Annotated in this window: 100 protein-coding genes, 3 other RNA genes, 6 pseudogenes and 1 riboswitch (2 of these 110 cut by a window edge); of the genes and pseudogenes, 68 read left to right on the top strand and 41 right to left on the bottom strand. The window is 66.4% G+C overall.

Features of this window, described 5'->3' with window-relative positions; all coding sequences use genetic code 11:
- From XCSCFBP4642_RS0104920 to XCSCFBP4642_RS26480, 17 genes are all read left to right on the top strand, one after another.
- Positions 1–241, top strand: the 3' portion of a protein-coding gene (locus XCSCFBP4642_RS0104920; protein WP_029218812.1) for an SUF system Fe-S cluster assembly regulator. Its footprint begins 218 nt before the window's first position; the window shows 241 of its 459 coding nt (coding positions 219–459); its start codon lies beyond the left edge, outside the window; it ends in the stop codon at positions 239–241.
- A 15-nt stretch (positions 242–256) separates the two neighbouring features.
- Complete coding sequence (gene sufB, locus XCSCFBP4642_RS0104915; protein WP_029218811.1) at positions 257–1714, top strand: Fe-S cluster assembly protein SufB; 1458 nt, start codon at positions 257–259, stop codon at positions 1712–1714.
- A gap of 112 nt (positions 1715–1826) precedes the next feature.
- Positions 1827–2591: a Fe-S cluster assembly ATPase SufC gene (gene sufC, locus XCSCFBP4642_RS0104910; protein WP_029218810.1), complete on the top strand. Its 765-nt coding sequence runs from the start codon at positions 1827–1829 to the stop codon at positions 2589–2591.
- Complete coding sequence (gene sufD, locus XCSCFBP4642_RS0104905; protein ID WP_029218809.1) at positions 2591–3853, top strand: Fe-S cluster assembly protein SufD; 1263 nt, start codon at positions 2591–2593, stop codon at positions 3851–3853. The genes sufC and sufD overlap by 1 nt, the downstream gene beginning before the upstream one ends.
- Complete coding sequence (locus XCSCFBP4642_RS0104900; protein WP_029218808.1) at positions 3850–5094, top strand: cysteine desulfurase; 1245 nt, start codon at positions 3850–3852, stop codon at positions 5092–5094. Before sufD ends, XCSCFBP4642_RS0104900 begins: the two co-directional genes overlap by 4 nt.
- A 423-nt stretch (positions 5095–5517) precedes the next feature.
- The gene (locus tag XCSCFBP4642_RS0104895) at positions 5518–6057 is read left to right on the top strand and encodes a GNAT family N-acetyltransferase (protein WP_029218807.1); all 540 of its coding nucleotides are present in this window, start codon (positions 5518–5520) and stop codon (positions 6055–6057) included.
- A complete protein-coding gene (locus tag XCSCFBP4642_RS0104890) occupies positions 6054–6383 on the top strand; it encodes a non-heme iron oxygenase ferredoxin subunit (protein WP_029218806.1) in 330 nt (109 codons plus the stop codon). Before XCSCFBP4642_RS0104895 ends, XCSCFBP4642_RS0104890 begins: the two co-directional genes overlap by 4 nt.
- Before the next feature lie 333 nt (positions 6384–6716).
- Complete coding sequence (locus XCSCFBP4642_RS0104885; RefSeq protein ID WP_029218805.1) at positions 6717–9035, top strand: TonB-dependent receptor; 2319 nt, start codon at positions 6717–6719, stop codon at positions 9033–9035.
- Positions 9036–9083: 48 nt separating this feature from the next.
- Positions 9084–9770 carry a Fe2+-dependent dioxygenase gene (locus XCSCFBP4642_RS0104880; protein ID WP_029218804.1) on the top strand — a complete coding sequence of 229 codons (687 nt, stop codon included), beginning with the start codon at positions 9084–9086 and terminating at the stop codon, positions 9768–9770.
- Complete coding sequence (locus tag XCSCFBP4642_RS0104875; protein WP_029218803.1) at positions 9763–10509, top strand: tetratricopeptide repeat protein; 747 nt, start codon at positions 9763–9765, stop codon at positions 10507–10509. Before XCSCFBP4642_RS0104880 ends, XCSCFBP4642_RS0104875 begins: the two co-directional genes overlap by 8 nt.
- Positions 10510–10516: 7 nt before the next feature.
- On the top strand, positions 10517–11155 hold the full coding sequence (locus XCSCFBP4642_RS0104870) for a PepSY-associated TM helix domain-containing protein (protein ID WP_029218802.1): 639 nt from the start codon (positions 10517–10519) through the stop codon (positions 11153–11155).
- A gap of 20 nt (positions 11156–11175) precedes the next feature.
- Complete coding sequence (locus XCSCFBP4642_RS0104865; RefSeq protein WP_029218801.1) at positions 11176–11691, top strand: DUF2271 domain-containing protein; 516 nt, start codon at positions 11176–11178, stop codon at positions 11689–11691.
- A 163-nt stretch (positions 11692–11854) separates the two neighbouring features.
- Positions 11855–12658, top strand: a complete 804-nt coding sequence (locus XCSCFBP4642_RS0104860; protein WP_029218800.1) for a DUF4198 domain-containing protein — start codon at positions 11855–11857, stop codon at positions 12656–12658.
- Between the two features lie 63 nt (positions 12659–12721).
- Positions 12722–12796, top strand: a non-coding RNA gene (locus tag XCSCFBP4642_RS26485) — sX9 sRNA.
- 226 nt (positions 12797–13022) lie between these two features.
- Positions 13023–13997, top strand: a complete 975-nt coding sequence (locus XCSCFBP4642_RS0104855; RefSeq protein WP_029218799.1) for an FAD:protein FMN transferase — start codon at positions 13023–13025, stop codon at positions 13995–13997.
- On the top strand, positions 13994–15667 hold the full coding sequence (locus XCSCFBP4642_RS0104850) for a sulfite reductase subunit alpha (protein WP_029218798.1): 1674 nt from the start codon (positions 13994–13996) through the stop codon (positions 15665–15667). Before XCSCFBP4642_RS0104855 ends, XCSCFBP4642_RS0104850 begins: the two co-directional genes overlap by 4 nt.
- 211 nt (positions 15668–15878) lie before the next feature.
- Positions 15879–15947, top strand: a non-coding RNA gene (locus XCSCFBP4642_RS26480) — sX9 sRNA.
- 5 nt (positions 15948–15952) lie between these two features.
- Here the strand turns inward: XCSCFBP4642_RS26480 and XCSCFBP4642_RS0104845 are convergent.
- Positions 15953–16759, bottom strand: a pseudogene (locus XCSCFBP4642_RS0104845) (HutD/Ves family protein); the annotation flags it as partial.
- A gap of 426 nt (positions 16760–17185) precedes the next feature.
- Complete coding sequence (locus tag XCSCFBP4642_RS0104840) at positions 17186–17560, bottom strand: ComEA family DNA-binding protein (protein ID WP_323134651.1); 375 nt, start codon at positions 17558–17560, stop codon at positions 17186–17188.
- Positions 17561–17717: 157 nt separating this feature from the next.
- Here XCSCFBP4642_RS0104840 and XCSCFBP4642_RS0104835 point away from each other — a divergent pair, with 157 nt between their 5' ends.
- From XCSCFBP4642_RS0104835 to murU, 4 genes are all read left to right on the top strand, one after another.
- A complete protein-coding gene (locus XCSCFBP4642_RS0104835; protein ID WP_029218795.1) occupies positions 17718–19211 on the top strand; it encodes a M20 family metallopeptidase in 1494 nt (497 codons plus the stop codon).
- 716 nt (positions 19212–19927) lie between these two features.
- Entirely contained in the window at positions 19928–20200 is a 273-nt protein-coding gene (locus tag XCSCFBP4642_RS0104830; RefSeq protein ID WP_029218794.1) for a GlsB/YeaQ/YmgE family stress response membrane protein, read from the top strand.
- 39 nt (positions 20201–20239) lie between these two features.
- Positions 20240–21259: an aminoglycoside phosphotransferase family protein gene (locus XCSCFBP4642_RS0104825; protein ID WP_029218793.1), complete on the top strand. Its 1020-nt coding sequence runs from the start codon at positions 20240–20242 to the stop codon at positions 21257–21259.
- Positions 21256–21990, top strand: a complete 735-nt coding sequence (gene murU, locus XCSCFBP4642_RS0104820; RefSeq protein WP_029218792.1) for an N-acetylmuramate alpha-1-phosphate uridylyltransferase MurU — start codon at positions 21256–21258, stop codon at positions 21988–21990. The genes XCSCFBP4642_RS0104825 and murU overlap by 4 nt, the downstream gene beginning before the upstream one ends.
- 92 nt (positions 21991–22082) lie before the next feature.
- On the opposite strand, the gene hda is transcribed toward murU, so the two are convergent.
- The 3 genes from hda to XCSCFBP4642_RS0104805 are packed head-to-tail and all read right to left on the bottom strand — an operon-like array spanning position 22083 to position 25062.
- Positions 22083–22790 (bottom strand): DnaA regulatory inactivator Hda, encoded by a 708-nt coding sequence (gene hda / locus XCSCFBP4642_RS0104815; RefSeq protein WP_029218791.1) that lies wholly within the window; start codon positions 22788–22790, stop codon positions 22083–22085.
- Positions 22787–23953, bottom strand: a complete 1167-nt coding sequence (locus tag XCSCFBP4642_RS0104810) for an AI-2E family transporter (protein ID WP_029218790.1) — start codon at positions 23951–23953, stop codon at positions 22787–22789. Before XCSCFBP4642_RS0104810 ends, hda begins: the two co-directional genes overlap by 4 nt.
- Positions 23950–25062, bottom strand: coding sequence for a DUF2066 domain-containing protein (locus tag XCSCFBP4642_RS0104805; RefSeq protein WP_029218789.1), 1113 nt, complete (start codon positions 25060–25062; stop codon positions 23950–23952). The genes XCSCFBP4642_RS0104810 and XCSCFBP4642_RS0104805 overlap by 4 nt, the downstream gene beginning before the upstream one ends.
- Positions 25063–25084: 22 nt before the next feature.
- Between XCSCFBP4642_RS0104805 and purM the strand changes: the two genes are divergently transcribed.
- The 5 genes from purM (at position 25085) to XCSCFBP4642_RS0104780 (ending at position 28967) form a co-directional block, all read left to right on the top strand.
- Positions 25085–26218 carry a phosphoribosylformylglycinamidine cyclo-ligase gene (gene purM / locus XCSCFBP4642_RS0104800; protein WP_029218788.1) on the top strand — a complete coding sequence of 378 codons (1134 nt, stop codon included), beginning with the start codon at positions 25085–25087 and terminating at the stop codon, positions 26216–26218.
- Between the two features lie 13 nt (positions 26219–26231).
- The gene (locus XCSCFBP4642_RS0104795; protein WP_029218787.1) at positions 26232–26696 is read left to right on the top strand and encodes a hypothetical protein; all 465 of its coding nucleotides are present in this window, start codon (positions 26232–26234) and stop codon (positions 26694–26696) included.
- 35 nt (positions 26697–26731) lie between these two features.
- Entirely contained in the window at positions 26732–27385 is a 654-nt protein-coding gene (purN, locus tag XCSCFBP4642_RS0104790; RefSeq protein WP_029218786.1) for a phosphoribosylglycinamide formyltransferase, read from the top strand.
- Between the two features lie 64 nt (positions 27386–27449).
- Complete coding sequence (locus XCSCFBP4642_RS0104785; RefSeq protein WP_029218785.1) at positions 27450–28280, top strand: DUF3108 domain-containing protein; 831 nt, start codon at positions 27450–27452, stop codon at positions 28278–28280.
- Between the two features lie 3 nt (positions 28281–28283).
- On the top strand, positions 28284–28967 hold the full coding sequence (locus tag XCSCFBP4642_RS0104780) for a DUF3108 domain-containing protein (RefSeq protein ID WP_029218784.1): 684 nt from the start codon (positions 28284–28286) through the stop codon (positions 28965–28967).
- 187 nt (positions 28968–29154) lie between these two features.
- Here the strand turns inward: XCSCFBP4642_RS0104780 and XCSCFBP4642_RS0104775 are convergent, their stop codons facing one another.
- The 3 genes from XCSCFBP4642_RS0104775 to XCSCFBP4642_RS0104765 all read right to left on the bottom strand — a co-directional run bounded on the left by XCSCFBP4642_RS0104775 (position 29155) and on the right by XCSCFBP4642_RS0104765 (position 31096).
- Positions 29155–29478 carry a hypothetical protein gene (locus XCSCFBP4642_RS0104775; RefSeq protein WP_029218783.1) on the bottom strand — a complete coding sequence of 108 codons (324 nt, stop codon included), beginning with the start codon at positions 29476–29478 and terminating at the stop codon, positions 29155–29157.
- Positions 29475–30749, bottom strand: coding sequence for a UDP-N-acetylglucosamine 1-carboxyvinyltransferase (murA, locus tag XCSCFBP4642_RS0104770; protein ID WP_029218782.1), 1275 nt, complete (start codon positions 30747–30749; stop codon positions 29475–29477). Before murA ends, XCSCFBP4642_RS0104775 begins: the two co-directional genes overlap by 4 nt.
- A 119-nt stretch (positions 30750–30868) precedes the next feature.
- On the bottom strand, positions 30869–31096 hold the full coding sequence (locus XCSCFBP4642_RS0104765) for a BolA family protein (RefSeq protein WP_029218781.1): 228 nt from the start codon (positions 31094–31096) through the stop codon (positions 30869–30871).
- Positions 31097–31149: 53 nt separating this feature from the next.
- Here XCSCFBP4642_RS0104765 and XCSCFBP4642_RS0104760 point away from each other — a divergent pair, with 53 nt between their 5' ends.
- From XCSCFBP4642_RS0104760 to XCSCFBP4642_RS0104690, 15 genes are all read left to right on the top strand, one after another.
- Positions 31150–32151, top strand: a complete 1002-nt coding sequence (locus XCSCFBP4642_RS0104760; protein WP_029218780.1) for a KpsF/GutQ family sugar-phosphate isomerase — start codon at positions 31150–31152, stop codon at positions 32149–32151.
- 48 nt (positions 32152–32199) lie between these two features.
- Positions 32200–32748 carry a KdsC family phosphatase gene (locus XCSCFBP4642_RS0104755; protein ID WP_029218779.1) on the top strand — a complete coding sequence of 183 codons (549 nt, stop codon included), beginning with the start codon at positions 32200–32202 and terminating at the stop codon, positions 32746–32748.
- Complete coding sequence (gene lptC, locus XCSCFBP4642_RS0104750) at positions 32745–33320, top strand: LPS export ABC transporter periplasmic protein LptC (RefSeq protein WP_029218778.1); 576 nt, start codon at positions 32745–32747, stop codon at positions 33318–33320. Before XCSCFBP4642_RS0104755 ends, lptC begins: the two co-directional genes overlap by 4 nt.
- Positions 33298–33864, top strand: coding sequence for a lipopolysaccharide transport periplasmic protein LptA (lptA, locus tag XCSCFBP4642_RS0104745; protein ID WP_029218777.1), 567 nt, complete (start codon positions 33298–33300; stop codon positions 33862–33864). The genes lptC and lptA overlap by 23 nt, the downstream gene beginning before the upstream one ends.
- Complete coding sequence (gene lptB, locus XCSCFBP4642_RS0104740; RefSeq protein ID WP_029218776.1) at positions 33864–34583, top strand: LPS export ABC transporter ATP-binding protein; 720 nt, start codon at positions 33864–33866, stop codon at positions 34581–34583. Before lptA ends, lptB begins: the two co-directional genes overlap by 1 nt.
- Positions 34584–34623: 40 nt before the next feature.
- Positions 34624–36057 (top strand): RNA polymerase factor sigma-54, encoded by a 1434-nt coding sequence (locus XCSCFBP4642_RS0104735; protein ID WP_033898002.1) that lies wholly within the window; start codon positions 34624–34626, stop codon positions 36055–36057.
- Between the two features lie 87 nt (positions 36058–36144).
- Positions 36145–36462 (top strand): ribosome hibernation-promoting factor, HPF/YfiA family, encoded by a 318-nt coding sequence (hpf, locus tag XCSCFBP4642_RS0104730; RefSeq protein WP_011037930.1) that lies wholly within the window; start codon positions 36145–36147, stop codon positions 36460–36462.
- Positions 36463–36483: 21 nt separating this feature from the next.
- A complete protein-coding gene (locus XCSCFBP4642_RS0104725; protein ID WP_029218774.1) occupies positions 36484–36942 on the top strand; it encodes a PTS sugar transporter subunit IIA in 459 nt (152 codons plus the stop codon).
- Positions 36939–37889, top strand: a complete 951-nt coding sequence (gene hprK / locus XCSCFBP4642_RS0104720; protein ID WP_029218773.1) for an HPr(Ser) kinase/phosphatase — start codon at positions 36939–36941, stop codon at positions 37887–37889. The genes XCSCFBP4642_RS0104725 and hprK overlap by 4 nt, the downstream gene beginning before the upstream one ends.
- Positions 37886–38758 carry an RNase adapter RapZ gene (gene rapZ, locus XCSCFBP4642_RS0104715; protein WP_029218772.1) on the top strand — a complete coding sequence of 291 codons (873 nt, stop codon included), beginning with the start codon at positions 37886–37888 and terminating at the stop codon, positions 38756–38758. The genes hprK and rapZ overlap by 4 nt, the downstream gene beginning before the upstream one ends.
- Before the next feature lie 511 nt (positions 38759–39269).
- Positions 39270–39662 (top strand): PTS sugar transporter subunit IIA, encoded by a 393-nt coding sequence (locus tag XCSCFBP4642_RS0104710; RefSeq protein WP_029218771.1) that lies wholly within the window; start codon positions 39270–39272, stop codon positions 39660–39662.
- Positions 39655–39924: an HPr family phosphocarrier protein gene (locus XCSCFBP4642_RS0104705; RefSeq protein ID WP_029218770.1), complete on the top strand. Its 270-nt coding sequence runs from the start codon at positions 39655–39657 to the stop codon at positions 39922–39924. Before XCSCFBP4642_RS0104710 ends, XCSCFBP4642_RS0104705 begins: the two co-directional genes overlap by 8 nt.
- Before the next feature lie 58 nt (positions 39925–39982).
- The gene (ptsP, locus tag XCSCFBP4642_RS0104700; protein ID WP_029218769.1) at positions 39983–41722 is read left to right on the top strand and encodes a phosphoenolpyruvate--protein phosphotransferase; all 1740 of its coding nucleotides are present in this window, start codon (positions 39983–39985) and stop codon (positions 41720–41722) included.
- A gap of 259 nt (positions 41723–41981) precedes the next feature.
- On the top strand, positions 41982–43343 hold the full coding sequence (gene mgtE / locus XCSCFBP4642_RS0104695) for a magnesium transporter (protein ID WP_029218768.1): 1362 nt from the start codon (positions 41982–41984) through the stop codon (positions 43341–43343).
- 201 nt (positions 43344–43544) lie between these two features.
- Entirely contained in the window at positions 43545–44282 is a 738-nt protein-coding gene (locus XCSCFBP4642_RS0104690; RefSeq protein WP_084624408.1) for a carboxylesterase family protein, read from the top strand.
- A 10-nt stretch (positions 44283–44292) separates the two neighbouring features.
- Here the strand turns inward: XCSCFBP4642_RS0104690 and cydB are convergent, their stop codons facing one another.
- From cydB to XCSCFBP4642_RS0104650, 8 genes and pseudogenes are all read right to left on the bottom strand, one after another.
- Complete coding sequence (gene cydB / locus XCSCFBP4642_RS0104685) at positions 44293–45309, bottom strand: cytochrome d ubiquinol oxidase subunit II (protein WP_029218766.1); 1017 nt, start codon at positions 45307–45309, stop codon at positions 44293–44295.
- Positions 45309–46706 (bottom strand): cytochrome ubiquinol oxidase subunit I, encoded by a 1398-nt coding sequence (locus tag XCSCFBP4642_RS0104680; RefSeq protein WP_029218765.1) that lies wholly within the window; start codon positions 46704–46706, stop codon positions 45309–45311. The genes cydB and XCSCFBP4642_RS0104680 overlap by 1 nt, the downstream gene beginning before the upstream one ends.
- 422 nt (positions 46707–47128) lie before the next feature.
- Positions 47129–48517: an amino acid permease gene (locus XCSCFBP4642_RS0104675; RefSeq protein ID WP_029218764.1), complete on the bottom strand. Its 1389-nt coding sequence runs from the start codon at positions 48515–48517 to the stop codon at positions 47129–47131.
- An 813-nt stretch (positions 48518–49330) separates the two neighbouring features.
- Positions 49331–50429, bottom strand: a pseudogene (locus XCSCFBP4642_RS24125) (pectate lyase family protein).
- A 115-nt stretch (positions 50430–50544) separates the two neighbouring features.
- Entirely contained in the window at positions 50545–50892 is a 348-nt protein-coding gene (locus tag XCSCFBP4642_RS24120; RefSeq protein ID WP_029218763.1) for a hypothetical protein, read from the bottom strand.
- Positions 50893–50936: 44 nt separating this feature from the next.
- Positions 50937–51410: pseudogene (locus XCSCFBP4642_RS28255) on the bottom strand (hypothetical protein); the annotation flags it as partial.
- Between the two features lie 49 nt (positions 51411–51459).
- The gene (locus XCSCFBP4642_RS0104655) at positions 51460–52401 is read right to left on the bottom strand and encodes a proline iminopeptidase-family hydrolase (RefSeq protein WP_029218761.1); all 942 of its coding nucleotides are present in this window, start codon (positions 52399–52401) and stop codon (positions 51460–51462) included.
- A 157-nt stretch (positions 52402–52558) separates the two neighbouring features.
- Complete coding sequence (locus XCSCFBP4642_RS0104650; RefSeq protein WP_029218760.1) at positions 52559–53323, bottom strand: LuxR family transcriptional regulator; 765 nt, start codon at positions 53321–53323, stop codon at positions 52559–52561.
- Positions 53324–53511: 188 nt separating this feature from the next.
- Here XCSCFBP4642_RS0104650 and XCSCFBP4642_RS0104645 point away from each other — a divergent pair, with 188 nt between their 5' ends.
- From XCSCFBP4642_RS0104645 to XCSCFBP4642_RS0104625, 5 genes and pseudogenes are all read left to right on the top strand, one after another.
- Complete coding sequence (locus XCSCFBP4642_RS0104645; protein ID WP_029218759.1) at positions 53512–54894, top strand: APC family permease; 1383 nt, start codon at positions 53512–53514, stop codon at positions 54892–54894.
- Between the two features lie 444 nt (positions 54895–55338).
- Entirely contained in the window at positions 55339–56736 is a 1398-nt protein-coding gene (locus XCSCFBP4642_RS0104640) for a trypsin-like serine peptidase (RefSeq protein ID WP_029218758.1), read from the top strand.
- Between the two features lie 288 nt (positions 56737–57024).
- Complete coding sequence (locus tag XCSCFBP4642_RS29895) at positions 57025–57627, top strand: hypothetical protein (protein ID WP_152527222.1); 603 nt, start codon at positions 57025–57027, stop codon at positions 57625–57627.
- Positions 57628–57833: 206 nt separating this feature from the next.
- A pseudogene (locus XCSCFBP4642_RS24105) lies at positions 57834–58238 on the top strand (hypothetical protein).
- A 223-nt stretch (positions 58239–58461) separates the two neighbouring features.
- On the top strand, positions 58462–59469 hold the full coding sequence (locus XCSCFBP4642_RS0104625; protein ID WP_029218756.1) for an MBL fold metallo-hydrolase: 1008 nt from the start codon (positions 58462–58464) through the stop codon (positions 59467–59469).
- 33 nt (positions 59470–59502) lie between these two features.
- Here XCSCFBP4642_RS0104625 and XCSCFBP4642_RS0104620 read toward each other — a convergent pair whose 3' ends face one another.
- The 6 genes and pseudogenes from XCSCFBP4642_RS0104620 to soxR form a co-directional block, all read right to left on the bottom strand.
- Positions 59503–61023 carry a tryptophan halogenase family protein gene (locus XCSCFBP4642_RS0104620; RefSeq protein ID WP_029218755.1) on the bottom strand — a complete coding sequence of 507 codons (1521 nt, stop codon included), beginning with the start codon at positions 61021–61023 and terminating at the stop codon, positions 59503–59505.
- A 177-nt stretch (positions 61024–61200) separates the two neighbouring features.
- Positions 61201–62241 carry a cupin-like domain-containing protein gene (locus XCSCFBP4642_RS0104615; protein ID WP_029218754.1) on the bottom strand — a complete coding sequence of 347 codons (1041 nt, stop codon included), beginning with the start codon at positions 62239–62241 and terminating at the stop codon, positions 61201–61203.
- A gap of 4 nt (positions 62242–62245) precedes the next feature.
- On the bottom strand, positions 62246–63004 hold the full coding sequence (locus XCSCFBP4642_RS0104610) for a SapC family protein (protein WP_029218753.1): 759 nt from the start codon (positions 63002–63004) through the stop codon (positions 62246–62248).
- Between the two features lie 438 nt (positions 63005–63442).
- Entirely contained in the window at positions 63443–66598 is a 3156-nt protein-coding gene (locus XCSCFBP4642_RS0104605) for a TonB-dependent receptor (protein ID WP_029218752.1), read from the bottom strand.
- Between the two features lie 762 nt (positions 66599–67360).
- The gene (locus tag XCSCFBP4642_RS0104600; RefSeq protein ID WP_029218751.1) at positions 67361–69346 is read right to left on the bottom strand and encodes a M1 family metallopeptidase; all 1986 of its coding nucleotides are present in this window, start codon (positions 69344–69346) and stop codon (positions 67361–67363) included.
- Positions 69347–69562: 216 nt separating this feature from the next.
- A pseudogene (gene soxR, locus XCSCFBP4642_RS24100) lies at positions 69563–69924 on the bottom strand (redox-sensitive transcriptional activator SoxR); the annotation flags it as partial.
- Between soxR and XCSCFBP4642_RS29610 the strand changes: the two are divergent.
- From XCSCFBP4642_RS29610 to XCSCFBP4642_RS26470, 3 genes and pseudogenes are all read left to right on the top strand, one after another.
- A pseudogene (locus XCSCFBP4642_RS29610) lies at positions 69920–70785 on the top strand (MFS transporter); the annotation flags it as partial. The pseudogenes soxR and XCSCFBP4642_RS29610 overlap by 5 nt on opposite strands.
- A gap of 172 nt (positions 70786–70957) precedes the next feature.
- Entirely contained in the window at positions 70958–71308 is a 351-nt protein-coding gene (locus XCSCFBP4642_RS29105) for a hypothetical protein (protein ID WP_160170354.1), read from the top strand.
- Between the two features lie 59 nt (positions 71309–71367).
- Positions 71368–71440: non-coding RNA, sX9 sRNA (locus XCSCFBP4642_RS26470), on the top strand.
- A gap of 30 nt (positions 71441–71470) precedes the next feature.
- On the opposite strand, the gene XCSCFBP4642_RS0104580 is transcribed toward XCSCFBP4642_RS26470, so the two are convergent.
- The 9 genes from XCSCFBP4642_RS0104580 to pdxH all read right to left on the bottom strand — a co-directional run bounded on the left by XCSCFBP4642_RS0104580 (position 71471) and on the right by pdxH (position 77811).
- The gene (locus tag XCSCFBP4642_RS0104580) at positions 71471–72637 is read right to left on the bottom strand and encodes a glutathionylspermidine synthase family protein (protein ID WP_029218750.1); all 1167 of its coding nucleotides are present in this window, start codon (positions 72635–72637) and stop codon (positions 71471–71473) included.
- Positions 72637–73212 carry a DUF1190 domain-containing protein gene (locus XCSCFBP4642_RS0104575; RefSeq protein ID WP_029218749.1) on the bottom strand — a complete coding sequence of 192 codons (576 nt, stop codon included), beginning with the start codon at positions 73210–73212 and terminating at the stop codon, positions 72637–72639. Before XCSCFBP4642_RS0104575 ends, XCSCFBP4642_RS0104580 begins: the two co-directional genes overlap by 1 nt.
- 12 nt (positions 73213–73224) lie before the next feature.
- Positions 73225–73629 (bottom strand): DUF350 domain-containing protein, encoded by a 405-nt coding sequence (locus XCSCFBP4642_RS0104570; RefSeq protein ID WP_005995053.1) that lies wholly within the window; start codon positions 73627–73629, stop codon positions 73225–73227.
- Positions 73630–73666: 37 nt separating this feature from the next.
- Positions 73667–74344, bottom strand: coding sequence for a YjfK family protein (locus tag XCSCFBP4642_RS0104565; RefSeq protein WP_029218748.1), 678 nt, complete (start codon positions 74342–74344; stop codon positions 73667–73669).
- Positions 74341–75423, bottom strand: a complete 1083-nt coding sequence (locus XCSCFBP4642_RS0104560; RefSeq protein WP_029218747.1) for a potassium channel family protein — start codon at positions 75421–75423, stop codon at positions 74341–74343. Before XCSCFBP4642_RS0104560 ends, XCSCFBP4642_RS0104565 begins: the two co-directional genes overlap by 4 nt.
- A 25-nt stretch (positions 75424–75448) precedes the next feature.
- Positions 75449–76222, bottom strand: a complete 774-nt coding sequence (locus tag XCSCFBP4642_RS0104555; RefSeq protein WP_029218746.1) for a PspA/IM30 family protein — start codon at positions 76220–76222, stop codon at positions 75449–75451.
- A gap of 9 nt (positions 76223–76231) precedes the next feature.
- A complete protein-coding gene (locus XCSCFBP4642_RS0104550) occupies positions 76232–76648 on the bottom strand; it encodes a YjfI family protein (RefSeq protein ID WP_029218745.1) in 417 nt (138 codons plus the stop codon).
- 111 nt (positions 76649–76759) lie between these two features.
- Entirely contained in the window at positions 76760–77215 is a 456-nt protein-coding gene (gene aac(6'), locus XCSCFBP4642_RS0104545) for an aminoglycoside 6'-N-acetyltransferase (RefSeq protein ID WP_029218744.1), read from the bottom strand.
- Positions 77212–77811, bottom strand: a complete 600-nt coding sequence (pdxH, locus tag XCSCFBP4642_RS0104540; protein ID WP_029218743.1) for a pyridoxamine 5'-phosphate oxidase — start codon at positions 77809–77811, stop codon at positions 77212–77214. Before pdxH ends, aac(6') begins: the two co-directional genes overlap by 4 nt.
- A 203-nt stretch (positions 77812–78014) precedes the next feature.
- On the opposite strand from pdxH, the gene XCSCFBP4642_RS0104535 reads away from it, so the two are divergent.
- The 7 genes from XCSCFBP4642_RS0104535 to mdtD all read left to right on the top strand — a co-directional run bounded on the left by XCSCFBP4642_RS0104535 (position 78015) and on the right by mdtD (position 85182).
- A complete protein-coding gene (locus XCSCFBP4642_RS0104535) occupies positions 78015–78557 on the top strand; it encodes a shikimate kinase (protein WP_029218742.1) in 543 nt (180 codons plus the stop codon).
- On the top strand, positions 78554–79666 hold the full coding sequence (aroB, locus tag XCSCFBP4642_RS0104530; RefSeq protein ID WP_029218741.1) for a 3-dehydroquinate synthase: 1113 nt from the start codon (positions 78554–78556) through the stop codon (positions 79664–79666). The genes XCSCFBP4642_RS0104535 and aroB overlap by 4 nt, the downstream gene beginning before the upstream one ends.
- Before the next feature lie 175 nt (positions 79667–79841).
- Positions 79842–80093: a WGR domain-containing protein gene (locus XCSCFBP4642_RS0104525; RefSeq protein ID WP_029218740.1), complete on the top strand. Its 252-nt coding sequence runs from the start codon at positions 79842–79844 to the stop codon at positions 80091–80093.
- A 13-nt stretch (positions 80094–80106) separates the two neighbouring features.
- Positions 80107–81171 (top strand): uroporphyrinogen decarboxylase, encoded by a 1065-nt coding sequence (hemE, locus tag XCSCFBP4642_RS0104520; protein ID WP_029218739.1) that lies wholly within the window; start codon positions 80107–80109, stop codon positions 81169–81171.
- Positions 81172–81400: 229 nt separating this feature from the next.
- Complete coding sequence (locus XCSCFBP4642_RS0104515; protein WP_029218738.1) at positions 81401–81679, top strand: RebB family R body protein; 279 nt, start codon at positions 81401–81403, stop codon at positions 81677–81679.
- Between the two features lie 380 nt (positions 81680–82059).
- Positions 82060–83499 carry a hypothetical protein gene (locus XCSCFBP4642_RS24085; protein WP_029218737.1) on the top strand — a complete coding sequence of 480 codons (1440 nt, stop codon included), beginning with the start codon at positions 82060–82062 and terminating at the stop codon, positions 83497–83499.
- 261 nt (positions 83500–83760) lie between these two features.
- The gene (gene mdtD / locus XCSCFBP4642_RS0104505; protein ID WP_029218736.1) at positions 83761–85182 is read left to right on the top strand and encodes a multidrug transporter subunit MdtD; all 1422 of its coding nucleotides are present in this window, start codon (positions 83761–83763) and stop codon (positions 85180–85182) included.
- A gap of 445 nt (positions 85183–85627) precedes the next feature.
- Here the strand turns inward: mdtD and XCSCFBP4642_RS0104500 are convergent, their stop codons facing one another.
- Entirely contained in the window at positions 85628–89143 is a 3516-nt protein-coding gene (locus XCSCFBP4642_RS0104500; RefSeq protein ID WP_084624698.1) for a hybrid sensor histidine kinase/response regulator, read from the bottom strand.
- 280 nt (positions 89144–89423) lie between these two features.
- Positions 89424–92984, bottom strand: a complete 3561-nt coding sequence (locus tag XCSCFBP4642_RS0104495; RefSeq protein ID WP_029218734.1) for a hybrid sensor histidine kinase/response regulator — start codon at positions 92982–92984, stop codon at positions 89424–89426.
- A gap of 96 nt (positions 92985–93080) precedes the next feature.
- Here XCSCFBP4642_RS0104495 and XCSCFBP4642_RS0104490 point away from each other — a divergent pair, with 96 nt between their 5' ends.
- The 4 genes from XCSCFBP4642_RS0104490 (at position 93081) to XCSCFBP4642_RS0104475 (ending at position 95539) form a co-directional block, all read left to right on the top strand.
- Complete coding sequence (locus XCSCFBP4642_RS0104490) at positions 93081–93743, top strand: YceI family protein (protein WP_029218733.1); 663 nt, start codon at positions 93081–93083, stop codon at positions 93741–93743.
- Complete coding sequence (locus tag XCSCFBP4642_RS0104485; protein WP_029218732.1) at positions 93740–94303, top strand: cytochrome b; 564 nt, start codon at positions 93740–93742, stop codon at positions 94301–94303. Before XCSCFBP4642_RS0104490 ends, XCSCFBP4642_RS0104485 begins: the two co-directional genes overlap by 4 nt.
- 9 nt (positions 94304–94312) lie before the next feature.
- Positions 94313–94882, top strand: a complete 570-nt coding sequence (locus XCSCFBP4642_RS0104480) for a YceI family protein (protein WP_029218731.1) — start codon at positions 94313–94315, stop codon at positions 94880–94882.
- A gap of 132 nt (positions 94883–95014) precedes the next feature.
- Positions 95015–95539, top strand: coding sequence for an excalibur calcium-binding domain-containing protein (locus XCSCFBP4642_RS0104475; RefSeq protein WP_029218730.1), 525 nt, complete (start codon positions 95015–95017; stop codon positions 95537–95539).
- Positions 95540–95630: 91 nt separating this feature from the next.
- Here the strand turns inward: XCSCFBP4642_RS0104475 and XCSCFBP4642_RS0104470 are convergent, their stop codons facing one another.
- A complete protein-coding gene (locus tag XCSCFBP4642_RS0104470; protein ID WP_029218729.1) occupies positions 95631–95864 on the bottom strand; it encodes a glutaredoxin family protein in 234 nt (77 codons plus the stop codon).
- Positions 95865–95949: 85 nt separating this feature from the next.
- Between XCSCFBP4642_RS0104470 and XCSCFBP4642_RS0104465 the strand changes: the two genes are divergently transcribed.
- Both XCSCFBP4642_RS0104465 and XCSCFBP4642_RS0104460 read left to right on the top strand, forming a co-directional pair.
- Positions 95950–97332, top strand: coding sequence for an L-serine ammonia-lyase (locus XCSCFBP4642_RS0104465; protein ID WP_029218728.1), 1383 nt, complete (start codon positions 95950–95952; stop codon positions 97330–97332).
- Positions 97333–97667: 335 nt separating this feature from the next.
- Positions 97668–98675 (top strand): alpha/beta fold hydrolase, encoded by a 1008-nt coding sequence (locus XCSCFBP4642_RS0104460; protein WP_029218727.1) that lies wholly within the window; start codon positions 97668–97670, stop codon positions 98673–98675.
- On the opposite strand, the gene XCSCFBP4642_RS29890 is transcribed toward XCSCFBP4642_RS0104460, so the two are convergent.
- The 4 genes from XCSCFBP4642_RS29890 to metX are packed head-to-tail and all read right to left on the bottom strand — an operon-like array spanning position 98665 to position 102340.
- Complete coding sequence (locus XCSCFBP4642_RS29890) at positions 98665–98952, bottom strand: hypothetical protein (protein ID WP_152527219.1); 288 nt, start codon at positions 98950–98952, stop codon at positions 98665–98667. The two genes, XCSCFBP4642_RS0104460 and XCSCFBP4642_RS29890, sit on opposite strands and share 11 nt — an antisense overlap.
- Positions 98953–99009: 57 nt before the next feature.
- Positions 99010–100098: a homoserine dehydrogenase family protein gene (locus XCSCFBP4642_RS0104455; protein ID WP_029218726.1), complete on the bottom strand. Its 1089-nt coding sequence runs from the start codon at positions 100096–100098 to the stop codon at positions 99010–99012.
- Positions 100095–101312, bottom strand: a complete 1218-nt coding sequence (locus XCSCFBP4642_RS0104450; protein WP_029218725.1) for an O-succinylhomoserine (thiol)-lyase — start codon at positions 101310–101312, stop codon at positions 100095–100097. The genes XCSCFBP4642_RS0104455 and XCSCFBP4642_RS0104450 overlap by 4 nt, the downstream gene beginning before the upstream one ends.
- Positions 101309–102340: a homoserine O-succinyltransferase MetX gene (metX, locus tag XCSCFBP4642_RS24080; RefSeq protein ID WP_033897990.1), complete on the bottom strand. Its 1032-nt coding sequence runs from the start codon at positions 102338–102340 to the stop codon at positions 101309–101311. Before metX ends, XCSCFBP4642_RS0104450 begins: the two co-directional genes overlap by 4 nt.
- A 71-nt stretch (positions 102341–102411) precedes the next feature.
- A riboswitch (SAM riboswitch) is annotated at positions 102412–102533 on the bottom strand.
- A 139-nt stretch (positions 102534–102672) separates the two neighbouring features.
- Between metX and XCSCFBP4642_RS0104440 the strand changes: the two genes are divergently transcribed.
- From XCSCFBP4642_RS0104440 to XCSCFBP4642_RS0104425, 4 genes are all read left to right on the top strand, one after another.
- On the top strand, positions 102673–103563 hold the full coding sequence (locus tag XCSCFBP4642_RS0104440; RefSeq protein ID WP_425480182.1) for a M23 family metallopeptidase: 891 nt from the start codon (positions 102673–102675) through the stop codon (positions 103561–103563).
- Between the two features lie 119 nt (positions 103564–103682).
- Entirely contained in the window at positions 103683–105287 is a 1605-nt protein-coding gene (locus XCSCFBP4642_RS0104435) for a peptide chain release factor 3 (protein WP_029218723.1), read from the top strand.
- A gap of 75 nt (positions 105288–105362) precedes the next feature.
- Positions 105363–106007 (top strand): PAQR family membrane homeostasis protein TrhA, encoded by a 645-nt coding sequence (trhA, locus tag XCSCFBP4642_RS0104430; RefSeq protein ID WP_029218722.1) that lies wholly within the window; start codon positions 105363–105365, stop codon positions 106005–106007.
- A gap of 63 nt (positions 106008–106070) precedes the next feature.
- On the top strand, positions 106071–108017 hold the full coding sequence (locus XCSCFBP4642_RS0104425) for an AsmA family protein (RefSeq protein WP_167331404.1): 1947 nt from the start codon (positions 106071–106073) through the stop codon (positions 108015–108017).
- A 353-nt stretch (positions 108018–108370) separates the two neighbouring features.
- Here XCSCFBP4642_RS0104425 and XCSCFBP4642_RS0104420 read toward each other — a convergent pair whose 3' ends face one another.
- From XCSCFBP4642_RS0104420 to mtgA, 3 genes are read right to left on the bottom strand one after another with little or no spacing between them, the layout of a single operon-like run.
- Entirely contained in the window at positions 108371–108799 is a 429-nt protein-coding gene (locus XCSCFBP4642_RS0104420; RefSeq protein ID WP_029218720.1) for a CBS domain-containing protein, read from the bottom strand.
- Positions 108759–109805, bottom strand: coding sequence for a glycosyltransferase family 2 protein (locus tag XCSCFBP4642_RS0104415; RefSeq protein ID WP_029218719.1), 1047 nt, complete (start codon positions 109803–109805; stop codon positions 108759–108761). The genes XCSCFBP4642_RS0104420 and XCSCFBP4642_RS0104415 overlap by 41 nt, the downstream gene beginning before the upstream one ends.
- Positions 109806–109807: 2 nt before the next feature.
- The gene (mtgA, locus tag XCSCFBP4642_RS0104410) at positions 109808–110545 is read right to left on the bottom strand and encodes a monofunctional biosynthetic peptidoglycan transglycosylase (RefSeq protein WP_029218718.1); all 738 of its coding nucleotides are present in this window, start codon (positions 110543–110545) and stop codon (positions 109808–109810) included.
- Between the two features lie 75 nt (positions 110546–110620).
- Between mtgA and hslO the strand changes: the two genes are divergently transcribed.
- Entirely contained in the window at positions 110621–111511 is an 891-nt protein-coding gene (gene hslO / locus XCSCFBP4642_RS0104405; protein ID WP_029218717.1) for an Hsp33 family molecular chaperone HslO, read from the top strand.
- 152 nt (positions 111512–111663) lie between these two features.
- A protein-coding gene (locus tag XCSCFBP4642_RS0104400) for an XOO1806 family protein (protein WP_029218716.1) crosses the window boundary here: on the top strand, positions 111664–111990 show its start. The gene runs 507 nt beyond the window's last position; the window shows 327 of its 834 coding nt (coding positions 1–327); the start codon lies at positions 111664–111666; the stop codon falls past the right edge of the window.

Below are 111990 nucleotides of genomic sequence, written 5' to 3'. Positions count from 1 at the left end.
GATCACCCTGGTGGAAATCGTCGAGGCAATGGAAGGCCCGCTGGCGATCACCGAATGCAGCCAGGACCACAGCCAGTGCGGCATCGCGCAGACCTGCGGGGTGCGTTCCAACTGGCGCCTGATCAACGACGTGGTGGGCGATGCCCTGCGCCGCGTGACGCTGGCGCAGATGCTGCAGCCCCTCTCCCTCCCTGGCGACAGCCGCCGGCGTTCCATCGCCGCGCGCGTCGCGACCACCTGACCTGTAGGCAGCCCGATGGCCACCGAACTTGCTCCTCCGCAGAACGCCGAAATTATCGAACGATTGGGCCGGCGTTACGACGCCGGCTTCGTCACCGAGATCGAATCCGATTCGCTCCCGCCCGGCCTGGACGAAGACGTCATCCGTGCGCTGTCGGCCAAGAAAGACGAGCCGCAGTGGATGACCGACTGGCGTCTGGAGGCCTACCGCCATTGGCTGAAAATGCCGATGCCGGAGTGGGCGAAACTGCAGATCGCGCCGATCGATTTCCAGGCGCTGAGCTATTACTCCGCGCCCAAGGGTCCGAAGTACGCCTCGCTGGACGAAGTGCCCAAGGAACTGCTCGACACCTACGACAAGCTCGGGGTGCCCCTGCACGAGCGTGCCAAGCTGGCCGGCGTGGCGGTGGATGCGGTGTTCGATTCGGTGTCGGTCGGCACCACGTTCCGCAAGGAACTGGCCGAAAAGGGCGTGATCTTCTGCTCGATGTCCGAGGCCATCAAGGAGCACCCGGAGATCGTCAGGCAGTACCTGGGCAGCGTGGTGCCGGTCGGCGACAACTACTTCGCCGCGCTCAACTCGGCGGTGTTCTCCGACGGCAGTTTTGTGTTCATTCCCAAGGGCGTGCGTTGCCCGATGGAATTGAGCACCTATTTCCGCATCAATGCCGGCCATACCGGCCAGTTCGAGCGCACCTTGATCGTGTGCGAGGACAAGGCGTACGTCTCGTATCTGGAAGGCTGCACCGCACCGATGCGCGATGAGAACCAGCTGCATGCCGCGGTGGTGGAGCTGGTGACGCTGGAAGATGCCGAAATCAAGTATTCGACCGTGCAGAACTGGTACCCCGGCGACGAAGAAGGCCGCGGCGGCATCTACAACTTCGTCACCAAGCGTGCCGAATGCCGTGGCGCGCGCAGCAAGGTGACCTGGACCCAGGTCGAAACCGGCTCGGCGATCACCTGGAAGTACCCGTCGTGCGTGCTGATCGGCGACGATTCGGTGGGCGAATTCCATTCGGTGGCACTGACCCATCATCGTCAGCAGGCCGATACCGGCACCAAGATGATCCATATCGGCAAGCGCACCAAGAGCAAGATCGTCAGCAAGGGCATCAGTGCCGGGCGTGGCCAGAACACCTATCGCGGCCTGGTCAATGTAGATCGCAGTGCGGACGGCGCGCGCAATTACACTCAGTGCGATTCGCTGTTGATCGGCAAGCAGTGCGGTGCGCATACCTTTCCCTATATCGAGGTGAAGAACCCGGGCGCCACCGTCGAGCACGAAGCCACCACCTCCAAGATCAGCGACGACCAGCTGTTCTACTGCCGCACGCGTGGCATCAGCCAGGAAGATGCGGTGTCGCTGATCGTCGACGGCTTCTGCAAGCAGGTCTTCCGCGAACTGCCGATGGAGTTCGCCGTGGAAGCCAAGAAGCTGCTGGAAGTCTCGCTGGAAGGCAGCGTCGGCTGACGCCAACGGAATCGGGAGTGGGGAATGGAGAATCGGTATCGGTTCTCTTTCCTGCTCCTTGCCGCGCCAACGTCTCGCATTACCCATTCCCTATTCTCGATTCCCTATTCCCATGCTTACGATCAACAACCTCCACGCCGGCATCGCCGGCAAAGACATCCTCAAGGGCCTGTCGCTGGATATCCAGCCCGGCCAGGTGCACGCCATCATGGGGCCCAACGGCGCCGGCAAGTCCACGCTGGGCAATGTGCTGGCCGGGCGCGATGGCTATGAGGTCGGCGAAGGCAGCGTGCGGTTCGACGGCAAGGATCTGCTCGACCTGCCACCGGAAGAACGCGCCGCCGCCGGTTTGTTCCTGGCCTTCCAGTACCCGGTGGAAATCCCCGGCGTCAACAACACCTATTTCCTGCGCGCCGCGCTCAATGCGCAGCGCAAGGCACGCGGCGAAGGCGAGCTGGATTCGATGCAGTTCCTCAAGCTGGTGCGGCAAAAGCTGGCCGTGCTGCATCTGAAGGACGAGCTGTTGCACCGCGGCGTCAACGAAGGCTTCTCGGGTGGCGAGAAGAAGCGCAACGAGATCTTCCAGCTGGCGGTGCTCGAGCCCAAGCTCGCCATCCTGGACGAGACCGATTCCGGCCTGGACATCGATGCGCTCAAGAGCGTGGCCGACGGCGTCAATGCCTTGCGTTCGCCGGAGCGCTCGTTCCTGGTCATCACCCACTACCAGCGCCTGCTCGATTACATCAAGCCGGACGTGGTGCATGTGCTGGCCGAAGGCCGCATCGTGCAGAGCGGCGGCCCGGAGCTGGCGCTGGAGCTGGAAAAGCACGGTTACCACTTCCTGAAGGACCGCGTGGTGCCCGGGGTTGCCGCCTGATGAGCGCGCTGCTTGATTCCCTGGCGCGCAGTTTCTGCGGCGATGACAGCCGCCGCGCCGAACTCGATGCCGCCCTGCACAGCGGCCTGCCCGGCCCGCGTACCGAAGCATGGAAGTACACCTCGCTGCGACAGCTGGAACGGCGCAGCTTCCAGCCTGCGCCGCTGGTGCCGACGCTGATCGATGCCGCCGCGCTGGACGAGATTCCGTCGCCGCGCCTGGTATTCGTCAACGGGCGGCCGTCGCAGGCACTGAGCGATCTGTCGACCTTGCCCGATGGCGTGCAGCTGGGCACCTTGTCCGCGTCCCTGGCCGAAAGCGGCCAGGCGCAACAACTGCTCGGCCGGCGCTTCGACGGCAGCGACGAGATCTTTGCCCGCCTCAATGCCGCACTGGCCGACGAAGGCGTGCTGGTACAGGTGCAGGACGCTGCGCAGGTCGCGCTGCCGTTGCAGCTGGTGTTCGTCAGCGTGGCCGGCGAACACGACCTGGCCTGGCATCACCGGCATCTGATCGAATTGCGTGCCGGCGCGTCGTTGAACGTGGTCGAACATCACCTGCATGTTGGTGATGCGGCGCACCTGGCCAACAGCTTGATGCACGTGCACCTGGCGCAAAATGCGGTGTTGTCGCATGCACGCGTGCAGGCCGACAGCGCGCAGGCGACCTCATTGCTGCGCACCGATGCCGTGCTCGCGCGCGATGCACGCTACCACCGCGTGGATCTGGAACTGGGCGCCGGCCTGTCGCGGCACGAACTCAACGTGCGCCTGGAAGGCAGCAACGCCCGGCTCACCGCCAATGGCGTGCTGCTGGGCAATGGCCGCCGCCATGTCGACACGCGCCTGGGCATCGAACACATCGCCCGCGATACCGCCTGTGAGCTGGTATGGCGCGGCGTGGGTGCCGATCGCAGCCGCGTGGTCTTCCATGGCGGCATCCGCATCCGCCCCGGGGCCGACGGTACCGATGCGCGGCTGTCCAACAAGAACCTGCTGCTCTCGTCCAACGCCGAAATCGACACCCAGCCGGTGCTGGTGATCGACGCCGAAGAAGTCCAGGCCGCACATGGCGCCACCGTCGGCCAGCTCGACGACAACGCCTTGTTCTATCTGCGTTCGCGCGGCCTGCCGCAGGCGCAGGCGCAGCGGTTGCTGAGCGCGGCGTTCTGCCACGAGCCGTTACGGCTACTGCCGGACGCGCTGACCGCGGTGCTGGCGCTGCAGCTGGACCGCGCCCTGAATTCGGCGGGCGTGGCATGAACGTGCCGGCCGTTCCGCAGCACGCGGCGCCCGATTGGGATCGCGTGCGTTCCGATTTCCCGCTGCTGATGCGGCAGGTGCACGGCAAGCCGCTGATCTATTTCGACAATGCCAACACCGGGCAAAAGCCGCTCCAGGTGATTGCGGCCACCGACGAGTTCTATCGCCGGCAGAACGCCAATGTCAGCCGCGCAGTGCATGCGCTGGGAACCGAGGCAACCGATGCGTTCGAAGGCGCGCGCGGCAAGCTGGCGCGCTTTCTCAACGTGCGCGCCGACGAGCTGGTGCTGTGCAGCGGCACCACGTTCGCGATCAACCTGGTGGCTTACTCGTGGGCGCTGCCGCGGCTGGCTCCGGGTGATGTGATCCTGATCTCGCGCATGGAGCACCACGCCAACATCGTGCCGTGGCAGCTGATGGCCCAGCGCACCGGTGCCAGCATCCGCGTGGCCGAGATCACGCCCGACGGCGCGCTGGATCTGGACGCACTGCGCAAGGCGATGACGCCCGAGGTCAAGCTGCTCGCGGTCACGCATGTGTCCAATGTATTGGGCACGGTGAACCCGGTGCGCGAGATCTGCCGCGACGCGCGCAAGCGCGGCATCGTCACCGTGGTGGACGGCTCGCAGGCGGCGCCGCACCGGCGTATCGACGTGGCCGCGATCGGCTGCGATTTCTACGCCATCACCGGCCACAAGATGTGCGGCCCCACCGGTACCGGTGCGCTATGGGCGCGCCGCGAGCACCTGCAGGCGATGCCGCCGTTTCTGGGCGGCGGCGAGATGATCAAGGAAGTCAGCTTCGAGGGCACCGTGTTCAACGATGCCCCGCACAAGTTCGAAGCCGGCACGCCCAATATCGCCGGCTTCGTCGGCCTGGGTGCGGCTGTGGACTATCTGGATACCCTCGGTCTTGCGCATGTGGAAGCGCGCGAGGCGGAACTGCTGGCGCACTTCACCGAAGAGCTGCAGCGCATCGACGGCCTGCGCATCTTCGGCACCACGCCCGACAAGGCAGCGGTGGTGTCGTTCCTGGTCAAAGGCGCCCATGCGCACGACCTGGCCACCCTGCTCGACCTGGAAGGCGTGGCCATCCGCTCCGGCCAGCATTGTGCGCACCCGCTGCTGCAGTACTACAACGTGGCCGCCACCTGCCGCGCGTCGCTGGCGTTCTACAACACCCACGACGAGATCGAGCGATTTGTTGCTGCGCTGAAGAAGGTGCGGACGCTGCTGGGGTAAGTAGCAGACCCTTCAGTTCGCTGCGCCGCTGCAGTTCCTTCTCCCGCCGGGACATTGTCCTCCTTCATGGGGGAGAAGGCGCCCCGCAGGGGCGGATGAGGGTGCGCCTCAAGCGTCTGTCAGTGCAAGCAATGATAAACGCGTCGCCACGCGCCTCCAGAAGTGACGCTAGGACTGTTTTGCCGCGTACCCCACCCCAATCCCCGCTCCGCGCCCCGGCCCGCGCTTGCGGCGCGGGCGCTCCAAGGCACACGCGCCAGTGGCGCGTAAGCCGTGCCCTCTCGCCCCGACGGGAGAGGGGCTTGCTCAGCGGATCCTGCGCACACCGAGCTAACCGGCATGCATATCTGATGCAGCCGACCAAGCACCAGCGACTCCCGATTCCCGATTCCCGATTCCCCGATTCTCGCTAAACTGCGCTACATGCAGACCACCACCTTCCGCACCGCCACCGTCGATGACATCGACGCCCTTGTCCAGTTGGTGACTTCCGCCTATCGCGGCGACAGCAGCCGTGCGGGCTGGACCACCGAGGCCGATATCCTCGATGGGGCCCGCATCGATCCGGCCGTGCTGCGTCAGGACATCCTGCGCGAGCGCAGCCTGGTACTGCTGGTCGAACAGGATGGCCGCCTGCTGGCCTGCGCGCATATCGCCGACGACGACGGCACCGGGTATTTCGGCATGTTCGCGGTCGATCCGTCGCTGCAGGGCAGCGGGCTGGGCAAGACCCTGCTGGCCGAAGGCGAGCGCATGGTGTCCACCGAGTGGAGACTGCCGTTGATCCGTATGACCGTGATCGACGTCCGGCACGAGCTGATCGCCTTCTACGAACGCCGCGGCTACCACCGTACCGGTGCCTTCAAGCCCTTTCCGTATGGCGACGAACGCTTCGGCGTCCCCCTGCGCCAGGATCTGCGCTTCGAAGTCCTGGAAAAGCACTTCGAGCACGCCACGCCGTGAGCGAGACCTGGACCTTCGTCTGCGCCAGTGAGGCGTTGCTGCCCGGCGAAGTGCAGACCGTCTGGGACGAAGTGACCGACACCCCGATCGTGGTGTTCAACCTCGACGGCGCGCTGTATGCGCTGGAAGACCGCTGCAGCCACGAAGACTACGAGCTGTCGCCCGGCAGCTTCGACCCGGTGGCAGGCACCATCGAATGCCAGCTGCATAGCGCCCGGTTCGATATCCGCGACGGGCGTCCATTGTGCGCACCCGCCTACACCGCCGTACCCAGGTTCCCGGTCAAGCGCGAACACGACGGCATCTGGACCCGCGACGATCGCTGACCGCGACGTCGCATAGGCACGCAGCGCAGCAGGCCGACCAGGGCTTCCTTACCGCCGGTCAGCAGGATTGCAAAGAAGAATGATTTGCATTTAAGATTGCACCCCTTCAGGCCTTCTTAACAACTGGCCTTCTGCGATCCCATGCGCCTAGCCCTGCCCAGCCTCTGCTCCGCCCCCTCAACCTGCCTGCGCCCAATGGCGCCGCGCCCTGGTGTGCCTGCTAGATCGCTGCGGCGCACTGCGTCGGGCTAGCCGGCGCGTCATCCCTTTCCCATCCCGCATCCGCCGAGCCGCCGCCAGGCCGGAGCATCGTTTCCTTCTTCGAGACCTGCCATGACTCCCAGGATTTCCCCGCTCGCGTCGGCCGTGCTGTTGACGCTGTCCGCTCCTGCAATCGCCCAGCCCGGCGAGGCGCCCGCGCCTCCGGGTGCGGTGGATCTGGATGCGATCCGGGTGCAGCAGGAACGCGCGCAGAAGCCGTCCTCGCCCAAGTACACCGAGGCGCTGCGCGACACTCCGCAGACCATCACGGTTGTCACCAAGCAGACCATGGACCAGCAGAACCTGTTGTCCCTGCGCGACGTGCTCAGCACCCTGCCCGGCATCACCTTCGGTGCCGGCGAAGGCGGCGGCGGTTATGGCGACAGCATCAACCTGCGCGGCTTCACCGCCAGCAGCGACATCACCACCGACGGCGTACGCGACAGCGCGCAATACAGCCGCAGCGACACCTTCAACCTGGAATCGGTGGAACTGATCAACGGCGCCAACTCGGCCATGTCCGGCGCCGGTTCGGTGGGCGGCAACATCAATCTGGTCACCAAGACCGCCGGCCAGGGCGATTTCACCAACGTGCTGATCGGCGGCGGCAGCGACCGTTATGGCCGCCTCACCGTCGACAGCAATTACGACTTCGACAATGGCACCGCAGTGCGTCTGAACGCGATGGGCCACACCCAGGACGTGCCGGGCCGCGATGAGGAATTCCGCCATCGCTGGGGCTTCGCGCCGTCGGTGACGTTCGGCCTGGGCTCGGACACGCGCTTCACGCTGAGCTACCTGCACCAGCACGACAACAACCTGCCGCAGTACGGCGTGCCGTTCGCGCTCAGTCCGTTCAACGACGGCCCGCTGCCGGGCGTGGACCCGGAAACCTTCTTCGGTTACCGCAATACCTCGCGTCAGGAGATCGACGTGGACATGCTGACCGGCGTGCTGGACATGGATTTCAGCGACACCTTCAAGCTGCGCAGCCTGGCGCGCCTGCAGCGGGTGGATCAGTTCCTCAATGCCACCGCGCCGCAGGGCACCTGGTGCCTGCCCGACGGCACCGACCCGTACACCGGGCGTGCCTGCGTCGGCCAGCCGCCGGCCACCTGGAACCCGAACAGCGGCCCGCGCGGGTTGGTGCGCGACACCGAGAACTTCATCGCGCATAGCCAGACCGACCTGACCGCGACCCTGCACACCGGCGCCATCGAGCACCGCGTGGTCGCCGGCGTTGCCTTCAGCAAGGAAGACTTCGAACTGGACAGTGGCACGCTGTTCCGTAATGCCGATGGGTCCACCACCGGCATCACCTACCCGCTGCAGTCCTTCGACAATCCGTACAACATCTGGGCCGGCCCGCAGAACTATGTGCGCACCGGCCACAGCAAGGGCAGCCTGACCAACCAGGCGGTGTACCTGTTCGACACCCTGCAGTTCAACGCGCAGTGGATGCTCAATGTCGGCGGCCGCTACGAGCACAATGAAGGCGACAGCACCACCTACACCGTCAATGCCGCGGGCAATGTCACCGGGGTTGCCGCCGGCTTCCCGGCCGGCAGCAAGGAAGATCTGTTCTCCTACCGCGCCGGCCTGGTGTTCAAGCCGGTCGACACCGCCAGCCTGTATCTGTCCTACGCCAACAGCAAGACGCCCTCCAAGGCCTCGGTCAACGGCTCGTGCACGCCGATCGCCACTGCCACCGCCGGTGCCAACTGCAATGTCGCGCCGGAAACGGCGGTCAATATCGAGCTGGGCGGCAAGTGGGACGTGCTGGATGAGCGCCTGGCGCTGACCGCAGCGGTGTTCCGCAACGAGCGCGAAAACTACAAGGTCAACAGTGGCGACCCGCTGATTCCCGAGCAGGTCCTGGACGGCAAGGCGCGCGTGGACGGTATCGCACTTGGCGCGGCCGGCTACCTGACCGACCGCTGGTCGATCTTCGCCAACTACACCTTCCTGGACAGCGAGGTGCTGCAGAGCGTCTCCAATCGCACCGAAAGCCTCACCGGCGACCCGGTCGCCGGACGCGAGCTGGTGCAGACCCCGCGCAATGCCGGCAACATCTGGACCACCTACACGCTCAATCAGTGGACCTTCGGCTACGGCGTCACCTACCAGGGTGGGTTCTATCCGAACAATGCCTCGACCGCCGCCTACGTCAAGACCGATGATTACTGGGTACACCGTGCCATGGTCGGCCTGCGCGTCAACGACTGGCTCAGCCTGCAGTTGAACGTCAACAACCTGTTCGACGAGGAGTACTACACCAGCGTGCGCAACAACCTCACCGTCAATGCAGCCGGCACGGTCACCGCCGGCAGCGGCTGGGCTCTGCCGGGCGAAGGCCGCTCGGCAGTGTTGAACGCCACCTTCAGCTTCTGACCCTATGAAGCGCCATCCGCCCTGCGCGGGTGGCGTGGAGACCACCGCATGCTGTTGCCCATTCCCGATGTCCTCGATGCCACGCAACTGCGCGCATTGCGTGGGCGGCTGGACGCGGCCGACTGGGCCGATGGCCGCATCACCGCCGGCCACCAGTCGGCGCAGGCCAAGGACAATGCGCAACTGCCCGAAGACAGCGCCAGCGCGCGCGAGTCCAGCGCGCTGGTGCTGGAGGCGCTGTCGCACAGCAGCACGTTCTTTTCGGCGGTCCTGCCGCGGCGGATCTATCCGCCGCTGTTCAATCGCTACAGCGGCGGGCAGTCGTTCGGGTATCACGTGGACAACGCGGTGCGCTACGACCGCAGCCGTGGTGGCGCCGAGCCGGTGCGTACCGATGTTTCCGGCACGCTGTTTCTCAGCGACCCGGACAGCTACGACGGCGGCGAGCTGGTGATCGAAGACACCTACGGCACGCAGTCGGTCAAGCTGCCCGCCGGACATCTGGTGATCTACCCCGGCACCAGCCTGCACAAGGTCAACCCGGTCACCCGCGGCACGCGCGTGGCGGCATTCTTCTGGACCCAGAGCATGCTGCGCGATGCGGCGCAGCGCCGGCTGTTGTTCGAACTGGATGTCTCGATTCGGCGGCTGACGCAAGACACGCCGGGGCACCCGTCGCTGATCCAGCTCACCGGCGTGTATCACAACCTGTTGCGGCAGTGGGCCGATGTCTGAGCCCGCGCAGGATCCCGTACTGCTGCGCACGCAGTCCGAGCGGGCCATCGCCTCGCTGCGCAGGGCCGCTGCTGGCCAGGACAGCGCTGCGCAGCTGCTGCTCGCACAGCTGTATGCCGAAGGACGCGGCGTCCCGGCCGATCCGGCCACGGCGATGCTGTGGTACGAAGTGGCCGCCAATGCCGGGCAGCCGGCGGCCATGAACCAACTCGGCCGCTGCCACGAGCTGGGCTTCGGCACGCCCGTCAACGATGCGCTGGCGGCGCTGTGGTACCGCCGCGCCGCCGACCATGGCCTGGACTGGGGCATGTACAACCTGGCGCATCTGCATGCCTCCGGACGCGGAGTGGCGCAGGACCAGACGCAGGCCCTGGCGCTGTATCGCCAGGCCGCCGAACGCGGGCATGCCAAGTCGATGAACTTCCTGGCGCGCTACCTCGACCAGGGCCTGGCCTGCACCGCTGACCCGCACGCCGCGCGCGACTGGTATCGCAGGTCTGCCGAGGCCGGCGACTTTCGCGGCCAGGCCAGCTACGCCACCGTGCTGGCCGATGCGGGCGCGCTCGATCAAGCCGAGCGGTGGATGCGCCGCGCCATCGTCGGTGGGCATGCCGGCTTCCTGCGCCAGCTCACCGCCCTGCTCGGCAACGCGCCGCAGCCGCGCCTGCGCGCACTGCTGGGCGAGGTGACCGCGCGGCAATCGCAGTTGCAGGCAGCCACCGCTGCGGTCCCGGCCTGAGCACCTCATGTCGCGACCTGCCGCCACCGCCGCCAGTGCCCAGCAACGCCGCGGATTCTGGCTGCGCATGCTGCATCAATGGCACTGGATCAGCTCGGCGCTGTGCCTGATCGGCATGCTGCTGTTTACGATCACCGGGCTGACCCTCAATCACGCTGCGCGGATCGAAGCCAGCCCATCCACCGAGCAACGCACGCTCACCCTGCCAACTGCATTGTTGAAAACCCTGGGCAGCCGGCAGGACGGCGATGCACCGCTGCCGCCCCGCGTGGCGCAGTGGCTTGGACGCGAGCTCGATATCAGCATCGGCACGCGCAACGGCGAATGGTCCGCAGACGAGGTGTATGTCGCGCTTCCGCGCCCCGGTGGCGATGCCTGGCTGAGCCTGGACCGCATGAACGGTGCGATCGAATACGAGCGCACCTCGCGTGGCTGGGTCGCCTATCTCAACGACCTGCACAAGGGCCGTAACGCCGGGCCGGCGTGGGGCTGGTTCATCGACGTGTTCGCCATCGCCTGCCTGGTGTTCTGCATCACCGGGCTGTTCCTGTTGCATCTGCATGCGCGTCAGCGCCACATGACCTGGCCGCTGGTCGGCCTGGGCCTGTTGATCCCGCTGCTGCTTGCCCTGCTGTTGATCCATTGACCCCTTCCTCGGAGACGACCATGCGCGCCACCCTGACCATCGCCCTGAGCGGCCTGCTCGCCATGCCGGCGTATGCGGCCACGCTCGATATCACTGTCGAGATTCCCAAGCTCAATGTCGCCGAATACCACCGCCCCTACGTGGCGATCTGGCTGGAAGGCGCGGACCAGAAGGTCGCTGCCAACCTGGCGGTCTGGTATCAATCCAAGGACACCGCCGAGGGCCACGGCACCAAGTGGTTGCCGGATCTGCGTCAGTGGTGGCGCAAGAGTGGCCGCACGCTGGACGTGCCGGTCGATGGCGTCACCGGCCCGACCCGCCCGGCTGGCGCGCATGCGCTTTCCTTCCGCGACACCAAGGGCGCATTGAAGTCGCTGCCGGCCGGCCAGTACACGCTGGTGGTGGAGGCCGCGCGCGAAGTGGGCGGCCGCGAACTGGTCAAAGTGCCTTTCAGCTGGCCGGCAACAGCGCCGCAAAGCGCCAAGGCCAGCGGCAGCAGTGAACTGGGTGCGATCAGCCTGACCGCCAAGCCTTGATACCCGGCGTCGGCACGCGGCGTGGGCTGCCGTCCCACCCCCTGCCCGGCCGGCGCACGCTGCACATCGTCTTGCATTTTTCATTTCCACGCATCCAGCCAGCGCCGCGACGCGCGCTGATCGGACACGCGCCCACCGCCTTTCGCATTCTCAAGGAGTTGTCATGCAACGTTCTCTCGTCCTGATCGCCCTGCTTGCAGCACTGCCGGCTACCACGCTTGCGCACAAGGCCTGGCTGCTGCCCTCGCAGACCGTCATTGCCGGCGAAGCGCCGTGGATCACCGTCGACGCCGCGGTGTCCAACGACCTGTTCTATTTCAACCATGTGCCGTTGCGACTGGAGAACCTCAGCATCACCGCGCCCGATGGCAGCGCGCTCAAGCCGGAAAACCCGGCCACCGGCAAATACCGCAGCGTGTTCGACCTGCAGCTCACCCAGCCCGGCACCTACAAGCTCGGCATCGTCAACGCCGGCCTGTTCGCCAGCTGGAAGGAAGACGGCAAGCCCAAGCGCTGGCGCGGCAACGAAGCCAGCTTCGCCACCGAAGTACCCAAGAACGCGCAGGACTTGCAGGTGTCGCAATCGCTCAGCCGCGTGGAAACCTTCGTCACCCGCGGCGCGCCGACCACCACCGTCTTCAAGCCCAGCGGCAAGGGCATCGAGCTGGTGCCGGTCACCCATCCCAATGACCTGGTCGCCGGCGAAGCCGCGCACTTCACCCTGCAACTGGATGGCAAGCCGGCCGCCGGGCTGGAGATCGAGATCGTGCGCGGCGGCACCCGCTACCGCGATGCGCAGAACGAGATCAAGCTCAAGACCGACGCCAAGGGCGGCTTCAGCGTGACCTGGCCGGAGCCCGGCATGTATTGGCTGGAAACCAGCAGCGAAGACAGCAAGACCTCGCTGCCGCAGGCCAAGCAGCGTCGCCTGGGCTATGTGGTGACGCTGGAAGTGCTGCCGCAATAAGAGCAGCTGACAACACTGCTGCGCCGCCCTCCGGGGCGGGCGCGGTCGGTACCCGGAATCGGTCTGTCCCACTCGTACATTCCGGTTCCTGCGAGCCGTCCATGCCCACCTGGCCACTGCGCGCTACGTCCCTTAGCCGCAGTGGCGGCAGCGCACGCCAGGGTTCTGGTGACGTGTCAGGCTTCTCGCACGATGGAGCCGTCGCCTCGCGTTGCTGTCCGCGCGGCGACTGACCACGCTGGCATGGTCGAAAGGTACGCACGCCCGACGGCGTCGATCGCCGAACCGGCAGGATGCTGATGCAATCGGCCGCGCCGCACGTCACCATCATGTTCCTGCCGCAGTACCCGCTCACAGTCCACGTATGAACGCATTCGCTCCTGCAGACACCACGCTTGCCACCCTGGGCGGCCACAGCATGGGCACCACCTGGAGCGTCAGGCTGGTGGCGCCGCGCAGCCGCGACCTGCATCCGTTGCATGCGCGCATCCAGGCAGCGCTCGACCGCGTGGTCGCACAGATGAGCACCTGGGACGCGACCTCGGACATCAGCCGCTACAACCGTCTAGCGGCCGGCCACTGGCAGGCCTTGCCCGATGAGTTCCACACCGTGCTGCGCACCGCGCTGGACATTGCCCAGGCCAGCGACGGTGCCTTTGACCCCACCGTCGGGCCGATGGTCGAACTGTGGGGCTTCGGCGCCAACGCGGGCCGGCGACGGGTGCCATCGTCCGAGCAGATCGCGCTGGTGAGCCTGCGCTGCGGCTGGCAGCGCCTGGAACTGGATGGCCCGCGTGTCCTGCAACCGGGCGCGGTGGCGCTGGACCTGTCCGGCATCGCCAAGGGCTATGGCGTGGACTGCGTGCACCACGCCCTGGTACAGGCCGACATCACCAGCGCCTTGATCGATGTCGGCGGCGAACTGTTCGGCTATGGATGCAAACCCGATGGCAGCGCCTGGCGTGTGCTGGTCGAGTCCGCCCCCGATGAAGACGCCGGTGCGGCGCTGCCACCACGGGTGCTCACCCTGGACGGCGTCGCCGTAGCCACCTCCGGCGACCGCTGGCACCGCTTCGAAAGCGACGGTCTGCGCTACGCCCACACCTTCGACCCGCGCACCGGGGCACCGATTCCGCACGCGCCCGCCGCGGTCACCGTCCTCGCCGCCGATGCCATGCAGGCCGACGCCTGGGCCACCGCCATGACCGTGCTCGGGACCGACGCCGGGCTTGCCTATGCGCACAAGGCCGGCCTTGCGGTGCGCTTTCTGACCCGCCACGACGGCAGCCTGCGCGAAGCCATGAGCCCCGCCTTCGAGCTGCATCTGGCCGCCTCATGACAGCGGCACGCGCCCGGGTCTGGCTGGGGAATGGAGCGCTGCTGCTTGCCCTTGCCGCAATCGCTGCATGGCTTGCCAGCCTGCACCAAGGCGCATGGTGGAGTGCGCCGACGCCGCAGCGCTGGCAGTGGGCAGCACTGGGCATGACCCTGTATGCCGCGGTCTGCGCTGTCATTTTTATCCGCAGCCGCCAGCGGGCCGGCGTGTCGAACGCAGACAGCAGCGGCATGCTCATCGCCTGGGCCAGCCAGACCGGATTCGCCCGCGAGCTTGCCGAGCGCAGCGCGGCCGCGCTGCAAACGGCCGGCGTCGGCGCGCATGCACTGCCACTGGACGCGGTGGATGCCGATTTACTCGCCCGCGTACCGCGCCTGTTGTGCATCGTCAGCACCACCGGCGAAGGCGACGCACCGGATCATGCACAGGCGGCCGAGCGCCATTGGCTTGCCGGCAATGCGCAGGACCTGGCTGCCGTGCACTACGCGGTCCTGGCCCTGGGCGACCGCCGCTACGCGCAGTTCTGCGCGTTCGGCCATCGCATCGACGCCGGCCTGCAAGCACGCGGCGGCACGCGCCTGTTCGAGCGCATCGACGTCGACAATGCCGACCCGCGCGCCTTGCTGCAATGGCAGCAACGGCTGGCAGCACTCACACCGGCACTGGCGAGCCAGCCAGCGTGGAGTGTTCCGACCTATGCGATCTGGCAGCTGCGCGAGCGTGTCCATGTCAACCCTGGCAGTGCCGGCGCACCGATCTATCGGCTACGGCTCGTGCCCCGCGACGGCGCGCTACCGCCATGGAGCGCTGGCGACATCGCCGAGATCGCTCCGCACAACGCGCCTGCGCAGGTGGAGGACTGGTTGCAGCGGCACCGCTGCGATGGCGCGCTGATAGTCGATGGCCGTGCGTTGCGCGACTGGCTCGCGGGCGCGCAGCTGCCTGCAGATCCGGACGAAAGTGTGGGTGCATGCGCAGATCCAGCTGCATGCACGGAGGCAGATGCGAAATCGGATGCAGCGATCCCCCCTGCTGAGCTGGCGGCGATGGTGCATCGCCTGGTCGCGCTGCCGCATCGCGAGTATTCGCTGGCATCGATCAGCGAAGAAGGACACGCCGAACTGCTGATCCGCCAGCATCTGCATGACGATGGACGGTTGGGGATCGGCAGCGGCTGGCTGTGCGTCCATGCGCCTGTCGGTGCCGCGATTGCGCTGCGGTTGCGCAGCAACCCAGGGTTCCATCCACCAGCGCCTGAACGCCCGATGCTGCTGATCGGCAATGGCACCGGCATCGCCGGATTGCGCGCACATCTGCGCGCGCGTATCGCGGCCGGCGCACGCGACAACTGGCTGATCTTTGGCGAACGCAATGCCGCACACGATGCGTTGTACGCCAACGAGCTGCAGCAATGGCAACAGGACGGCTGGATTGCGCGCATGGACCTGGCGTATTCGCGCGACCCCGCCTCCCCGACACGTTACGTGCAGCACGCGCTTGCCGCCGCGGCCGAGACCCTGCGCGAATGGATCGACCGCGGCGCCTGCATCTATCTCTGCGGCAGCCTGCGCGGCATGGCGCCGGAAGTGGACCGCACCCTCGACACCATTCTGGGGCCGGCGACCAGGCAGGAATTGCTGCAAAGCGGGCGCTACCGGCGCGACGTGTACTGAGCGGACGCAGCAAGATCCCAGGCAGGCGTCTTGATCAAGCAGTAGTTCTGCCGGGATCTATCTCAGGGTTGCAACTATGCGCCCTGCATGATTTTTACGCCACCTTTCAAGACCTGCTACTGCCAATGTCTTGAAGCAGATCAAGAGCAGCCCACAAGACGACCGCGCGGCACGCCAGGGGTGCACGGCCGGTATTCGGAATCCCCACCACATGCCTGCACGTGGGCTACCAAGCGCCGTCAGCACCCATCTGACGACTGCCCGCTACGCTTTATCAGCCGCTCTAACCCGGATCGCCAGCAATTCACCGCCGCCATCCAGCACGTAGCGGGTCCGTGTCGACGCGCTCAACCAGGCGGTATCGCCAGCCGCCAGGGCCGGCAGGCCGCTCTCGCCCCCGAAGCTGGCCTGCCCGGCAAGCAGATGGATCGCCCAGGCACTGTCCGGGTCGGCGAAGAACAGCATGGTGCCGACCAATGGCCGATGCAGCAGCTCGGCCTGCAGCACATCGCGTCGCCACATCAGATTGAAATCCTGCGTCGGCCCGTCCAGCAGCACCGCGCTTACCGCATCTTCGCCGGCAAATCGCACGCGTTGATAGGGCGGCATTAACTCGGCGCAACGCCCAACGCGCGCAGGGCTTGCGAGCAGATGCTCAGTGCCGCTCAATATTCCGCCGACGCCAGCATCTTGGCCGACACTCGCTGCGTCAGTCGCATCCGGACGGCCACCTTTCCCGTCACCTGAACCAGTATCGGTATCGGTATCGGCATCGGTGTTGGTATCGCCATCGACATCAGCGTCGAAGTCGGCCCTGACACTGGTATGGGCATCGGCATCCACATTGCCAGCGCCATTGCCGAACTGCAGACGCATGCCATTGCCCCGCAGCAGCACCAGCTCACGATCGATGCCAGGGAATGCGGAGAACGCGGCATCCTGCTCGATCTCGGCGATCGACAGGCGCAACGCCCATTCCTCTGCGTCGCCCAGACGCAGGATCTCTCGCGTCCAGCCCAATTGGTTGCGCCATCGCTCGCGGCGGTAGTCGGTGGCCGGAATCACCCGGCTGCTCAGGTCTGTTAGCTGCATCTGCGCATTGTGCCCGAAGCGCCATACTCGGCGCGGCCTGATCCCGGCTACGTGCGCGTTGCCGTTTGCCGTTTGCCGTTTGCCGTTTGCCGTTTGCCGTTTGCACGAGCATTCAACACGGCCATGCCAGCAGAGTCCACGCGGCTGCGGCAGCATGGAGGCCAAGGCCCCCGCAGCGCGTCGACGTCTCGCGCATGCAGGGTTTCATGCGCCGCTGTCCATGCGCCTTGTAGCGCTTTTCACTACGGCAGCATTGCGCTGCGCCCGGCCCAGATCCGCCCAACGAAAAACGCCCGGCTGCACATCCAAGTGCAACACCGGGCGATTCCACGTCCCTGTCGGCTTCCAGCCATCCCCCGGACATCCTGTCCAGTTAGGTTGCGGCCACGCATCCTCGCGTCGAACCGTATCTCGGATCCCTTCCCCTCAACGCCGTCCCACCGGTTTCACCGCCGCCCCCCTGGCAGCCTTCTTGGCAGGAGCCATCGTGGCTCCTACTTCGATCAGGTCGCGATTCCGTTCGACCGTCTTGAGTCCGATGCCCTTGACCAGTGCCAGTTCCTCGGCACTTTTGAAGGGACCGTTTGCCTGACGGTGCTCCACGATTGCCTCGGCTTTTGATCGCCCGACGTTCGTCAGCACCTTGTCCAATTCCTCAGCAGATGCGGTGTTGATATCGACCTTCTCAAGCGCGTACGCATTCGAGGACAACAACAACGCCAGTAGCAGGGACTTCAGGACTACGGTAAATGACTTCATTGCAACGCTCCTTGTGGCTTGGGTGATGGTCCTAGCCAGCATTCCTGCCGGCCGAGCCAGTGTCCCGCGCCACATGCAGCAATCCTATCGCCAACGAACTTTTCACACAGCCGGTGAACTGCGCGCCGCCTTGTAGGAAAATCCCTACCCCATGTCACCAGCGTAGAATGTGTCGCTACGTCACGCATTCGGAGCCTCCATGGACAGCGCCAAGATCGACCAATTCCTCAGCGACACCTGGGACCGCGAGATCGTCCCGCAACTGGTCGATTACATCCGCATCCCCAACAAGTCGCCGATGTTCGACGCCGACTGGGTGGCCAATGGCTACATGGAGCAGGCCGTGACCCTGATGGAAACCTGGGCGCGGGCACAGGCCATCGACGGCATGCAGGTCGAGGTGGTGCGCCTGGAAGGCCGCACGCCGTTGATCTTCATCGAAATTCCGGCCACCGGCGCCGAATCCGGCGACGACACCGTATTGTTGTATGGGCACCTGGACAAGCAGCCGGAGATGACCGGCTGGGATGCCGACCTCGGCCCCTGGGAGCCGGTGTTGCGCGAGGACAAGTTATATGGCCGCGGTGGCGCCGACGACGGCTACGCGATCTTCGGTTCGCTCGCCGCGATCCTGGCGCTGCGTACCCAGGGCCTGCCGCATGCGCGTTGCGTGGTGCTGATCGAGGCCTGCGAAGAGTCCGGCAGCTACGATTTGCCCGCCTACGTGGATCACCTGGCCCAGCGCATCGGCAAGCCGTCGCTGGTGGTCTGCCTTGATTCGGGTTGCGGCAACTATGAGCAGCTGTGGTGCACCACCTCGTTGCGCGGCCTGACCGGCGGCAGCCTCAGCGTGAAGGTGCTGGAGGAAGGCGTGCATTCCGGCGATGCCTCCGGCGTGGTGCCTTCCAGTTTCCGTCTGCTGCGCCAGCTGTTGTCGCGCATCGAAGACGAAACCACCGGCCGCATCCTGCTCGACGGCCTGCATGTAGAGGTGCCCGCCGAGCGGCTGACCCAGGCCAAGGCGGCCGCCGCGACGCTGGATACCGCAATCTTCGACAAGTTCCCGATGGTCGATGGCCTGGTGCCCATGCATGAGGAGTTGACCGAGCTGGTGTTGAACCGGACCTGGCGCCCGGCACTGTCGATTACCGGGGTGGATGGCATGCCGCCGCTGGCCTCGGCCGGCAACGTGCTGCGCCCGCACACCGCGGTGAAGCTCTCGCTGCGGTTGCCGCCGACCGCCGACGGCAAGGCCTGCGGCGAGCTGCTCAAGACCGCCCTGCTGCGCGACCCACCCAATGGCGCGCAAGTGAGCCTGGAGCTGGAAAAGGCCTCGTCGGGGTGGAATGCGCCGGAAATGGCACCGTGGCTGACAAAGGCCATCGACGACGCCAGCCACGCGTTCTTCGCCAAACCGGCGATGTACATGGGCGAAGGCGGCTCGATCCCGTTCATGGGCATGCTTGGCGAGAAGTTCCCGGGCGCGCAGTTCATGATCACTGGCGTGCTGGGGCCGCATTCCAATGCCCATGGGCCGAACGAGTTCCTGCACATCCCGATGGGCAAGCGGGTGACGGCCTGCGTATCGAAGGTGATCGCCGAGCATCATGCGGCGTGCCTGCGCGGGGAAACCAGCGGCTCGCCGGTGGCTGCCGATAGCGGCACCCGGCATGGTGGACACGGCTGCTGCTGAGCCCCGGGGGTGGCCCTTGTATGCGGTTGGGTGCGAGGGTTATCGATTGAGCTGTGTTGTTCGGGGCTTGGGTGAGAGGTCGCTGGACTTGGCTGGCGGCCGTACCCTCACCCCACCCCCTCTGCCGGCGGGAGAGGCTTTTGGTCGGGGCTGGGCTGTTTGTCCGAGGTGCCATCGCCATCCGAGCTGCCGCCGCCGTCCTTGCTTCGCTGAGCGCGGTTAGCGCTTATCGCATCGGCGGCATGTTCGGCGCCGCCCCGTCTGGAAGGAGTTCAAGTGTCGCCCTGCCGGATGGGGACTCACTGTCGGCACTCCATCCGTTGCCTCGCGTGCGCCGTTGTTTCGTGTGCGCGTGGCTGGTGAACAGCCCCCGCAGGCTCGGGTAGATCACCGGCGTTGGCTGGCCTCGGCGGCCGGCGCCGCCTCCAGGCAGCCTGCAACGACTCCCAGTCCTCTTTTCCCCGGCATAGGCAGATGTTGCCGTCGTGGCGCCCGATCTGCTGGATGATGGCACCCGGCCGGTCGCCACCGAACCAGCGGTAACGCCGGAAGGGGTTGGCGCCTTCCCTGCCGCGTCGCTGTTGCCGTGCGGTGCGGTGCGGTGCGGTGCGGTGCGGACTGCAGCTTGCAGCGAGTGCCTTCAGCGTTGTGCGCGCAGCGCGGGTGGTAGGCATCCGAAATGCTAGTCTGCCGATCCCGTTCGCTCTGGTGCTGCAATGAACACAGTGTTTGGTAGCGACAGCTGGCTCTACATCCTGCTGGTCGGATTTGTGGTCGGGTTGCTGGCCCGTTTCATCACGCCCGGCACGCAGCGTCTGGGGTGCCTGCTGACCATCGTGCTGGGCATTGCCGGTGCGGTGGTGGCGAGCTGGTTCGGCCGGTACATGGGGTGGTACCGCCCGGGCGAACCCGCCGGATTTCTGGGCGCGCTGCTCGGCGCCATCGCCATCCTTGCGCTGCTGCGGCTGTTCAGCGGCAGCAAGCGCTGAGCGCCGCGTGTCCATCACTTCACCACTCAGCAACGAACCATGACGTCTTCGCCTTCAGAGACCGCGCGCGACGCGCTTCGCCTGCAATGGGCGCGCCATGCGCTCGACGATCCGCATGCCAGCCTGCACCGCGCGTCGGTCGACGCGGGGTTTCGCAGCTATTGGCGCACCCATGGGCGCGGCGCGGATCGCATCCTGATGGATGCGCCGCCGGAGCTTGAAAACGTCGCGCCGTGGCTGCGGATGCAGGCCTTGCTGGGTGCGCATGGCGTGCGCGTGCCGCGGGTACTTGCGCAGGATCTGCAGACCGGCTTTCTGCTGCTGGAGGACCTTGGCGTGCCGACGTTTGCACAGGTGCTCACCGAGGCCAATGCCGATGCGCTGCTGGACGACGCAACCGCGCAACTGCTGTTGCTGCAGCGCATTCCGCCGCCCGCCGAGAGCGGCAGCTTCGGCGAGGCCTTGCTGCAACGCGATGCCGGATTGTTCGAGGAATGGTTCCTGGGCCGCCACCTGGGCGTGCAGCTGAGTTGCGCGCATGCCGAGCAGTTGCAGCTGGTGCAGCGCCGCTTGATGGACAACGCGCTGGCGCAGCCGCGCGTATTCACCCATCGCGATTTCATGCCGCGCAACCTGATGCCGGTGGCCGGCGGCCCGGCGGTGCTGGATTTCCAGGACTGCGTGATCGGCCCGATCGCCTACGATCCGATCAGCCTGTTCAAGGACACCTCGGTGAGCTGGCCGATCGCCCGCGTGGACGGCTGGCTGGAGCGCTACCACACGCGCGCTGTTGCGGCCGGATTGCCGGTTCCGCCGCTGGCGCAGTTCCTGCGCGATGCGGACTGGATGGGCGTGCAGCGGCATCTGAAGAATCTGGGCATCTTCTCGCGCCTGAGCCATCGCGATGGCAAGCACTGGTATCTGGACAACGTACCGCGCTTCATCGGCTACCTGGATGAGGTGCTGCCGCGCTACGCCGAGCTGGCGCCATTGATCGGCGTCCTGGACGAGGTGATCAAGCCAGCCCTGGCCGTGCGGATGTCGCAGGCCACGCCATGAAGGCGCTGATCTTTGCCGCAGGATTCGGCGAGCGCATGCGTCCGCTGACCGAGCGCACACCCAAGCCCCTGCTGTCGGTCGGTGGCACGCCGCTGATCGTCTGGCACCTGCGCAAGCTCGCTGCGCTGGGCGTGGCCGAGGTGGTGATCAATACCTCCTGGCTGGCCGAGCAATTCCCGCAGGTGTTGGGCGACGGCGGCGCCTTTGGCCTGCGCCTGCACTATTCCTACGAAGGCGCCACGCCGTTGGAGACTGGTGGCGGCATGCTGCATGCGTTGCCGCTGCTGGGCGATGCGCCGTTCCTGCTGGTCAACGGCGATATCTGGAGCGACTTCGACTTTGCGCGCCTGTCCGACGAACCAGCCAGGTTGGCGCAGTTGGTGCTGGTCGACAAGCCTGCCTATGCGGCCCACGCCGACTTTGCCCTGGAGGCCGACGGCAAGGTGCGCGCCGATCTGCCTGCTACCCACACCTATGCCGGCATCGGTGTCTACCGACCGGCATTGCTGCGCGGCTGGCGATCGGTCATTGGTCAGTTGCCAGAACAGACCGGCACGGCGCCGCGGTTTGCGCTGGCGCCGATCCTGCGCGCGCAAATGGCGGCAGGCCTGATCGACGGCATCCATCATGCCGGGCGATGGACCGATGTCGGCACACCGCAGCGGCTCACCGACCTGCAGGGGGAACTGGCGGGACCCGGGACCCGGGACCCGGGACCAGAGAAAAGCTGACGCGCCAGGGCGTGGGCATCACCTGGCGCCGATCCACCGGAGCGTATCCATGCACGGCACAATACTGCACCGCGATCCGCTTCGCTTCTGCGTTATCCGGGTCCCGGCATCCCCGCTACCACACGCCGCAGAAACGGCACGGTGATGCGGCGTTTCGCGGCCAACGACTCGCGATCCAGCCGATCCAGCAAGGCCACCAGCAAGGCCAGTTCGCGCTCGCTGTGGGTGAGCAGCCAGTCGATCGCCGCGTCGTCCAGCGCCAGGCCGCGTCGCTGTGCCCGATCGCGCAGCACCGCCGCGCGTGCTGCATCGTCGAGCACCGGTAAGCCGATGCGGATGCACTGCGACAGCCGCGACCGCAGGTCGGGGAGCATCAGTGCCAGCCCATCGGGCATCTGCCGGGCGGTATAGAGCAAGGTACTGCCGGCCGCGCGCGCACGGTTGTGGAAATCGAACAGGGCCACTTCATCGTCGCGTTGCCCAGCGATGCTGTCCACGCCATCCAGCGCCACCAGGCTGCGCCCTTCCAATGCTTCAAGCGCATCGCGCAGGCGGCCGGCAGCGGCCTGCAGCGGCAGGTACGCCGGCGCGCGCCCGGCCTGCTCGGCCGCCGCGCAAATCGCCAGGGCCAGGTGGGTCTTGCCGGTGCCTGCAGGACCGGCGAGGTAGAGCCAATCGCTGACCTGCCCGGCGGCCAGGGCCTGCAACTGCGCCAGCAGGCCCTCGGGCGCGGCGATGTAACTGTCGAAGCGCTGGTCGGACGGCGCGCGCAACGCCAGCGGCAATTGCGGGACACTCACAACCGATCTGCATCCCTGGTCGGGTCGATGATGACGCTGCGCTCTGGCGTTGACTGCAGCACGATGCCGGCCCGCTCGCCCGCGTACAGATCGCTGCGGGTGTATTGCTCGTGCGCGTAGCGCAGCAATACGTTGGCCACCGCGGCCACCGGCAGCGCCAGCAGCATGCCCAGAAAGCCGAACAGCTGGCCGCCCGCCATCACCGCGAAGATCACCGCCACCGGATGCAGGCCGATCTTGTCACCGACGATGCGCGGGGTGAGCACGTAGCTTTCCAGCAACTGGCCAACGGTGAACACCACGCCCACGCCGATCAGCAGCTTCAGGTCCAACCCCTGCGCCTGCACGATGGCTGCCAGCAGCGCGAGCACGATGCCGGTGGTGGCGCCCAGGTACGGGATGAAGCTGATGAAGCCGGCGATGATGCCGATCAACAGCCCCAGATTGAGCCCGATGACGGACAGGCCGGTGGCATAGATCGCCCCCAGCGCCAGCATCACCAGAAACTGGCCGCGGATGAAGCCGCCGAGCACGTCGTTGGATTCCAGCGCCAGCCGGCTCACGGTACCGATGTAGGCGCGCGGGATGACCGCTGCCACCCGCTCCACCAGCCGGTCCCAGTCGCGCAGGAAATAGAACGCCAGGATCGGCAGCAGCGCCAGGTTGATCACCCAGGTCACCATCGCAAAGCCCGAACGCGAAACGTAGCCGAAGAAGGTCTTGGCGGCGCCGCCGGCCTGCTCCCAATGGCTGCGGATCCAGTCGATCAGGCGTTCCGGGTCCAGCCAGCCCATCAGCTCCACGCCGGTCTTGGCCTCCAGCCACGGGATCGCGGTGCCGATCGCCCAGGTGCGCATCTGCGGCAGCGCCTCGATCAGGGTCATGATCTGGCGCTCGATCATCGGCACCAGGATCATCAGCGCCAGCACGAACAGCAGTGTCGCCAGCACGAACACCAGCGCCACCGCCATGTTGCGCGAGCGCCCGGCACGTTCGATGCGATCCACCAGCGGGTCGCCCAGCCAGGCCAGCAGCAGCGCCAGCACGAACGGGGTCAGGATCGGCGCCAGCAGCGAGACCACCCACAGCACGCCGACGATCACCGCCGCCCATTTGAGGCGGCGCAGGAAGATGGCGATTTCGGCTTCGGGAGTCAGGGTCATTTCAGGCGGTACTCGGCGCGCTCGTTGTCGAGGATGATTGGGCCCTCGGTCGGGACCGATACCGAGACCAGGGGACTATTGTCGCCGAGCATACGGTTGAGCCCGGAAATGCCCGTGAGCAGCTCCAGATCCACCTCAATGCGATCGCCATTGGCGCTGACCGGGCGGATGCTGCGCACCACCGACACGCCCTGCAGCGCAGCGGCCACGCGCAGGTAGTCGTCGGCGCTGTGGATCCCGGTGATCACCGCGCGATACACGCCCGGCACGCCCGAATCCACCCGCTTGGCGTAGCGCTTGACCAGTGCGTCGGCAGCGCCATCGGCGCCAGCGGCCATCGCACGGCGGGCATCGCCATCGCTGCTGGTCCAGCTGGACAGCACGTTGCCGTCGTCCACGAACACCCAATCGGCGGTCCAGCCGGCCCCACTGCGGTAGAGCTTGCCGATCAGCTGCATCGGCGGGCTGTACTTGGCCGAGGCGCGCGACACCGCGGCGGTGTCCTTGCGCCAGATCGCACCGGCCAGCGCCTGTTCGGCAGCCGCGCCGCCCGGCAGGCCCAGCCGGTAGCCGCGCTCGATGGCGCGGTCGAGCACGCTGCGCGCAGCGTTGGCCTGCGCCACGCCAACCAGGCGTGGGCCGCTGCCATCGTCGATGGCAAGCCACAGCACCGGCTTGGGGCGCGGCAATGGCCACACCGGCAAGCCCAGCGCAGCGATCAGGCCATCCACGTCGGATTGCCGAAAACGCGCCACCAGGGTCGTGCGGAAGGTGGGGGCGCCGGTGCGCGAGGTCCCCTGATCCTGCCGATAGTCGTAATGTTCGACGTAGTTGGGCGCGTTACGCAGCGCCTGCGGCACGCCGGGGCGGCTCATGACGCTGCGGTCGCCGGAGACCTTGCCCAGCACGGCCCCCAGCGCGCGCGCCAGGGCACCGGGGCGATCGGACTCGCTCTGGCTGTTGACCGGCACTTCGGCATCGTAGGCGCTCTGCGCCTTGGCGACATCGCCTTCGGTACGCAGGTCTGCCTGCGCAAAGGCCGGAATGACAGGCATGGCGACCACGAGGGCGAGAAAGAAAGCGAGACTGCGGCGCATCGACGGTTCCATGGCGTAAGCGTATCCGGGTGAATTGTTGCCCGAATGGGGCGCTAGCGCCAACGTGGCTGTTAAAATCGCCGCCTTTACTGCCGAGCCACCCACGCCCGTGACCAGCCCAACGCCTTCCACTCCCTCGCCCATGACCTACCGCGACGCGGGTGTCGACATCGATGCCGGCAATGCCCTGGTCGAACGCATCAAGCCGCTGGTCAAGCGCAGCTTCCGGCCAGAGGTGATGGGCGGCCTGGGCGGTTTCGGAGCCTTGTTCGACCTGTCCGGCAAGTACAAGGAACCGGTGCTGGTGTCCGGCACCGACGGCGTGGGCACCAAGCTCAAGCTTGCCCAGCAGCTGGGCCGGCACGACACCATCGGCATCGATCTGGTGGGCATGTGCGTCAACGACGTGCTGGTGCAGGGCGCCGAGCCGCTGTTCTTCCTGGATTACTTCGCCACCGGCAAGCTGGATGTGGACACCGCCGCGGCGGTGGTGGGCGGCATCGCGCGTGGCTGCGAGCTGTCCGGCTGCGCCCTGATCGGCGGCGAAACCGCCGAGATGCCCGACATGTATCCGCCGGGCGAGTACGACCTGGCCGGCTTCACCGTCGGCGCGGTGGAAAAATCGCAGCTGCTGGATGGCGCGCAGGTGCGCGCGGGCGACGTGCTGATCGGCATCGCCTCATCCGGCCCGCATTCCAACGGCTATTCGCTGATCCGCAAGATCTACGAGCGTGCCGGCGCCCCGGCCGAGCATGTGCTGGACGATGGCAGCAAGCTGATCGACGCACTGATGGCACCGACCGCGCTGTACGTCAAGCCGGTGCTGGCCCTGCTCAAGGCGCATGGCGAGGCAATCCACGCCATGGCGCACATCACCGGTGGCGGGTTGACCGAAAACATCATCCGCGTCGTTCCGGACGGGCTGGGCCTGGACATCGACACCACCGCCTGGACGCTGCCGCCGGTCTTCGCCTGGCTGCAGCGCGCAGGCGCGGTGGCCGATGCCGAAATGTGGCGCACCTTCAACTGCGGCATCGGCTTCGTGCTGATCGCCGCCCCCGAGCAGGCTGCCGTGCTGGAACAGGCGCTGGATGCGCAGGCGTTGGCGCATTGGCGCATCGGCCAGGTGGTGCCGGCGCAGGGCGACGAGCGCGTGCGGATCGGTTAATCGAGGAATCTGCATGGACGCGCCCCCACTCGCACCGCCGGCATTGGCGCCGGCCAGCGCCGATGACCTGCAGCATCTCAAGCTGCTGTCGATCTTCCATTACGTGCTGGCCGGCATCACCGGGTTGTTTTCGTTGTTCCCGCTGATCCATCTGGCCATGGGCATTGCGATCATCACCGGCCACCTGCCGATGCAAAACGCCAATCCGGACGCGCCGCCGATGGATCCCCGCTGGTTCGGCTGGTTCTTCGTGGTGTTAGCGGCAGCCTTCATCTGCTGCGGCCTGACCTTGGCGGGCTTCATGGCCTACGCTGGCCGCTGCATCGCCCAGCGCCGGCGGCATCTGCTTTGCCTGATCGTGGCCGGCATTTCCTGCTCCTTCATGCCGTTCGGCACCGTGCTTGGCGTGTTCACGCTGGTGACGCTGCTGCGCCCGCAGGTCAAGGCCTTGTTCGCTCCGACCGCCACCGCCGCGTGACGCGCACTGCCCATGACTTCAGCGAATCCGCCCCCATGAGCCTGCGTCTGGCCGTCCTGGCCTCCGGCCGTGGCAGCAACCTGCAGGCCATCCTCGATGCCATCGCCGGCGGCCGGCTGCCGGCCGAGGTCGTCGGCGTGTTTTCTGATCGCCCTCAGGCGCCGGCACTGCACAAGGTCGGTGAGGCATTGCGCTGGAGCGCCAGCCCGCGCGATTTCGCCGACCGCGCGGCCTTCGACGCTGCGCTGGGCGATGCCATCGCCGCCGCGCAGCCGGACTGGGTGATCTGCGCCGGCTACATGCGCATCCTCGGCGAGCCGCTGGTGCGCCGTTTTGCCGGGCGCATCCTCAACATCCATCCGTCGCTACTGCCCAGATACCGCGGACTGCACACCCATGCCCGCGCACTGGAGGCCGGCGACACCGAACACGGCGCCAGCGTGCACCTGGTGGTGCCGGAGCTGGATGCCGGCAGCGTGATCGCGCAGGCCCGCGTGCCGGTCCTGCCCGGCGACAGCGCCGAGCAGCTGGCCGCACGCGTGCTGGCGCGCGAACACCCGCTCCTGTTGGCCACCCTGGAACTGCTAGCCGCAGGCCGCATGCAGATCCACGGCGACGCGGTTCACCTCGACGGTCAGTGCCTGTTTACGCCGCTACGACTAGAGTCCGCTGACACCGCATTGACCTGAATGCGGATACGCCTTCCTCATCCTGTCCAGGACATCCTTGCGGCCCCGTGCTTCCTATCAGCGCATGAACGTCATTCCGATCGCCACCGCGCTGTTGACCACTGCCCTGCTCGCCCCGGCCGGCAGCAGCCGCGCGCAGCAGCCTCCCGCCGCACCTGCGCCGGCCACGGCGCCCGCAGCGGCTGCCGCGCCCCAGACAGCGCCGGTGTCTGCCGCCACCCTGCCCGCCAGCACCTGGACCCCGCCGCCACTGGAACCGTTCGTGGCGACCTATCAGGCGTTCTACCGCGGCAAGGAGGCCGGCGATGCCACCATGCAGGTCAGCCACGGCGAAGGTAACCAGTGGCGCATCGACATGTCGGTGCGTGGCCGCAAGGGGTTCGCCAGCATCCTGGGGCTGAACCTGGAACAGAGCACGGTGTTCCGCGTCGACGGCGGCACCTACGTGCCGCTGAGCCAGAGCACGGTGCGCAAGGCGGTGTTCTTCGGCAAGAAGGTCACCGGCGTGTACAACTGGCAGGCCGGCACCGCGCAATGGGATGGCGACTTGAAGAAAGAGCGCCAGCAACCGATTCCGTTGCAGCCCGGCGACCAGAGCGCGCTGTCCCTGAACCTGTCGCTGATGCGCGACGCGCAACCCGGGCGCAGCCTGAGCTATCGCTACGTCGATGTCGGCCGGGTGCGCAAGTACGACTACCTGGCCGCCGATGCCACCGAGGTGGTACAGGTCGGCGACCTCAGCTACGACGCGTTGCGCGTGTACCGCGTCAACAGCGGCGACAACGAAACCATCCTTTGGATCGCCAACGGCGTTCCCACGCCGGTGCGTATCCTGCAACGTGACAGAGGTGAGGATCAGGTCGATCTACGCCTGGTCGAATATCAAGGAGCCTGACCCATGCACACCGTTTCCCGCACCTGTTCGCTGATCGCCGCCGCTGCACTGGCCGTGGCCAGCCTGCCGGCGTTCGCCATGCAGCCGTTCCAGGCCGATTATTCGGCCAACTACATGGGCATGCAGGCCAACGGCACCATGACCCTGGCGTCCACCGGCGCCAACCAGTGGCGCTACACGCTCACCATCCAGAACCAGCTGGCCAACCTGACCCAGAGCACGGTGTTCGAAGAGAGCAATGGCCAGCTGCGTCCGATCAGCAGCAACGACACCTCGTCGATGATGGTCAAGCGCCGCAACGTCACCGCCAATTACGACTGGAAAACCAGCCAGGCGACCTGGGGCGGCGACATCAAGCCGGACCGTCGTGGCCCGGTGAAGTTGCAGCCCGGCGATATGGATGCGCTGCTGATCAACCTGGCCATTACCCGCGACCTGGCCGCCGGCAAGCCGCTGAACTACCGCATGGTGGACGAAGGCCGCATCAAGCCGATGAGCTACAAGGTGGTCGGCAAGGAAACCATCACCGTCAACGGCAAGCAGGAACAGGCCACCAAGGTCTCGCGCGTGGATGGCGACAAGGAATTGATCGCCTGGGTGGTCAAGGACCTGCCGGTGCCGGCGCGCCTGCTGCAGAAGGAAAAAGGCCAGGACGCGCTGGACCTGACCATCAAGTCGCTGCGCTAAGCGAACTGCGCGCGACGGGGCTTTATCGGTAACGCCCCGTCGCGCGCAGGCACGCTCCTACCAGGGCATGGGACCTGCTCGACAGGCATCCTGCCTCCGACAGCGATGAAGAGCCCGGCCGCGAGCCGGGTTTTCCTTCCGATCGGCGTTCGGCGGACGCTGCGCAGCACGCAGAAACGCTCGACTCTCAGGGCTTGGCCGCCGCCTTGTCGTCGCCGCTGGAGAACACCGTGCGGCAGTCCACGCGGATCTGCTCGCCGGTGCTGCGCCAGTAGAACAGGTCGCAATGGCGCTTGCCTTCAACGGTCTTCCTGACCGCCACTGCATAGAACGACTGCGCGATCTCGTCGCGGCTGGCGGTGCCGTCGTTGTTCCAGTCCATGTCCTTGAACTCGACGCCCTGGGTGATCGCCATGCCCACCGACCAGGCATAGGCCAGCCACGCCAGGATCAGCACGATCACGCCGAGCAGGATCTTGCGCCGGGTGGTGAAGCGCCCGCGCAGGATCATGCGATGCGCTGGATGGTCGCGCCCAGCGCCCCCAGCTTCTCCTCGATGTTTTCGTAGCCACGGTCCAGGTGGTAGATGCGATCGATGGTGGTATCGCCGTCGGCGACTAGGCCGGCCAGGATCAGCGAGGCGGAGGCGCGCAGGTCGGTGGCCATCACCGGCGCGCCACTGAGGCGCTCGGCACCGCGCACGATGGCGGTGTGGCCTTCGACCTGGATGTCCGCGCCCAGGCGCAGCAATTCGTTGACGTGCATGAAGCGGTTTTCGAAGATGGTTTCGTTGATCACGCCCACGCCGTCGGCCACGCAGTTGAGCGCCATGAATTGCGCCTGCATGTCGGTGGGGAACGCCGGGTACGGCGCGGTGGTCAGGTTGACCGCACGCGGGCGCTTGCCATGCATGTCCAGGGTGATGCTGTCGGCGGTGGTGGTGATGCTGGCGCCGGCCTCGGTGAGCTTGTCCAGCACCGCGTCCAGGGTGTCCGGACGGGCGCGGCGCACGCTGACGCTGCCGCCGGTCATCGCCGCAGCGACCAGGAAGGTGCCGGTCTCGATGCGGTCCGGCAGCACCGCGTGGTGCCCGCCGCCCAGGCGCTCCACACCTTGCACCACGATGCGCGGCGTGCCGGCGCCCTCGATCTGCGCGCCGAGCGCGATCAGGCAGTCGGCCAGGTCGGTGACTTCCGGCTCCATCGCCGCGTTCTCCAGCACCGTGGTGCCTTCGGCGAGCACCGCGGCCATCAGCACGTTCTCGGTGCCGGTGACGCTGACCATGTCGAACACGTAACGGCCGCCCTTCAGGCGCCCGTTGCTGGTGGCCTTGATGTAGCCGTTCTCCACGCTGATCTCCGCACCCAGCGCCTGCAGGCCCTTGATGTGCTGATCCACCGGGCGCGAGCCGATCGCGCAGCCGCCGGGCAGCGACACCTCGGCGGTGCCGTAGCGCGCCAGCAGCGGCCCCAGCACCAGGATCGAGGCGCGCATGGTCTTGACCAGTTCATAGGGCGCGACCTGGTGGGTGACCGAGCGCGGGTCGACCAGGATCGAGCGGCCCTTGGCCAGCGTGCCTTCGTCGATGGTGACCTCGGCGCCCAGCTCGCTGAGCAGCTTCACCGTGGTGATCACGTCGTGCAGGTGCGGCACGTTGCTGATCTCCACCGGCGCATCGGCCAGCAGGGTCGCGCACAGGATCGGCAGCACCGCGTTCTTGGCGCCGGAAATATTGATCTCACCGTGCAGCGCTTGGCCGCCGGTCACTACGATTTTTGCCATGGGAGCTTGGGGAATCCGAAAAGGGATGTCGGGGGAATGGGAAGCGTCGCCAGGAGCCGGCCGGGCCGCTGGCAGTCGGGGCGCAAGCGCAGCCCAACCGGCCAGGACCCGGCTGACGCTCAGCCTTCGTCGGGCGTCAGCGTCTTGAGCTGCAGCGCGTGGATCGCGCCGCCCATCAATTCGCCCAGGGTCGCGTAGACCATGCGGTGGCGCGCCAACGGGGCCTTGCCGGCAAATGCGGGGCTGATCACGGTCGCCTCGAAGTGCACGCCGTCGTCGCCGTGCACGTCGACGCGGGCTTCGGGCAAGCCGGTTTCGATGAGTTTACGGATGGTTTCGGCGTCCACAGGGCGTTTCCTCATAAAATGAGCGCACATTCTACTCTTCACCCGAGTCCCGCATGGCCGTCTCGCACCTGCCTTCTGCCACCGTCAGCGACGCCAGCCTGGTCGCCAGCGGCCAGCGCGTGCTCCAGATCGAGCAGGATGCGCTGGCCAGCGTGGGCACGCGGATCGGCAGCGACTTCGCCGCGGCCTGCCGGCTGGTGCTGGCCTCGCGCGGGCGCGTGGTGGCCACCGGCATGGGCAAGTCCGGGCATATCGCGCGCAAGATCGCCGCCACCCTGGCCTCCACCGGCACGCCGGCGTTCTTCGTGCATCCGGGCGAGGCCGGGCACGGCGACCTGGGCATGATCACCGAGGCCGACATCGTGCTGGCGCTGTCCTACTCCGGCGAATCGGACGAGGTGCGCATGCTGCTGCCGGTGCTCAAGCGCCAGGGCAACCCGATCATCGCCATGACCGGGCGCGCAGGTTCCACCCTGGCCCAGGCCGCCGACGTGCACCTGGACGTGAGCGTGTCGGCCGAAGCCTGCCCGTTGCATCTGGCGCCCACCTCCAGCACCACCGCCTCGCTGGCGATGGGCGACGCGCTGGCCGTGGCGCTGCTGGACGCGCGCGGCTTCACCGCCGACGACTTCGCGCGCTCGCATCCGGCCGGCAGCCTGGGCCGGCGCCTGCTGCTGCACATCACCGACGTGATGCACAGCGGCGATGACCTGCCGCGCGTGCGCGAAGACGCCAGCCTGAGCGAGGCGCTGATGGAAATGAGCCGCAAGCGGCTGGGCATGACTGCGGTGGTGGACGCGGACGAGCGCCTGATCGGCCTGTTCACCGACGGCGACCTGCGCCGTGCGCTGGACAGCGATATCGACGTGCGCAGCGCTGGCATCGCCCAGGTGATGACGCGCAACCCGCGCACCATCGGCGCCGACCAGCTGGCCGCCGAAGCCGCACGGCTGATGGAGGACTACAAGATCAACGGTTTGATCGTGGTGGACGCGCAGCAATGCGCGGTCGGCGCATTGAACATTCACGACCTGTTGCGCGCCAAGGTGGTTTAACAGGTTCAGTTTTCAACCGCCGGACCCCGTTCTCACCGATTCGTGCCGATGCCCTATTCTCCCCTGCAGCACCTTCCCGCCGACCTGATCGAGCACGCCGCGCGGATCCGCCTGGCCTGTTTCGACGTCGACGGCACCCTGACCGACGGCCGTCTGTATTACGACCACGCCGGCAATGAGAGCAAGTCCTTCAATGTGCTCGACGGCCAGGGCCTCAAGCAGCTCGAACACGCCGGCATCCATGTCGCGCTGATCACTGCCCGCGCCAGCCTGTCGGCGGAAAAACGCGGACAGGACCTGGGCCTGCATGTGCAGATCGGGGTCAAGAACAAGCGCCTGGCGGTGCTGGCGCTGTGTCAGGAGCACGGTCTGTCGCTGGACCAGGTGTTGTTCATGGGCGATGACCTGCCGGACCTGCCGGCCCTGCTGGCGGTCGGCCTGCCGGTGGCCCCGGCCAATGCGCACCCATGGATTGCCGAACGCGTGCAGTGGCATACCCAGGCACGTGGCGGCGAAGGCGCCGCGCGCGAGGTCTGCGATGTGGTGCTGGCCGCGCAGGGCCAGGTCGAGGGCATCATCGAAAGGTTCTCCGCATGAGCTGGAACTGGCGCACCACCCTGGGTGTGGCGCTGTTCGCCGCCGCGGTGATTTCCGGCTGGTCGGCATGGCAGCAGCGCGCGCGTCCGGTCGAGACGGCAGTGGACGACTCCAAGGCCGACTACGTGCTGCGCGACTTCGAGCTGATCGCGCTGGACAAGCAAAGCGGCAAGGAATCGATGACGCTGCGCGCGCCGGAAATGCACCGCAACCGCGCCGATCAGACCTCGGACATCACCACGCCGGTGTTCCTGCTGCCCGACAACGCCAACCAGCCGTGGACGCTGCGCGCCAAGACCGGCTGGGTCAGCCCGAAGGGCGACGAGCTGCGGCTTCGTGGCGATGTCGAAGGCGACAGCCCCACCACCGGCCCAACCCCGCCAACCACCTTCCGCACCCAGAGCCTGGACGTATTCCCGCAGCAGAATCTCGCCAAGACCGCTGCGCCGGTGACCATGACCCGGCCGGGTATCATGCAGAGCGGAGTCGGCTTCGAGGCCGACCTCAAATCACGCCAGTACAAGCTCCTTTCCCAGGTCAAGACCCGCTATGAACCGAATGCTGCCCGCTAAACTGGCGTTTGCCGCGCTGCTGTTGCCCGCCCTTGCGATGGCAAAGACCAGCGACCGCAATCAGCCGATGGCGATCGATTCCAATGCCAATGATTGCAACATGCTCGACGACAGCGGCAAGTGCCGCTTCAGCGGCAATGTGGTGATCACCCAGGGCACGCTGGAAATCCACGCCGACACCGCCGACATCTTCCAGAAGAACGGCCAGACCGACCGCGTCGTGCTGACCGGCAAGCAGGCCACGCTCAAGCAGCAGATGGACGACGGCGCGATGATGAACGGCCAGGCCGACAACATCGAATACCAGGTCGCCAACGAAGTGATCGTGCTGACCGGCAATTACAAGGTCGACTCGCCCAAGGGCACCAACGCCGGCCAGCGCATGGTCTACAACACCAAGACCGGCAACATGCAAAGCGGCGGCGACGGCAGCCGCGTGCGTACCATCATCCAGCCCAAGACCGCAGCCCCTGCCGCGGCGACGCCGGCGCCGGCCGCCAAGCCTGCAGCCAAGCCGGCCACCAAGCCGCAGGGGAACAAGTAATGCTGGTCGCCACCGGTCTGCGCAAGAAGTACAAGCAACGCGAAGTGGTGAAGGAATTCGGCCTGACCCTGGAGGCCGGCGAAGTGGTCGGCCTGCTTGGCCCCAACGGCGCCGGCAAGACGACCTGCTTCTACATGATCGTCGGCCTGGTCGACGCCGATGCCGGGCGCATCGAGCTGGACGGCCGCGACCTGACCGCCGAGCCGATGTATGCCCGCGCCAAGCTGGGCGTGGGGTATCTGCCGCAGGAGCCGTCGATCTTCCGCAAGCTCACCGTGGCCGACAACATCCGGCTGGTGCTGGAGCTGCGTGAGGAACTGGACACTGCCGGCCGCGAGAAGGAACTGGTCTCGCTGCTGGAAGAACTGCAGATCACCCACGTGGCCGACCAGCTCGGCGCCAGCCTCTCCGGCGGCGAACGGCGCCGCTGCGAGATCGCACGCGCGCTGGCGGCCAAGCCGCGCATGATGCTGCTGGACGAACCCTTCGCCGGCGTGGACCCGATTTCGGTCGGCGAGATCCAGCGCATCATCATCCACCTCAAGGAACGCGGCATCGGCGTGTTGATCACCGATCACAACGTGCGCGAGACCTTGGGAATCTGCGACCGCGCGTATATCCTCGCCGAGGGGGGCGTGCTGGCGCAGGGGGCACCGGACACGCTGCTAGCCAATCCCGACGTCCGTCGCGTCTATCTGGGGGAAACTTTCCGCCTTTGAGCGCGTCGCCGCGCCCACGTTTTCTTCAGTCAGTGCCCGCATGAAAGCCCGGCTCCAGACATCGCTAGGACAGCAGTTGGTCATGACGCCGCAATTGCGTCAGGCGATCAAGCTATTACAGATGTCCACCACCGAGCTGGAACTGGAGATCGCCGAGGCGGTGGAGACCAACCCGCTGCTGGAATGGGCCGACGAAGCCGCGCATGCGGCAAGCGAGCCCCCGGCCGCGGCATCGTCCTCCAGCGAAGACACCCCGCGCGAGGACGCCGCACCGGCAGAACGCGATGACGACTGGTCGCAGGACGAGCTGCAATGGACCGGCACCGGTAGCGGCGGCAGCTTCGACGACGACGAGTCCGGCGATGCGGCCGAGCGCGTGGCCGAACCCGAAACCCTCGCCGACCATCTGCTGTGGCAGTTGCATCTGTCGCCGTTGTCGCCACGCGACCGCCAGATCGGCGCGACCCTGATCGACGCGCTGGACGAAGACGGGTACCTACGCGAGCCGCTTTCGGCGATTCTCGAAACGCTGGCGCTGGGCGCAGCCGTGGACGAGGCCGAAGTGCTGACCGTGCTGCACCAGATCCAGCGCTTCGACCCGGTCGGCGTGGGTGCACGCACGCTGGGCGAGTGCCTGGCCCTGCAGCTGGCGGTGCTCGACCCGGCCACGCCAGGCCGTGAGCTGGCGCTGCAGATCGTGGCCGGCCCGCTGGAACGGCTGCCGCGCAGCGGCGTGGCCGGCCTGGCGCATGAACTCAAGCGCTCGGCTGCCGATGTGGAACAGGCCGTGCAGCTGGTGCGCTCGCTGGACCCGCGCCCGGGCAAGCAGATCGGCGAGCTGTTGCAGGACACCTACGTGGTGCCCGATTGCGTGATCTGGCGCCAGCGCGGCGTGTGGCGCGCATCGCTGGCCGGGCGCGCGCAGCCCAAGGTCACCATCCACCGCGGCTACGAGAACCTGATCCGCAGCTGCGGCGAATCCGATGCCGGTTATCTGCGCGGGCAGTTGCAGGAGGCACGCTGGCTGCTCAAGAGCCTGGAGGCACGCGGCGAGACCCTGCTGCGGGTGGTGCGCTGCCTGCTGCAGCACCAGGCCGGGTTCCTGGAATTCGGTGCCCAGGCGCTGCGGCCGCTGACCCTGCGCGAGATCGCCGGCGAGCTCGGCCTGCATGAATCGACCATTTCCCGCGCGATCGCCCGCAAATACGTGCGCACCCCGCGCGGCACCATCGCGCTGCGCTCGTTCTTTGCCTCCGGCATCGACACCGACAGCGGCGGCGAGGCCTCCAGCACCGCGATCCAGGCCATGATCCGGCGCCTGATCGAGGCGGAAAACCCGCGCAAACCCTTGTCGGACGCCAAGTTGGCGGATCTGCTGAAAACGTCCGGCGTACCAGTGGCGCGGCGCACCGTTGCGAAGTATCGTGAGGCCATGAACATTTCCGCCTCCCACGAACGCGTGCGCATCGCCTGACGTTGCAACCACCGCAACGCCGGCCTGCACCGGGTTTGTCGGATCACCGGAACGGTTCATTGGCCCACCGACCAATGGAGGTATCCGATGCGCATCGAGACGTATGGCCACCAGCTTGAAGTGACCCCCGCCCTGCGGGACTACGTGGCAAGCAAGCTGCAGCGACTGCAGCGCCATTTCGACCAGCACTGTGAAGTCCGCACGCAGCTGGCCGTTCGCAAGCCGGACCACCACGTGGTCGCCACCGTCAACCTTCCCGGTCGCACGCTGCACGCCGACGCCAGCGGCTCCACCATGTACGCCGCCATCGACCTGCTGGTCGACAAGCTCGACCGCTTGGTCCTGAAGCACAAAGAAAAGAAATGTAACCACCATGCCCGCGAGGTGCGCGACAATCCCGCATGACGCTTCCCGCTTGATGCCCTCATGCCCTTAACCGATCTGATGGCGGCCGTGCGCACCATGCTGTCGCCGGCCGCCGATCGCGACACCGTCCTGCATACCGCCGCCGGCCTGCTGTCCTGCCGCCAGGCCGGCGCCGACGAGCTCTACACCAACCTGTGCGAGCGCGAGGCCCTGGGCAGCACCGCCATCGGCCACGGCATCGCCATCCCGCACGGACGCTGCCCCAACCTGACCGAACCCCGTGGCGCCCTGCTGCGGCTGGAGTGCCCGGTGGCCTTCGGCGGCGAGGAGCCGGTGGATCTGGTATTCGCCATCGCGGTACCGGCACACTACACCCACCAGCACCTGATGCTGTTGTCGGAACTGGCCGAGCGCTTCTCCGATGCCCAGTTCCGCCAGCAACTGCGCGCCGCGCCCGACGCCGACGCGCTGATGGCCCTGCTCACCGACGCCCCTCCGCCACAGGCCAGCGCGGCATGAATACCGCCATTACCGCACGCGAACTGTTCGACCAGCAGCGCGACAAGCTGGCGCTGCGCTGGGTCGCCGGACAGAAGGGCGAGCACCGCGAGATCCAGGCCGGCAGCAACAATGCGCGGCGCCCGTCGCTGGCCGGCTATCTCAATGTAATCTACCCCAACAAGGTGCAGATCCTGGGCACCGAAGAGTTGGCCTGGCTGGATTCGCTGGATGCCCGCCAGCGGTGGGAAACCATCGAAAAGATCATCCAGGTGCAGCCGCTGGCGCTGGCGATCAGCAAGAACCAGTCCTGCCCGGAAGACCTGCGCGCCGCCGCCGACGAATCCAACACCCCGTTGTGGATCTCGCCCAAGCGCGGCCACGAGCTGCTCAACCACCTCTCCTACCACCTGGCGCGCACGCTGGCGCCGCGGGTCACGCTGCATGGCGTGTTCATGGAGATCTATTCGATCGGCGTGCTGATCACCGGCGAAGCCGGCTCGGGCAAGAGCGAGCTGGCGCTGGAGCTGCTCAGCCGCGGTCACCGGCTGGTGGCCGACGACGCGCCCGAGTTCACCCAGATCGCCCCCGACGTGCTCGACGGCACCTGCCCCGAGCTGCTGCAGGACCTGCTGGAAGTGCGCGGCCTGGGCGTGCTGAACGTACGCGGCATGTTCGGCGACACCGCGGTGAAGAAGAACAAGTACCTGCGCCTGATCGTGCACCTGACCCGGCCGATGACCGAGCCCACGCCCTCCGGCTACGAGCGCCTGACCGGCGATTCCGGCAGCCGCCACGTGCTGGACCTGGACGTGCCGCTGATCACCCTGCCGGTGATGCCCGGCCGCAACCTGGCCGTGCTGACCGAGGCGGCCACGCGGCTGCATATCCTGCGCACCAAGGGCATCGACCCGGCGGCGATGTTCATCGCCCGCCACAGCAACCTGCTGGAGCGACGCACGCCATGAGTATCGCGCCCTCCACGTTGATGATCGTGAGCGGGCTGTCCGGCTCGGGAAAATCGGTCGCGCTGAAGACCTTCGAAGACCTGGACTACTACTGCTCGGACAATCTGCCGGTGGAGCTGCTGCCGGACTTCGTCAAAAGCCGCCTGCGCGGCAATCCGGTCGGCGACCAGCGCCTGGCAGTGGGCATCGACGTGCGCAGCCGCAGCGACCTGACCCAGCTGGCGCAATGGCGCCAGGCCGCGCAGGAATACGGCATCGAGGCGCGCCTGCTGTTCTTCGAAGCCAGCGATGAGGCGCTGATCAAGCGCTACGCCGACACCCGTCGCCGTCATCCGCTGAGCCATCTGGGCCTGCCACTGCCGGAGGCGATCACCCGCGAGCGTCAGTTGACCGAGCCGCTGCGCATGCAGGCCGATGCCATCATCGACACCAGCACGCTCAACGTGCACCAGTTGCGCCGCCGCGTGGTCACCGAATTCGCGCTCGGCTCCAACGACCGCCTGTCGCTGCTGTTCGAATCGTTCGCCTACAAGCGCGGCGTGCCGGCCGAGGCCGACTTCGTGTTCGATGCGCGCGTGCTGCCCAACCCGCATTGGGATCCGGAGCTGCGCCCGCTCACCGGCCGCGATGCCGGCGTGCGCGAGTACCTGGACAACGAAGCCGACGTGCAGCGCTACAGCGCGCAGATCGTGGACCTGCTCGACACCTGGCTGCCACGGCTGCGCAACGACACCCGCAGCTACGTGACCATCGCCTTCGGCTGCACCGGCGGCAAGCACCGCTCGGTGTATCTGGCCGAACGCATGGCCCGGCATGCGCGTGAGCAGGGCTGGCCGGAGGTGGCGACGTTTCATCGTGAGCAGGATTGAGGGCGGGGAATCGGGAATCGGGATTCGGGATTCGGGAATCGTCAAAGCGGTGTCATGCGGCTTGGAATGTGCGAACGGCCGATGACAGCTGTGCTTTGAAGCTTGGCCTTGCGAGTTGGCCTCGGCATCGGGTCACTGCCCCGCGCTTGCTGTCGAGGCTTTGATCTTGGTGGCTCATTTGGAGCTGCAGGCCGCCTTTGTCACTGCTGCTTCCTTAGTTTTGCTGCCGGCGCAGATTGGTCGGCCTGGCGCAGGCATCGGGTCTGCGGGAAAAAACTTGATCGGTGCATTTCGTCTGCGCGTTGTGATCGCGCGCTGCAGCGTTCGCTTGTGATGCGGTTCGCATCGGTAGACTGCGGGCGTCGCGATCATCGCCATGCCGGCAGCGGCGTGCTTGCTGCATGCGCTGCACGCGACATGTTGCAGCGGTCCTAAACGGCTATTCATTTCGCAACACATCGGTGCCGGCAAACGCTATCGCGCAGTCATGCCGACCTGTTAACGTTTCGGCATGGCCTGTGGCATTCTCCTCATTACTCATCCCGGCATCGGCGCAGCGTTGTTGAACGTGGCGACGGGGCTGTTGCGGCATTTGCCGCTGAAGACCGAAGCGTTCGACGTACCGTTCGATGCAGACCTGGACGCCTTGTTGCCCCATGCCTCGTCGGCGATGCGACGGGTCGACAGCGGCGACGGCGTGCTGGTCATGACCGACCTGTATGGCGCCAGCCCCAGCAATCTCGCCAGCCGGTTGGCAAAGCTCGGCACGCCGGTTCGCCGGGTGTCCGCACTGAGCCTGCCGATGCTGCTGCGGGTGATGAATTACCCCGAACAAGGTTTGCAGGAGCTGCCCGCCACTGCGGCGGCAGGCACCCGCAACGGAGCGATCATCGACGATGCTTGAACGCGAACTCATTGTGTCCAACCGACTCGGACTGCATGCGCGGGCGACCGCCAAGCTGGTGCAGACGCTGTCGTCCTTCCGAAGCAATGCCACCCTGGCGGCCAAGGGCCGCGAAGTAAACGCCAAGAGCATCATGGGCGTGATGCTGCTGGCCGCCGGCCAGGGCACCAGCGTGGTGGTGCGGCTGGATGGCGAAGACGAGGCCGAGGCCTTGCAGGCCCTGGTGGAGTTGTTCGAGCGTCGTTTCGACGAGGACAGCTGAGCATGCGTGCCGTCGGTGCCGTAGCGACCGACACGGCGCGGCTGCGCCAGGGGCACGCATGAGTCTGCGCCTGCGAGGACACGGCGCCGCACGCGGCAATGCACTCGGGCGCGCGCGCGTGCGCCAGAGCCACACGCTGGAAGTGGCCGAGCAACGCGTGCCGGCCAGCCAGGTGGAGGCGCAGTTGCAGCGCCTGCACATCGCCATCGATGCGGCACGCGGCGAAATGCAGCACTTGCGCGACCGCCTGCATGGCGCGCTTGCGCGCGAGGTCGGTGAATTTCTAGAACTGCATGCGCTGCTGCTCGACGACCCGGAGCTGCTGCAAGGCCTGGACGAGTTGATCCGCACCCACCGCTACAGCGCCGACTACGCCTTGCGCGTGCAGCGCGACCGGTTGGCGGCGGTGTTCGACGGCATGGAGGACGCCTACCTCAAGAGCCGCATGGACGACCTGGATCACGTCATCGGTCGCATCCATGCGTTCCTGCACAAGCGTGCTCCGGACCTCAAGGGCGTGGCCGGCGAGATCCTGGTCTGCGACAACGTCGCGCCCTCCGAACTGGCGCAGCTGCAGGCGCAAGGCGTGGTCGGCATCGTCACCACCGCCGGCAGTGCGCTGTCGCATAGCGCGATCCTGGCGCGCAGCCTGCACCTGCCGCTGGTGGTGGGAGTCAGCGATGCGGTCCAGCGGATCGACGATGGCGACGTGTTGATCGTCGATGCCGGCTCCGGCCAGGTGATCGTCGACCCCAAGCCCGAGCATCTGCGCGACTACCGCGAGCGCCTGCGCGCGCTGGCCAAGGAGCAGCGCGAACTGGGACGGCTGCGCTCCAAACCCACGCGCACACGCGACAACGTCGATATCACGCTGCTGGCCAACGCCGAATCACTGGAGGACGTGGCCAGGGCGCACGCACTCGGCGCCAGCGGCCTTGGCCTGTATCGCACCGAATTCCTGTTCCTGCAGCGCAGCGAGTTGCCGGACGAAGAAGAACAGTTCCACACCTATCGCGACACCGTGCTGGGCATGAGCGGGCGACCGGTCACCATCCGCACCCTGGATCTGGGCGCCGACAAGGCCGACCGCACCGGCCTGACCTTGAGCGACGAGGACAACCCGGCGCTGGGCTTGCGCGGTGTGCGCCTGTCGCTGGCCCGCCCTGCGGTGGCGCAGGCGCAGTTGCGCGCCATCCTGCGCGCCTCCGGCTACGGGCCGGTGCGCATCCTGGTACCGATGGTCAGCGGCCGCGAAGAAATCCAGTTGCTGCGCAAGCAGCTGAAGAAGCTGAGCGCGCAGTTGCGCGCCGAAGGCCACGAGATCGCCGAGCACATTCCACTGGGTGCGATGATCGAAGTGCCCGCCGCAGCGCTGGCGCTGGACTGCTTCATCGACGATATCGATTTCCTGTCGATCGGTACCAACGATCTGGTGCAGTACCTGCTGGCAGTAGACCGCAACAACGAGGCACTGGGCGAGTTGTATTCGCCGTTGCATCCGGCAGTGCTGCGGCTGATCGCGCAGGTGATCGCCACCGGACGCAGGGACGGCAAGCCGGTGGCGGTGTGCGGCGAAATCGCCGGCGACCCGCGCTTAGTGCCGATGCTGCTGGCGCTGGGGCTCACCGAATTCAGCCTGCACCCGGCCACCCTGCTGGAAGTACGCCGCGCCATTCGCGACATCCATCTGGGCGAGCTGCGCGTGCACGGCGAAAAATTGCTGCGCGCACGCGATCGCAAGGGTATCGAAAAATGGCTGGCGGCCATCGCACAAGGCGGCAGCAGCAAAAGCAGCTAGAACAGCGCTGCTGCACTTCCTTCTCCCGCTTGCGGGGGAAGGTGCCCGCAGGGCGGATGGGGGCGCCGCGCCGATCATCGACCTCACAATCAATCAGCCGGTCCATGCTGACAGACCAGCTCAGGTTCGTAGTGGCTGCACGCAGCTTTTGCCAAGCGTGCCGGCACTGTATGTTTCGTCACCGCGCGCAAGTGATAATGCCGTGCTGACCCAGCACCGCGTCCACTGACGGCGCGTCCACTCTTCCGGGAAGCCGCGCATGGCCGAAGCCGTCCGCCACGACAAGACCGCGCGCCAGCTGCGATTGCTGTCCGACGCGCTGGATAGCGGACGCCTGGGGCCGGTGCGCCGGTTGGTCAATACGCTGGCGCCGGCGGAGATCGGCAACCTGCTCGAGTCGCTGCCACCGGGCAAACGTGAAGTGGTGTGGGGGCTTGTCGACCCGGAAGACGATGGCGAAGTGCTGCTGCACGTCGGTGATGAAGTCCGCGAAAGCCTGCTGGCCGACATGGACCCGGACGAAATCGTCGCCGCGGTCGAAGACCTGGACATCGACGACCTGGCCAACCTGGTCGAAGACCTGCCCGATACCGTCATCGACGAAGTGCTCAAGTCGATGGATCGCGAGAACCGCGAACGGCTGGAGCAGGTGCTGTCGTATCCGGAAGACACCGCCGGGCGCCTGATGAATCCGGACGTGGTGACAGTGCGCGCCGACGTCAACGTCGATGTGGTACTGCGCTACCTGCGCTTGCGCGGCGAGCTGCCCGATCATACCGACCATCTGTATGTGGTGAGCCGTCGCCACCAGTATCTGGGCCGCGTGCCATTGGCAGCGCTGGTCACCCACGAGGACAGCACCCCGGTCAACCGGCTGATCGACGACGAGCAGCCGGCCATCGACGTGGGCGACGGCTCGGACGAGGTGGCACGCCGCTTCTCCGACCACGACTGGATCTCCGCGCCGGTGGTGGACGACAACAACATCCTGCTCGGCCGCATCACCATCGACGACGTGGTCGACATCATCCGAGAGCAGGCCGAGCACCAGGCGTTGAGCGCGGCCGGCCTGGACGAGGACGAGGACATGTTCAGCCCGGCCAGGCGCGCATTCCGGCGCCGCCTGATCTGGCTGGGCATCAACCTGTGCACCGCCTTCCTGGCCTCCAGCGTGGTCAGCCAGTTCGAGGGCACCATCGAAAAACTGGTGGCGCTGGCAGCGCTGATGCCGATCGTGGCCGGCATGGGCGGCAACGCCGGTACCCAGGTGCTGGCGCTGATGGTGCGCGGTCTGGCGCTGGGGCAGATCGGCTCGTCCAACGTGATGACGCTGCTCAAGAAGGAACTCACCGTGGCGCTGATCAACGGGCTGTGCCTGGGCATCGGGCTTGGCCTGATCGTCCTGGTCTGGTTCCGCCAGCCGATGCTGTCGCTGGTGATCGGCACCGCACTGACCGCCAACATGCTCACTGCCGCCTTCGGCGGCGTGCTGGTGCCGGTGACGCTCAAGCGCCTGGGCTTCGATCCGGCATTGGCGGGCGGGGTGATCCTGACCACGTTGACCGACGTAATGGGCTTCCTGAGCTTCCTGGGCCTTGCGACCTTGATCCTGCTGCCCTGACCGCGTGCAGCGGCGCCCTCGCCTGCCGCATCGGCCGTCTTTGCGATTGCATGAATCGACGGCATCCACCGCCACCGCGTGACGTGCCAGCGCACGTGCATGCGGTAATACTGCAGTCCTGTACTCGATGGAGAGTCGTGCGTGATCTTACGTTGCGTCGTACTTGGACTGCTTGCGTTGGTGCTTGCCGGCTGCTCCAGCATGGGTGAGCGTCGACATGATGGCCGGAGCGGCCATTTCGTCAGCCGCACCCTGCAGATGGAAGGCCGGCTGTATCGCTATCAGGTGTTTGTCCCGGCTGCCAAGGCGGCGCGGCCATTGCCGATCGTGTTGTTCCTGCATGGTTCGGGCGAGCGCGGCGACAACGGACGCGACCAGGCCGAGGTCGGAGTAGGCCCCTACCTGAGCGAACACACCACCCAGTTTCCAGCGCTGGTGGTGTTGCCGCAGGTGCCCGACAACGAAGAATGGCTGGGCATCAACGCGCGCATGGCCATCGCCGCGCTGGATGCCGCCAGCGCCGAATTCGCTGCCGACCCGCAGCGCACGTATCTGACCGGCATCTCGATGGGTGGATACGGCGCATGGGAAATCGGCCTGCTGCAGCCACGGCGCTTTGCCGCGATCGTGCCCATCTGCGGTGCACTCAAGGCTCCGCGCGATGAGCGCCGCACACTGTATGTGAGCCTGGTGGCCAAGGAAGCAGACCCATATACGGCAGCGGTCACCCAGCTTCGGCACGTGCCGATCTGGACCTTCCACGGCGCCAAGGACACCTCCGTGCCACCGCATGACGACCGCGCGCTGTACCGCGCTGCAAAAGGCGTGGGTGCCAACCTGCGCTACAGCGAATATCCCGAAGGCAACCACAACGTCTGGGACGCGACCTACGCGGACCCGGCGATGTGGGAGTGGATGTTCAAGCAGCGCCTGCGCTGAGCGTCAACACTCAATGGTGATAGCCGGTCTCCGCAGTGATCTTGCCGCGGAACACCCGGTACGACCACACCGTGTAGCCCAGGATCAGCGGCAGCAACATGACCAGCCCCACCATCGCGAACAGCTGCGAGGACGGCGGCGCGGCCGCCTGCCAGATGGTGTAGACCGGCGGCACCAGATACGGCCACATGCCCAGCACCAGGCCAAGGAAGCCGAGCACGAACAAGCCCATCGCCAGCAGGAACGGCGCCGTGTCCGATCGCCCCGGCTCGGTCGTGCGCCACAACGCATAGCCCACCACGGCAACCAGCACCGGCACCGGCATCAGCCACAGGTAATGCGCATCGTTGAACCAGCGATCCATCACATGCGATTGCAGCGATGGCAGCCACGCGCTGACCAGGCCGATGAAGACCAGTACGCTGAGGGTCAATGGCCGACTCAACTGACGCGCGAGCGCGTGCACGTGGCCTTCGGTCTTGAGGATCAGCCAGGTGCTGCCGAGCAACGCATAGCCGAACACCAGGGCCGCACCGGTCAGCATCGCAAACGGGCTGAACCAGCCCCAGATGCCGCCGACGTAGCGGTCGTTCTCGATCGGCAGGCCCTGCACCAGCGCACCCAGGATCACGCCCTGCGCAAAGGTGGCCAGGATCGAACCGGCGGCGAAGGCATTGCTCCACAACCGCCGCGAGCGATGCGCCTTGAAGCGGAACTCGAACGCCACCCCGCGGAACACCAGCGCCATCACCATCAACAACACCGGCAGATACAGCGCCGACAGGATCACCGCATAGGCCTTGGGAAAGGCGGCCAGCAGCCCTGCCCCACCCAGCACCAGCCAGGTTTCGTTGCCGTCCCAGATCGGCGCGGCGGTGTTCATCATCAGGTCCAGTTGCGCCTCGTCGCGACGGAACGGCGCCAGGATGCCGATGCCGAGCACGAAGCCGTCCAGCACCACGTACATCAGCACGCCGAAGCCGATCACCGCAAACCACGCCACCGGCAGGAGGGTCGTCATGTCCATCAGGCAGCTCCATCGATCGGTTCGTCCGCGGCCGAGAGCGGCCGTGCGGGCGTGTGTTCGCCATGGTCCAGCTGCGGCGCATCGTGCGGGGTCGGCCCTATCTTGCCAATCTTGACCAGGTACCAGATGCCCCAGCCGAACACGAACGCGTAACCGGCCACATACACCGACAACGAGATGGCGGTCATCAACGCCGATTGCGGGCCCACTGCGTCGGCGGTGCGCAGCAGCCCGTAGACCACATACGGCTGCCGGCCCATTTCTGTAACGAACCAGCCGGAAATCAGCGCAATGAAGCCGCTTGGCAGCATCCAGCGCCAGGTCGCCAGCAACCAGCGCCACTGCACCAGCGTGCCGCGCCACAACGCGAACGCCGACACCCAGGCCACCAGCAGCATCAGCGAGCCGATCCCGACCATGATGCGGAAGGCGAAGAATACCGGCGTCACAGGCGGGCGGTCGTGCGCCGGCACCGAGGTCAGCGGCGCGATGTTGCCATCCAGGCTGTGGGTCAGGATCAGGCTACCCAAACGCGGAATCGCCAGCTCGAAATCGTTGCGCTCGGCCTGCGCATTCGGCAATGCGAAGACCACCAGCGGAAATCCCTTGCCGGGTTCTTCGCGGTGCCAGTGCGCCTCCATTGCCGCGATCTTCATCGGCTGATGCTTGCGCGTATTCAAGCCATGCATGTCGCCGACGAGGATCTGCAGCGGCATGGTGATGGCCGCGAACACCACCGCCAGCTTGAGCATGCGCAGGCCCGCCTCGCGGTGCACGCCACGGTGCAGATACCAGGCACCCACCGCGCCGACCACAAAACAGGTGGTGATGAACGAGCCCAGCGCCATATGCGCAAGCCGATACGGAAACGAGGGGTTGAAGATGATCTTCAACCAATCGACCGGATGCACGATCCCATTGATGACCTCGTATCCGGCGGGCGTCTGTAGCCAGCTGTTGGACGAGAGAATCCAGAATGTGGAAAACAGCGTGCCCAGTGCCACCATGCAGGTGGCGAAGAAATGCAGGCGTTCGGAAATGCGGCCCCACCCAAACATCATCACGCCCAGGAAGCTCGCTTCCAGGAAGAACGCGGTGAGGACCTCGTAGCTCAGCAGCGGGCCGATCACACTGCCGGCGATGCGGCTCAGTTCCGGCCAGTTGGCGCCGAACTGGAAGGCCATCACGATGCCGCTGACCACGCCCATGCCGAAGGACACGGCAAAGATCTTCTGCCAGAAGAAATACAGCTCGCGCCAGACCGGCAGGCGGGTGCGCAACCAGCGCCATTCCAGAAACGCCAGCAGGCTGGAGAGGCCGATGGTGAACGCAGGAAACAGCACGTGGAACGCAATGACGAATCCGAACTGGATCCGCGACAGCAGCACGGCGTCCATGGAGCAACCTCCAGGCAAATGGGAAGACCACCAACGCGTCAGTGCAGAGCGATTGCCGCAATGCCTGCGGTCATCGAGATCGCGACCGACTGCGCTACGCCTTCATGATAGGGACGCTAGAGAACGTTCCCGATGCGACACGGCGTCGCATCTGCGTCAAACCGTCGCGCCCTTGCGGCCAAGCATGCGATGCAATCGCAGACAGCAGGGCGATGAGCACGATCGCGCAAGCACCTGTGTACTGGCTGCGGCCAGCGTCACGCTGTCGCAGTCGCCCGATGTACGGCGCTGCGCACGCCCGCGCCTCGCCGACATGCGCGGGCGTCTGGGAGTGCTCATCACCACGCGGTTCACGCAGGCCTGGCCTTCTGCGCCATCGGGCAGGCGGCCCAGCACTGCGGTGCGACATCCGGTTGCGCGGCCTAGTGCGTGCGGCGGATCCGCCGGGCGATTTCGCTGACCACCGCAATGGCAACAGTCAGACCCACCATCGACAGGAACTGCGTCCGCGTCTCTGCCGCGCTGGCCAGCAGCACGAAAATCACGCCCAGGATCGCCAACGCCAGCACGGTCAGAAATGGATAGCCGCGCATCCGAAACGGCAATGCGATGCCGGCGCGATCGGCGCGGGCGCGCAGGATCAGCTGCGACAGCAGCGAGATCGTCCACACCAGCAGGCAGGTGGCACCGACGATATTGAGCAGCACCGGCAACACCTTGTTGGGATACAGCAGCTCCAGTGCGGCAGCCGCAAAGCCGAACAACACGCTGGCGATCACCGCCATCAACGGCACCTGCTCGCGACTGGTCCTGGCGAGCACGCGCGGCGCCTCGCCGCGCTGGGCCAGCGAGAAGATCATGCGCGACGCGCCGTAGAGATTAGCGTTGAGTGCCGACAGCAGCGCCACCACCGCCACCAGGGTGATCGCAGTGGCCGCACCGGGAATGCGCGCCACGTCCAGCACCGCGGCAAATGGCGAGCTGAGCGCCTTGCTGGTCCACGGCACCACCGCCACGATCACGCTGATCGAACCGATGTAGAACACCAGGATGCGCCAGGCCACGGTACGGATGGTACGGGCCAGGCTGCGCCCGGGGTCCGCGGTTTCTGCCGCCGCCACTGCCACGATCTCGGTGCCGCCAAAGGCGAACACCACCACCAGCAAGGCCGCGCCGACGCCGGCCAGGCCATTGGGCGCAAACCCGCCGTTCTGGGTGAAGTTGGACACTCCCGGCGAGGTCACGCCGGGCAGCAAGCCGGCCAGCAGCGCGAAACCGATCAGCAGGAACACCACGATCGCCACGACCTTGAGAATGGCGAACCAAAATTCGAATTCGCCGAACTTACGCACGCCCAACAGGTTGATCGCGGTGAAGGTCGCCATGAACAGCAGCGCCAGCAAGGGCACCGGCAACGCCGGCCAGACGGTGGCGAGCAGGCCGGCGGCGCCGACCGCCTCGGCTGCGATCACCACCACCACCTGGACCCACCACAGCCAGCCCACCGTCGCGCCGGCGGTCGGGCCCATCGCATCGGCCGCATACACCGAGAAGGCGCCGCTGGCCGGCTTGGCGGCCGCCATCTCGCCCAGCGCGTTCATCACGATGATCACCAGGGCACCGGCGATCAGGTAGGACACCAGCACCGCCGGCCCGGCTGCCTGGATGCCGACGCCCGACCCCAGGAACAGCCCGGCACCGATGGCGGTGCCCAGGCCCATCATCATCAACTGCCGCGGTTTGAGCGCATGGCGCAACGCGGGCGCGGCGGGCGAAGCGTTCTGGGCAACAGGATCGGTCGGAAGCGACATGGACGGCATCGGAGAGGTGGTAGCGCGACACGATACCGCGTCGCGGCTTCTGCCGCGCCTCTTGACGCAGCAGCCTAGTCCGGGCTGACGGTGTCGTCGCCGGGCGGCGCAGCGCCCTTGTGCGCGACCCGACTGGCCCCGGCCAAAGCGACGCGCGGCGGCACGCTCTGCTGCGGTGCACACCAAGCGGCGTGGTAGTGCCGGCAGCGCGGCCAAGGAACGTACTGCGTGCCAGGGACGCGCGGAATCTGCATCCTGCGCGTGGCCGCGATATCGCCCAACTGCGACTGGAGGTGGTGGCTCCCCGCACACTCGGGTAGCCGGCACATGGGTCAACTGAAACCGTCGCCATCTGCTGGGTCGGTTGCCATGCGCAATGCGCTTCGCACGACTGCATCCCAGCGTGGACGGATACCGGCGATCCCTTCGCGCCGTCATCGGCATCAGCGGTCAGTGCCTGCCTAGGCGCAGCGTTCGGCGACAGGCGATCAGCCTGCCTTGCGCTGCAAGGTGCGATAGACGCAGCCGTTCTGCGCATGCGGTGCCATTCCGCTATCGCAAGGTCGCGTGTCTCTCTTCCCACGCAGCCATGCAATGCGACTGCAACGCACTGCGACCTTTGCATCGCGACATCCCCTGAGCGGCGGCACCCTTACCACGCGTGGCCAGCTGCGATGGCTGCAGCCATCCCTGGCCTGCACTGTGTTCTGCGAAAGTCGGCGAGTACGCCAGGCGCAGGTCTTTGATGACATTGCCGCTCATGAAAATCCCCGGCAGTGCCGGGGATCTTTGGCTAGGCCGCTACGCCGGCGCTCACTCCGCCAGGTTCTTGCCCGCACCTGCGGTGGCGATCACCTTGGCCTTGACCTGCGCGGCCGGGGTGACGGTGTAGGTGTAGCCCAGTGGTTCGGGGAAGACCTTGGAGCTGATCCAGGTGGTGGCATTGGCGTACGGCTTGCTGCCGTCCGGTGTGCCCCAGGTGATGCCGCTGCCCACGTAGTTGTTGATCAGATCCCAATAGCCGATCTCGCTACTGTCACGCGAAGTCACCGGGTTCTTGATGTTCTCGAAGTAGTTGGATTCGATCTTGGCCACGCCGCCCATGCGCACATTGATGCCGGAGGTGGTGACGTTGTTGAAGTAGTTGTTATAGATGTGGCTCAGACCACGGCGCTGCAGCGGCACGCGCGATTCCACATTCTCGAAGCGGTTGTGGTGATACGTGGTGCGTGCCGCCGAATTCTTGGTGTCGCTGTCGCTGAAACCGTTGAGCGCGACCTTCTGATAGTTGTAGACGTAGTTGTAGACGTAGTTGTAGACGTAGTTGTAGACGTAGTTGTAGGACACGGTGACGTGGTGCACGCCCTTCTTCATGTCGATGCCGCCATCGAAGGAGGCATCGCCGGCGCCGGAGCACTTGGTGAGCGAAGCGAACACGGTGTTGTGGTCGACCCAGATCCTGGACGGCGAGCCGCTGGAGTTGCCCTCCAGCGAAATCGAGTCGGCATCTTCGCCGCCTTGCAGCAGGCCGATGGTCATGTTCTGGATGATGATGTTGTTGGCGTTGCCCACCACCCATAGACCGAAGTTGGCCGCCGAGCCATTCGCCCCCCCGGATGGTGACATCGCTCTTGTTCTTGATCTGCACGGTCTTGGCCGGCAGCTTCCACTGCGCGCAGACGTCCTTGATGGTGCCGAAGTCGAACTTGCCGGTGTAGTTGAGCACCAGTCCGCCGCTGCCGGAGTAACTGTCGATCGCCGCCTGCATCGCTTCGAAGGTGGCCACATTGACCGGTGTCTTGTTGCCGCCGCCGGTGGTGGCGGCACCGTAGCCGACCGGGCCGGCGATGGCGCCCGCAGCGCAGGCGGACAGTGCGAGCGCAACGGCGCCCTGAAGCATCTTGCTGGTCATGCAGCCTCTCCCAAAGAAGTCGATGAGCGCGCATGCCGCCTGCGCAGTGGCAGCGGCGACAGCGACGCGTTACGTGGGGGGCTGCATTCTTCGCGCGATTTAAAACATAAAACAATTATCTATCTCTGAAAGTTTGACGCACCACCGTGTTCTTCCCGCAGGACAGGCGAAAGAGACAGTGGGAGACACCCGGGACAGGACACAGCTGAGCTTCCTGCTGGGCTTTGGCGTCCGGATGTTCATGGCCTTGCTGTGCCAACGCCGCGCTATGGGCGCTATTGCCGACACGCTTCAAGGCTTGCTCGATGGCCAGATCGTTCTTGGAGTCCAGCGCGTACAGCAGATCATCCACGTCCGGATCGCCGGTGGTGCTCTTGCGCTTGGGCGGCGGTCGATCGTCCTGCTCGACATCGGCTTGCGCCAGCGTTGCAACGACACCCTGCTGCGAAGCGGTATCTGCCAAGGTGCTCGGTGGTCGTCTCATTGCCGAGGGACCATCGGGGTCGTATCCATCGCGCAATTCCCGCTCGGTAGTGGAGTACCGTTGCTGGTCCACTGCCCATCCATGTTGCGGTAGTAGCGCTGGCCGTTCGAGGCGGTCAACGCATCCGGGTCGGGCAGCGCCTGTTGCACGGCCGGCGACATCGGCAGGCCATCGGCGGCCCAGCCGCTGCGGTGGTAGGCCAGTTCATAGCGCGCGGCGATCGCGCCCTGGCTGTTGGCGATGTTACCGGCGATGGTAGCCTGCGCCTCCAGTTCTGCCGCGCGTGGCGGCAAAGCGGTCTCCCGCACATAGCTGCCGCGATCGTTGGCACGGGAGACCTCGGTTTTGACCAGGCGATGCTATTGCCCGTCTGCCGGGTCACGCTTCCAGTCGGCAGGGCTCAGGCTGGGGCGATTGGTGGCGTTGGCCGGCTGCCACTAGGGATCGAGCGGGTCGGGTGCGTCTTTCAGCGCCAGTGCTGCAGCGACATTGGTGGCCCAGGCGATGCATGCGCGGCAGATGCGATCCTTCCGTAGTATCCCGGGCTCAGACAGCGCGCGCGACCAGTGCCGGTATCTGCACACGTTCCCGGCCGGGCCAGGGCGTGTGGTCATCGAGGAAATCGCCGACCAGGCGCATGCAGGCGGCGCGTTCTTCCACGTGCGGCATGTGGCTGGAGTTGGCGAACACGTGCCAGCGCGCGTCCGGAATCAACCGCGCATAAGGCTCCACGGTCTCCGGCGTGGCTTCGTCGTACTTGCCGGACAGCACCAGCGTAGGCGCCATGATGCGATGCAGGCGCTCGATGATGCTCCAGTTGCGCAGGCTGCCGACCACATGGAATTCGGTGGGGCCATTCATGGCGTGATACACGGTGGGATCCGCCTCGATGGCGGCAAAGGTGCGCGCCACCTCGTCGGGCCATGGCAGCACCCTGCACACATGACGCGCGTAGAACGCCTGGCTTGCGGCCCGATACGCCGGGTGGTCCAGCGTGCCGGCGGCCTCGTGTTCGTCCAGTGCCGCCTGCACCTGCTCGGGCAGGCCGCCGCGCAGGCGCAGTGCGGCCGCACGCCACAGGCCCATGGAAGCCGGCGAATTGGCGATCACCAGCGCACGCAGCCCGCTGGGCCGACGCACCGCGTGCTCGGCCGCAAGCATCCCGCCCCAGGACTGTCCGAGCAGCGCGTACTGCGACAGCTCCAGATGGTCGATCAGGCGCTGCAGTTCATCCAGGAACAGACCCACCGTCCAGAACGCAGGGTCGGCATTGGGAAGGTGGGTGGAGCGGCCATTGCCGAGCTGGTCGTAATGAATCACGGCACGCCCGCTGGCGGCCAGGTCCTTGAAGCTGTCGACATAGTCGTGCGTGCATCCCGGACCACCGTGGGCAACCATCAGCGGACAGGCATCGCTGCGCAGGTCGCCGGTGATGCGGTACCAGGTGCGATAACCGCGAAATTCGACGTAACCCTCGGTGGACTGCATGACCTGCGCTGCCTGCGGCAATGATGAGCGCCGAGCCTAGCGGGCAGCCGGCCCGGCGTTAACTGGCAAATCTCACAGGTTTGCGCTGTTTCAGGACTGCCGCGTCGGGTGCGGCGCACATGGGTGGCCGGCAGTCCGGTCGGCCCCTCTGAAGCCCTTATGGCTCCAGCAACCGATAGTGCATACCGCGCACCACTGCCTCGACGCGATTGCGCGCACCCAGCTTGCGCGCGGCAGAGTTCAGGTGCAGGTTCACCGTGGCCGTGGAGCGGTTGAGCGCGGCAGCGATGCTCTTGGCGGTCAACCCCTTGGCCGAATACTGCAGGCATTCGCGCTCGCGCCGGGTCAGCGCGATGTGGTGGCAGCGGCGTTCCTGCGGATCCAGCAACTCCTGGGCACGTGCCTGAAAGGCGTGCGCAAGCAGCAGGAACGGCGACAGCTGGGCTTCGGCCAGGCGCGGCGCTTCTGCAGCCACTGCATCCACCGCCCCACTGAAGGTCGCAAACGCGCCACCAGGCAGATGCAGCGGCACGGTGACACCGGTGCCCATGCCGCTATCGCACAGATAGCGCGTCACCTGCCGATGCTGGCCGCCGACGTATTCCACGCCGTCGCAGTCGCCATCGGTGCGATAGGACCACACGAACGGCGTGGTCCGCCGCGTGGCACGCTGCTGAACAGGGTCATGTTGGTAATAGCCGTGCTCGCACCAGACATGCTGCATGTCGCCAGGCGCATTGCGCTGCATGAACACCGTCGGGGTGATCAACGCGCCCTCCATGCTCAGCGGCACCGGGGCGTAGTCGTACACCACCGACTGGAATCCCAACCCACACACGTCGCTGAACACCCGATCCAGGCAGGCATTGAGCGTGTGCAGCGCCTGCAGATCGCGGCCCAGGCTGGCCAGTGTGTCGAACATGGGATTCCTTCGCGGCCACCAGAGGCACTGGACGTATCCAGCACGGAAAACCTAGCATTTTTACCAGTGGATGGGCTCGCCGGCCACATTATCGTCACCATGCCGGTCACACAGCTGCGCTGCAGCATCGGCATCCCCGGCGCCCGCGCCCGCATCGACCCCGGCCTTCCTGACAGCGGACACCCTGCATGACCGATACCCCCCGCCGCGGCGATGCGGCTGCGCTGGAACGTTTTGGCTATACGCAGGAGCTCAAGCGCCAGCTCACGCTGAAGGACCTGCTGATCTACGGGCTGGTCTTCATGGTGCCCACCGCGCCATTTTCGATCTTCGGAGGAGTATTCGACATCAGCGCGGGCATGGTGCCGCTCACCTATCTGGTCGGCTTTGTGGCGATGCTGTTCACCGCGCTCAGCTACCAGCAGATGTCGCAGGCGTTTCCGGTGGCCGGCTCGGTGTATGCCTACGTAGGACGCGGATTGAGCAGCGGTATGGGCTTCCTGGCCGGCTGGGCGATCCTGCTCGACTATCTGCTGGTGCCCACCCTGCTCTACGTGGTCGGCGCCAACGCGATGCACAACGTGCTGCCGTCGGTACCGCAGCCGGCGTGGATCGCGTTCTTCGTGGTGCTCAACACCGTGGTCAACCTGCGCGGGATCGAAACCACCGCGCGGGCCAACCGGGTGTTTCTGTATGCGCAGCTGGTGGTGCTGGCGGTGTTCGTGGTGTTGGCGACGCTGGCGATCCAGCGTGGCGTCAACGGCGCGCACTGGTCATTGCGCCCGTTCTACAACCCGCAGGCATTCTCGCCGCAGTTGATCTTCAGCGCATTGTCGGTGGCGGTGGTGTCGTTCCTGGGCTTCGATGCGATTTCCACGCTGTCGGAGGAGGCCCGTGGCGGCAACCGCGTGGTCGGCCGCGCCTCCTTGCTGGCCTTGTTGCTGGTAGCCGGATTGTTCATGCTGCAGACCTGGCTGGCGGCCCTGCTGCAACCTACCCTGCTGCGCTACCCCAACGAGCAGGCGTCCAACGATGCGTTTTTCGAGATCGGCCACCTGATCGCCGGGCCATGGCTGCAGATCGTGATTGCGCTGACAGTGGCCATCAGCGCGGCAATCGCCAATTCATTGGTGGCGCAGGCGGCGACCTCGCGGCTGTTGTTCGCCATGGCGCGCGATCGCCAATTGCCGGCGTTCCTGCGCTATATCCATCCCCGCACCGGCGTGCCACAACGCGCCATCCTGCTGGTAGCGGCGCTGAGCATGGTGCTGGGCGAAGTCTTCGTCGGCCAGATCGCCTTGCTGTCGTCGCTGTGCAATGTGGGCGCGCTGACCGCCTTCGTGCTGTTGCATGTCGCAGTGGCCTGGCACTTCCGCCGGCAGGGCCGCCTAGTCCTGCATGGCGTGGTGCCGTTGATCGGCAGCGTGATTCTGGCGTATGTGCTGGTCAATGCGGACCGGCATGCGCAGCTCGGCGGAATGGCATGGTTGGCGGTCGGCCTGGCGGTACTGGCCTTCCTGAAGGTCGGCGGGCGCTCGACCGAATTCCGCGCCAGCGATGCGCTGGAGTAGCCCGCTTCTCGCCAGAGATCGAGCGCTGGGCTGTCGCCTTCTGCCGGTGCTGCCATGCGACCGAGGTGCGGCCGATCTTGCACGCCTCGAGCGTGCGATCAGCGCGCATGGCTTGGCGCGCTCCGGCGTCGCCCTGCCACGACACACCGGCACATCCCACACCGCAAGCATCCCTGACGCAGGCCACTGCAGCGCTGTGCCAGCATCGCCGAGCCTTGCGCCCTGCCTGCACTGCGACGCGATCGAACCTGCACAACGTTCGCAAAGCTTGGCAACGCAAGTCGCGTGAAGGCGACTATCGCTTTAACGATTGATCATCTCTGAAAGAGATTTTAAGCACATATTCAGTTGTAGACATTCGCTAGTCTCGTCTGGCGCCAACGATGGCGCCGCAGGCCCTGGCCCCCGCCACAGCCTGCCGTTCCCTGACGAGAAGGACTACCCATGATTCGCAAGAATGCGTTGTATCTCGCGCTGTTCTCCGCTGTTTCCGTCTCCGCGCTGGCTGCGCCGCCCACCGAGATGGATGCTGCACCGGTGAGCACTGCGCCACAGGCGGCCAAGCTCGGCGCAGCGACGTTGCAGTCGGCAAGCCTGCGTGGCGGCATCCTGCCCGCACGCGTGGTGCTGCTGGCCGCGCCCAGCAGCAAGGAACTCGGCAGCGTGCGCGAAAAGCGCATTGCGCAAGTCAAGCATGGGCAGCCGCTGCAGATCGGCTTTTCGCGTGCCGTGCCGCAGCCGCTCGTCAACCTGGCCAAGCTGGATTGGCAGATGGCCAGCGATGGTTCGCGCGTTGCCACCTTGAAGCTCGGCTCCGCGCAGGCGGCCTCGCTACGCGCGGCGTTGGTGGTGCGCGGTGCTGGCGCAACGCCGGGCGATCCGTCGCGGGTGACGCTGCGCTTTGCCGGCGACGACGGCCGCGTGTTCGAGCAATCCGGCGCCAGCTTTGTCGGTACCGGTGATGCGATCGGCTGGTCGCCGACGGTCAATGGCGACAACCTGCTGGTGGAGATCTCGCTGCCGGCCGGCCTGTATCCGGAAAACTTCAGCCTCAGCGTCCCGCAGCTGTCGCATCTGGACATCAGCCCCACCGCCAGCCCGCGCGACATGATGACCATTGCCATTGGCGAAAGCGATGCGTGCCAGAACGATATCGTTTGCCGCGCCAACCCCACTGCCGGCTTCACCAGCGCTGCCAAGGCGGTGGCGCGCATGGTGTTCACCACCAGCCAGGGCTCGTTCCTGTGCACCGGCACCCTGCTCAACAACACCAATACGCCCAAGCGCAACCTGTTCTGGACCGCCGCGCACTGCATCAGCACGCAGACGGTGGCCAACACGCTGCAGACCTACTGGTTCTACGACGCAGCCAGTTGCAACGGCAACACCGCCAGTTCGCAGGCGACCACGCTGACCGGCGGCGCGTTCCTGCGCCATGCCAACACCACGCGCGATACCGCGCTGCTGGAGCTGAAGACCGCACCGCCCAGCGGCGCGTTCTACGCGGCCTGGAACAGCGCGGCGATCGGTTCGACCAGTACGTCGATCGTGGGCATCCACCACCCCTCCGGCGACGTCAAGAAATATTCGCTGGGTACGGTCACCGGGCTGAACACCTCCATCGACGGCAAGAGCCCGCTGTATCGCGTGGTCTGGAACGACGGCGTCACCGAAGGCGGCTCGTCCGGCTCGGGCCTGTTCACCATCGCCAGCGGGGGCGCGTATCAGCTGCGCGGCGGCCTGTACGGCGGGTATTCGCTCTGCACGGCGCAGACCGATCCGGACTACTACTCGCGCTTCTCCGACGTGTATTCGTCGATCTCCACGTTCTTCGGGCAGTAAGCAAGATCGCACGTGGCAGGCGCGGCGTCGCCTGCCACGTTCGCCTGCGTGGCGGCTCGGTGGCTGCGTCCCGGCCGGACACACCCGATGCGTCGCCAGCGGGCGCTCCTTATCGACCGCGGTCGATGCACCCGATGGGCTGACGCAACTACGGCAAGGCGGTGACGCGTTCGCGCGATGCGTCCATTCCACAGCTGTGCTTTCGCGGCCTTGCCCAGCAAGATGGTCGGGGCGCTATTGCCTGCACGATGCGCGTAGAGAATCCAGTTCGGCAAGCCAGGCAATGCCGTGTTCACCTCCGTCGCACGCGTCTCCTGGAAGCGCAGTAACCGATGCACCCAGAAGGTATGCCAGCGGTGGTCGCGCGTGGCAGCCGGGTCGGCGGTGATCACCGACGGCTGCAGCAGCGCAGCCGCTGCGTCTGGGTACGCGCCGGTCATCCTCGTCACTGGGTTCGTGGGTGGGCACACGCAGCGCACGGTAACGATCACCTTGCGGGAGCACTACCGTGCGCCACGCATTGCCGCCGGCCAGGCCAACGCCGCCACTCCCCAATGTCACCACGTAATCCGCACGTCCGTCGCCATTGAGGTCGGCGCGCTCCACGCCATGAAAGCCGAGCAAGCCGCCGCCCAGTTCGACCGCTGCCAACTGCACGCGGCCGGTGGCGTCATGGACTTGCAGCGTCGTCGCCGTACCGCGGTATCCATCGCGAGCACGCTGCCCGCATCGCGAAAATGGGTGATGCCCTGCCATTGCGTACTGCCCTCTTCCGCCGGCAATTCGGCCACCGGGCACTGCGAGCCAGCCGGAGGCCGCGACCGCGGCGGATACTGCGGATGCCGGGCATGTGCACCGGTGGACAGCGCCAGCAGCGCGATCAAGGCCTAGCGCACGGCCGCCATGCGGCCTGTTGCCGGTGATGTCATCTCGCGCATTCCGTGGCAGTGCCTGCGGTTTCGGTGGTGCCGCACCATGCGCAGGGCCATTGCCTGCGGCAAGGGCGTCCTGCAGCACGATGCGTCTTGTACAACACCGGCCCGCTGCGCCAGGCCCGCAGAATCAGGCAGACTTGGCACTGACTTCTGGAGGTTGCCATGCCGTTTCATCATCATCGCTGCGCGTTGTGGGCGCTTGCTCTGGCAACGATGGCGTTGCAAGGCAACGCGCTGGCAGCAGGCAAGCCGGCCAATCGGGACGACGTCAAAGCCTATGCGCTGCAGTGCTGCCTGGATCACACCTACGTACGGAGCGGCAAGTAGGCAGACGATCAGTTGCGCGACCGCTCGTATCTGCTGACCACCTACGCGATGGACAATGCCAAGACTGGGGCGACCGATCGCCTGAATCGTTTTGTCGACGCCAGCACCGCGGATTTCGGCAACAAGACCATGCCGATGAAGGACGAAGCACGCCGCGGGCTATTCAACGCCATCTTCGCCCAATGCATGGACTTCTATCGCTCGCCAGCACTGGCCGACTTCATCGCGCACCGGCTTTGACGCACGCGCAAGGTGCGGTGCGCCGTGCGATGCCTGTATGCGTGCGCTTCAGCAGGCAGACTGCCCCCGCACCGGCACGTACAGATGGCTCGGGTGCGGGGATGCTGCATCTGCTGCGTCGACGCCAGTCTGCAGTCTCGGCCGGGCAGGCAGGCAACCCGCGATGGCGACACGGCGCCGCTGACGGCACACTCTTTCCTTCCGGTGCGCCCAAGGAATCCTAATGCCCGAACCCCTCATGTCGTGCTCCCGTCGGGCGCTGCTGCAGCTGGCAGCGTCCGCCGGGATAGTGAGCATGGTCGGCCCGCTCGCGGCAGCGTCCAGCTCCGGCGCCAGCCAGGTGCGCGCAAATGGCAACGCGGCGGCGCCTGCACCGTTTCCGGCCAAGGGCAGCGTACTGGTATTGCTGGGCACCAAGGGCGGGCCGACGCCGTCGCCGCTGCGTGCAGCGGCCGCCAATGCCCTGGTGATCGACGGGCAGCCCTACCTGGTCGACTGCGGCAACGGTGTCGCGCAGCAGCTGGCCAAGGCCGGTATCGCGCTGCCGGCACTGCGCGATATCTTCCTGACCCATCATCACTCCGACCACAACGCCGACCTGCTCAACGTGGTGTGGCTGGCCTGGGCCAGTGGCCTGCAGACGCCGGTGCATCTGTACGGGCCACCGGGCATCGGCGCGATGGTGGATGCGTTCGTGGCGATGAATGCCACCGACATCGAGGCGCGCATGCGCGAGGAGGGACGCCCGCCATTCCGGCCGTTGATCCATGTGCACGAGTTCGACCAGCCCGGCACGGTGCTGCAGAACGATCAGGTGGAAGTCACCGCTGCCCTGGTGGACCACTACACGCTCAAGCCGGCGTTTGCGTACCGCTTCGCGGCACGCGACCGCAGCGTGGTGTTCTCCGGCGACACGCGCTATCTGCCGGCACTGGCCGAATTTGCCAGGGGCACCGATGTTCTGGTGCATGAGGTGATGCACCTGCCCGCGCTGGCAAAAATGCTCAAGACCAGCGACAACGCCCCGACCTTGCTCGACCATCTGCTCAAGAGCCATTCCACCAGCGAGGAAGTCGGCAGGATCGCCGCCGCTGCCCACGCGAAACTGCTGGTACTCACCCACTTCGTGCCTGGTGGCGACCCATCGATCACCGATGCGATGTGGAGCGAGGGCGCACGCACGCACTACGCCGGCCCGATCGTGGTCGGCGCCGACCTGATGCGGTTGTAGCGCAGCAGATGGCGGTGATCCAACCCGGGATGGCTAGCGGGCCATGACTGGCGTGCGCGCTCCCCACACTTCCGGCCTTGCCTTGCAATAGCGTTCGATGAAGGCCTGCTGCGAGGGGAACTGCTCCACCGCGTGCTGGATCGGCTGGGCGATGCCGTCCAGCAGGCGTTGCAGATCCTGGTCGGAAAACGCGCGTGTCAGCGGGTGATGTTGTTCCGGCATCAAGCCCTGGCCCATCAGCACATGCGTCCAGGAATCGACCCGGAACAACTCGTCCGCCGCCTGCCAGGCGTGCGCACGCTCGCGCCACGCGCGCAGGCGCACCGCCAGCGACTCCGGCAGCTCCATCTCGCGGCATTGCCGCCACAGCGGTTCCTCGCGCTGGGTGGCGTGGTAGTGCAAGGTGACGAAATCGCGCACGTGCTCCATCTCGGCGCGGCTGACATCGTTGAACAGCTGCACCTGCGAGGGCGCGATGCCCTGCGCTGGGAACAGCGTCAGCAGCCGCACCACCGCCGAGATGGTGAGGTGGATGCTGGTGGATTCCAGCGGCTCGATGAAGCCGCTGGCCAGGCCCAGCGACACCACGTTCTTGTTCCAGGCCTTGAGCCGGCGGCCGGTGCGAAATGGCACCATCCAGGGGTCTTTCACCGCCGGGGCGGCCACGTCGCGCAGCAGCTTGGCGTGCGCCTCGTCGTCGGAGAGGTGCCGGCTGGAAAACACCAGGCCGTTGCCCAGCCGGTGCTGCAGTGGAATATGCCAGCGCCAGCCGGCTTCGTGGGCGATGGCGCGCGTGTACGGCACCGGCGGGCCCAGCGCATGCGTCTGCACCGCCACCGCGCGGTCGCACGGCAGCCAGTGGCTCCAGTCTTCGTAGCCGGTGTGCAGGGTTTGCTCGATCAACAGGCCGCGGAAACCGCTGCAATCGATAAACAGATCGCCGGCGATGACCTGCCCGTCTTCCAGCACCAGGCTGGCGACATCGCCGCTGTCCGGATGCACCGTCACCTGCTGGATCCGGCCCTCGATGCGCGTGACGCCACAGGCCTCGCTGCGCGTGCGCAGAAAGCGCGCGTACAGCGCGGCATCGAGGTGGTAGGCGTAATTGACCGCCGGCTCGCGCGGCAAGGCGAAGCGGTCCACGCGCGAGGCCACGGTTTCCAGGCAGTAATCGCCAAAGCTGCCGCCCATGCCGCGGCGCCGGCTTTCCAGCCACAGATGATGGAACGCGCACACCAGGGTGCTCTGCCCGGTGATGCCGAACGGGTGGATATAGCGATCGCCCTGGCGCAACCAATGCTCGAAGGAAATCGAGAGCTTGAAGGTGCCCGCTACCTCGCGCAGGAATTCCTGCTCGTCGATCTGCAGGAACCGGTGAAAGGTGCGGATCGGCGGCACCGTCGATTCGCCGACCCCCACCGTGCCGATCTGCTCGGACTCCACCAGGGTGATGTCGAGCACGTCGCGAAACTGGTGCGAGAGCGCGCCGGCGGCGATCCAGCCAGCCGTGCCGCCGCCGGCGATGACCACCTTGCGAATCTGAGCCTGAGTCACTGCGAACTCCTGTGGACTGGATGTGGAATGGCGGCTGCCATGTGGGGCGATCCTGTTCGGGACCGCAAAAGGGTTGCACGCACGGCGATGCCAAAACGGCCCGACGGCGCGCTGCCATGCGCCCTGCCGATGGACGGCGCAGTCATCCGGCAATCCGCGTCGAACGCACTGCGTCCATCAGCGATTGAGCCTGCCGATCAGCATGGCGCGCAGCTGGCGCGCAAGGACGGGATCGATCGGCCCCAGCGCCTGTCGCGCCGGTTCGGGTAGATGCGCGCCGGCACGCTCGGCCGGTCCGAACACGTAGTAATCGAACAAGGCACGCCACGCGTCCTTTTCCGCCGCCGGGCGGTCGCGGATGGCCCACAGCGCGTGATACAGCGCGGACATCGCCGCCGGCAACTGCACGGGCACCGTGCTCCACCAGTAATTGACCAGCACGTTGAACGGCTGCAGCGACTGCACGTGGTGCCACCACATGCTGGGGATGAACAGCGCATCGCCCGGCTCCAGCACGGCGGTGCGCGCATGCAGCTGTGCCTGGGCGAATCGCGGGTAGCGCTGCAGGTCGGGCGTGGCGATATCCACCATGCTCACCACCTGCCCGCCCGGCGTGGGATCGAGCGGCCCAGGGTAGAGATTGGCCACCTGCTCCGGGGGAAACAGCGTGAAGCGCCGTTGCCCTACCGCGCAGCAGGCCAGGTTGTTCGGCGCATCGTAATGGCAGGACGCGGTGACGCGATTGCCGATCCAGATGCTGGGCTGCACGTTGACGCCGCTGGCCGCCAGGCCCAGATCGTTGTGCGCACGCAGGCCAGGCAAGCCATCGTCGACAGGCAGCGAGGCCAGATAGTAGGTCGGCGGCTGCAGGTCGTCGCGATGTGCGGCGATCGCGTCCAGCAAGCTGCCCAGGCTGCCGCGCTGCACCTCGAAATTCAGCGCGCTGCAGTCCTCGGTGTAGAACGGGCGGCCGGCGATTGCCGGCCCGCCATAGGAGTACTGCAAGGCGCGCCCAGTGTCGTGGGCGCGCAGCTGGTGCATCGCCTCATCCGGGCTCCGCAGGCCGGCCTGCACCAGCGACCAATCGCGTGCGATTCCGCGCAACACCACCGGCTCGGCCGCCTCGCAGAGTTCGGCCAGTGGCAGCGCCTGGGGCCGGCAATCGGTGCGCTCGGCAATCGCGGTGGCAGCAGGGCCATGACGTGCAGGTGCATCCATACGATCAGGCATGGGCAGCGGCAGGCGCAGTGCGCGCCTGTTGCAGGCGGCGCTGCTTTTCGGCCATCAGGCGGCGCACGTTATGCAGCGATGCCAGCATCAGAAAGGCGCCTTCCAGATACCCCGCCTGGTGCAATTGCTGCAGGGGCTGCGCGTCGAGTGCGGCAAGTCGCTCGCGGTCGATGGCGAACAGGCCATCCAGGTGGGCGGCATGGGTGGCATCCAGTGCGACATCCAGGCGTACCGGTTGGATCAGGCCCAGGACATCGAAGGCGGCCGCCATGGCCTGCCCGGCATCCACGCCTTCGCGAATGCCGCGCAGCACACCGATGATGTGCTCCAGGTACGGGCTGTGGCCGCCCTGCGGCAGGAATACGGCCTCGCCCTCGCTGCGGCTGACGCGCGGGTGCTCCAGGTCGATATGGATCACCGGCTCCTGCACCAGCGCACCATCGATCCGCTGCTCCTGGAAACCGATCAGAAATGGCCCCTTGGCGACGATGCCGGGCAGATAGTTGGCGCTCCAGCGGCCGTCGTGCAGGAACAGGTTTTCATCCTGGGCAAAGCCCAACAAGGCCACCGATTGGTAGCTACCGGTAGCGGGGTCCTTACGGAAGAACAGCGGGTATTCGCGCTGCAGGTCGGCGTACTCGGTCACAAACGCCGGCACCAGCCCGACCGCATCGCCGAACTCTGCCCCGAAGCGCAGGACCACGCGCACATCGTGATGCGCCACGTTGTTGAGCACTGCATATCGCGTCATCGACGACTCCAGCAGACATCCGCGGCGGACGCCTGCACTGAAAAATTGGCGTGCGGCGCACCCGCTGCACGCGACAGGCACCGAGCATTGCCAAAAAAACCCAGGCCGGCAAGCGGCAGGGCAGCATGCGCGTTGCATCGGCAGCGCGAATCACCCGTTGCCTGCATGCGCCGCCTGGTCGGGAACGTTCACTACAGCGATGCGTGCAGAACAAGCCTGCGTGTACACAGCACGGCGGGCACAACAGTAGCGCCCGCCACCGGCAGCTAATGTCTGCACAGCAACACCCGCACTCACGGTGCGCGAGCGATCCGTGCGCGACGCACAGCCGTCAGCCAAGCGACGACCGCTTCATGGTCGCGGCATGTCCAGGGAACATGCCACTCCATGGCGCGGCCGCACGCAGCTGACGGTGCGCGCCATCGCCTTGCCGCTGGCCTAGAACGCGTAGCGCACGCCCAGGGTGTAACGCGGCTGCTGATCGATCAGGCGGATGATCTGCTTCTCCGAGCGCCCGTGCCAACGCACGTCTTCGCCGGTGAGATTGATCGCTTCAAAGCTCACCGACAGCTGCTTGCTGAGCGCGTAGCTGACGCTCAGGTCGAACTGCTGATACGCCTCCACGTAGTACGGGTTGCGGTTGGAGGCGTCCTGGTTGGCCGCGATCAGGTATTCGTCGCGCCAGTTCCAGGCCAGGCGTGCGCTCCAGCCGTATTTTTCGAACATCAGCATGACGTTGGCGGTATCGCTCAGGCCAAGCAGCGCGAACTGGTCGCGGTCGATGACATTGTTGTTGAACGCCACGTCGCCTTCGACGATGGTGTAGTTGGCGTAGATGCCGAAGCCGGTACTGCCGAAGAAGTACTGCCCGCCCAGTTCCCAGCCGTGGATATTGGCCTTGTTCTGGTTGATCGGCCGCGAGACATCGAACTGGTACAGCGGATCAGCCGCCGTGCCGACCAGGTCGTAGGCGTTTTCCAGTGCAAGGCTCTGCGCCGAGCTGCCGTTGTAGGCGGCCAGGCCACCGGTGGCCGCAGCATTGCGCAACAGCGCAGTGGCTGCGAACAACGAGGTGTCGTTGGCCGAACAGGCCGCCGTCACGTCGTTGCCGGCGGCGCCGACCTGCGCGGCGCACGCGCCGCTTTGCAGGAACGCCAGCGCCGCCTGCGCATCCGGACCCGAGGTGGGATCGGTCAGGCCGTACAGGGTTTCGCGCGACACCGTGGTCCCCAGGAAGTTGCTGACGCGCTTGTTCCAGAACGTGGCCGACACATAGCTTGCGTCGGCGAAATACCATTCCAGCGCCAGGTCGAGGTTGTCCGATTCCAGCGGGTCCAGCGTCGGTGTCTGCGAATCGCCACTGGCGCGGTTGGAAGGATTGATCAGGATCGAACCCGCCGGGGTGTTGGGCGTGGGACCGGCGAGCAGGTTGTTGTACGGCGCGCGTGCAATGGTCTGGCCGAACGAGGCACGGCCCTTCAACTGATCGGTGATATCGATGCTGAAGTCCAGGTTCGGCAGGATGTAGTTGTAGCTGGTCTTCTCGCTGAAAGGCTGCTGCTCGGTGGAACGCAGCAACTGCAAGTCGTTGTTGGCCTGCCATTGCAGCGCGACGGGCGTGGCCACCTGCGAGGTGGATTCCACATCGGTACGCTCATAGCGCAGGCCCAGCCGCGTATTGGTGGTCATGCCGGAGATATCGCCGGTCAGTTCCAGCTGCACATAGGCCGCGCGGGTCTTTTCTTCGACCTGGTTGTTGGCGCTGTAGAGCGGGTTGTAGCGCGTGGCCGCGCCGTACTGGCTGCCACCCCACAACGCCAGTTGGCTGGCGTCGCCGCGCCAGGCGTTGCGGGCAGCACCATCGGGATTGAAGTCGTCGAACATGCCGACGATGCTCACCGGCCGCAGCAGGGCCGTCATGCCCGGCTCCCTGCCGGCATTGGCCACGCCCCAGTCGCCCAATGCGGAATAGGTGTCGCTGGTCAGGCGATGCATGGTGGTGTTGGACGAGCTGACGCCGAACTGGAAGCGCCCGTCGTCGAAATCGAATTTGCCGTCCAGGCGACCTTCCTTGGTTTCGGTCACCTGCTTTTGATAATAGATGCGTTGTACCTGCGAGCCGAGATTGTTGGTGGTGAAATCCGGGTTGACCACGCCATTGGTGCCGGCCAGCGAGTCGGCGACGGTGGGATACCAGGTGCGTGCGCCGATCGGCAGCGAGTTGTTGAACCACAGCTCCTGTGCCCACTGCCCGCCGCAGGACGGGCCGTTGGTGCAATTGTTGGTGCCGGCAAAGCTGAAATAGGTGGCGCTGCCGCCGGTGACCGGATCGTTGGGCAGGCTCTGGGTCTTGGAGTTGTGCGCATCGAAGGTCAGCTGGAAGCGGTCGGTCACCTGCCAGTCCGCATTGAAGCCGAGCGAGCCGAGCGTGTACTTCTGCTCGTTGCGCTGCTGCTCCATGCCGAAGTCCTTGGCGCCATTGGGCACATCGCGCAGGTAGACCGGCGTGGCGACCGTCTGGCCGGTATCGAAGGTCAGGTCGGTGAAGCTGTTGGCGCGTTGCAGCCAGATGCCCTGTTCGCCGCGTTCTTCGCGGATCTCGTTGGACGAGTAGGTGTAATCCAGGGTCAGCGTGAGGCTGTCGGTAGGCGCGAACTGCATCACTGCCTGGCCGTTCATGCGCTCGCGCTGGAAATCGGCAAACGCATAGCGGATATCGTTGGGCATGCCATACAGCTGGCCGATCGCCGGTGCGTTGGTGACCACCGTGTCCGGACGCAGCGCCGGATCGGTGCCGGTCCAGCGCTGGATGTTCCAGCGGTTTTCGGTGGCCTGCACCGAGCCGCCGTGGCGCTTCTGGTAGCTGGCGCTCAGGCCGATGCCAAAGGTCTTGTCGGGGTTGGTATAGCTGAAGATGCCCGACACTTCCGGGGTCAGCGAATCGCCGAACGGCTGCGAGCGGTCGGACACCATCTTGGCGCCGGCATTGGCCACCACGCCATCGTGATTGAACGGCTTGTCGGTCTGGATGTTGATGGTGGCGCCGATACCGCCGCTGGGCGCGGTGGCGCGGCTGGTCTTGAACACCTCGATGCCGGTGATGGCCTCGGAGGCGAGCTGGGCGAAGTTGAAAGCGCGCGTGCCCACGTCCACGCCACCGATCGGGGTCTGGCCGGGCGCACCGAACGCATCGGCGCCGGGAATCAGGCGGCCGTTGAGGGTGACCGTATTGAACTGCGGGCCGAAGCCGCGTGCGGTGACCTGCGCGCCTTCGCCGTCGCGGCGTTCGATCGAGATACCGGTGATGCGCTGCAGCGATTCGGCCAGGTTGGTATCGGGAAACTTGCCGATATCTTCGGCGCTGATTGCATCCACCACGCCGGCGGCATCGCGCTTGATGCCCATCGATTGGTCGAGGCTGCTGCGGATACCGGTGACGGTCACGGTGTCGAGCGTGGTGGCGGCATCGCTGCTGGACTGCGGCGCGGGCGGCGGCGGAGCAACGTCTTGTGCAAATGCGGGATTGATGACCAACAGGCCACCGACGAAGGTAAACATGGCCTTCGACTTGAAGCTGCTCAACGTACGACGCATCGATGTGTCCTCGGGAGTGGAGTCCAACCGCCTACGGCCGTTGTCGCGGCATGCGACACGGCAGAGTCATGACCACCGCCCGATCGGCGGTGGCGAACAGTACTGCTCTTGAATAAGGTCCCCTAGCGCGCACGCCGGCGATCGCCCCTTCGATCGCCCACCTGCGTTATGCGGCGCATGCCTGCCGCAGACGTCCTCGACACCGCGGTGTCGCGAACGCGTGCGCACGGCATCCCCTGCACGGCGTGCCAGCCAGTGATAGCGCTAACACGCTGCGCAGCCTAGTGAGGCATCGAAGGGCTTGTCACCGTGCGTTGCAGCATAGTGATGGACCTGCATTGTTACAGCCGATACGGAGAGCGCTCGAGTCCGCATGCGCGATGTAATGGCGGCGCGGCTGTAAGCGTTATCATCCAATTACGCCGAAACCACCAATCGTCGCGGTGAAATTTGCACAATGCAGCCGCTGCGCCGCAGTCATCCGGGGCGACTGCGCAAACCAGACAGTGTGTGCGCGACCGCCGCCTGCACTAAGGCGATGACGGCGGCAATCCCGGTGCCCGGCAGCGAGAAGAAGGCCACCGCCGCAGCTGTGTTTGTGCAGGTGCCGCCACGCCCACAGCGCAACAGTAGCGGTGCCATCATCGCAATCGATTGCGATGTGCACTGCACAAGCACAGGCACAGGCACTGGCAGCGCACACTGCGTGCGGCGACATGGGCCTGTGCACGCAGCAGCTCGCCGCGTGTACGAACGCAAGGCTCAGCCGATTGCATCCACCCGGTCATCGCTGCGATCCGCGTCGGGCAATGCATGCTCGGGGTCCAGCGTCACGTGCAGCACTTTTTGCGTGGTCGGCAGGGTCAGCGTGGGCGTGGCGGTCTGCAACCAGGTTTCCACCGGCACGCGGCGGTCCAGATGGCTGCCGTCTGCCAGGTCCACGCGCACGGTGACCGGCATCACCAGTGGCTGGCGGCTGCGCAGGGTGAGCCGCAGCCCCTTGGCCGGATCCTGGTCGACGTACTGCGCCCGACTGATGCCCATGTCCAGCTGCCAATTGTTGAAGTACCAACCGCGCCACCACCAGCCCAGGTCTTCGCCGCTTTCGCTTTCCATCAGGCGGAAGAAATCCGATGGGGTGGGATGCTTGTAGGCCCAGGTGGCGATGTACTTGCGGAACGCCGGGTCGAAGCGCTCCGGCCCCAGAATCTGCTCGCGCAGCAGCACCAGGCCCAGCGCGCCCTTGAAATAGATCAGCCGATGACGGTAGGTCTCGCTGGTGACATCGGCGATGTCCATCAGCGTCGGCGCGCTGCGGTCGGCCAGCAACGGCAGGATCTCATCGACCGGATTTCCGCCCTTGGGCGCGTATTCCGAATCGCGCTTGGGCGCGTACTCCCCCTTGTTGAAGGCATCCGATGCATAGACATCGATGAAGGTGTTGAAGCCTTCGTCCATGAACGCATGGCGGCGTTCGTTGGAGCCGACGATCATCGGAAACCAGGTGTGGCCGATCTCGTGCGCAGTGATCCAGAACAGGTCCTTGCCGCCGTCCTCGAAGCCGTCGAACACGATGCCTGGATATTCCATACCGGCGCCGTAGCCGCCCAGGTTGATCGCCGCCGGCCACGGGTACGCATACCACTGCGAGAAATGTTCGATCGCGCCTTTGACGTATTCGGTGGAGCGGCTCCACTTGTCCGCACCTACCGCTTCCACCGGGTATACCGACATCGCCAGCGACTGCGTGCCGCCCGGCAGGTTGATGCGTGCGGCGTCCCACACGAACGCAGGCGATGCGGCAAACGCCACGTCGCGGGTGTGCTCCATATGGAAGCGCCAGGTGCGCGTTTCGGTGCCTGCCGGTGCCGCCGCACGTGCGGCCACCTCTGCCGGCATGCGGATCAGCACCGTGCGGTCGCTGCCGCGCGCCTGTTGCAGGCGTTGCTGCTCGGCGCGGCTGAGGACCTCGGCCGGGTTGGTCAACGCACCGGAGCCGGCGACCAGGAATCCCTCCGGCACGGTCACCGCATAGTCGAAATCGCCGTATTCCAGGTAGAACTCCGAGCCCAGATACGGCTGCGTGTCCCAGCCGCGCAGATCGTCGTAGACGGCCATGCGCGGATACCACTGCGCCACTTCGTAGATCTCGCCGTGCCTGCTGGCGCTGTAGGCGGTGCGCCCGCCCCAGGTGCCCGGGATACGGTAGCGGTAGCGGATATGCAAGGTCAGCGCCTTGCCCTGCCCGGCCAGCGGCTGCGGCAGGTCCACCCGCATGCGGGTGTCGTCGATGAGGAAACGTGCCGGCTGACGCTTCCCGCCGCTGTCGATCTCCACGCTGGCGATCTGCATGCCGTCGGTGAACTGGGTGCGCCGCGACGGGCGGCTGGCAGCGGCGCGTGCATCGGCGCGGTAGATGTTCTGATCCAGCTGCAGCCACACCACGTTCAAGGTGTCGGGGCTGTGGTTGGTGTAGTGGATCGCCGCCTCGCCGCTGAGCGTGTGGCTGGCCGGGTCGATGCTGGCCTGCAGCTGGTAATCGGCACGGTTCTGCCAGAACAGCGGACCAGGCACGCCACTGGCGCTACGGTAGGCATTGGGGGCGTCGGGCAGTTGCAACGGCGCGAACAGCGCCAGCGGATCGAACCCGGCTGATGGCACCCCGGGGGCGGTGGCGGCCACTGCACAGGCACTGGCACAGGCAAGCGAGACGGCAACGGTGAGTGCTCGGCGCATGGTGGGGAACATGGCGGATCCTGCAACGGGGAATGTCCATGCTACGGCCAATTGCGCTGGCATCCATGCCATCAGTGGTCAAATGGACAAGGGACGCCTGGCGCGGGACGCGCCTGCCATGTCTGGGCCGCCTGGCAGGCGCAACCGCCAGCGATACCTCAGCGTAAGGTTGCAAGGTGCGGCGACCACTGTGCGCCTCACCCAGCGCGTGCAGCCGCCTTGCTGCGATCACTCCTGGGCGAGAGCGCCCAATCGCAGGGCGCCGTCGCCATCGTCGGCCAATCGATCGTCCGGATTGCTCAACCGGCAACGCCGCAGCGACAGACAGCCGCAGCCGATGCAATCGGTGAGCTGGTCGCGCAAGGCCTGCAGCTCGCCGATGCGTGCATCCAGTTGCCCGCGCCAGCGTGCGGACATGCGCGCCCACTCCGCACGGGTAGGCGTGCGCTGATCCGGCAACACCGAAAGGCGTCCAGCACTTGCTGCAATGGCACGCCCAGCCGCTGCGCCACGCGGATCACCGCAATCCGTCGCAGCACATCGCGCGCGTAACGCCGTTGATTGCCCGCGGTGCGCAGGCTGCGGATCAGCGGGCTGATCGTGCAGCACGCCGGCTGGCGCTGGGTGTTCCTGTCGGTTCCGCTGCTGGCGATTCCGGCGGGGCTGATGCTGTGGCCGGCAGTGCGCGGGCGCATCTGGTCGAACACCACCACCACCGACTCGAATGCGGTCCTGGGTTGGGCGACCGGCGCGGCCACCGGCGTGCTCGGCGTGTATCTGGGCGGGCAACTGCACGGCATGCTTGCGCCGGTGGCGATGGCGCCGGCGCTGCTGCTGACGGTGTATTGCGCCTGTCATCTGCTGCCGGCCGTCAGCTTGCGGCGGCGCGCGGCCTGCCCAGCGTGATCGCCTTGCACGGTATCGCGGCGGCGGCATTCTTCGGCTTCTAAGCGTTCCTGCCGCAGCTGCTGTCGCGCGAACGCGGGCTGTCGCCGTTGCTGGCCGGTGTCGCGCTCAACGTGGGTGCGCTGGGCTGGTTCAGTGGCTCGTGGTACCAGGGCCATAGCCGTGCGGGCTGGTCGCGACCGCGTCTGCTCCAGGCTGGAGCAATGTTGATGATGGTGGGGATCGCAATCGGCACAGGCGCGGTGTGGCCGGCGTTTCCGGTGCCGCTGGCGATTGCCAGTTGGGCCCTGACCGGGCTGGGCATGGGGCTGCTGTATCCCAGCGTGTCGGTGCTGACCCTGTCGCTGTCGCCGCCCGATCGGCAAGGGGTCAACAGCTCGGCGATGCAATTGAGCGAGGCCATTGCGGTAGCCGGCATGCTGGCGCTGGCGGGCGCATTGTTCTCCGCGCTGCTGGTACCGGCCACCATGGCGGCCTATCTGAGTGTGTTCGTGCTGGCCTGGCTGCTGGCGGTGCTCAGCCTGGTGGTGGCGCAGCGGGTCTGAGCCGTACGGCATGCCCGGGGGCGCACTTCTCCGCAACGGAGCGCAGGAGACTGACGCCGTGTCGGTCGTGGCGTGCGCATGGAGCTGCCGCACTGTGGCCGCCGTTCGAGAGGCATCGTTTGCATCGTTGCGCCAACGAAAGACCTGACGCGCCAACTCATGTCAACCCCGCATGCGACGCATCGATGAGCGTGACACCAGCGAAGACTTTGCCGATCTTGCCGGCATCGCCTCGATCGGCACGGCAGATACGTCCCCGCAACCGATTGGTCATTTTTTCGCCACCCATCTTGACAGCCTTGCAGGCTGGGGCCTGCCGGCACTTGTCCACAGCCTTGTGCAACGTCCATCCACAGGGGGTGTGGAAAACCTGCCCTGCATCGCACATCGGCAGGGGCTTGCCTGCGGCTGCGGCCTGTGCAAAGCAGCACCCACACCGTGGCGACATCTGCCGACGCCACCTGCCCACGCCCTCCCCGTCACACCCGCCGCTGGTGACGACACCGCCATCGTCACGACATAAAGCGGCTCACACACGCGGGTAGTGCCGCCAGGTGCGCGTGTCCACTGCAGTCAATCTTCGTGCGCCGTCCGTACACGCCGGTTCCTGTGCGTCGTCCACACCCACCTGACTGCTCGCCACGTGGTGTGAGCCACGCTCAGCGGCAGCAAGCCGGCAACAGCCTCAATCCAGGATCACATGCGGCACAAAGCGTGAGGTATCGCGGGTGATCGGGCCATCGTCGTCGCGCATGCCCAGCCCGGCCGGGCGGTCGGCCACCACCCAGCTGCCCACCAGCGCGTGGCGGCCATCGAACACCGGCAACGGATGGTGCGCCTGCAGGATCGCCGGCCCGTCCACATACGGCCCGTCGGTCTGCGCGGCCTCGCCGTGTGCGGTGACCAGGGAGATATTGGCGCCCTCGCGCGACAGCAGCGGCTTGCGCACCCAACCGGCGCTTGCCGCTTCGTTTGCCTGCGCGAAACGCGCGGGTAGCAGGTTGGGATGGCCCTGATGCCGCTCCCACAACAGCGGCAGGATGCCCTTGTTGCTCAGCACCGATTTCCACGCCGGCTCGATCAGCCGCACGCGGTTGGCGCACAACGCCGGGCCGAAGCGTTCTTCCATCATGAATTCCAGCGGATACAGCTTGAACAGCGTGTGGATCACGCGGTCCTGGTCGTCGGTGAACCAGCCCTCGGCGCTCAGGCCGATATCCTCGATGGCGACCTCTTCGGTGGCGATGCCCACCTGATGCGCGCAGTCGCGCAGGTAGCGCACGGTGGCGCGGTCTTCCAGCGAGTCGCGCACCGCGGAGAAATGCATCTGCGCACCGATTGCGCCCTCCATCGCCAGCGCGCCCAGGGTTTCGCACAGCAGGTCCTGGATCAGGTTGTACTGATCGGTGCCCTTGGGCAGCGCACCGGCGGCGATCTGCTGTTCCAGCCACAGCCACTGGAAATACGCCGATTCGTACAGCGAGGTCGGCGTGTCGTAGTTGAGCTCATACAGCTTGGCCGGGCCGTTGCCGGCATAGGCCAGGTCCATGCGGCCGTACAGATGCGGGTCGCGGTTCTTCCACGAGGTGGCGATCCAGTCCCAGTAAAACGGCGGGATGGCCAGCTGCGTCATCAGCTGTTCCGAGCCCACCACCTCGTCCACCAACTGCATCGCCATGTCGTGCAGTTCTTGCGTGGGCGCCTCGATGTCGTCTTCGATCTGCTGCAGCGTAAACGCGTAATACGCGCTTTCGTCCCAGTACCGCTCGCCGTCGATGGTGTGGAAATGGAAGCCGAGCGACTCGGCCTGCTCGCGCCAGTCCGGGCGCTCGGCGATGGCGATGCGTTGCATCAGCCGCCGAACCCGGAGCTGCGGCCGCCGTTGCCGAACGAACTGCGCGCCGCCGCGCTGGAGCCGAAGCCCGAGCGCGACACGGTGATCGCCCGCGACGGCATGTCGATGGCGCCGCTGCGCCCGCGGACGGTGCCGACGCGGTTGCTGGCCAGATCGCCATTGGGCTTGTAATACCCACCGCTGCGGTAATCGCGGTACAGCGGAATCGAGCCGCCATAGCGGTAGCCGCCGCCACCGGTCATGTTGCCCAACGCATACCCCAGCAGGAACCCGCCCATCGGCGGGATCCAGCTCTGCTGGCCCTGCGCCGTCTGCACCGCCGTGCAACTGCCGAACTGCTCGTCGCACTCGTAGCGCGTACTGAAGCGCGGCGCGGCCTGCTGGTGCTTGGTCACCGCCTCGTCATAGGCCTTGAGGCATTGCTGGATGTCGGTCTGTTCCTGCTTGATCTGGTAGCAGTCGGAGGCCGACTGCAGTACCACGCCGGTTTCCGGTTCGGAGCCGCAGCCGGTGACGAGGGCGGCCGGCAATGCGGCCATCAGGGTGAGCTTGAGATTGCGTGATCGCTTCATGCCTGCGCTCCGTTACGGCGTGATCGCCGCGGCATTGATCAGCCCGACGGCGATCGACACGCCGGCCGAAAAGATGCCGGCGGCGGTGACGTTGTCGGTGATCTGCCGCGAGATGCGCCCGGCCACCAGGTTGGCCAGCAGATACGCCACGACCTGGATGCCGCAGGCGACCGCGCCCCAGATCAGCGCATCGACCAAGCTCACCGAATGGGTGATGGCCGAATGCAGCGGCAATGCCACACCGATCAGGTTGCCGGCCAAGGCGGTGGCCGCAGCCACGTTGCCCTGCCGCAGCAGGGTGAAATCCTTGTGCGGGGTGACCAGGGTCACCAGCACCACCGCCACGATCAACACGCCCAGGCCGGTGCCGAAGTAGGAAAGAAACGCGAGAAAACTCTGCAGGTTGATCGGGTTCATGACAGGACCAGGGTAAGTGGAAGACGAGCGCGCACGCTCAGGTGATATCCAGATCGGCGACGGTGACATCGATCCCGACCGCATAGGTGACGCAGAATTCATTGGGGCCGGAATCCTCGCCGGTGACCAGCAGGAATTCCTCGCGCTGCAGCTCCGGCACGTCGCGGCTGTAGAGCATGGCGTAATGGGTGAGGTCGCCATCGCGGCGCGGCGGCTGGTAGCGATACAGCACTTCGTCGTAGGCGATGGGAGGAATGCGCGCACTGTCGTCGGTGGACTGGGTGGCGCGCTGCCAGCGCTTGCCGGCATAGTCGATCTGCGCCGCACCCAGGTGCGGATGTTGCATCACAAATTCCTGGAAGGCCTGCTTGCTGGGCGGATTGACCGTCTCGCAATACACGAAGGCCTTCATCGCCTCCAGATCGCCGCCAACCGTGGTGACCTGCAGGAACGCATCGTCGTCCAGATAGAAACGATGCAGGGCATAGCCATCGCCGAGATTGACGTGGCCGTAGCACGGAATGCCTTGATGCCCGCCCGGCAACTCGGCGGTCATGGCCTCCGGTGCCATGCGGTACAACGTGGTATCGATCTCCAACTGCCCACCCACGCGCAAGCCCAGCGGCAGCGCGTGACCGATGGCGCCAGTGCCGGAGGTGGGCAACGGCGGCGGCTGTGGTTGACCGAACAACTTGCTGAAAAAACTCATCGTCATGCACCTTGTGGCGATGGGGAACGGGACACGGCGGCAGCGCGCAGGGCCTGCCAGGCGATGGCATGCACGGGCACGCGCTGTTCGGCCAGGTAATACAGCATGGCACCGGCCGGGACAGCGGTGTGTGCGGGCGGGTTCAAGCGCAGCGCGCCATCGGGCGCGCGCAGGCCCAGCAACAGGGCGCCGCGCTGGCCGAAATCGGCAGCCAGCCCGCGGTAATCCAGCGGGTCGACATCGGCAGGAACCGCCAGGCTGAACTGGGTCGGGCCATCGTCCACCGACAGCAGTTCGGCGGTGATCGCCGCGCTGCCCGGATCCTGCGCCGCGCGGGCCAGGATCTCGGCCGTCATCGGCCGCGTGCATTCGATCGCCGGATAGTGGCAATTGACCAGCCGCGCGGCGCTGCCCGAATCGAAGTGCGCCACCACGTGCGCAGCCGGCGCGTGCGCCATCAACGCGAACACCGCCGCCAGGGTCTGGTCGTCGGATGGCGGATTGACGATCACCCGCGCCGCGCCGGCGATGCCGGCACGCTGGTACACCTCGGTGTGGGTGTACGACTCGGCCGCCACGAAGCGCATATGGTCGGGCATTGGATTTTCGGCGATGCCTTCGGCCACCAGCACCACGCCTTCATCGTCGGTGGCGGTATCGGACAGCAACAATTCCAGCAGACGGGTGGACGCCGCGCCCTGCCAGCCGATCAGGATGGTGTGCCCGCGCAATGCGTCGTAGGCCATCTTGCCCATGTAGTGACGCCTCCAGAAAGTGATGAGCACCGCGCTGGTCTTGGCCAGCACCGTGGCGAACAGCGCCACCGCGCCCGGCATCAGCACGAACGCCGCGACGTAGCGCCCGGCTACCGAACCCGGCGACAGGTCGCCATAGCCGATCGTGGTGGCGGTGGTCATGTAGTAATACGGAAACGCATCCAGGCCGACGAGCTTGTGCTCGCCAGCCAGTAGCAACAACACCCAGCTCAGGCCCATGTGCGCCAGCAAGGCCAGCGCCACCACGCCCCAGCTGACGCGGCGCACATGGCGCCGCAAGACCCGCAACAGCTTTCCAACGATGATCATGGCGCGTCCTGTGCCGTGCGGTGGATCAGCTGTCGCTGCGCGGAACCTGCTGCACGTCGCGCACCTGGCCGATCAGCGGCGCGTTGCCGCTGGTGCCCTCATGACCCAGCTGCGCAGCCGGCTTCTTGAAGCGTGCCAGCACCGCGGCGGCGTTGGATTCGCCTTCCATCAGGCCGGCGGCAGCCAGACGACGGTTCAGATCGCCGTCGCCGCTGGAGGCTTCGAGTTCTTCGGCCGATTCGATACGTGCGGAGGTTTCGGCCTGGCGCGCCTTGATGCGCTCCAGCGATTCCAGTGCCGAGCCCATCTTGCTGCTGGCACCGGAATGCCGCGCAGCGATGGCAGCCTGCGCCTTCTGCACCGCATCGGTGGCTTTGACCGTATCGATCTGCTGGCGCATGCCGCGCAGCTGGTTTTCGGTCTTCTGGATGGTGGTCTTGAGCGTGGCAACCGACTGGTCCAGCGCGGTCTTGGACGCCTTGTCGCCGGCGTCCTCGCTTTCCAGCGCGGCCAGCTTCACCGCCACGTCGTGCGCCAGCGCCTCGTCGTTCTTGGCCAGGGCGCCTTCGATGTAGCGGGTGTACTCGGCCATCTTTCCGGCGCGGGCGTCGATTTTCTGCTGGGCGAGCTTGCTCTGCGCCATCAGCTTGGTCAGCTCTTCGCGCGAACGCGTGAGCTGGGCGCCGGCATCGCGCATTTCCTGGTCGAGGATGCGCAATGCGTTGGCATCGACGGCCTTCTGGCCGGTTTCGTGTGCAGTCCCACGCAGCAGCGTGATCAGCTTGGAAAAAATACTCATGACAACGCCTTATGAAAAGAACGGCTTGAGAGATTCGGCGGCATCCAGCGTATTGGCCGCCAGGGTCTGGATTTCCTCGTCGATCTGGTCGAGCGTGGACGACGCCGACAGTTCGCCGAAGACCACATAGCTATCCTTGCCGTCGACCTGCACCAGGCCCAGGTTGGAGAGCGGATTGAGCGGGTTGAGCCGCAGGCAGGCGTCGTTGAATGCGGCGCGGTCGTTGACCTGGTCGGCATGCGCCAGCAGCGTGGAGACGAAGATCTGCGACCCGGACGCGGCGACCTGGATCTGCATGTCGCCGTGGTCGGCCAGGGTGAGGTTGATGGCCGGTTCCAGCCCGTCGATCAGTTCAACCTCGATCGGCTGGCCGCGGTAGCGCTCGGCCAGCAGGCCGTGCAATTCGACAGTGGTGAACTGCGTCATACGATGTCCTGTCCTTCGGTCATGGGGCGAGGTGATGCAGCAAGCGTCGTGCAATGGGCGGACATACTACAGACTGTCCGCGACCGGCAGAAAGGGCCGGACGTCAGCCGGTCAGGCCAGCTGCAGGCGGAAGTAGACCACCCGTTCAGTTGGCTCGAAACCGCACGCCGCATGCGCCGCCTGGGCGCCGCTGTCGTCCAGCCGCGCATCGGAGGCCAGCTCCGCGCAGCCCCGATCCCGCGTCCACTCGGCCGCCGCTGCCACCAGCGCACGACCAAGCCCGCGGCCGCGCCAGGCCGGCACCACGTACCACCCCTCCAGAAAGCCCACCGGCGTGCTGTCGGTGCCATTGACGTAGTCGTGGCGCACCGACACCTCGGCAAACCCCAGCGCCGCATCCGCGTTATCCACCACCACCAGGTGGCTGGCCGCGGATTGCGCCAGCGCGGCCTGCAGGCCGTCGAGACCATCGTCGGCATCCGGCCACAACGCCAGGCGCAGGGCCAGCAAGGCCTGTGCATCGGCAGCGACCGCCGCGCGCACCCGCCACCCGGCCTGCGCGCTCATGGATACAGCATCCGCTTGGTCCAGTGGCTGGCCGCATCGGCCTCGTAACGCCAGCGCTCGTGCAGGCGGAACTTGGCGCCGTACCAGAACTCGAACGCCTGCGGCACCACCCGGAAGCCGCCCCAGCCATCCGGACGCGGTACGTCACGGCCTTCAAAGGTGGCTTCCACCCTGGCGATCGCCGCGTCAAACTCGGCGCGCGAGCCCAGCGTCTGCGACTGCAGCGAGGCCCAGGCGCCGATCTGGCTCATGCGCGGGCGCGAGGCGAAGTACGCATCGGATTCGTCCGCGCTCACCAGCTGCACGCCGCCCTCGATGCGCACCTGGATGCCGGCGTCGCGCAGGCTGCGCCACAGGAACAGCAGCGCTGCCTGCGGATGGGTCTGCAGGTCGCGGCCCTTTGCGCTGTCCAGATGCGTATAGAACACAAAGCCACGCGCATCGAACGCCTTGAGCAGCACGGTCCGCGCGCTCGGGCGCCCGTCCACATCGGCGGTGGCCACGGTCATGGCGCTGGCTTCCAGCTCGGCGCTGTCGTGTGCCTCGGCATACAGCGCGGTGAAGGTGGCAAGGGCTTCTGCGTACAGATCGGGCATGTCGGTGCGTGGCAGCAGGATGGACGTCCATTGTGGGCGCATCGCGTGCGCTTGTCCCCCGTTGCGCCGCGGTATGCGATGACCGCGGCGTCCGCTTCGTTGCCACGCGCATCCTGGCAAGCGCGGGCAGCGCGGAGACAGGAATGGTTTCACCACTGCGCAACCGGCCCCGTGCACGTGCGTGAATGCTAGGATCGGTGCGCATGAACCCCGCTCCCAATCTCGTGATGGTCGGCCCGATGGGCGCCGGAAAAAGCTGTATCGGCCGCCGCCTGGCCGAGCGCTTCGGGCTGGATTTCGTGGATGTGGACCAGGCCATCGTCGAGCAGGCCGGCAGCAGCATCCCGGCCATCTTCGAGCAGCACGGCGAAGCCCGCTTCCGGCAACTGGAAGTAGAGACCCTGCAGGCGCTGCTGCAACAGGACAACAAACTGATTTCCACCGGTGGCGGCGCGGTGCTGGATGCAGGCAACCGGCAACGCATCCGCGCGCGTGGCTTCGTGGTCTACCTGCATGTCAGCGTGCCCGCCCAGCTGACCCGGCTGGCGCGCGACCGCAATCGTCCGCTGCTGCAGCGCGCCGACCGCGAGCAGGTGCTGCACACCATGGCCGCCCAGCGCACTCCGTTGTACCAGGAGGTCGCCGACCTCAGTCTGGAAACCGATCATTTCTCCCCCGCCGAGGCCACGGCGCAGCTGGTGCTGCGCCTGGCCGCGCAATGGCGCATGTCGAGTCCCCCCGCATGACACTTCCCCGTTCCTCGCGCAGCGTCGATGTCGACGGTGCGCAGCCCTATACCATTACCATTGCGCCCGGCCTGCTGGCCGACGGCGCACGCCTGGCCAGCCACGTGCGCGGCCGCCACGTGCTGCTGCTCAGCGACTCACAGGTGGCCCCGCACTACGCCGCCGGTGTGCGCAATGCGCTGCTGCAGGCGCGCCCGGAGTTGCTGCTGGGCGAGCTGGTGATCGCCGCCGGCGAAGCCTCCAAGACCCTGGACAACTTCGGCGCCGCCATTGGCGCGCTGGCCGAGCTGGGCGCCACCCGCGACGCCTGCGTGTTCGCGCTCGGCGGCGGCGTGGTCGGCGACCTGGCCGGGTTTGCCGCCGCCTGCTGGATGCGCGGCGTGGACTGCGTGCAACTGCCCACCAGCCTGCTGGCGATGGTGGATTCGTCGGTCGGCGGCAAGACCGCGGTGGACATCCCGCAGGGCAAGAACCTGGTCGGCGCGTTCCATCCGCCACGCGCAGTGATCGCCGATACCGACACCTTGCACACCCTGCCCGCGCGCGAGCTGCGCGCCGGCCTGGCCGAAGTGATCAAGTACGGCGCCATCGGCGACCCGCTGTTCTTCCAGTGGCTGCATGCCGAGCGCCACGCCTTGTTGGACGGCGATGCCGCAGCGCTGGCACAGGCGATCGCCCGCAGTTGCGAGCACAAGGCCGAGATCGTGGCGCGCGACCCGCTGGAAAAAGGCGAGCGTGCCCTGCTCAACCTCGGCCACACCTTCGGCCACGCCATCGAGACCGAACAGGGCTACGGCGCGCCCGGCAACGACAACCTCAACCATGGCGAAGCGGTGGCGGTGGGCATGGTGCTGGCCGCCCGTCTGTCGGCGGCGCTGGGCATGAGCTCCGCGCAGGACACCGAGGCGCTGCGCGCCTTGCTGCGCGAGGTCGACCTGCCCACCGAGATTCCGCCCGGGCTGTCGCCCGATGCGCTGCTCGGCCGCATGCGCCTGGACAAGAAGAACATCGCCGGCCGCCTGCGGCTGGTGTTGTGGCGCGGTATCGGCAAGGCCGAAGTGGTGCCCGACGTCGACGAGGCGGCAGTCCTGGAGATCTTGGCGGGCTGAGCAACGCCATCACTCACTTGTCTCCGGCACATTCGTAGGAGCGCCCCCGGGCGCGACAGGGCTTGCCGGTAAATCCCGTCGCGCCCAGGTGCGCTCCTACGCAACCCTGCTTGCCAGCGCACCCGGCGTGCCCATTGCCCCCAGCCTTCAGCGCGGCCCGGCTACAATCGGTGGCATGCGCATCCTCCTGCAACACGATTCCGGCGGCAACGAGCCGCTCCGCTATGTCCAGCTGACCCTGCAACCTGATCTGTTCGGTGGCTGGGAACTGCTGCGCGAAAGCGGCCAGATCGGCGGACGCACGCAATTGCGACGCGACCAATACCTGCTGCAGGACGAAGCGGACCGGGCCTTCGACAAGGCGCGCGACACCCACCTCAAACGCGGCTTCCAACTCATCACCGGCGGCGCCGACGCGCCGCGCTGAGGACACACCTCCCATGCTCAAGAACGATCGCCTGCTGCGTGCCCTGAACCGTCAGCCCGTGGACCGCACCCCCGTGTGGCTGATGCGCCAGGCCGGCCGCTATCTGCCGGAATACCGCGCCACCCGCGCGCGCGCCGGCAGCTTCCTGGGCATGGCCAAGAACCCGGAGATCGCCTGCGAGGTGACGCTGCAGCCGCTGCAACGCTTTCCGCTGGACGCGGCGATTCTGTTCTCCGACATCCTGACCATTCCCGATGCGATGGGCCTGGAGCTGTATTTCGTCGAAGGCGAAGGTCCCAAGTTCCGCCATCCGGTGCGCGATGCCGCCGCGATCCATCGGTTGGGCGTGCCGGACATGGAAACCGAGCTGCGTTACGTGATGGATGCGGTGCGCCTGATCCGCCGTGAGCTGGATGGCGCGGTGCCGCTGATCGGCTTCTCCGGCAGCCCGTGGACGCTGGCCTGCTACATGATCGAAGGCGGCGGCAGCAAGGAATATGCGCGCATCAAGGCCATGGCCTTCAACGCGCCGGAGGTGCTGCATCACCTGCTCGGCACCGTCACCGATGCGGTGATCGCCTACCTGTCCGCGCAACGCGCGGCCGGCGCACAGGCGTTGCAGGTGTTCGACACCTGGGGCGGCGTGTTGTCGCCGGCGATGTACCGCCAATTCTCGCTGCCCTACCTCACCCGCATCGCGCGCGAGCTGGAACGCGGCGACGGCGCCGAGCGCACCCCGCTGGTGTTGTTCGGAAAGGGCAATGGGGCCTACGTCAGCGAGCTGGCCGCCAGCGGTGCCGAAGCGGTGGGCGTGGACTGGACCATCGCGCTGGCCGACGCCGCCCAGCGCGTCGGCGGCCGCGTCGCCCTGCAAGGCAACCTGGACCCGGCCACCCTGTACGGCTCGCCCGAGGCGATCCGCGCCGAGGTCGGCAAGACCCTGGACAGCTACGCGCAAGGCAACGGCGGCTCGCGCGAAGGCCATGTCTTCAACCTCGGCCACGGCATGTCGCCGGACATGAATCCGGAGCACGTAGGCGTACTGGTTGAGGCTGTGCAGAGTTTGAGCAGGCGATGATTTACCGCGTCACGCCGGTAGCGGCGCTGCCTCGATCGAGTGGCGCGCGCACGCTACCCGCGTGTTCTTGCAAACCCAGGCGCGCTCTGCCAACCAATTCCGCGCACGGCGTCCCATATCGTGGCAGCAGATTGCACACCACGCTCAAGCAGCTTGGCTTCACGTCGATAAGCCTTAGCGTTGCCGTGGCGTAAACCCATTCTTCCAACCGATGCAAGGAGCCGACCGCATGGCCTTCCCGACCTCCGTCAACAGCCAGATCACCGATTCGGTTTCCCAGGTCAACACCAAGGTACTCGGCGACGCACCGGCGATCGCAATGGGCAATCTGTTCGTTGCGACCAGCCAGGCGTTGTCCAACGCGGCCCACAACGCCACCAACAACCAGCAGCAGTCCTATGAAACGATGCAGGCGTCGACGACCCAGGGTGCGTCGACGCTGTACTCGATCGGCACCACAGCCGACGGCGCGGCGGCACGGGAAATCCTCGGCAACGAGCCGGGGTGATCGGCACCCAGGCGCCGCCGCGACGAAACGAACCTGGACGTCGGCGTTATCAGCGGTTCTGCGCCACCACGGTCAGTCCTCCGGACCCCGTGCCGGCCGTCGCGCCAACGCCAGGGCCGCCACCAACGCCGGCTCCACCGGAGGCGCCAATCGTCGCTGCGGCCGGGCAGGCCAGGACGACAGTCGATGTGCCGACGGCGCATGCTGCATCGGCAGACACTGCAACGGCGACGGCGAACCCCATGCATCGCGACCATCGCCTTCGACGTCACGATGACACAAACCCGGCCTCCGGCGGCGACGCCGGTGCCCGGATCGACTCGGCGGCAAGCCTGATGCCGAAGTAGTCCCTATAGGTTGAATCCACAAGGAGTCATGCAATGTCCGTTTCAATCGCAGGCCGCCTGATCTCGATGCCGACGATGCTCTCGACGCTGGGCAGGCAATGCCTGGCCTTCATCGATGGCGGCACGCAATGGCTGGCCTGGGCGATCCAGTCGCCCGGTGTGCGCTACGACTTCCCCGACGAGAGCAGCTTGCTCGACGAGGTGCAGCAGGGCCTGCACGGCTCGCGTTTGGCGTTGCTGCCTCAGCTGGAGCTGAGGGTCAGCCTGGTCAAGCTGATGACCTTGGGCTCGGCCGACCTGGGCACGCTGGCACAGGCCGAAGCCGGCGACACCGGTCCAGCGGTCACGGCGCAGCTGCAGCGGATCTGTCGCGACAATGCCCTGTACACCGCGAACGACCTGGCCGCAGGCCGCACCCTGTTGACGCAGTTGAAGGTCGATGCCGCTGCGGTGTTCCAGTGGCTGGACCTGGAGGACAGCCTGGCGCTGCGCCAGCTAGCCAGCGAGGCGCCGCTGGTGAATGTCACGCCGGCGCTGCAACAGGAAGCGGCGGCATTCGCCATCGAGCAGGCGCGGACGCCGCTGGAATTTTGCGACTACTACCGCTTCTATCTGGCCTGCACCGCGACCATCGCCGCCGCGGACGAGCGCGCGCATACGGCGGCCTCGGCGCTGCAGACGCTGCTGCCGCTGCTGTTCACCACCCTGGATTGCCCACAGGTGCAGGAAATTCCTTCACCCAGCGAGGTCGAACGTGGCGTTGCCGAATGGCTGGCGCGCGGTCGCCAGATCGGCTTTGCGCGGCTATCGCTGGCCGCCCAGCAAATCGTGCAGCACACCCGCTATCGAGGCGACGGCGGCGAGCAGGCGGCCAGCAATGCGATCCGCCTCTATCTGCAGTCGGCCCAGGCATTCCTGGGAGCCCACCGGCCCGATCGCGGCATGCTGGGCCAGGCTGGTAACAGCAGCGTGTTCGCCGTGCAGAACGACACGTTGGCTGCGCTGCTGCAGGTCAACCGCGGCGTCATCTCGCTATGCGATTTTCATCCTGTGTCTGCACCGCTGCCTGCGAGCGCGCCTGACGACACGCGCTCAGCGCCGCGCCCAGCCGATATCGCCCCACGCGCGGCGCCAGCACGGCAACCGCATACCGATGCCGTTGCCCCGGGCGACTCCGCTTCCACTGCAGGAAAGATCCGCGTGCCTGACGGTCCACTGTTCACACCCCCGGCACAGACCGACGCTACCACCGCAGCGCCCTACATCCCTGCGCAATCGCCTGCCTCGTCGCAAGTCTGGACCACGATCGAGGCGGCGCAGGCCTTGGTCGAACAGGCCATGGCGGCCAGCAACCTGGCCGTGCAGGCGGCCATGCAAGCCGCTGCCGCCGCGCAGCAGCAGGCCGCGCAGGCTATGGAAGAGGCAATGTCCAGGGCCAGGTTTGGCTTCGAATCCTCCCCAGGAGAGAGCTGACGCATCCGGTGCGCCGAGGGCGCGACATGTTGATCGCGACCGGTCAGCATCAGCGCCTGTCGCTGATCGACCTGAGGATTCATCGATCGCAATCGGGGTTTCCGCCTCGCGCGTGTGCCTCAGGCAGGTGAGCGCGACGTGGCAATCCTGATACCGCGTGACCGCCGGCCGAAGCGTTGTGCAGCCTGCAATCACAGATAGTGTTGCGACGCTCTGCATGCGCACGCAGGATAACGCGCTGCCCTCCCGATGGCGATGCTCATGCCCCACCCCGTTCCCGACGTGCGCGTCTACGCTGTAGTCAAGCCGCTGCTGTGGCTGGTGTCGCTGGCGATCTTCATGCAGATGCTGGATGCGACCATCGTCAACACGGCGTTGCCGTCGATGGCGCGCAGCCTGCGCGAAAGCCCGCTGCAGATGCAGTCGGTGGTGTTCAGCTATGCGCTGGCGGTGGCGATGTTCATTCCGGCCTCCGGGTGGATTGCCGATCGCGTCGGCACCCGGCGTACCTTCCTGGCCGCCATCATCGTGTTCACGCTGGGCTCGCTGCTGTGCGCCGCTGCGCAGCAACTACCGCAGCTGGTGGCTGCGCGCGTGGTGCAAGGCATTGGCGGGGCGATGCTGTTGCCGGTGGGGCGACTGGCCGTGCTCAAGACGGTGGCGCGCGAAGACTTTCTGCGCGCGATGAGCTTCATCGCCATTCCCGCCCTGATCGGCCCGCTGATCGGCCCTACGCTGGGCGGATGGTTGGTGGAAGTGGCGTCGTGGCATTGGGTGTTTCTGATCAATCTTCCGATCGGCATCATCGGTTTTATCGCTGCACTGAAGATCATGCCGGACCATTACGGCGATGCACGCCGGCGCTTCGATCTGGTCGGCTATCTGATGCTGGCGTTCGGCATGGTGGCGTTGTCGCTGGCGCTGGACGGTATCGCCGAACCCGGCATGCGCCATGCCTTCGTGATGTTGCTGGCGATCGGGGGGCTGGCCGCGCTTGCCGGTTACTGGCTGCATGCCGGTACGGCCGCCAATGCATTGTTTCCGTTGGCGCTGTTCAAGGTGGCGAGCTACCGCATCGGCATCCTGGGCAACCTGTTCGCACGGGTCGGCAGTGGCTCGATGCCGTTTCTGATCCCGTTGCTGCTGCAGGTGGGCCTGGAGATGAGCCCCATGCGCGCCGGGCTGATGATGGTGCCGGTGGCGCTGGCCGGCATGGCCGCCAAGCGCGCCGCGGTCAAACTGGTGGGCCGCTTCGGCTACCGCAACACGCTGATGGTCAACACCGTGCTGGTGGGCCTGGCGATGGCCAGCTTCGCGCTGATCGAGGCTGGCCAGCCGCTGTGGGTGCGGCTGCTGCAACTGGCCTGCTTTGGCGGGGTCAATTCGTTGCAATTTACCGTCATGAATACCGTGACCCTGCGCGATCTGGATCGCGAGCAGGCCAGCCCCGGCAACAGCCTGCTGTCGATGGTGATGATGCTGGCGACCGGGTTCGGCGCGGCAGCAGCCGGCAGCCTGCTGGCCGCGTTCAACACGCACCTGGGCGATACGCACGGTGCCACCGCAGCGCTGCATGCCACCTTCCTGTGCGTGGGCGCCATCACCCTGACCTCCACGCTGATCTTCTGGCAGCTGGCCGAAACCCGGCCGCATCCCAAGGATGTGGAGGCAGTGGCCGAGTAAGAGCAGCTAGCAAAACTACTCAGCTACGTTCTGTTAGCCGCTTTAAACGCAATCCCACCGGCTGGAGCGTGCAGCGACATGCGATGTATTTGCGGGTGCCGACGTCTTGGCACGATCTGCGCGCATTGCAGAACGATGGCGCAGGCGAGTGCCTTCGCGAACGCTGCCGCGCGTGTGGGACCGGCATGCTGCCAGAACACGACGCTGTCGCCCTCACTCGCCTTCGACGCTCACCACGCAGCTGGTTGTGGACACACTACCAGTATCCGGCGCCGCGCTGCATTGCCGATTGGCGCAGCGGTCACGGCCACGCGCAGGGATGAGCGACGGCCTGCTCAGGACCTGGCGAAATCACCACTGGCCTGCCTTGATGCCGGCTCGCACCGCTCCTCTTCAAGGCGCTTCAGCGCTGCGTCATTGCTGTGGTGAGTGGCGAGACCGCTACCTAGATGCCATCGCGCGCACGCATCCGTTGCAGCGCCTCGGCGATGGTGTCCGCCAGCAGTTCACCGGTCAGCGGCTTGCGCAGGAAACTGTCGAAACCGGCGTCCTGCGCGGCCGGTTCGGCCGCTTCGTCCGAGCGTGCGGTCACTGCGATCAACGGCATGTCGTAACCGAACACGCGCAGTTGCCGCGCCAGCGCGAAGCCGTCCAGCCCGGGTAGATCCAGATCCAGCAAGGCGATGTCGAAGGTGGTGTCGGCCGCCTCGGTCAGCGCCGCCAGCCCATGCGGTGCATGCACCACCGAATGGCCCTGGGAGCGCAACAACCCCACGATGACCTCGGCGATGGTGGGGTCGTCTTCCACCAGCAGGATGCGCTGCGGCGCGACCGCCGCACTGGCGCGCGGCACGTCGCCGGCCAGCGTGGCATGGGAGGTCACCCAGCGCAGCGGCAGGTCCACCACAAAGCGCGTGCCCGCACCGAGCCGGCTGATCACTTCGATATGCCCGCCCATCGCCAGCGCCAGTTCCTGGCAGATCGCCAGGCCCAACCCGCTGCCGCCGTAGCGCGAGGTGGTCTTGGCGCCATCGCCCTGTTCGAAGCGCTGGAACAGCCGTGCCTTCTGGTCGGCATTGATGCCCGGGCCGGTATCGGCCACTTCGAAGCGCAGGCCCTGATACGAGCCCAGCGTGGTCAGCTTGAGCCCCACCACCCCGCGCTCGGTGAACTTGATCGCGTTGCTGAGCAGGTTGAGCAGGATCTGCCGGATACGGGTGGGATCGCCGCTGGCGGTGATGTCGCCCAGCAGCCCCATTTCCAGGCTGAAACGCAGGCCGCGTTCCTGTGCCAGCGGCGCCATCAGGCTTTCCAGTTCGGCCACCAGCTGGCGCACCGAGAACGGCTGCAGATCCAGCTCCAGGCGCCCGGATTCGATCCGGGCCAGATCCAGCGCGTCGTTGACCAGCCGCAGCAGGTGCGCGCCGGCGCGGCGGATCGATTCGGTGTAGCTGCGCTGCGTGGTGTCCAGCGGGGTCTTGAGCAGCAACTCGCTCATGCCCAGCACGCCGGTCATCGGCGTGCGGACTTCATGGCCGAGCGTGGCCAAAAAGCGGGTCTTGGCCAGCGACGCCTGCTCGGCCAGCTCCTGCTTGTGCACCGCCAATTGCCAGGCATTCAAGCGGCGCAGGCGACGGCGATACAACAACACCGCAACGGTGACCAGGCACAGCACCAGCATCGCCAGCACCGCCAGACCCCACGGCGACAACCACCACGGCGGCATGACCTGGAACCGCAGGTTCTGGCTGGCCGACCAGATGCCGTCGGCGGTGCGGCCCTGCACCTCGAGCACGTAATGCCCGGCAGGCAGGCGCGAGAACAGGCGCTCGCCGCTGGGACCGACGTCGATCCAGTCCGGGTCGTAGCCGCTGAGGCGGAAGCGGTAGCTATTGGATTCGGAGTCGGCGAAGCTCAGCAGGCGCGCCACGATGTGCAGGTCGCGATCGCCATCGCGCATCACCAGCGGCTGCACATGACTGACGTCCAGCCCGCGCTCGCCGCGCCGCAACCCCACCCGTTCGATCACCAACGGCACGCGATGATCGTTGGGTTTGAGTTCGCCAGGATCGAAGATCACCAGACCGTCGGGCGTGGCACCGACGATCATGCCCTTGGACGATTGCACCAGCGAGCGCGCCACGAACTGCGGGTTGGGCAGGCCATCATGCACGCCGAACATCCGCACGCCGCGCGTGGCAGGATCCACGCGGATCAGGCCACGCATGCTCGACAGCCAGGCCACGCCATCGCCATCGATCACCAGGCCTTGCGGCGCCAACGCCGGAAACTCCTGCTCGGTGCCCACGGTGTCCAGATGCTGCAAGCGGCCGTTCTTCCACAGGTACCGATGCAGCGTGCCCAGCCCGGCAAACCAGGCCACGCCGCTGTCGCTGAAGCGAAAGGTAAAGATCTGCTCCCGCGGCGCCCCGGCGATCGCCTCGAACCGTTCGCTGGCGGCATTCCAGCGCTGCAGGCCATGGCTTCCTGCCAGCCACAGCACGCCATCCGGGCCGTTCTGCAGATCGTGCACGACCACATCGCGCTCCAGCCCATGGCTGCCCCGGAACAGCCTGCGCAGCAGCCTGCCCTCTTCATCGCGTTCCTGCAGCCCGGTGGTGGTGCGGACCCAGAGGTGCCCGTCGGCTGTCTGCTGCAGCGCCTCCATCGCTGCATCCCGTGTTTCATCCTGGCCATCCGCCTGCGGTTGCTCGTCGGCCATCTTCCAGCGCCGCAGCGCGCCGCTGGCCGGGTCATAGCGCACCAGTTCGCCGAAATGCCCCACCCAGACCCGGCCCTTGCGATCTTCGAGCACGCTGTAGGACCAGCTGCTCACCCCCAGGCTCGGCAATACCCGCTCCATCTTGCCGATGGCCGGATCGACCCGCTCGAGCGCGCCGGCGGTGCCCACCAGCCAGAAGCGTCCATCGCGCGATTCGGCAGCGGCCTGGATGGCCAGGTTGCCACCATGCTGGCCGTCTTCCTTGGAATTGAAGACCACCGCGAAGCGGCGCCAGTTCGATGGCAGGTGCCACAGCCCCCCATTGGGACTGGCGAACCACACCCCGCCTTCGCGGTCCTGGTAGGCCGACTCCCAGTTGGGACGGATGCGGCCGTGTGCCGACAGGCTGTACAGCGGCACGGTGCTTACCTCATCGCCGGTGGCGTGGCCCAGCCCGTCCAGCGTATCCAGCCAGTAGCTGCCATCGTGGTCGCGCAGCAGCACGCCCAGCACCGGAAACGTGGCCGACACCTTCCAGTGATGCGGACGCACGCGGCCATCGGCAGCGCGTCGAAACAGATGATCGTCGCTGGTGCCGATCCAGAGGCTGCCATCGGGATCGGCGGTGAGCCGGGTGATGATCTGCGAGGTCGGCGTGGGAAACGCCTGTCGCTCGAAGTCCTTGCCGTTCCAGTGCGCAGCGCCGTCGGCGGTTCCCACCCATAGCGTGTCGCGGCGATCGACTTCCAGCCGGTAGATGGCGTTGTCGGGCAGGCTGCGCGGGTCGTCGGCGCGATGCACGAAATGCTCCAGCGCTCCATCCGGGCGCAGCCGATACAGCCCACTGCTTTCGGTGCCGAACCAGATGCTGCCGTCTTCGGTGGACTTGATGTTCCAGATCGCCGCACCGCGCAGCGCTGGATAACGCGCACTGTCGTAGAAGGTGAAGCGATGGCGCGAGGTGTCCAGCATCGCCAGCCCCGCCATCCCCGTGCCCACCCAGACCCGATTGCGCTTGTCGACATGGACCGCCCAGGCCTGGTTGTCGCGCAGGCCGTCCTCGATGCGCCAGATGCGGAAGTTGCGCCCGTCGTAGCGCGCCAGTCCATCGCTGCTGGCCAGCCACAGATAGCCATTGGCATCTTCGTCGAACCCGTACACCACGTTGGAGGGCAATCCGTTGGCCACTGTCAGCTGCCGCGGCTGCGGCAGCACCGGCACACCGGCGCAGGCCGACATCGGCCAGGCGACCGCAGCCGTCAGGCATACCAACAGCACGCACCTGAGCAGCGACACGGTCGCCAGCACGCGGCAGGAGAGACGGATTGGTTGCAACGTGCGCCCTTGTTCCCTTTCGACGCATAGTGCGGACCGCGCTGCATGCTGGCAACATGCAGTGTCTGGTACGCCGACTGCAACGTTCCGGGCTGCATGCAGCGGCAGCGGTCGTCGACCAGGTGCTCGCCGGGCACGGGTGCACGGCGCGTTGCGGGCGGCATCAGCCCGGCAGAGGAATCGACTACCCGGCAGCGCCAGCATCCGACCCGTCCGCCGCCTCGGCGAGCACCCGCGCCAGCGCGTTGGCCAGCAAGTCCCCGGTGACCGGCTTGCGCAGGAAGCCGTTGCAGCCGGCCGCCATCGCCTGCGGCTCGGCATCGGCGTCGGCCCGGGCGGTCACTGCCACGATCGGGAAGCGCACCCCACGTGCGCGCATCTGCGCCACCAGCGCGGCTCCGTCGATGCCGGGCAGGTCCAGATCGCACAAGCCCGCATCGAAACTGCGCATGCTTACCTCCGCCAGGGCGGCCAGACCATGCATCACATGCGTCACCGCATGCCCGCGCGCCTGCAGCAGGCCCACGATCACCTGCGCCACCGTCGGGTCGTCCTCGATCAGCAGCAGTTGCAAGGACGCCTGCTGCGGATGCGCCACTGCACGTGCCGCATCCGGCGCAATCGCAGGCAGCGTGGTCACCCACCGCAACGGCAGCTCCACCACGAAACACGCTCCCTGCCCCAGCTCGCTGCTGACGCTCACCGCGCCCCCCATCGCCGCGGCCAGTTCGCGGCAGATGGCCAGCCCCAGTCCACTGCCGCCATGCCGCGCATGGGTGAGTGCCCCTTCGGCCTGTTCGAAGCGCTGGAACAGCCGCCCACGCTGCTCGGCGCTCATGCCCGGACCGGTATCGCGCACCTCCACCCGGATGCCTTGCCCGGGGCGCTGCGGCACAGCGCAGACACGCAGGTGCACGCTGCCACGCTCGGTGAACTTGACCGCGTTGAACAACAGGTTGAGCAGGATCTGCTGCACCCGGCTGGCATCGCCATGCAGTGCCGGCGGCAGCGCGTCATCCAGCTCGCACGCGAACGCCAACTGCTTCTGTTCGGCACTGGGACGCACCAGCTCGATCACCTGCCGGATCAACTGGCGCAGATCGAAATCGCGGTAGTCCAGCGGCAGCTTGCCGGCCTCGATGCGGGCCAGATCCAGCGCATCGTTGACCAATCGCAGCAAATGCTTGCCCGCAGACTGGATCGCACCGGCGTAGCCCCGCTGCCGCGTATCCAGCGGCGTCTGCAACAACAACTCGCTCATGCCCAGCACGCCGGTCATCGGCGTGCGCACCTCATGCCCCAGCGTCGCCAGGAAGCGCGTCTTGGCCAACGACGCCTGTTCGGCCAGCTCGCGCTTGTGCTGGGCCAGCTGCCACTGCGCGCGCATGCGAACACGACGGCGATAGGCGGCGGCGAACAGCGCTGCCACCGCCACGCCAAGCAGGCATATCGCAGCCAGGCCCATGTCACTGCGCCACCAGGGTGGGTCGACGGTAAATTCGAGCGTCTGCACCTTCGACGCATTGCCCAGCGGATCGATACCCTGCATCTGGAGCACATAGTTGCCGGGCGGCAGGGCCGAAAACTCCCGCATTCCTGAGGCGTCGTGGTCCACCCAGCCCGAATCGAACCCTTTCAGGAAGGTGCGGTAGCGGTTGGCCATCGGATCGATGAAAGACAGCAGCCGCATGTTGATGCGTAGCTGGCGGTCCACCGGCGACAGCGAAAAACCGCCACTGATCGGCAAGCTGCGGCGACGTTCGCCAGTCTGCACGCCCACCGTCTCCAGGCGCATCTCCGGCGTGAACGTCGGCACATCCGGTGCGCGCGTGTCGATCAGCACGGTATAGCCATCGGCGGTCCCGCCCACCAGCACGCCGTCGCGCGCCATCAGCAGGCAGCGGCGGCTGAATTCCAGGCTGGTCAGCCCGTCGCGCGCAGTAAAACTGCGCACCTGTGCCCGTGCCTGACGGGGATCGATGCGCCACAATCCGCGTGGACCCGACAACCACAAGCGCCCCTGACTGTCGCGCTCCAGCCCGTAGGCGTCCATCGCAGGAAAGCCCTCGGCCGAGCGGACGCGGCGTAGCCGCTTCCATCCAGTGCCATCGTTGCCCCAACGTTCAAGGCTGCCTGCGCGATACAACCAGAGATGGGTGGCATCTTCGACCACGAACGCCTGCAGCGTCTCGTCGGTTTCAAGACCAGGCACCGGCACGAAACCACCGGCAGCCGATTGCCAGGCATACATGCCGCCGTACGCACTCACCCAGGTGCGCCCATCCGGGCCCTTGCCAATTTGCGCAGACACGACTTCCTTCAAACCATGCGGGTGCTGTTGATCGATCGTTTCCAATAGCCGTCCGCTTGCCAGGTCGCGTCGCTGGATCACCTGCTCGTATGCCACCCATAGCGTGCCGTCGCCTGGTTCACCGATCCACAGCGCCGCTTCGGCAGGCCCTTCATCGGTGAAGTGCCGTAGCGCGCCGGTGGTCAAGTCGATACGCGACAGTCCGAAACGCCCGCTTCCCAGCCACACGGTGCCGCGGCTATCTTCCAGGGCGGTTGCCACCTCCATGTCGCGGAACTCCGGCTGCTGGATGCCGGTCTGGGTCAATGTACCGGTGGAGGTGTCATAGCGCAGCATCCGGCCGCTGCGATCGAACTGCCACAGCCCGCCCGAACGTGCAGCGGGTGCAAGGCTGCAACTGAGCCCTTTCCCCTGCTCGTTGATCTGTTTGAACGCTGCCGTGCGCCGCCAGTCTTCGCGCAGGTAGGCTAGCCCGCGCCCATGCAAGGGCACCCAGATGCCGCCATGTGCACTGCGCCAGATGGTAGTCACGTGTCGGTTGGACACCAGCGGCGTATCGCCGTTGTTGACCGGCACCGGAGGCTGGTCCGGGCGGGTATGCCACAGCCCCTGCTCGGTGCCCAGCCAGAATTCGCCATCGCCCGCATCGGCGACCGCCCAGACACGATTGCCCGCCGCAAACATCGGTGCCCAGGTCGGGGTGTGCCAGACACCGGATCCATCCATCGAGCGCAGGCCGGTGTCGGTAGACGCCCACAACCGCTGCCCTACCCATTGCAACGCATTGATGCCGCTTTCATCGCCATCCGGGCGCACCCGATGCAAGGCCATGCCGTCGTGATACGCCAAGCCACCAAGGGTGCCGATCCACATCCGGTCGCGATCATCCAGCGCCAGGGCATAGACCGGATTGGGCGCCAGGGGGTCGTCCATCTTGGCCAGATCCAGGGCGCTGAACTGCCCCTTCGCATCCAGCCGCAGCACCGCGCCGGTCGACAGGCCGAACCAGATCTCGTCGCCACGGCCGGCAATGGCGTAGACATCGCCCACTGCGAGTTCAGGCACCTCATTGGGCAGGTAGGCCGTCAGCGTGGCGCGGTCAGCACTGAGCATCGCCACCCCCGCGCCCCCCAGCGCCAGCCAGAGCCGGTCCTGCGAATCGATGTAGATCGCTTGCAGCAGGTTGCTTCTGAGCGAGTGCGGGTCGGTGGGCTCATTGCGCCAGACCTTGAACCCGGCACCGTCGTAGCGCACCAGTCCATCGGTGGTGGTCATCCACAGGTAGCCGGCACGGTCCTGTGCGATGGCGGTGATCATGGTAGAGGGCAAGCCCTCGGCCGGGCCGACGATGCGGAACCGCGGAATGGCCGGAACCTCGGCCAACGCAGGACATGCCGTCAACACGGCAAGCAGCACGATCAGCAGCACACGCATGTGGGAATCCCTTCCACGTCCAGCCAGCATGCTCGCAATGGATCGTTGCAAGCGCAAGCCGCGCGCGCAGCGCCGGGATGTGTCTAGAATCCGCCCATGACGCCCCTAGCCCGCCTGTTGCTCCTTCCCGCCCTGGCCTTGACCAGCCTGGCCGCCAGCGCCGCACCGGTGCGCTACGCGCTGGATCCGGTGCATACCCGGGTGCTGTTCGCGGTTGAACATGCCGGCTTTTCCAAGGCATTGGGCACGGTGTCCGGTAGCACCGGCAGCCTGGTCTTCGACCCGGACGACTGGGCGTCCGCACGGCTGGAGGTGACCGTGCCGTTGCACCGCGCCGACCTGGGCGATGCCAAGTGGAACCAGGCCACCCTGGCACGCAACCTACTCGACGCCGAGCGCTTTCCCGACGCGCATTTCGTCTCCACGCGCGTGGAGGCCAGTGGCGACAACCGCGCCAGGGTCACCGGCAACCTCACCCTGCACGGCGTCACCCGCCCGGTCACCCTGGAGGTGACCCTCAACGCACTCAAGCGCCATCCGCTGCCGCCGTTTCGCCGCACCGCCGGCTTCTCCGCCACCGCCACGCTGAGCCGGGCCGAGTTCGGCATCGATGCGTGGAAATCGATGATCGGCGACAGCGTGGAATTGCGGATCGAAGCCGAAGCGGTGCGCGAAGGCCGCGCCGAGGATGAGCCAGCACCGCCGCAAGCCGCACCCACCACGCCGGACACCGCCGCCAGCCAGGAATCGGGAACATGAGCCTGAAGAACACCGACCGCTGGGGCGGCGTCAGCCAGACCCTGCACTGGTTGATCGCGCTGCTGATCCTGGTACTGGGCATCGTCGGCCTGACCATGGGCGAGCTGCCCAAGACACCGAAATATTTCTGGGTCTACACCGCGCACAAGTCGGTGGGGCTGACCGTGCTGGCCTTGGTCATCATGCGGCTGGGCTGGCGCATTTACGCCGGTGCACCGCCGCCGGTGGCCGGCACGCCGCGCTGGCAGGAGCGCATTGCCGGGCTCACCCACTGGCTGCTGTACGCGATGATCTTCGCCATGCCGCTGTCGGGCTGGTTGTACGACTCCACCAGCGGCCTGCGGCCGTTCCGCTGGTTCGGCCTGTTCGATGTGCCCAAGCTCAGCCCGCCGGACGAGCAGTTGCGCGCCATCGCGCACTTCATCCACGAGTGGGGCTTCTGGCTGCTGATCGCCGTGGTGCTGGCGCACGCCGGCGCTGCGCTCTACCACCACCTGTTCCAGCGTGACGCCACCCTGGCGCGGATGTTGCCGCGCGGCTGGCTTTCCTCCAGACCTTAAGGATTTCCCATGTCGTCCAAGCTGTTCGCCTCTCCCATGCTGGTCGCTGCATCGTTGGTGGCCACCTTTGCGGCCACCCCGGTGCTGGCGGCCGATTATGTCCAGGCCCCAGGCTCGACGCTGGTGTTCGCCAGCAAGTACGACGGCGAAGTGTTCACCGGCAAGTTCCCCGGCTTCGACACCGCGCTGAGTTTCGACCCGGCCAACCTGGCCGGCGCCAAGCTCGATGTGCGCATTCCGCTGGCCAGCGCGATCAGCGGCAACAACGACCGCGACTCGACCCTACAGGGCCCGGACTTCTTCAACGTCGCCAAGTTCGCCACCGCGCGGTATCGCGCCGACAAGTTCCGCGCCCTGGGCGGCAACCAGTACGCCGCCGACGGCACCCTGGAGCTGCGCGGGGTCGGCAAGCCGGTCACGCTGACCTTCACCTGGACGCCCGGCGCGCAGCCGGTGCTGGCCGGCAAGGCAGTGGTGAAGCGGCTGGACTTCGGCGTGGGCGGCGGCGACTGGGCCGACACCAAGACCATTCCCAACGAAACCGCGATCAGCACCAAGGTCGTATTGAAGGCGAAATAACGCCACAGGCCGCAACCGGGCGCGGCCACTGAGCGGCGGACTACTCGTCGGGTCCGCCGCTTTTTTGTGCCTGCAGTGCGGAGTGACACCGCGAGACAGCTAAACTGGGGGCTGACTGCAGGGACGCAAACGATGCGCACGCACGGAACGTTGACCCGATGGAATGCCAAGCGAGGCTTTGGCTTCATCACCCCGGCGCGGCCAGGCGATGATGTGTTCGTGCATGTTTCCGCCTTCGGCCGCAGCGCGCCGCCGCCATGCATCGGCGAGCTGATCTGCTTGGAGACCGACGCCGGCCCGGACGGCCGCCCACGTGCCGTGCGTGTCATGCGTGCCGGCAGCCGGCAAATCGGCCTTGGCAAGGTCTTGCTGCTGATGGCGGTGATGGGTTGCGGCGCGCTTGCCTATCAGCAGCGCGACCGGTTGAGCGATGCAGTCGCGGATGCAGTCGCGCCGGCGCCGGAACCGGCAACGGCACCGACCCGGCCGACACCAACCACGGCCGAGGCATCCACGCAGTTCAGCTGCGCAGGACGCACACATTGCTCGCAGATGACCTCCTGCGCCGATGCCAGATGTGTGCTGCAGCACTGCCCCACCACCCAGATGGACGGTGACGGCGATGGCGTACCTTGCGAAACCCAGTGGTGTCGCTGACCTGAGGTTGGCGCCAGCGCAGGCAGCCGCTGCCGTCATCGCGCGCGGCACAGAACCCCTGCAAAGCGCGGCTAATGCCGAGTCGAACGCGTCAGCGGCCGGCCTCATCCAGCCACGCACGCAAGCGCTCGCCATCGAACGGCCAGTCCAGCTCGCGCCCGCGTGCATCGCGTAACACCGGCACACGTGCCCCATAAGCGGACTCAAGCGCCGCATCGTCGTCGATAAAGACGCTACCGAACTCGCCGGCTCGCACCTGCGCCAGCACTTCCACGGCCTGGTCGCACAGGTGGCAGTCATCGCGCTGATACAGGGTCAGGGCCATGCGGAAGTCTCATGGTGCGCTGCAGCCGTGCCGCAGTCGCCGAACGACTAGAATAGCCGCCTTTACGCTCACCTCTCCGGCAAGCATGGCTGTCAGCACGTTCGACCTGTTCAAGATCGGCATCGGTCCGAGTTCCTCCCACACCGTGGGGCCGATGCGCGCGGCCGAGCGCTTCGTGCATCGCTGGCTGCTCGACGCAGGGCGACTGCAGGACGTGGTGCGCATCCGCGCCGAAGTCTTCGGCTCGCTGGCCCTGACCGGCCGCGGCCATGGCACCGACAAGGCCGTGCTGCTCGGGCTGGAAGGCCACCGCCCCAACCTGATCGACCCGGACATCATTCCGGCCACGCTGGAGCGCATCCGCACCGGCAAGCGCATCACCCTGATGGGCCAGCACGCCATCGGCTTCGACGAAAAACGCGATCTGCCGATGAACAAGCGGCAGAAGCTGCCGTACCACACCAACGGCATGCGATTCACCGCCTACGACGCCCAAGACGCTGTGATCGCCACACGCGATTACTACTCGGTCGGCGGCGGCTTCGTGGTCAACCAGGACGATGCCGCAGACGACCGCATCGTGGCCGACGAAACGCCACTGCCGTATCCGTTCCTCAGCGGGGACGAACTGCTGGCGCAATGCGCGCGCAGTGGTTTGAGCATTGCCGCGCTGATGTTCGAGAACGAAAAGAGCTGGCGCAGCGAGGACGAAATCCGCCATGGCCTGCGCGAGCTATGGAATGCAATGCAGTCCTGCGTGAGCCGCGGCATCCGCGAGGAAGGCACCCTGCCCGGCGGCCTGAACGTCTCGCGGCGCGCGCCGGCGCTCTATCGCGAACTCTCGTCCAAACCGGAAGCGGCCATGCGCGACCCGCTGACCACGCTGGACTGGGTCAACCTGTACGCGCTGGCGGTCAACGAAGAGAACGCCGCTGGCGGCCGCGTGGTCACCGCGCCCACCAACGGCGCGGCCGGCATCATTCCGGCGGTGCTGCATTACTTCGACCGGTTCTGCGCAGGCGCCTGCGAACAACGCATCTTCGATTTCCTGCTCACCGCCGCGGCCATCGGCATTCTCTACAAGGAAAATGCCTCGATCTCCGGTGCCGAAGTCGGCTGCCAGGGCGAGGTCGGCGTGGCCTGCTCGATGGCTGCAGGCGGTCTGGTTGCCGCGCTTGGCGGCAACCCGGGCCAGATCGAAAACGCTGCGGAAATCGGCATGGAACACAACCTGGGCCTGACCTGCGACCCGATCGGCGGGCTGGTACAGATTCCGTGCATCGAACGCAATGCGATGGGCGCGGTGAAAGCCATCAACGCCAGCCGCATGGCCATGCGCGGCGACGGCAAGCACAAGGTCTCGCTGGACAAGGTCATCAAGACCATGCGCGACACCGGCCGCGACATGCAGGACAAGTACAAGGAAACCAGCCGCGGCGGGCTGGCGGTGAACGTCATCGAATGCTGAGCCAAGCGTAGACGGCGTGCCGATCAACGCAGCGCGCGCAGCGACGAAAAAACTCACTCCACGGATGCTTGCCCTTGCACTGCCGTTCTCATGCACGCGGGAGAAGAAGGGCCAAGCGCGGATGAGGAAACGCACCAGCCGCAGGAAGCGCTCTGCCCTTCTCCCGCAAACGGGAGAAGGTGCGCCAAGCGCGGATGAGGGCAACAGACACCGGCGCACGCAGTGGAGTCTGGTCGCCAGCCATCGTCAGCAACGCGCCTGCAGCGCCCGCCAAGCGTCACCCGGCTGTACGTTCCCACCACATCCGCCGCTGTACTGTCAGGGCCTGGATTTGGATGGAGATCACGATGCGACAGCGCGTTTGCACCCTCATGCTCGCCCTTGCCTGCAGTCCGCTACTGGCGCAGGAAGTCAGTTATGGCCCGCGCCTGGAAGGCTTCGACTACCCGCATCCAGTCAAGACCTACGCATTCACCTCGCAACAGCAGCCGTTGGAAATGGCCTACCTGGATGTTGCGCCGACCGGCACGCCCAATGGCCGCACTGCGGTGCTGTTGCATGGCAAGAACTTTTGCGCCGCCACCTGGGAAGACAGCATCGCTGCGCTGAGCAAGGCCGGCTACCGCGTCATCGCGCCGGACCAGATCGGTTTTTGCAAATCCAGCAAGCCGGCCGCCTATCAGTTTTCGTTCGCGCAACTGGCCGACAACACGCATGCGCTGTTGAAGACGCTCGGCATCGAACGTGCGGTCGTGGTCGGCCATTCGATGGGCGGCATGCTGGCCATTCGCTATGCACTGATGTACCCGCAAGCCACCGAGCATCTGGCGCTGGTCGACCCCATCGGGCTGGAAGACTGGAAGGCCGAAGGCATCCCCTGGCGCAGTGTGGATGCGTGGTACGACAACGAGCTGAAAACCAGCTTCGAACGGATCAAGAAGTACCAGATGGACGTGTATTACGCCGGTCAATGGAAGCCCGAATTCGAACGCTGGGCGCGCATGCAGGCCGGCATGTCGCTGGGCAAGGGCAAGCAGGCCGTGGCGTGGAATCAGGCGCTGACCTACGACATGGTCTTCAACCAGCCGGTGGTCTACGAGCTGCCCAAGCTTGCGGTACCGACCACGCTGTTCATCGGCCTCAAGGACCGCACCGCCATCGGCAAGGACACCGCACCGCCCGAGGTCAAGGCACGTGTGGGCGATTACACCACGCTGGGCAAGCGCGCGGCGGCCGCGATTCCGAATGCAAAACTGATCGAGTTTGCCAACCTGGGCCATTCGCCGCAGGTGCAGGACCCGGCGCGCTTCAATGCTGCATTGTTGAAGGCCATTACGCAGTAATCGTGTGGGTGGATAAGAGGGCAACGGTCGGTCGTCCTCTGATCTTCACCGCGGCCGGTCGAGAACCAGTTGCAGCCAGCACCGATGGGCGGATGGCGCCGGCACGGCAGGCAGCGTGCCGGCAGTTGGAAACCGGCGCGCGCCAGCCTTCATCCATCACGCACCCGTCCGGCACCGGATCATCTTGCGACCACGCCTGGATCGAACGGTCGGTCGGTTGTAACGCGCACATCCAAGGTTTCAGCGCGTCGACACGCGCGGCATCGATCGCGCACACGCATTCGCATCGCCGCAAGGCGCACGGCAACGCACCAGAGTCGGCTCGATCGCGCCATCAGCCGGCCACGATCCGCAACACGTCATCCAGCAACGCGGCCGCGGTCACCTCGGCGCCCGCACCCGGGCCCTGGATCAGCAGGGGCTGCGCACGATAGCGGCCACTGCTGATCGCCACGCGGTTGTCGGTACCGGCACCACCGGCCAGGGGGTGGTCCAGCGCCAGCTCACGCAATCCCACGCTTGCACCGTGTGCATCCACACGACCGACGAAGCGCAGGCAACGCCCTGCAGCCCGCGCCTGCTGCCAGCGCGCGCCGACCAGCGCGTCCAGCGCACCCAGGTGCGCCTCCAGCTCCGCCAGCGGCGTTCTGGCGAGGCTGGCCGGCACCAGCGATTCCACATGCACCTGTTCGGCTTCCAGTTGCCAACCCGCCGCACGCGCCAGGATCAGCAGCTTGCGTCGCACGTCCTCACCGGACAGATCGATGCGCGGATCCGGCTCGGTATAACCCGCCGCCGCCGCCTCGCGCACGCAATCGGAGAAGGCAACGCTGCCGTCATGCCGATGGAACAGCCACGCCAACGATCCGGACAACACGCCTTCGATCGAATGGATATGATCGCCGCCGGCCACCAGCGCGCGGACGCTACTCAGCACCGGCAGCCCGGCGCCCACGGTGGCACTGTCGCCGTAGTGCGCGCCACTGGCATGCCGGGCGGCATGCAACGCCTGCGCACGCGACAGCGCCGTGCCCTGCCCCAGTTTGTTGGCGGTCACCACATGCACGCCACGGCTCAGCCATTCCACATGCCACTGCGCGACCACATCGCTGGCGGTCGCATCCACCAGCACATCGCCGGCACGCAGCGCCACGGTCTCCGCCCAGGGCTGCAACATGGCCTGGCCACGCGGGGCGGCATTGGCCTGCTGCAATGCCTGTTCGGCGCTCACCCCGCAGTCGTGGGCGATGCGCGAATTGGCCAGCCAATCGAAGCGTGGCAGCTGCAACTGGCGCTGCTGCAAGGCGGTGTAGCGGGTCACGAAGGCGCGCCCCACCGTTCCGGTGCCCAGCAAGGCAAGCCGCGGAGTCGGCGTCGCCGCTTCCTTCGCTGCGCGCGGCGATACGGGCAGCACGCTGCTCATGCGTCGACCTGTTTGCGGGCGGCGTTGGTCAGGGTCGCCTCGGCGCGCGCCAATCCGGCGCGCAGGTCGATCAGCAAGTCGTCGGCCGATTCGATCCCGATCGACAACCGCAGCAATCCATCGGAAATCCCGGCCGCCACACGTGCTTCTGCGGTCATTGCCGCATGCGTCATCGAAGCCGGATGCGCGATCAGGCTTTCCACGCCGCCCAGCGACTCGGCCAGGGTGAAGTAGCGCAGCCCATCGACGAACGCGCGCACCGCTGCTTCGCCACCGTTCAATTCAAAACTCATCATCGCGCCGAAGCCCTTCTGCTGGCGCGCCGCCAGGGCATGGCCCGAGTGCGACGCCAGCCCGGGGAAATACACCTGATTGACCGCCACATGCCCATCCAGCAGCGCAGCGATCGCATCGGCATTTTCCTGGTGCACGCGCAGGCGTGCATCCAGCGTGCGCAGGCCACGCAGGGTGAGGAAGGCATCGAACGGCGAGCCGGTCAGGCCCAGCGCATTGGCCCACCACACCAACTGCTGGTGCAGCTGGGCATCGCGCGCCACCACCGCACCGCCCACCACATCGCTGTGGCCGTTGATGTACTTGGTGGTGGAATGCAGCACCAGATCGGCGCCGAATTCCAGCGGCTTTTGCAGTGCCGGCGACAGGAAGGTGTTGTCGACCACGGTCAACGCGCCCACCTTCTTCGCCGCTTCGATGACAAAGCGCAGGTCGGTGATGCGCAGCAGCGGATTGGACGGGGTTTCGATCAACACCAGCTTGGGCGACTGCGCCAGTGCATCGGCCAGCGAGCGCGGGTCGGTGAGGTCGGCGGTGATCAGCGCGAAATGGCCCTTTTTGGCCAGCGCGTTGAACAACCGCCAGCTGCCGCCGTAGGCATCGTGCGGCACCACCAGCGTATCGCCCGGCTGCAGTACCGCGTTGAGCACCAGATTGATCGCGCCCATGCCGGTGGAGGTGATCACCCCGCCCGCGCCGCCTTCCAGGTCGGCCAAGGCTTCGCCGAGCAGGTCGCGGGTGGGGTTGCCGCTGCGGGTGTAGTCGTACTGGCGCTTGTTGCCGAATCCGTCGAAGGAAAAGTTCGACGACAGCACGATCGGCGGGGTCACCGCGCCGTAGGCGGTATCGCGGTCGATACCGGCACGCACGGCGGCAGTGGCGGCAGTACAGGGGGCGTCGGCAGGGTCGCGAAAGCTCATACGGTTTCTCCGGTAAGGCGAAGGGCAGTGATCAGGATCGCGTCGATGCGATCGATTTCTTTCAGGAAGGCGTCATGGCCATACGGCGAGCGCAGCACGCGCAGGCTGCCGCGCGGCCCCAGGCCTTCGACCAGGCTGACCATGTCGGCCAGCGGAACCAGACGGTCGCCCTCCACCGCCACCACCACGGTGGGCGCGCGCACCTGCGCCGGGTCGATGCGATGCAGGTCGATGGATTCGGACAGGCGCAGGTAAGCGGTCACCGGCGTGCGCGCCACGTACTGCGCACCGGCGGCGTCCAGATAGTCTTCGGCGGCCACCCGCACGCGGCCGTTGATCACTTCCGGCGGCGCGTCGAAGCGCTCGCTGAATTCTTCCGGCGTGCGGTAGCTGAGCATGGCGAACTGACGCGCCAGCGACAGGCCGTGGCTTTCGGCGCACTGCAGCTGGCCCAGCGCCACCGCGCGGCGCTGCAGCGCGCGCCAGGCCGCCGCATACGGGTGCGCGCGGTGCGCGCCACTGACGGCCACCAGCGTGCCGAGGCGCGCAGCATGCCGGATGGCGAAGTGCAGCCCCACCAATGCGCCATACGAATAGCCGACAAAGCCATGCAGGCGGGTGATCCCCAGCGCGTCCAGCAATGCGGCGATCGCATCGGCCTGGTCGGCGGTATCGATCGGCGCATCCAGGGTGCCGTCGGCACCCAGGAAGTCGAACGCCAGCAGGCGACGCGACGCCGGATCCAGCGCGCGACCAGCGCCCACCAGGCCATCCACCCAGCCCTTCTCGGGAAACAGGGCATTGCCGGCCAGATGCCGGTGCGCAGAAATGCCGCCGGCCACGAAGACGACCGGCGCACTGGCGGCGCCGACCAGCTCATAGCGCAGCCGCAGCTCGCGCAGCCCGGCATGGCGCATCGGCAGCGAGAGGACAAGTTCGCCGCGCACGACGGCAGGGCCGGCCGTGTCGGCAGCGGGCGTTACAAGGTCATCAGAAGTGGTTGGCGATGCTGTGGTCACGAGGCTCATGGCGATATCCGGGGTGGATCGGCCATCGAGCTTCGCGGGAGCTCGCGTTCGACGTGCGCAAGGCACGAGTCGAACCATCTTTCGGCGGACGCGGAGGTCCCCCGCAGGATTTGGCACCAAACGCGGGCGCTTGCGCGCTCCGCTGGCTGCCCCGGCATCAAAGGGCCTGTCCCTCCGCCGGTCTCGATGGTGAGGCTACGATGCCACCGCCTTTTTACGATGTCAATCGCTTCATGCGGATGGAGAGATATATTTTCATCCGATACCACTGCGCGCGGTGACCGGCCGCATACTTGCGCCCTTTCGCCTGGCTCGATCGCGTGCCCCATCGTCTGTCTCGCTGCCTCATTCCCACGATCTGCGCAACGCTTGCCGTGGCGCTGCTGTTGCCCGCGGCCGCCACCAGCGCGCAGCAGCGCTGGCACTGGCCACGCGCTGCGGCACTGCCTCCCACCCCCACGCAACCGCTCCCTACGCCGACCAGCGCCGGGCCGGCGCTGCAGCTGGAATGGCAGGCGCCGGTCTATCTGGTCTGGGTCAGCAATCCGCTGGCCGGGCCTGCACAGGTTCGGCTGAGCGCGCCGTCCAGCGAGGATTACCGCGCGGTGCCGCAGTTGCCGCTGACGCCGCTGCTGGCGGCACACGAACGCCGCCTGCTCGCCCGGCTCTATCCGGCCAGCAGCCAACGCACCCTGGCCGGGCTGGGCCTCAGGCTGGAGGTGATTGCCGGCGACCCGCAGGCCCGGCCCCAGCCGGTGCGCTATCGATTGCCCTTCCGCGACCGGCCGGTGCAGGTGGATCAGGGCTACGGCGGGCGCTTCAGCCACGCCGACCTGCCCAACTGGTATGCGGTGGACTTCGCCCTGCCGCAGGGCACGCCGGTGCTGGCCGCGCGCGAGGGCGTGGTGATGGAGCTGCGCCAGGACGTAACCGATGGCAACGCCGCCGACCCTGCTGCCGGGGGCGGCAACCTGGTGCGGCTACTGCACGCCGACGGCAGCACGGCGTTGTACGCCCACCTCGCGCCGGGCGGCGTGGCGGTGCGGCTCGGCCAGCGGGTCGGCGTCGGCGAGCGGCTCGGCGCCTCAGGCAATACCGGCTACAGCACCGCGGCGCACCTGCACTTCTCGGTTCAGCGCAATGCCGGCCTGCAACTGGTCTCGGTGCCGTTCCGCATGCTGGGGCCGCAGGGCGAACTGCGGTTTCCCTCGCCAGCTCCCTGAGCGGCGCCGGCCGGACCTCGCGGGTTCGGCCGCCAGCCAGCAAGGCCAGCCTCGCCGAAGCCGCTATAATCACCGGCTTCCTCAGTTTCCGCAGGCGTCCGACCGGGCGCGCCCCGCCCATGTCCGACGTCTCCAACGAAGCCGCGCGCCGCCGCACCTTCGCCATCATTTCCCACCCCGATGCCGGCAAGACCACGCTGACCGAAAAGCTGCTGCTGTTCGGTGGTGCGATCCAGATGGCCGGCTCGGTGAAGGGCCGCAAGGCCGCCCGCCATGCCACCTCGGACTGGATGGCGCTGGAAAAGGAGCGCGGCATCTCGGTGACCTCCTCGGTGATGCAGTTCCCCTACGAGGACAAGATCGTCAATCTGCTCGACACCCCCGGCCACGCCGATTTCGGCGAGGACACCTACCGCGTGCTCACCGCGGTGGACTCGGCCCTGATGGTGATCGACGTGGCCAAGGGCGTGGAAGAACGCACCATCAAGCTGATGGAAGTCTGCCGCCTGCGCGACACCCCCATCATGACCTTCATCAACAAGCTCGATCGCGAGGGCAAGAACCCGATCGATCTGCTGGATGAAGTGGAAACCGTTCTCGGCATCCAGTGCGCCCCGGTCACCTGGCCGATCGGCATGGGCCAGCGCCTGAAGGGCGTGGTGCACCTGATCACCGGCGAAGTGCATCTCTACGAACAGGGCCGCAACTTCACCCGCCAGGATTCGACCATCTTCCCGTCGCTGGATGCCCCCGGTCTGGCAGAAAAGATCGGCGAGCAGATGCTGGCCGAGCTGCGCGATGAGCTGGAGCTGGTGCAGGGCGCCAGCAATCCGTTCGACCTGGACGCCTATCGCGCCGGCCAGCAGACCCCGGTGTTCTTCGGCTCGGGCGTCAACAACTTCGGCGTGCAGCCGCTGCTGGATTTCTTCGTCGAACACGCACCGCCGCCGCAGGCGCGCGACACCACCGGCCGCCGCGTCGAAGCCACCGAGCCCAAACTGAGCGGCTTTGTGTTCAAGATCCAGGCCAATATGGACCCGCAGCACCGCGACCGCGTGGCCTTCATGCGCGTGTGTTCGGGCAAGTTCACTGCCGGGATGAAGACGCTGCACGTGCGCAGCGGCAAGGACGTCAAGCTGGCCAATGCGTTGACCTTCATGGCCTCCGACCGCGAAATTGCCGCAGAAGCGTGGCCGGGCGATGTGATCGGCATCCACAACCACGGCACCATCTCCATCGGCGACACCTTCACCGAGGGCGAATCGCTGTCGTTCACCGGCATTCCCAACTTCGCACCGGAACTGTTCCGCCGCGCACGCCTGCGCGACCCGCTCAAGCTTAAACAATTGCAGAAGGGTCTGGCGCAGCTGTCCGAGGAAGGCGCCACGCAGTTCTTCCGCCCCTTGATGAGCAACGATCTGATCCTGGGTGCGGTGGGCGTGCTGCAGTTCGACGTGGTCGCCTACCGGCTCAAGGACGAATACGGCGTGGATGCCATTTTCGAGCCGGTCAGCGTGACCACCGCACGCTGGGTGCATTGCGACAACGCCAGGAAGCTGGAGGAATTTCGCGAAAAGAACGCCGGCAATCTGGCCATCGATGCGGCCGGCCAGCTGGTCTATCTCGCACCCACGCGCGTCAACCTGCAGCTGGCGCAGGAACGCGCGCCGGATGTGCGCTTCTCGGCCACCCGCGAACACGCGCATGCCAAGGCCATCGATTGACCCGCGCTTGAACCGCAACATGCTTACGTCACGGACGGCAATGCGAACTGCTCGCAGTTGCGGTACCTTTTTGTAATGAACGCAGACGCTTCCCCCTCGACCGACCTGCGCGACGAAATTGCCAGTGCCGTGACCCACGGCCTGGGCGCCATCGCCGCCCTGGCCGGTGGTTCGGTGCTGATCACGCTGGCCGCCATCTACGGCGATGGCTGGCAGCTGGCCACCTCCATCGTGTTCAGTGCCACGCTGGTGTTGCTCTACGTCGCCTCCACGCTGTTCCATGCCATCGCGCATCCAGGCGCCAAGGCGCGCCTGCAGGTGCTGGATCATTGCGCGATCTATCTACTGATCGCCGGCACCTATACCCCGTTCACGCTGATCAACCTGCGTGGCCCGTGGGGCTGGGGTTTGTTTGCGGCCATCTGGACGATCGCCGCCGCCGGGGTGATCTTCAAGCTGTTCTTCACCGGCCGCTTCCGGTTGCTGTCGACGATCCTGTATCTGGCCATGGGCTGGCTGATCATCGTGGCGATCCAGCCACTGCTACGCTCGGTCGACACCTGGTCGTTGTGCTGGCTGCTAGCCGGCGGGCTGTTCTACACCCTGGGCACCTACTTCTACCAGCGCGACACCCAGCGTTACTTCCATGCGATCTGGCACCTGTTCGTGCTTGCCGGTAGCGCCTGCCACTTCGTTGCGGTGATCGAACAGGTGATGTGAGCGTCGTGGCGGGCGTTCGCGCGCTCTGCACGAGCCATCGCCAACCATGCGCACGTGAACAACGTGACTCATGCCACCGGTCCTCGCACCTCCCGCCCACCGCGTCGACGACGCTGGCTGATCGGGCTTGGCATTGTGGCCGGCCTGGTGATCATCTTCCTGATCCTGTTTGACTGGAACTGGTTGCGTGGGCCGGTCGAGCGCGCCGTCAGCGCAAAGACCGGTCGTGCGTTTCATCTCGGTCATCTGGACGTGGACCTGGGTCGCACCACTACCATCCGCGGCCAATCGCTGCAACTGGGCAACGCCATCTGGTCAAGACGCGGTGCGATGGCGGAACTGAACGCGGCCGAGATCGATGTGGAGCTATGGCCGCTGCTGCGTGGCAAGGTCCGCCTGCCGGAAATTCGTCTCGACCGCCCCAATGTGCTGCTCGAGGCCGGCAACGACAGCCATCCCGGCAACTGGGTATTGGATAGCGGCGACGGCGACGGCAGCATGCCGCGCCTGGGGCGGTTACTGGTGACCGACGGGCGGCTGCGCTACATCGACGACGCCAGCCGCTCGGACATCGACGTGGCGATCAATAGCCTGGCGCCACCACGCAGCGACCAGCGCGCCGCGCCGATCGGCATCGAGGGCAAGGGCCGCTGGAAGGGTTATCCCTTTACGCTGAAGGGCGATACCGCATCGCCGCTGGAACTGAGCCAGAGCGAGCATCCGTTCCGCATCGATCTGCGGGGCCGCGCCGGCGCAACCCGCACGCATGTGCGTGGCACCCTGACCAATCCTTTCCAGTTTCGCATGTTCGACCTGCAGATGGCGTTGCGCGGCCAGGACATGCAGGACCTGTATCCGCTGACCGGTGTTGCCATGCCCTCTACCCCGCCATATGCGCTGGATGGCCGGCTGCGGCGCGATGGCGATGTGTGGCGCTATGAGACATTCACCGGCACTGCCGGCGACAGCGACCTGTCCGGCACCGCCGAGATCGACCTACGTAACAAACGCCCGTTCCTACGCGCAGACCTGACCTCAAAACGTCTGGATTTCGATGACCTGGCCGGCTTCATCGGCGCACCGCCCAAGACCGGCGCGGACGAATCGGCCAATGCGCAACAGAAGAAGCAGGCCAGCCAGCTTGCCGCCAGCGCGCGCATCCTGCCCACCACGCCGTACGACCTGTCCAAGCTGCGTGCCATGGATGCGCAGGTGCGCTGGCGCGCGCATCGCATCAATGCGCCATCCTGGCCGCTGGATGACATGGATGCCTCGCTGAACCTGAAAGACGGACTGCTGCAGCTGGAGCCGCTGAATTTCGGCGTGGCCGGCGGCGACATCCGCTCCACCATCCGCATGGACGCGCGCAATGACGTGATCGCCACGCACCTGAAGGCCGGCATCCGCGGAATTCGGCTGGATCGGCTGTTTCCCGATGCCACCCTGGCCAAGCAAGCCTCCGGTGCCATCGGCGGCGACCTGGACCTGCGTGGTCGCGGCAACTCCATCGCCGCGATGCTTGGCAGCGCCGATGGCTCGATCGGCGTGGGCATGGGCCGCGGCCACGTCGGCAACCTGATCATGGAGCTGGCCGGGCTGGACATCGCCGAATCGCTGAAATACCTGATCACCAAGGACCGGCAGATTCCGGTGCGCTGCATCTTCGGCGACTTCGACGTGCAGGACGGCCTGATGCAATCGCGCGCCCTGGCCTTCGACAGTACCGATACCATCATCGTTGGCGAAGGCAACATCAGCCTGAAGAACGAAACACTCGATCTGCTGCTGCGCCCGCGCCCGAAGGACCGCAGCATCCTGAGCCTGCGCTCGCCGCTGCGCATCGCCGGCACGTTCAAGGACCCGACGTTCCGCCCCGACTTCAAGGCTCTGGGCGTGCGCGGTGCGATCGCCATTGCCCTGGGCAGCATTGCTCCGCCCGCCGCGCTGCTCGCCACCTTCGAACCCGGCCCGGGCAAGGACAGCGACTGCGGCGGCAAGTTCGCAAAGTAGGTGCACTACCGCACTTTGGGCCGCCAGCAGGCCTGTCCAGCGCTGTAGCGATGATCGAAAGGAGTTGATCAGACCGCAGTCCTCTGAAGACTGCACGGCATGCACTGCTTGCACCATGCACACCGACCCTCTCGATGGGTCCTTGCGGCAAACTCACAGCGTCGAGAACACCGCACCAGAGTGTTTGCTGGCTGTTTTATTGAGAGCGATGCACCACTACCATCTCAACTAACCCTTGCGACCAGGCCGCAGATCAAACGCTTCAAAGCTGATCTGTCTGCTCGCCACACTTCTCGAGCTATGTCGATCAACAGCGTTCAGGACAAGACGCAGGGAACGTCGCCGGCACGGCCCTAGCTGGCGATGTAACGCTGCAACTGATCGATATCGCGCTGCTGGTTTTCGATCACCGCCTTGACCAGATCGCCGATGGAAATCACGCCCTGCACGCGGCCGTTGTCGACCACCGGCAGATGGCGGAAGCGTCCGTCGGTCATCAACTGCATGCAGCGCTCCACCGTTTCCGACGGCGACACTGTCACCACCTGAGTGCTCATGATGTCGGCAACGCTGGTGGTCGATGAGGCGCGATCGCGTAGCACCACCTTGCGCGCGTAATCGCGCTCGGACACGATGCCGACCAGGCGTGGCCCGTCCATCACCAACACCGCGCCGATGCCCCTCTCGGCCATCAGGCGGATCGCCTCGATCACTGCAGCGTCTGCCGCAACGGCGAATACTTCAACCGGCTTGGTCCCCAACAGCTGTCGTACGGTCTGCATGGCCCGCTCTGCGCTTGGTCTGGTGATCGCAGCCTACTCCCACCGCGCCGCGCTGGGTATCGACCAGATAGAGCGGACGCTGCTTGGCCTCGTCGTACAACCGGCCCAGGTATTCCCCGATCAGGCCCAGCGCAATCAGCTGGATGCCGCCCAGGAACAGGATCACCGACATCATCGTCGGCCAGCCTGCGACCGGGTCGCCCACCAGCGCCGCCTTGATCATCACCCAGCCCCCGAACAGGAACGCCGCCAGCGCCGTCAGCAGGCCCAGATAGGTCGCTGCCCGCAGCGGCACCGTGGAAAAACTGGTGATGCCGTCCAGCGCAAAATTCCATAACCGCCAGACCGTGAACTTGCTGATCCCGGACAGGCGCGGCGCGCGTCGGTATGGCAGCGCCACCTGACGAAACCCCACCCAGCCGAACAAGCCCTTCATGAAACGATGCCGCTCGCGCAATTGCTGCAAGGCCTGCACCACCCGCGGCGACAGCAGGCGAAAATCGCCGGTGTCGGCGGGAATCGGCGTGCGCGACAGGCGCCGGATCACCCGATAGAACGCATGGGCGGCACTGCGTTTGATCCAGCTCTCGCCCTCGCGGAACACGCGTGTTCCGAAGATATTGTCGTAGCCCGCTCGCCACAGCGCGACGAACTCCGGGATCAGTTCCGGCGGGTCCTGTCCATCGGCATCGAGCAGGACGACCGCGCCGGGCAGCACATGATCCAGGCCCGCGGAAATCGCCACTTCCTTGCCGAAATTGCGCGATAGCCGCACCGCGCCCACCCGCGCATCGGCCTGCACCAGCGCCTGCAAGACGTCCCAGGTACCGTCGGTGCTGCCGTCATCGACATACAGCACCTGCGTCTGCAGCCCATGCAGCTGTGCCAGCACCGCGCATAGCCGTGGATGCAACAACGGGATGCTGGTTTCCTCGTTATAGGCTGCAATCACCACGGTAAGGCGCTCGGCGATGGCAGGGGCGGCGCTGGTGTCGATCGTGCTCATGCTCACTTGGTCTGCAGATAGGCCGCGCCGCCCAGCTGGCGTGCCTGCCGCTGGATCCACGCCGTGCGCCGCTGCACGTAGGCGCCCGGGCGCCGCGCGTCATAGCGCCGCGGCGATGGCAGCACCGCAGCCAGACGCGCCGACTCGGTCGGCGACAGCCCGGCCGCGTCCTTGCCCCAGAACTGCCGGGCAGCCGCCTGCACGCCATACACGCCGTCGCCGAACTCGGCCACGTTGAGATACATCTCCAGAATGCGCTGCTTTGGCCATAACAATTCGATCAGCACCGTGTACCAGGCCTCCAGGCCCTTGCGCAGCCAGCTGCGGCCCTGCCACAGGAACACATTCTTGGCGACCTGCTGGCTGATCGTGCTTGCGCCACGCACCCGCCCGCCGCGCGCATTGTGATCGCGCGCCTTTTCGATGGCCTGCAGATCGAACCCATGATGCATCGGGAACTGCTGATCCTCTGCCGCCACCACCGAGATCGGCAGGCTGGCGGCGATCTTCTCGTAGTCGCGCCACTGCTGATGCAGGGAAAACCCGACGTCGCCCGCGCCCCACGCTTCCAGATAGCGCCCCACCATCATGCTGCTGATCGGCGGATCGATCACCCGCAGCACCAGCACCTGCAACACGCTCGCGGCGGCAAACAGCAGCGGTGCGGCCAATAGCCAGCGCAGCCAGCGTCTGCGCCGCGGTGGCGCCCCCTGCTTGCCATCCAATGCATCCGTCCCCATTAGTTCACTTCGACCTTCAATCCCGATGCCTGCCGCATTATCCGGCAACCGGCGTCCCTTACGTCCGATGTCTCCATGACCGATCACGATCAGCTTTCCCGTTTCCTGCTGCCTGCCGCCGGCGTGCGCGGAGTCCATGTGCGTCTGACCAAGGCCTGGCACGACATCCAGGGCGCCGCCGAGTACCCGCCAGCCGCGCGCCAGCTGCTCGGCGAAGCCGCCGTGGCGGCTGCCCTGTTCACCGGCCACACCAAGGTGGACGGGCGCCTGTCCGTGCAACTGCGCGGCAACGACACGCTGCGCACCCTGTTTGCCGAATGCACCGCCGCCGGCACCTTGCGCGGCATCGTGCAACTGGCCGACGGCGCCGATGCGCCGACCGACCTGCGCGAGTTGGGCGAGGCCGCCCTGCTGGCGATCACCATCGAAAACCCAGGCCTGGACCCACGCGAACCGCAGCGCTACCAGAGTCTGGTCGCGATGCAGGCCCCGGAGCTGGCCGAAGCCTTCGAAACCTACTTCCAGCAGTCCGAACAACTGCCGACCCGCCTGTTGCTGGCGGCCGGCCCGGAGCAGGCCGCCGGCCTGCTGCTGCAGAAGCTGCCCGGCGACGAAGGCGATGCCGACGGCTGGACCCGCATCGGCGCCCTGTTCGACACGCTCGGCGCCCCGGAGCTGTTGTCGGTCGCCGGCGACGACCTGCTGCACCGCCTGTTCCACGACGAACAGACCCAGTTGATGGGCGGCAAGCCGCTCAGTTTCGGCTGCTCCTGCTCGCGCGAACGGGTCGCCTCGATGCTGCAGTCGTTGGGCGAGGATGAGGCCCGCGCCGCCGCACAAGAGACCGGCAGCGTGGACGTGCGTTGCGAATTCTGCGGCCGTGAGTATCACTTTCCGTTGACCGATCTGGCCGTACTTTTCAGTGCAGCGCAGCCCTCCCAGCAGGCGCCGGAACGGTTGCAATAGATCGCATTACGGGTGCGTTCCGGGGAACGTGACTACTTGTTAAATAATCATAAACACCCTAGCATGCTCCCTGCCCGCTCTCGGGAACTTAACAACCACCCCTGGGTCTGATCTCCGGTATGCGACACCTTCTGCGCCTTCCGCTCGCTTTGCTGGTTGCCCTTGCGGCAGCCACGGGTGTGCACGCGCAGTCGGCGCAGCAAGTGCGCGAAAGCACGATCCTGCCGGTGTGGAACAAGGGGAGCGGCAAGGTCGAGGCGTTCCTGTATCTAGAGCCCACCGGTGAGCAGAAGGCCGGCGCGCGCTGGCACTTCGGTCGCAACTCGCTGGATGCGGCGTTCGGCCTGACCTCCGGCGATTCGCTGGGCCTGCTTTGCAACAGCAGCCGCGGCACCAATATCAGCGGGTTGGCCAGTCATTGCCTGCTGGCCGGCATCGGCGACGACGAGGAAGACAGCGCCGCCGCGTCGCGTCGTGTT

This window comes from Xanthomonas cassavae CFBP 4642, from assembly GCF_000454545.1.
Taxonomy (GTDB): Bacteria; Pseudomonadota; Gammaproteobacteria; order Xanthomonadales; family Xanthomonadaceae; genus Xanthomonas; species Xanthomonas cassavae.
Note: the sequence above shows the minus strand (reverse complement) of the source record. Positions and strands in the feature narration are given on the sequence as shown.

What these genes read in the sequence shown, in the direction of transcription:
- sufB (WP_029218811.1), top strand. Translation starts at nt 257, where the DNA reads ATGGCCACCGAACTTGCTCCTCCGCAGAACGCCGAAATTATCGAACGA.
- sufC (WP_029218810.1), top strand. Translation starts at nt 1,827, where the DNA reads ATGCTTACGATCAACAACCTCCACGCCGGCATCGCCGGCAAAGACATC.
- sufD (WP_029218809.1), top strand. Translation starts at nt 2,591, where the DNA reads ATGAGCGCGCTGCTTGATTCCCTGGCGCGCAGTTTCTGCGGCGATGAC.
- XCSCFBP4642_RS0104900 (WP_029218808.1), top strand. Translation starts at nt 3,850, where the DNA reads ATGAACGTGCCGGCCGTTCCGCAGCACGCGGCGCCCGATTGGGATCGC.
- XCSCFBP4642_RS0104895 (WP_029218807.1), top strand. Translation starts at nt 5,518, where the DNA reads ATGCAGACCACCACCTTCCGCACCGCCACCGTCGATGACATCGACGCC.
- XCSCFBP4642_RS0104885 (WP_029218805.1), top strand. Translation starts at nt 6,717, where the DNA reads ATGACTCCCAGGATTTCCCCGCTCGCGTCGGCCGTGCTGTTGACGCTG.
- XCSCFBP4642_RS0104880 (WP_029218804.1), top strand. Translation starts at nt 9,084, where the DNA reads ATGCTGTTGCCCATTCCCGATGTCCTCGATGCCACGCAACTGCGCGCA.
- XCSCFBP4642_RS0104875 (WP_029218803.1), top strand. Translation starts at nt 9,763, where the DNA reads ATGTCTGAGCCCGCGCAGGATCCCGTACTGCTGCGCACGCAGTCCGAG.
- XCSCFBP4642_RS0104870 (WP_029218802.1), top strand. Translation starts at nt 10,517, where the DNA reads ATGTCGCGACCTGCCGCCACCGCCGCCAGTGCCCAGCAACGCCGCGGA.
- XCSCFBP4642_RS0104865 (WP_029218801.1), top strand. Translation starts at nt 11,176, where the DNA reads ATGCGCGCCACCCTGACCATCGCCCTGAGCGGCCTGCTCGCCATGCCG.
- XCSCFBP4642_RS0104860 (WP_029218800.1), top strand. Translation starts at nt 11,855, where the DNA reads ATGCAACGTTCTCTCGTCCTGATCGCCCTGCTTGCAGCACTGCCGGCT.
- XCSCFBP4642_RS0104855 (WP_029218799.1), top strand. Translation starts at nt 13,023, where the DNA reads ATGAACGCATTCGCTCCTGCAGACACCACGCTTGCCACCCTGGGCGGC.
- XCSCFBP4642_RS0104850 (WP_029218798.1), top strand. Translation starts at nt 13,994, where the DNA reads ATGACAGCGGCACGCGCCCGGGTCTGGCTGGGGAATGGAGCGCTGCTG.
- XCSCFBP4642_RS0104840 (WP_323134651.1), bottom strand. Translation starts at nt 17,560, where the DNA reads ATGCTGGCTAGGACCATCACCCAAGCCACAAGGAGCGTTGCAATGAAG.
- XCSCFBP4642_RS0104835 (WP_029218795.1), top strand. Translation starts at nt 17,718, where the DNA reads ATGGACAGCGCCAAGATCGACCAATTCCTCAGCGACACCTGGGACCGC.
- XCSCFBP4642_RS0104830 (WP_029218794.1), top strand. Translation starts at nt 19,928, where the DNA reads ATGAACACAGTGTTTGGTAGCGACAGCTGGCTCTACATCCTGCTGGTC.
- XCSCFBP4642_RS0104825 (WP_029218793.1), top strand. Translation starts at nt 20,240, where the DNA reads ATGACGTCTTCGCCTTCAGAGACCGCGCGCGACGCGCTTCGCCTGCAA.
- murU (WP_029218792.1), top strand. Translation starts at nt 21,256, where the DNA reads ATGAAGGCGCTGATCTTTGCCGCAGGATTCGGCGAGCGCATGCGTCCG.
- XCSCFBP4642_RS0104810 (WP_029218790.1), bottom strand. Translation starts at nt 23,953, where the DNA reads ATGACCCTGACTCCCGAAGCCGAAATCGCCATCTTCCTGCGCCGCCTC.
- XCSCFBP4642_RS0104805 (WP_029218789.1), bottom strand. Translation starts at nt 25,062, where the DNA reads ATGGAACCGTCGATGCGCCGCAGTCTCGCTTTCTTTCTCGCCCTCGTG.
- XCSCFBP4642_RS0104795 (WP_029218787.1), top strand. Translation starts at nt 26,232, where the DNA reads ATGGACGCGCCCCCACTCGCACCGCCGGCATTGGCGCCGGCCAGCGCC.
- purN (WP_029218786.1), top strand. Translation starts at nt 26,732, where the DNA reads ATGAGCCTGCGTCTGGCCGTCCTGGCCTCCGGCCGTGGCAGCAACCTG.
- XCSCFBP4642_RS0104785 (WP_029218785.1), top strand. Translation starts at nt 27,450, where the DNA reads ATGAACGTCATTCCGATCGCCACCGCGCTGTTGACCACTGCCCTGCTC.
- XCSCFBP4642_RS0104780 (WP_029218784.1), top strand. Translation starts at nt 28,284, where the DNA reads ATGCACACCGTTTCCCGCACCTGTTCGCTGATCGCCGCCGCTGCACTG.
- XCSCFBP4642_RS0104775 (WP_029218783.1), bottom strand. Translation starts at nt 29,478, where the DNA reads ATGATCCTGCGCGGGCGCTTCACCACCCGGCGCAAGATCCTGCTCGGC.
- murA (WP_029218782.1), bottom strand. Translation starts at nt 30,749, where the DNA reads ATGGCAAAAATCGTAGTGACCGGCGGCCAAGCGCTGCACGGTGAGATC.
- XCSCFBP4642_RS0104760 (WP_029218780.1), top strand. Translation starts at nt 31,150, where the DNA reads ATGGCCGTCTCGCACCTGCCTTCTGCCACCGTCAGCGACGCCAGCCTG.
- XCSCFBP4642_RS0104755 (WP_029218779.1), top strand. Translation starts at nt 32,200, where the DNA reads ATGCCCTATTCTCCCCTGCAGCACCTTCCCGCCGACCTGATCGAGCAC.
- lptC (WP_029218778.1), top strand. Translation starts at nt 32,745, where the DNA reads ATGAGCTGGAACTGGCGCACCACCCTGGGTGTGGCGCTGTTCGCCGCC.
- lptA (WP_029218777.1), top strand. Translation starts at nt 33,298, where the DNA reads ATGAACCGAATGCTGCCCGCTAAACTGGCGTTTGCCGCGCTGCTGTTG.
- lptB (WP_029218776.1), top strand. Translation starts at nt 33,864, where the DNA reads ATGCTGGTCGCCACCGGTCTGCGCAAGAAGTACAAGCAACGCGAAGTG.
- XCSCFBP4642_RS0104735 (WP_033898002.1), top strand. Translation starts at nt 34,624, where the DNA reads ATGAAAGCCCGGCTCCAGACATCGCTAGGACAGCAGTTGGTCATGACG.
- hpf (WP_011037930.1), top strand. Translation starts at nt 36,145, where the DNA reads ATGCGCATCGAGACGTATGGCCACCAGCTTGAAGTGACCCCCGCCCTG.
- XCSCFBP4642_RS0104725 (WP_029218774.1), top strand. Translation starts at nt 36,484, where the DNA reads ATGCCCTTAACCGATCTGATGGCGGCCGTGCGCACCATGCTGTCGCCG.
- hprK (WP_029218773.1), top strand. Translation starts at nt 36,939, where the DNA reads ATGAATACCGCCATTACCGCACGCGAACTGTTCGACCAGCAGCGCGAC.
- rapZ (WP_029218772.1), top strand. Translation starts at nt 37,886, where the DNA reads ATGAGTATCGCGCCCTCCACGTTGATGATCGTGAGCGGGCTGTCCGGC.
- XCSCFBP4642_RS0104710 (WP_029218771.1), top strand. Translation starts at nt 39,270, where the DNA reads ATGGCCTGTGGCATTCTCCTCATTACTCATCCCGGCATCGGCGCAGCG.
- XCSCFBP4642_RS0104705 (WP_029218770.1), top strand. Translation starts at nt 39,655, where the DNA reads ATGCTTGAACGCGAACTCATTGTGTCCAACCGACTCGGACTGCATGCG.
- ptsP (WP_029218769.1), top strand. Translation starts at nt 39,983, where the DNA reads ATGAGTCTGCGCCTGCGAGGACACGGCGCCGCACGCGGCAATGCACTC.
- mgtE (WP_029218768.1), top strand. Translation starts at nt 41,982, where the DNA reads ATGGCCGAAGCCGTCCGCCACGACAAGACCGCGCGCCAGCTGCGATTG.
- XCSCFBP4642_RS0104690 (WP_084624408.1), top strand. Translation starts at nt 43,545, where the DNA reads ATGGGTGAGCGTCGACATGATGGCCGGAGCGGCCATTTCGTCAGCCGC.
- cydB (WP_029218766.1), bottom strand. Translation starts at nt 45,309, where the DNA reads ATGGACATGACGACCCTCCTGCCGGTGGCGTGGTTTGCGGTGATCGGC.
- XCSCFBP4642_RS0104680 (WP_029218765.1), bottom strand. Translation starts at nt 46,706, where the DNA reads ATGGACGCCGTGCTGCTGTCGCGGATCCAGTTCGGATTCGTCATTGCG.
- XCSCFBP4642_RS0104675 (WP_029218764.1), bottom strand. Translation starts at nt 48,517, where the DNA reads ATGTCGCTTCCGACCGATCCTGTTGCCCAGAACGCTTCGCCCGCCGCG.
- XCSCFBP4642_RS0104655 (WP_029218761.1), bottom strand. Translation starts at nt 52,401, where the DNA reads ATGCAGTCCACCGAGGGTTACGTCGAATTTCGCGGTTATCGCACCTGG.
- XCSCFBP4642_RS0104650 (WP_029218760.1), bottom strand. Translation starts at nt 53,323, where the DNA reads ATGTTCGACACACTGGCCAGCCTGGGCCGCGATCTGCAGGCGCTGCAC.
- XCSCFBP4642_RS0104645 (WP_029218759.1), top strand. Translation starts at nt 53,512, where the DNA reads ATGACCGATACCCCCCGCCGCGGCGATGCGGCTGCGCTGGAACGTTTT.
- XCSCFBP4642_RS0104640 (WP_029218758.1), top strand. Translation starts at nt 55,339, where the DNA reads ATGATTCGCAAGAATGCGTTGTATCTCGCGCTGTTCTCCGCTGTTTCC.
- XCSCFBP4642_RS0104625 (WP_029218756.1), top strand. Translation starts at nt 58,462, where the DNA reads ATGCCCGAACCCCTCATGTCGTGCTCCCGTCGGGCGCTGCTGCAGCTG.
- XCSCFBP4642_RS0104615 (WP_029218754.1), bottom strand. Translation starts at nt 62,241, where the DNA reads ATGGATGCACCTGCACGTCATGGCCCTGCTGCCACCGCGATTGCCGAG.
- XCSCFBP4642_RS0104610 (WP_029218753.1), bottom strand. Translation starts at nt 63,004, where the DNA reads ATGACGCGATATGCAGTGCTCAACAACGTGGCGCATCACGATGTGCGC.
- XCSCFBP4642_RS0104605 (WP_029218752.1), bottom strand. Translation starts at nt 66,598, where the DNA reads ATGCGTCGTACGTTGAGCAGCTTCAAGTCGAAGGCCATGTTTACCTTC.
- XCSCFBP4642_RS0104600 (WP_029218751.1), bottom strand. Translation starts at nt 69,346, where the DNA reads ATGTTCCCCACCATGCGCCGAGCACTCACCGTTGCCGTCTCGCTTGCC.
- XCSCFBP4642_RS29105 (WP_160170354.1), top strand. Translation starts at nt 70,958, where the DNA reads ATGCGACGCATCGATGAGCGTGACACCAGCGAAGACTTTGCCGATCTT.
- XCSCFBP4642_RS0104580 (WP_029218750.1), bottom strand. Translation starts at nt 72,637, where the DNA reads ATGCAACGCATCGCCATCGCCGAGCGCCCGGACTGGCGCGAGCAGGCC.
- XCSCFBP4642_RS0104575 (WP_029218749.1), bottom strand. Translation starts at nt 73,212, where the DNA reads ATGAAGCGATCACGCAATCTCAAGCTCACCCTGATGGCCGCATTGCCG.
- XCSCFBP4642_RS0104570 (WP_005995053.1), bottom strand. Translation starts at nt 73,629, where the DNA reads ATGAACCCGATCAACCTGCAGAGTTTTCTCGCGTTTCTTTCCTACTTC.
- XCSCFBP4642_RS0104565 (WP_029218748.1), bottom strand. Translation starts at nt 74,344, where the DNA reads ATGACGATGAGTTTTTTCAGCAAGTTGTTCGGTCAACCACAGCCGCCG.
- XCSCFBP4642_RS0104560 (WP_029218747.1), bottom strand. Translation starts at nt 75,423, where the DNA reads ATGATCATCGTTGGAAAGCTGTTGCGGGTCTTGCGGCGCCATGTGCGC.
- XCSCFBP4642_RS0104555 (WP_029218746.1), bottom strand. Translation starts at nt 76,222, where the DNA reads ATGAGTATTTTTTCCAAGCTGATCACGCTGCTGCGTGGGACTGCACAC.
- XCSCFBP4642_RS0104550 (WP_029218745.1), bottom strand. Translation starts at nt 76,648, where the DNA reads ATGACGCAGTTCACCACTGTCGAATTGCACGGCCTGCTGGCCGAGCGC.
- pdxH (WP_029218743.1), bottom strand. Translation starts at nt 77,811, where the DNA reads ATGCCCGATCTGTACGCAGAAGCCCTTGCCACCTTCACCGCGCTGTAT.
- XCSCFBP4642_RS0104535 (WP_029218742.1), top strand. Translation starts at nt 78,015, where the DNA reads ATGAACCCCGCTCCCAATCTCGTGATGGTCGGCCCGATGGGCGCCGGA.
- aroB (WP_029218741.1), top strand. Translation starts at nt 78,554, where the DNA reads ATGACACTTCCCCGTTCCTCGCGCAGCGTCGATGTCGACGGTGCGCAG.
- XCSCFBP4642_RS0104525 (WP_029218740.1), top strand. Translation starts at nt 79,842, where the DNA reads ATGCGCATCCTCCTGCAACACGATTCCGGCGGCAACGAGCCGCTCCGC.
- hemE (WP_029218739.1), top strand. Translation starts at nt 80,107, where the DNA reads ATGCTCAAGAACGATCGCCTGCTGCGTGCCCTGAACCGTCAGCCCGTG.
- XCSCFBP4642_RS0104515 (WP_029218738.1), top strand. Translation starts at nt 81,401, where the DNA reads ATGGCCTTCCCGACCTCCGTCAACAGCCAGATCACCGATTCGGTTTCC.
- XCSCFBP4642_RS24085 (WP_029218737.1), top strand. Translation starts at nt 82,060, where the DNA reads ATGTCCGTTTCAATCGCAGGCCGCCTGATCTCGATGCCGACGATGCTC.
- mdtD (WP_029218736.1), top strand. Translation starts at nt 83,761, where the DNA reads ATGCCCCACCCCGTTCCCGACGTGCGCGTCTACGCTGTAGTCAAGCCG.
- XCSCFBP4642_RS0104500 (WP_084624698.1), bottom strand. Translation starts at nt 89,143, where the DNA reads ATGTCGGCCTGCGCCGGTGTGCCGGTGCTGCCGCAGCCGCGGCAGCTG.
- XCSCFBP4642_RS0104495 (WP_029218734.1), bottom strand. Translation starts at nt 92,984, where the DNA reads ATGCGTGTGCTGCTGATCGTGCTGCTTGCCGTGTTGACGGCATGTCCT.
- XCSCFBP4642_RS0104490 (WP_029218733.1), top strand. Translation starts at nt 93,081, where the DNA reads ATGACGCCCCTAGCCCGCCTGTTGCTCCTTCCCGCCCTGGCCTTGACC.
- XCSCFBP4642_RS0104485 (WP_029218732.1), top strand. Translation starts at nt 93,740, where the DNA reads ATGAGCCTGAAGAACACCGACCGCTGGGGCGGCGTCAGCCAGACCCTG.
- XCSCFBP4642_RS0104480 (WP_029218731.1), top strand. Translation starts at nt 94,313, where the DNA reads ATGTCGTCCAAGCTGTTCGCCTCTCCCATGCTGGTCGCTGCATCGTTG.
- XCSCFBP4642_RS0104475 (WP_029218730.1), top strand. Translation starts at nt 95,015, where the DNA reads ATGCGCACGCACGGAACGTTGACCCGATGGAATGCCAAGCGAGGCTTT.
- XCSCFBP4642_RS0104470 (WP_029218729.1), bottom strand. Translation starts at nt 95,864, where the DNA reads ATGGCCCTGACCCTGTATCAGCGCGATGACTGCCACCTGTGCGACCAG.
- XCSCFBP4642_RS0104465 (WP_029218728.1), top strand. Translation starts at nt 95,950, where the DNA reads ATGGCTGTCAGCACGTTCGACCTGTTCAAGATCGGCATCGGTCCGAGT.
- XCSCFBP4642_RS0104460 (WP_029218727.1), top strand. Translation starts at nt 97,668, where the DNA reads ATGGAGATCACGATGCGACAGCGCGTTTGCACCCTCATGCTCGCCCTT.
- XCSCFBP4642_RS0104455 (WP_029218726.1), bottom strand. Translation starts at nt 100,098, where the DNA reads ATGAGCAGCGTGCTGCCCGTATCGCCGCGCGCAGCGAAGGAAGCGGCG.
- XCSCFBP4642_RS0104450 (WP_029218725.1), bottom strand. Translation starts at nt 101,312, where the DNA reads ATGAGCTTTCGCGACCCTGCCGACGCCCCCTGTACTGCCGCCACTGCC.
- metX (WP_033897990.1), bottom strand. Translation starts at nt 102,340, where the DNA reads ATGAGCCTCGTGACCACAGCATCGCCAACCACTTCTGATGACCTTGTA.
- XCSCFBP4642_RS0104435 (WP_029218723.1), top strand. Translation starts at nt 103,683, where the DNA reads ATGTCCGACGTCTCCAACGAAGCCGCGCGCCGCCGCACCTTCGCCATC.
- trhA (WP_029218722.1), top strand. Translation starts at nt 105,363, where the DNA reads ATGAACGCAGACGCTTCCCCCTCGACCGACCTGCGCGACGAAATTGCC.
- XCSCFBP4642_RS0104420 (WP_029218720.1), bottom strand. Translation starts at nt 108,799, where the DNA reads ATGCAGACCGTACGACAGCTGTTGGGGACCAAGCCGGTTGAAGTATTC.
- XCSCFBP4642_RS0104415 (WP_029218719.1), bottom strand. Translation starts at nt 109,805, where the DNA reads ATGAGCACGATCGACACCAGCGCCGCCCCTGCCATCGCCGAGCGCCTT.
- mtgA (WP_029218718.1), bottom strand. Translation starts at nt 110,545, where the DNA reads ATGGGGACGGATGCATTGGATGGCAAGCAGGGGGCGCCACCGCGGCGC.
- hslO (WP_029218717.1), top strand. Translation starts at nt 110,621, where the DNA reads ATGACCGATCACGATCAGCTTTCCCGTTTCCTGCTGCCTGCCGCCGGC.